Origin of the sequence: Oceanimonas smirnovii ATCC BAA-899 (assembly GCF_000381965.1) — a bacterium.
Classification (GTDB): Bacteria; Pseudomonadota; Gammaproteobacteria; order Enterobacterales; family Aeromonadaceae; genus Oceanimonas; species Oceanimonas smirnovii.
The window spans coordinates 1-115,343 of sequence record NZ_KB908460.1 but is presented as its reverse complement, the minus strand read 5'-3'; the positions used below and the strand labels follow the sequence as shown (position 1 = coordinate 115,343).

The following is a 115,343-nucleotide window of genomic DNA, read 5'->3' as shown; positions in this document are numbered from 1 at the left end:
GCAGCGCGGATCTGCTCGGCGGCAAAGGCACTGCCGCCGGGGCTGTCGATGCGAAGTACCAGTGCATTCAGCTCATTGTCACGGCGGGCGCGGTCAATCAGGCGGGACAGCTGTTCATCATTGATGGTATTAGGTGCCGGCTCTCCGCCCATAATTGCACCACTGGCGGTAATCAGACCAATGGCGGGAGCCGTGCTTTGCTCGTTAGCAGCGTAGGTCAGATAGCGGCTTACACCCACGCTTTGATAGGTGCCGGCGGCATGATCCCAGCCGGCTATCTTACTCACTTCCACCAGCATGTCATGACGAGTAGCCAGTTTATCTACCAGTCCCTGTTCCAGTGCATACTGGGCCGGATCACCACCTACTGCCCGAAAGCGGCTTAGCAGCAACTCCTTGCCCGGGCTGATATGATCAGCAGGAATATTACGCAGTGTGCTCACATTATCCTGATAATGCTGCCACAGCTGGCCCAGCCAGCGCAGTGCGTCTTCCCGGCTCTCAGCGGACATGTCATCGCGCATATAGGGCTCCACAAACGACTTGTAAGTGCCCACTCTGAACACATGGGGCGTAATATCAAAACGCTCAAAGGCCGATTTGTAATGCAGCCGGTATACGCCCAGACCCTGTATGGTGACGGCACCGGCCGGATTCAGCCAGATTTCATCGGCATGAGCCGCCAGATAATACTGGCCCTGAGTGTAATAATCGCCAATGGCGTAGACCGGCTTGCCTGACGTTTTAAAGCTTTCCAGAGCAGCGCCGATTTCATCCAGTTTGGTCAAACTTGACTCTGTCATGTTCTGTAGTCTGAGCACGACCGCCTTGATGCTGTCATCGTGGCGGGCTGCAGCAAGTGCCTGCTTGATTTGCTCCAGAGTCAGCGGCGGGGGAGCACTGTCGCCGGCCAGCCATTTGTTGAACAGGCGGCGCGGACTGCTTTGAATATCCTGCTCCAGCACAGGACCGTTTATTTCCAGTGTCAGCGCAGCACTGGAGGGCAGCACCGGTGCCTCTTTTTCGCCAAAAAATATTACGAAGAAACCCAACAGCCCCAATAAAAAAAACAGGTTGACGATCAGAGAACGAAAGATGCTCAGCACTCGGCCCAGAGTGCGAAATATCCATTTAATGGCAGACCACATAAACAGCGCCTTAAACAAGAGGGTCGAATTAGTCCATTATGGCGGCAGCATGGTCACAATGCCACGGTCAGCGGTAGTAAACGAAGACAACTTCACGAAAAAATGAGTTAAACACGTGTTTGAAATTTGTGCTGGCATCTTCTAATTTAATCAGGCCTTTCCTTTGATTGCCGAGAGAGTCTATGCCTGCCTATCCTCATTTGTTGTCTGCTCTGGATCTGGGTTTTACTACTCTGAAAAACCGCGTGATCATGGGATCCATGCATACCGGTCTGGAAGAAGAACGCGGCGGCGTTGACAAGCTGGCGGCCTTTTACCGTGCGCGGGCCGCGGGCGGTGTGGGACTGATTATTACCGGCGGCATCGCCCCCAGCGTTCGCGGCCGGCTGGCACCCAATGCGGCCCAGCTGAGTTTTTGCTGGCAGCTGGCCCGTCATCGCAAGCTCACCACAGCCGTGCATGAGGCGGGCAGCAAAATTGCTCTGCAGATATTGCATGCGGGCCGCTATGCCTTTCATCCTTTTGCCGAGGCACCCTCGGCAGGTAAATCCCCGATCAGCCGGTTCTCTGCCAGTGCCATGAGTGAGCGCCGCATTCGCCGTTGCATTGCCGGCTTTGCTGATACAGCAAGCCTGGCAAAGCAGGCAGGATACGACGGCGTGGAAATCATGGGCTCGGAAGGCTATCTCATTAATCAGTTTCTGTGTTCACGCACCAATAAAAGAACCGATGCCTGGGGCGGCAGTGCCGCCAACCGCCACAGACTGGCGCTGGACATAGTCCGTGCTGTCCGTGCCCGGGCGGGACAAAACTTTATTATTATCTTTCGGCTGTCCATGCTGGACCTGGTGGAGCAGGGCTCCAGCCTGGACGAAGTGATAGCCCTTGGACAAGCGCTGGAGCAGGCCGGCGTTACCCTTATCAATACCGGCATCGGCTGGCATGAGGCACGCATTCCCACCATTGCTACCTGTGTGCCCAGAGGGGCCTTCAGTTGGATTACCGAACGCATCAAACAGCAGCTGACCATACCTGTGGTGGCCACCAACCGCATTAATACGCCCGAGGTGGCGGAGCAGATTCTGGCCAGCGGCCAGGCCGATCTGATCTGTATGGCCCGGCCCTTTCTGGCCGATGCGCGTTTTGTGGCCAAAGCCGCCGCCGGCATGCCGGAGCGCATCAATACCTGCATTGCCTGTAATCAGGCCTGTCTGGATCGCGTATTTAATGGTAAGCGTGCCAGTTGTCTGGTCAATCCCTTTGCCTGTTATGAAACCGAGCTGACGGTCACTCCTGCCAAGCATGCCAAAAAGCTGGCGGTGGTGGGGGCCGGACCCGCCGGCCTGGCCTTTGCCTGCACCACTGCCGAGCGGGGCCATATCGTCACACTGTTCGAGCAAAGCGGCGTGATTGGCGGTCAGTTTAATTATGCCCGGCGCATTCCCGGCAAAAGCGAGTTTACCGAGACGCTGCGCTATTTTACCCATAGATTGCAGCAAACCGGTGTGACCCTTCGGCTGAATACTCGGGCTGAAGTGCCCATGCTGGCGGACTTTGACGAGGTGATTCTGGCCACCGGTGTCCGGCCCAGGTGGCCGAAACTTGAGGGCATTCAGCACCCGAGCGTGGTCAGCTACATCCAGATATTAAGCGGTGAGGTGATGCCCGGACGCAATGTGGCCATTATCGGTGCCGGCGGCATAGGCGTGGATCTGGCCCATTTTCTGGTGGCCGAGCCTGAGCCAAGCCTGAATGACTGGTTACAGGAGTGGGGCATTGATCGCCAATATCGTCAGCCCGGTGGCCTGATGCCGGCGCATACGCCCGAGCCCGGGCGGCAGGTGTGGCTGTTGCAGCGCAAGCCCCAGGAGCCGGGGCGAGGGCAGGGCAAAACCACCGGCTGGATCCACAAGGCCGGGTTGCGCCACCATGGTGTGCATCTTTGGGGCGGTGTCACTTACACCCGTATTGACGATAAAGGCCTGCATATAGAGCGCAATGGCACAGCAGAATGCCTGCCGGTGGATCAGGTGGTGATTTGTGCTGGCCAGGAGCCCGAGCAAAGCCTGAACGCCGCCCTTGAGCAGACCGGCAAGCCGGTACATGTCATTGGCGGAGCCCATGTGGCTGCCGAGCTGGATGCCGAGCGCGCCATTCGTCAGGGCACAGCGCTGGCACTGCGCATATAGCCTTTATGACCGGCCTTCGGGCTGTTATGGTAGCGCGGTCTGAATACAGGAGAACATCATGGACGCACAGGAACTGTTACTGAACCGCCATTCCAACCCTCGTCTGATTGCGCCGGCCCCCGCCGGTGAGCAGCTCAATACCCTGTTTCGTGCCGGCCTGCGGGCACCGGATCATGCCGGGCTGACCCCCTGGGAATTTATTGTGTTTGAAGGCGAGCAGCGCAACGCTCTGGGTGATGTGCTGGCCGCTGCTGCCAAAGCTCAGGGCGAAAGTGAAGATGCCATCGACAAGGCCCGCCATGCTCCCTTGCGTGCGCCCATGGTGATCACTGTGGTGGCCAAGGTGAAAGAGCACGGCAAGGTGCCGCGTCTTGAGCAGGAGCTATCTGCCGGCTGTGCCCTGATGGCCATGCAGATGGCGGCCCAGAGCATGGGCTTTAACGGCATCTGGCGCACCGGCTGGTTTGCCTTTGATCGCGGTGTTCACCGTGATCTGGGTCTTGAAGAGCAGGATCAGATAGTGGGCTTTCTCTATCTGGGCACGCCGGAAGTGGAAGTACGCCGGCTACCCGAGCGCGACCCGGCCCAGTTTGTGCGCTACTTCGGCCGTTAAAAACGCCAACTTGCCGCTCAGATGCCGGCCGCTGCCGGCATTTTTTATGGGGCTTTGCTGGCTTCCAGCGCCTGCAGTGCGTCGGGAGTATTGAGGTTATAAAAGGCTTCGGGCATGTCACTAAAGTCCACCGGTACCAGCCAGTGCTGCTCAAACCAGAGCTGTAGCTTACGATCGCCGCCATCCAGATAGTTGCACAGGGAAGGCAGCAGCGACTGATGAATGAGCGCAGTGGCCGCATGCAGCTGAGTGCCGTCATCCACCACGGCAATATCATCATGGCGGTGCACGGCGGCACACAGGCGGGCGGCCAGGCAATCCGGGATCAGCGGGCTGTCGCAGGGTACAAACAGTACCCACTCGCTGGGAGCGTGAGCCAGTCCGGCCTGAAAGCCAGCAAGCGGACCGGCATAAGACAGTTCACTGTCGGGAATAACGCTTGCCAGCTCGCGATATTGCGCCAGGTTGCGATTGGCGTTGATCATTACCTGTCCGGTTTGTGGCTTCAGCCGCGCCAGTAAATGGCAGACCAGCGGTTGCCCCCACAATGTCAGCAGCCCCTTATCGGCTCCCTGCATGCGCAGGCCCCGGCCACCGGCCAGAATAACAGCGGTAATGTCTTTGGGATCCAGCATCATTTAATCCAGTCAGGTGCTTTTCAATGAATGGTAACTGGTTGCCGTATAAAAACGGAGTGCTGTGGTCACATAAGCCAGTAATTTTAATGGCTTGAGCCCAGGCCTTATCACTTTTACCATGGGTCGTTAATCATCAATAAGGTATAACAATAATGAGTGCTCCTTCCGTGTCGGACGACCCTTTTTACGGGCGTCCTTTTGTTGCTGCCCTGGCGGTAATTGCTCTGCTGCTGGCTGCCGCCAATCTGCGTGGCGGCCTGGTGGTGGTGGGACCGCTGGTAGAGCAGATTCGTGAAGGGCTCAACATCAGCGCCAGCGCCTTCAGTTTGCTGACCACGCTGCCACTGATCTGCTTTGGTATTATTTCCCTGTGTGTGCCGGCCTTGTCACGGCGCTGGGCTCCCCAGACCCTGGCCATCGGCGGTTTGCTGATTATCAGCCTGGGCGTTTTGCTGAGACTGGTAAATAACTACCCAGTAGTGCTGCTGGGCACTCTGTTACTGGGAGCGGCGATTGCCCTGCTGAATGTGCTGATCCCCGGTCTGGTAAAAGCCTTTTTCCCCCGCAAGGTGGGGCTGATGACGGGGCTTTATTCGGTCACCCTGAGCGCCGGGGCCGGACTGGGAGTGTATCTGGCAGTGCCGCTGCTGGAGCGTTTTGGCCACTGGCACTATCCGGTGGCACTGTGGGCGCTGCTGCCGGTGCTGTGCATCTTGTTCTGGCTGCCCATGGTGAAGGTAAAAGGCGTTGGCAAGCCTGCCAATCCGCTAAAAGTCAGCCTGTGGCGCAGCAAAATTGCCTGGGCCATTACCTTTTATATGGGGCTGCAGTCGTTTTATTTTTATTCCATGGCCACCTGGCTGCCGAAAATTCTGCTGGAAAGCGGCCTGACCGCCCATGATGCGGGCACAGCCACCGCCCTGATTAATCTGGTGAGCATTCCATTCAATTTTCTGGTGCCGATAATGGCGGCGCGCATGGCTAATCAGCGTACTCTGGTGCTGGGTATTTTTCTGGCTTCCTTTACCGGCATTGCCGGCCTTTGGTGGCAGCCTGCTACCGCCCCTCTGCTGTGGGCCTCGCTGATCGGCATCGGCTGTGGCGGTGCCCTGAGTCTGGCGTTGTCGTTTTTTGTGCTGCGTGCCACCAATACCGCTCAGGCCACGGCGCTGTCGGCCATGGCTCAGAGCATTGGTTATTTGCTGGCGGCTACCGGCCCGGCAGCGCTGGGGCTTATGCGGGACTGGGAAGGCGGCTGGCAAACGGCACTGGTACTCATGATGGTGCTGCAGTGTGTACAGCTTGTCTGTGGCTTGCTGGCCTCACGACCCGTAAATGTGGTGCCCGATCAGGATAAATAATCTGCTTTGTTGCCCAGCGGCTAGACTTTGCCGCACACATTGTGAGTGGGCTATTAAGGAGATTGTGATGAAACCCGAATCGCTGTTCCTGTCTTTGTTGTGGCTGACGCCGGCCTTGCCGGCACTGGCGGACGCGCCGCCGCTGCAGCTGGCATCTGAGTATGCGCCGCACTATAACCCGGCGGATTTTCTGGTCAGCGAAAAACTGGATGGGGTGCGGGCATACTGGAATGGCCGTGAGTTAATGTCCCGGGCCGGCAACGTTTTTGCGGTGCCCGGGTGGTTTATTGAAGGTTTTCCCGATACGCCGCTGGACGGCGAGCTCTGGCTGGGGCGGGGCCGGTTTGCCGAGTTGTCGGCGGCGGTACGCCGGTTTGAACCGCAAGATGAGGAATGGCGTCGGATCCGTTTTATGGTATTTGACACCCCTGACAGCAAGAGACCGTTTGAGCAGCGCTCAGAACAACTTAAGCAGCAGATTGCTTCCCTGAATGTGCCCTGGCTGCAGTGGGTCACCCAACAGCGGGTGAGCGATGCCGCTGCGTTGGCCGCTTTGCTGGATGAGATTAACGCCCAGGGCGGAGAAGGCCTGATGCTGCATCATCGTCAGGCGCTTTATACCGCCGGCCGTAATCAGAACCTGCTGAAATTAAAGCAGTTTCAGGATGCCGAGGCCACAGTGCTGGCCTATCTGCCCGGACAGGGAAAATATACCGGCATGATGGGTGCTTTGTTGGTGGAAACCGACGATGGCCGTCGCTTCAAGCTGGGCACCGGGTTCAGTGATGAGCAAAGACGCAATCCGCCGGCCTTGGGCAGCACGGTGACTTATCGTTACCGGGGCGAAACCGCCACCGGCTTACCCCGCTTTGCCAGCTTCTGGCGAGTGCGTGAAGACGCACCCTGACTGGCATGGTGACGGGCCCGTGAACATCAAGAAGGAACGCCGTTTTGTGTTTGATCGCCTTTAACTGGCAACCGGCCGAGGGCCGTTTGTTACTGCTGGCCAACCGGGATGAGTTTTATGCCCGCCCCACCGAGCCGGCCCGCTGGTGGCCGGACCAGCCTTACCTTTGGGCCGGGCGGGATCTGCAGGCTGGTGGTACCTGGCTTGGCATCACCCGTGCCGGCCGCTTTGCCGCCCTTACCAATGTCCGTGAGGGCGCGCCTCGGGCCGGAAAACGCAGCCGGGGTGAGCTGGTGACCGGTTTTCTTACCGGTCAGCAGGGGCCGGCCGAGTATATGCAGCAAATGCTGCAACACGGGCATGATTATGCCGGCTTTAACCTGCTGGCAGGGGATGTATTGAAGGGCGAACTCTATTATGGCGGCAACCGGACCGGCGCACCGGCTTATGCTCTTGACCCGGGAATATACGGTTTGTCCAATGGCCTGCTCAATACTCCCTGGCCCAAGACGCTGCGGCTGAAGCGCGGGCTGGCAGCCCTTGAGCACAAGGACGAAAAAGCACCACTGGCGCTGCTGAGCGACGCTACTCAGGCACCCGATGGCCGCCTGCCCGACACCGGCATTCCCTTTGAGCTTGAGCGGCGGCTGTCGTCGATATTTATCACCGGTGACGACTACGGTACCCGGGCCCAGACGGTGCTGCAGGTTGAACGTAGCCGGGTAACCATCACCGAGCAGGGACGGGGGCCACAGGGCAGCATGCTGGAAACAAGCAGAGCCGGATGGCGGCTCGACGCGCTTACTTGAACGCCGCATTCATGGTTTATTTCCCGGCTTATTAATATGCCCAAGCAGGGCGGCCAGATCCTTGTCTATGTAGCTTTCCTTGACACAGGCGGCCAGGTGGTCGTTGATAAAACGCACAAAATTGGCGGCGGCGTAGGGCAGGCGGCGGTTGCCATGGCACACCAGATACCAGTGGCTGGAGAGCGGAAATTCCGGCAGGGCGGGGCGGCCGAGCCGGTGCTCACCTTCCAGCGTATGCTCCGACAGCACCGCCAGCCCCAGGCCCTGCTCCACACTCATGCGAATGACTTCGTTGCTTTCTACCTGCATCACCCGCTTCAGCTGCAAATTACGCTTGCGCAGCCATTCTTCAAACACCAGCCGGGTGGCACTGCCCGGCTCCCGTAATAAAAAACGTTCATGAAGCAGTTCGGCGAAGTTTGCCGGCGGTTGTTTGACCGCCCAGTGATCCGGCGGTGTGATCAGCACCAGCGGGTTGTGAATAAAGCGACTGCTGAGGGTGTGCTCACCACTGGGCGGGTGGCTGAACAGATAAAGATCGTCCTGCTGATAGCGGTGACGCTCCAGAATATAACCCCGGTTGCCCACGCTGATGGACACTTCCACTCCCGGAAACTGGCGGTTAAAGGGCCCCAGTAGCCGGGGCAGAATGTATTTGGCGGTGGTCACCACGCCAATGCTGAAGCTGCCACGGGTACCCTGGCGGGCGTCCTGCAGAAAACCGCCAAAATCTTCAAAGCGCGACAGTGACTCCAGTGCCGCATGATACAGCTCGGTGCCGATAAAAGTGGGTTTCATTCTGGTATCCAGCAGAGGCTCACCCACGGCTTCGGCCAGCCGTTTAAGCTGCTGGGACACGGTGGGCTGGGTCAGATGCAGCTCGGCGGCAGCCCGGGATACCGAACCCAGCCGCACCACTGTCACATACACCTGCAGCAGGCGAAAGGTCAGATGACGAACATTCATGGAGTATTATCTATATCAGTGTTATGTAACATTTATTGGCAACTATAACGAAGCCAGCGCAAAATGGCCCCACTTTTCAAAGCCGGCTTCGGCCGGAACACATATTCACAAGCCGTTTTCCATACCAGCAGGTCTTTGACCCTGTTGCAGGCTTGGTTGTGCCTAACAAACATAGAGAGGAATCATATGCCAGACATAGTGGTGGCGTTTTTTGCGCTGGGCGTAGTGGCGGGGCTGGCCCGCTCCGACTTACAGGTGCCCAAGGCGGCTTACGATACGCTGGGGATACTGCTGATGCTGACCATCGGCTTCAAGGGCGGCTTGTCACTGCATGGCAATCTGCACTGGCAGCTGGTGCCCGAGCTGCTGGCGGTGGCGTCACTGGGCGTATTAATTCCGCTGGTGTGTTACCCGCTGGCGCGCCGGTTGCTGCGTCTGGACAGGGCCAACAGCGCCAGCCTCGCCGCTCACTACGGCTCTGTCAGTGCCGGTACCTTTGCGGTGGCCCTGGCTTATGCTCAGACCCTGCAGCTGGAGATTGCGCCGGAAACCACGCTTTATCTGGTGTTGCTGGAGCTGCCCGCCATTATTGTGGCCATCTCATTGTACAAGCGCCTCTCGGGGCAGGAAGGCGGTGTAAGCAGCGGCAGCGTCTGGCATGAAGCGTTGACCAGCCGCGGGGTAGTGCTGCTCACCGGTGGTGTGCTGATTGGTTACTTTTATGGCCCCGAGCGGGCTGCACCGGTGAGTGAACTGTTTATTCATGCCTTCAAGGCGCTGCTTGCGTTGTTTTTGCTGGAAATGGGCCTGTGTGCCGCCAAAGCGCTCACTCCTGTGCCCTGGAAGCGTTGGCCTGTGATGCTGTTTGCGCTGCTGGCACCGCTGGCGCTGGCCAGTCTGGGCGCACTGGTAGCCTCAGCCCTTGATCTGCCCGCGGGCAGTGCCCTTATTCTGGTAGCGCTGGTGGCCAGTGCCTCTTATATCGCAGCACCAGCCGCCATCGGGGCTTCCATTGAAAAGGCCGATATTGGTCTGGCCATGCTGGCCTCACTGGCGGTGACCTTTCCCTTTAACGTACTTATCGGCGTCCCCCTCTACGCCCGCTGGCTGGCGGCCTGAGTTTTTGTTGGTTGAACCTGGGGTGACGAAGTGGCAGCGGGGATTGCCGTAGCCGACCATTAAATGCCATGGATGGCATTTTCGAGCGTTACAGGGATGTACTTGTAGCGTGTCGGCGGAGTGCAGCCGCGCTGGCGCTTCGCGCACAGGCCCAAATAAAAAAAGCGGACCCTTGAGGTCCGCTTTTTACGCTGTCCGCGCTGACTTACACCAGCTCGCGGTTTTCTTTTTTGGCCGCGACTATGTCTTTCCATACGCCGCGGCAGATCATGATCAATACCAAAAGGGTGAGGGCGGGCCAGATCAGAATGTAGGCTCCCATTATCAGTTCGCTCATCTTAAGACTCCTTGGCAAGTTTGGCGGTCTTCATGGCCGCTGTAGTGGCAGGTGCATCAAAACGATCGTCGTAGTTGCCCACCCGCTTTTTAATCAGCTCAAAATCAAACTTCTGATTATCCAGCAGGCTTACCACCACACACACCAGGGTGCTGACACCGTATGCCAGCAGGGAAGACAGCAGCACGGTATACTCCCGCAGGAAGCCGGTGGCGAAATACATCAGCGCCAGACCGGCGATAATACCGGCAACAAAGCCCGCGTGCCGGCCAAAGAAGCCAAATACCATCAGGCCAATCACCACACCGCCGCCAATGCTTGCCAGCAGTTCGAACAGCACCGCCACGGCACCGGTCATTTCCACCCACTCAAAGCGGGCCACGCAGAACATGATCAGGGCCACTATCACCGAGGAGGTAAAGGCGCGGTTGGTGACCCGGCTCCAGAAGCAGCTGGCAATTACCGGGAACACAATGGCCCCCCAGAGTGCACCTACAAATACCAGCATGACCAGAATATCGAGAGAGAAGCTGGCCAGAACAATGCCCAGCATGGTGGCGACAATCATGGTCAGACGACCAATAAACAGCATGCGTTTGGGGTCTGCCTTGCCTCTGGCAATGTTCTTGCCGTAGACATCGGCCATGATAATGGCGGACAGGGCAGACAGATCCGAGTCGGCGGTAGATGACAGCGAGCCAATTACCAGAATAAAGAACAGGGCAATAAACACCGGTGGCAGATAGCTGGATACCATCTGCGGGATCAGGTTGTTCATATCACCGTTCAGGGGTTCAACGCCGTTGGTCAGCGCCATCAGGCCAATCATGCCCAGGCCAATCACAATGGCACCATACCCAAGCGTGGCGGTGAGGAAGGTAGGCTTGATGTGCTTTTCATTTACCGCAAACAGCCGCTGGGAAATGGTCTGGTTACCAATGGCATAGGCCAGCACCGCCACAAAATAGGGAGCACCCTGATGCAGAATGGCTTCGGTGGAGAAGAGGTTGGCCTGCTCGGCAGTGAGGTTATCAAAGCCGTTCATCACTTCTGCCGGACCGCCCATGGCAAACAGCACCGCGGGAATAATCACCACGGCAATGGCCATGAGTGCAATCAGCTGGGCGAAGTCGGTGAGCACGGAAGCGCGAAAGCCGGACCAGAGGGTATAGCTGAGCACGCCCACACCGGCAATGATGACGCCGGTCTGAAACGACAGCGGCGACAGCACAGACACCAGGGCACCGGCGGCGGTAAAGTTCACCATCAGGCTGATGATGCTGCCCAGCAGGTTGGAAAAGGCCAGGATCAGCTGGCTGGACGAGCCGTGCCGGGCATGGATCACTTCACCCAGGGTATGGGCATTGGGGGCCAGGGCGCGAAAACGCCGGCCAAAGGGGTAAATAAACAAAATCATCAGGGCACCCCAAAAGCCATAATGCAGCGGGCCCGAGACCCCATAGGTATAACCCGAGGTGGCGGCGGCATAGAAGGAGGCGGCCCAGATCCAGGTGGCGGTCATGCTGGCCGCGCCCATGCCAAAGCCCACACTGTGGTTAGATACCATAAAGGCGTCGGTATCTTCCTGCTCCTTCTTGATGAAGGTGGTAATAAGGTAGGTTCCGCCGTAAAAAGCGGCCAGTAGCAGCAGTACTGTGGTGCTGGAAAATTGATAGAGTTCCAAGTTCATCTCCCTGTCTTGTAAAAACACAGACGAGCACGGGCAAGCACACCAGAGGCGGATTGCGGGTGCAGGTTTGGACGACCTGGCTGACGGCAACGGACGTAGAGAACCTGCTGAAGGTTCAGAAAACAAGATAACAGTTTGTTTTGCGGTGAAGCGTTGTGCTTCTTAAAGACGTTGGCGTTAGCCTGGTATTGTGCGGTCGACGGCACGAAAGCGTGCGTCAGGGTAAAGCTTCAATGGCGCCCATCATAAGGCGTTCACCTCCTTAAAATCATCTGTTCAGCCTTGAACGGCCCATACCTTAACGATTGGGTCAGGTATTGTCCACCCTTTCACTGGCCGCAAAACCGGGCTTTCGGTATAATCCGCGCTCCCCCGGATCCACCTAAAACATGCACAACGTTGTTGAACAGGAGTAGTCATGCAAGCAAAAGTTGCCGTCATCATGGGTTCAAAAAGTGATTGGCCCACCATGCAGGGTGCCGCAGAAATCATGGACCAGCTGCAGGTTCCCTATACCGTGGAAGTGGTGTCGGCGCACCGCACCCCAGACCGGCTGATGGAATTTGGTGAACAGGCCGTGGAGCGCGGTTATCAGGTGATTATTGCCGGTGCCGGCGGTGCCGCCCACCTGCCGGGCATGGTGGCCGCCAAAACCCGGCTGCCGGTGCTGGGTGTGCCGGTGCAAAGCAAGGCCCTGAGTGGTCTCGATAGCCTGCTGTCCATTGTGCAGATGCCCAAGGGCGTGGCCGTGGGCACCCTGGCCATCGGCACCTCCGGTGCTTTTAATGCCGGTCTGCTGGCCTGCCAGATGCTGGCCAATCACGATGCCGAGCTGGCCGAGCGGCTGGACACCTTCCGCCATGATCAAACCAGCACTGTGCTGGGCAACCCCGATCCGCGGGAGGAAGCATGAGCCGTATCTGGGTACTGGGTGCCGGCCAGCTGGGCCAGATGCTGAAGCACGCTGGCATGCCGCTTAATCTGGACGTGCGTCCGGTTGATATCGAGTCGGAAGACACCTTTCCGCTGCAGGCTCATGAAAAAGTCACCGCCGAGCGCGAGCAGTGGCCCGAGACCGCCGCTACTCGTCAGCTGGCGGCTCATCCGGCGTTCGTTAATCTGAATACCTTTCCCATTCTGGCCGATCGCTACACTCAAAAATCACTGATCGACAAACTGGGGCTGGCCACCGCGCCCTGGCAGCTGGTGGAAACCGACACCACCGCCGAAAGCCTGCATGAGGCGCTGGGCGAGCGGGTGCTGCTCAAGCGCCGCACCGGCGGCTACGATGGTCGCGGTCAGCACTGGCTGCGGGAGCCGGGCCGGGACGCCATTCCCGATGACTGGCACACCCAGGCCATTGCCGAGCAGGCCATCGACTTTGACGAGGAAGCCTCCATCGTCGGCATGCGCGGTGAAGACGGCCAGTGCTATTTCTATCCGTTGACCCTCAACCTGCATGTGGACGGCATTCTGCTGGGCTCGGTGTCGCCGCTGGCGCGCTTGGCGCACCTGCAGGACGAGGCCGAGCGCATGCTTGGCACCCTGATGAACGATCTCGACTATGTCGGCGTCATGGCCATGGAGTGCTTCCGGGTGGGCGATCACCTGCTCATCAACGAGCTGGCGCCCCGAGTGCACAACAGCGGTCACTGGACCCAGGCAGGCGCTAATATCAGCCAGTTTGAAGCGCATCTGCGCGCCGTGGCCGGGCTGCCGCTGATTGCCCCTAGCGTCAAAAACACCAGCGTCATGGTGAACCTGGTGGGGACCGAGCGCAACGACGACTGGCTCTCGGTGCCCGGTGCCGAGCTGTACTGGTATGGCAAGGACGTGCGCCCCGGCCGCAAGGTAGGCCATATCAACTTCTGCCTGAGCAACCCGTCCGATACTCAGGCCGCCCTTGATAAGCTTGAGCCCATGCTGCCCGCCAGTTACGGCATAGTGCTCGACTGGTTGCGCAGTCAGCTTAACTGAGCGGCTGTTGGTCCAGCATAAAAAGCCCCGCTGTGAAGCGGGGCTTTTTGCGTTTAGACCAGGGGCTGGCCCATGCGGTCCTGGGCGATAAGACGCACCACATAGGCCAGTTTGAACAGGGCAGCGGTGAGCACCAGGGTAATATGCATAAAGACGGTGGTGCCCACAGACAGGGACTGTTCACCCAGCCAGGCCATGCTCAGGGAGCCGCAGAACAGCACCAGAAACACCACCATGGAAAGATTGGCCAGAGACAGCAAGCGTTGATTGCTCATAAGTGGCACTCCAAATGTTTGTTTATGATCACAGTACGCCTGTCTGACCGGTGAGTCAATAAAGTTGATGTTTTTTTGATCTGTATCAAGGCTGTATGAGCGGGAAGCAAGTTGATATGCTGAACAATAATCTTAAAAAAGACGGAACCAACATGGGATCAAGGAGTTGGCGCAGCAGAGCGGCCAGACATAAAACGCGGATATGGGCGGCGCTGATACTGGTGGTGGTGCTGTTCTGGCTGTGGCGGGGGCACTTGTATCAGGCCGCTCGGCAGGCACCTGAGGCGGAGAAAAACAGCCAGAGCCCGGACAGGCAGGAAATCACAGTGCAGGTCACCCAGCTCAGCGCCAGTGACTATCAGCCGCAACACTTGGTGCAGGGGCAGTTTCAGGCGGAACGTCAGCTGGTGGTGCGGGCCCGTACCGACGGTGTGGTAGAGCAGCTGGCTGAGCTCGGGCAAACCCTGGCCGAGGGCGAGCGGCTGCTGACCCTGAGTCTGGATGACAGGCGGGCCGCCCTCAGCCGGGCCGAGGCCGAGCAAAAGCTCAACGCCGCCGAACTGAAGGCCGCCGAGCGGCTCAGCCAAAAAGGTCTGCTTGCCGACACCGAGTTACTGATGCGCCGTGCTGCTGCCGCCGCCGCCAATGCCGCTCTGGCCGAGGCCCGGCTGGCGCTGGATTACAGCCGGCCAACGGCCCCCTTTGCGGGCACCGTGAATGCCCGCCATGTAGAAACGGGGGATTATGTTCGGACCGGCGATTCCCTGCTGATGCTGGTCAACGATAACACACTGACCCTGAGCGGCTTTGTGCCTCAGCAAAAGGTGGCCGGCTTAACAACCGGTCTGCCGGTAACGGCCACTGCGCTGGATGGGCGAACCCTGTCGGGCACCCTTAGCTTTGTGGCTGCTGCCGCTGACTCCGATACCCGCAGCTTTGCGGTAGAAGCCCGGTTTGACAATCCGCAAGGGCTGCGTCTGGCCGGTGCCAGTGCCGAGCTGACAATTCACCTGCCCACACGGGTGGCGCACCGCTTGTCTCCTGCCTTGCTGGCCCTTGATGAGCAGGGGCGCACCGGTGTGCATCTGGTGGATGCGCAAAACCGGCTGCAGCTGGTGCCGGTTACGCTACTGGCCATTACTCCGAATGAAGCCTGGGTGACCGGTTTGCCCGAGCAGGCCCGGGTGGTGACCCGGGGGGCCGGCTTTATTACGCCGGGTGAGGTAGTGGCGGTGCAGGAGTTGCGTGAATGAGGGCGCTTATTCAGGCCGCTGTTTACCGCAGCCGGGCCACGCTGCTGTTTTTTATATTGCTGTTACTGGGTGGCGTGGGGGCCTATCAGGTCATTCCCAAAGAGGCCAACCCGGATGTGACCATTCCCATGATGTATGTGTCCATGGCGCTGGAAGGCATCAGCCCGGAAGACGGCGAGCGCCTGCTGGTGCGGCCCATGGAGCAGGAGCTGCGCACCCTGGAAGGGGTCAAGAAAATGACCTCTACCGCCAGCGAAGGCCATGCTTCCGTGATGCTGGAATTTGATGCCGGCTTTGATCCCAAACAGGCGCTGCAGGAAGTGCGTGAAAAAGTGGATCTGGCACAAAGCGAGCTGCCTCAGGAAGCGGAAGAACCTGTGGTGCACGAAATTAACGTGGCGCTGTTTCCGGTGCTGTCGGTGGCACTGTCGGGGCCGCTTTCAGAAGGTGAGCTGGTGATGATAGCCCGCCGGCTGAAGGATGAAATTGAAGGCATTGCCGAAGTGCTGGAAGTGGACATAGGCGGTGATCGGGAAGATCTGCTGGAAATTCTGGTGGATCCTCAGGTGCTCGACAGTTACGGCATTGACTATACCCAGCTGTTTAATCTGGTGTCGCGCAACAACCGGCTGGTGGCCGCCGGCAGCCTGGATACCGGTGCCGGCCGGCTGGCGATCAAGGTGCCCGGCGTGATTGAAAACCTCGACGACGTACTGGGGCTGCCGCTCAAGGTCAGTGGCGACAGCGTGGTCACCTTTGGCGATGTGGCCACCATTCGCCGCACCTTCAAGGATCCCGCCGGCTTTGCCCGCATCAACGGCCAGCCCGGCGTGGTGCTGGAAGTGAGCAAACGCGCCGGTGCCAATATCATCGAGACCATAGAGCAGGTCAAAGCATTGCTGGCGCAGGCTGAGCCGCTGCTGCCCGACGGGGTGGAGATCGACTACATCATGGATCAGTCCACCCAGATTGAAACCATGCTGGCGGACTTGCTCAACAATGTGCTCACCGCCGTGGTGCTGGTGCTTATTCTTATTCTAGCCACCATGGGCGCACGCTCGGCACTGATGGTGGGGCTGACCATTCCCGGGGCCTTTTTTGCCGGTATTCTGGTGATCTGGGGCATCGGCTTTACCATGAACATTATCGTGCTGTTTGCACTGATACTGGTGGCGGGCATGCTGGTGGACGGGGCCATTGTAGTGAGCGAGCTGGCCGACCGCCATCTGCATGAGGGCCAGCCGCCCAAGCAGGCCTGGATCAATGCCGCCCACCGCATGAGCTGGCCGGTGATTGCCTCTACCATCACCACACTGGCGGTGTTTATGCCGTTGCTGTTCTGGCCCGGTGTGGTGGGGCAGTTTATGCAATATCTGCCGGCTACCGTCATTATCTGCCTGCTGGCGTCTCTGGCCATGGCGCTGATATTTTTGCCTACCATGGGCGGGCTGGGCAAAAGCAGCAGTCAGCCCAAAGCGCCTGTGGTGGTGCCGGGCCTCGACCATTACCGCCGCCTGCTGGCGTGGCTGCTGCGCCGCCCCGGCCTGACCCTGCTGGGCACCCTTGGCCTGATTGCGCTGCTATATGCGGGTTATGCCCGTTTTAACCACGGAGTGGAGTTCTTCCCCGATATCGAGCCCGACAGTGCCCAGCTGCAGGTGCGCGCCCGGGGCGATTTGTCGGTGTATGAAAAAGACGCTCTGCTGCAGGAAGTGGAAAGCCGGCTGACCGGGCTGACCGAGGTCAAGGCGCTTTATGCCCGCAGCTTTGCCATGGCCGACAACCAGATGGGCAGTGATGTGATTGGTGTGCTGCAGTTTCAGTTTATTGACTGGTATTTGCGCCGGCCCGCCAGCGCCATTCGGGAAACCATGCTGGCGCGCACTGCCGACATTCCCGGCGTGGTACTGGAGTTTCGTGAACAGCAAATGGGCCCGGGTGGCGGCAAGCCGGTGGAAATCCGGCTGTCGGGCAGCGATGAAGCTGCCCTGGATTCGGCTACCGAGCAAGTGCGTGCCGCCATGAATGAGCTGGGCGGCTTTGCCGACATAGAAGATGATCGCAGCCTGCCGGGCATAGAGTGGCGCCTGCAGGTCAACCGGGAAGCGGCTGCCCGCATGGGGGCAGATGTGCTCAGTGTGGGCAATGCGGTGCAGCTGGTGACTAACGGTTTGCGTCTGGCCAGCTACCGGCCTGAAGATGCCAGCGATGAAGTGGATATTCGTGTGCGCTTGCCGGCGCACTGGCGCTCGGTGGATCAGCTCTCCCGGCTGACCCTGAACACGCCCAGAGGCCAGGTGCCCCTGAGCGAGTTTGTCACCCTGACTCCGGCCCCCAAGGTGGGCACACTGCACAGAGTTAACGGCCGGCGCACCGTGACCATCAAGGCCGATATGGCGGAGGGCTTTCGTCTGGATGAGCGCCTGAGTGCCCTGCAGCAGTCCGGGGTAGCGCTGCCGGAAGGGGTGACCCTGACTCTGGCGGGAGAAGATGCGGATCAGCGGGAAGCGGGTCAGTTTCTCAGCACCGCCTTTATAGTAGCGATTTTGCTGATGACGTTAATACTGGTGGTTCAGTTCAACAGCTTCTACCAGACCCTGCTGGTGCTGTCGGCCATTGTGTTTTCCACCGCCGGCGTACTGATGGGACTGCTGCTGAACGGTCAGTCCTTTGGGATTGTGATGGTGGGCATGGGCATCATCGCTCTGGCGGGCATCGTCGTGAACAACAACATTGTGCTGATCGACACCTTTAACCAGCTGAGAGCCGATGGCATGAGTCCGTTTGAGGCGGCGCTGGAAACCGGCTGCCTGCGCCTGCGGCCCGTGCTGCTCACTGCCATTACCACCATACTGGGGCTGATGCCCATGGTGCTGGGAGTGAATGTGGACTTGCTGGCCCCTTCACTGGGGCTGGGCGCGCCGTCCACTCAGTGGTGGACCCAGCTCTCCAGCGCCATTGCCGGCGGTCTGGCCTTTGCCACCCTGCTCACCCTGCTGCTCACGCCCTGCATGCTGATCTTAAGGGGCAGCCGGAAACCCTCTTCGAGGGAGCGGTAAGCCGGAAAGCAGCTGTAAGCTATAAGCTGTCAGCTATAAGTGGTGCAATCTGTAGGCCCGGATTTATCCGGGAAACCTACATTCCATGTGACACCGTTGCCCCAATAAATTGGGGCCTACAGGCTATCTTATTTTCTTCCAGCTTCCAGCTTCTAGCTTCCAGCTAGCCCAACAGGGCCAGCTGTTCGCGCCAGGGCTGAATATCGCCGATATGCTCGGCGACCCATTCCGGGTTGTAGTAGGTGTCCAGATAGCGCTCGCCGCCGTCGCACATTAACGTGACCAGGGAGCCGGTTTTGCCGGCTTTTTGCATTTCCTGTGCCAGTTGCAGCACGCCCCACAGATTGGTGCCGGTCGAGCCGCCGGCCTTGCGCCCCAGTATGTGCTCCAGCCAGTGAATGGTGGCGATGCTGGCGGCATCGGGCACTTTTATCATGCGGTCGATCACCTCGGGCAGAAACGAGGCTTCCACCCGGGGGCGGCCAATGCCTTCAATGCGGCCGCAGGCCCGGCTGGTAAGGGTATTGTCCTGCTGCTGAAAACTGTCAAAAAACACCGAGTTTTCCGGATCCACCACCACCAGCCGGGTATTCAGGCCGGCATAGCGAATATAGCGGCCCAGCGTGGCTGAGGTGCCGCCGGTGCCGGCACTCATCACAATGGCGTCCGGCTCCGGGTGGGGCTCTTCTGCCAGCTGGCGGAAAATGCTTTCGGCAATATTATTGTTGCCCCGCCAGTCGGTGGCCCGCTCCGCATAGGTAAACTGATCCATATAATGGCCGCCGGTTTCCCGTGCCAGCTGCTCGGCGGCGGCATACACCTCACTGGCATGCTGCACAAAGTGGCAGCGGCCGCCGAGGCGCTCTACCTGAATAATTTTGCTGCGGGTGGTAGACGCCGTCATCACGGCGGTAAAGGGCAGGCCCAGTAATTTGGCAAAATAGGCTTCCGACACCGCCGTGCTGCCCGATGAGGCTTCCACCACATGGGTGCCCTCGCGAATTTTGCCGCTGCAGATGGCGTGCAGAAACAGCGAGCGGGCCAGCCGGTGTTTAAGGCTGCCGGTGGGGTGAGTGCTTTCGTCCTTCAGATAGATATCGATGCCGGCCAGGGCAGGAATGTCCAGCCGGTACAGGTGAGTGTCCGAGGTGCGCAGCTGATCGCTGGACAAAACTTTAAGGGCGGTGCGGGTCCACTGGCTCATGGCATCAGGCTCGAAAATAAAATGATACTGAAAATTGTATTCTCATAAGGGGAAAAAGGTTTTCTCTTGTTTTCAGGATAAGCGATAATTTTTAGAAAATTTTTCTCCTTAATGGCATAAAAACGAATGGATAATTTCGATCGTCAAATACTGGCCTTGCTGCAGCAGGACGCCACCCTGGCGCTGAAAGATCTGGCCGAGGCGGTGAACCTGTCCACCACGCCCTGCTGGAAGCGGGTCAAGCGGCTGGAAGAAGCCGGTTACATTCGCGGCCGGGTAGCCCTGCTGGATGCCGAGCAGCTGGGGCTGGGCCTGTCGGTGTTTGTGCAGATAAAAACTCAGCATCACGACAGCCGCTGGCTGGCCCGTTTTGCCGAGACGGTCACCGCGTTTGACGAAGTGGTGGAGTTTTACCGCATGTCCGGCGAGTGGGACTATATGCTCAGAGTGGTGGTGGCCGACATTGCCGCCTTTGATCGTTTTTATAAAAAGCTGATTAACAGCACCGAGGGGTTGTCCGACATCACCTCCAGCTTTGCCATGGAGCAAATCAAGTACACAACGGCACTGCCGTTGTAGGCGAGGGATTAGGGGTAAAAAAGGGATTAGGGAATGGGGACTGGGGAATAGAAAACTTCAAGGCCGAGGTTTACTCCCGGCAAATGCGGACGCATGTTGCATGGTTTGCCGCGCGTAAAGCACGGCTACAGGGCCCCATCCGTTGATGTGTGCACATAGTTTGGTGTGTTTTGTAGGCCGGAATTTATTTCCGGCAAATATCGCCGCATGTTGCACTGTTGCCGTGAGTAAATCACGGTCTACTTGTTGCGCACATATTCTCCTGGTGTGCAGCCCAGCAGCTCGCCAAAGGCGGCAATAAAGGCAGACAGGCTGTCGTAGCCGCATTCCAGCGCCACATCGGTAATGCGCAGGTTTTGCTCCAGCAGGGGCAGGGCGGCAAGCAGGCGGGCCCGCTGTCGCCACTGCCGAAAGCTCATGCCGGTGTCACGTACGAAGTAACGGCCCAGGGTTTTGTCGCTGACCCCCAGCTGCTCACTGAAATAACGCATGGGCCGGCGGCAGTCCGGGTGTGCAGCCAGATACTGGCAAATAGCCGCCAGAGCGTGATGGCCGGGCCAGGGCAGCATCAGGGCACAGGCCGGTGCCAGCGCCAGTTGATCCAGCAGCACCGCCACCAGGCGGCCCTCGGCACCGCTTTCGTTATATTCCACATCAAAATGACTGAACGTCAGAATCAGCTCCCTGAGCAAGGGGCTTATCTCCACCACTTCACAGGGGCGGGCCGGCAGGGCGGCAGCGTCAATATACAGGCTGCGAATTTGGGTGCCGGCGTCACAGTGCACGGCATGGCTGAGATGGGGCGGAATCCACACCGCCCGGTTGGGCGGGGCCACAAAGCGGGCTTCGGGTGTGTTCACCGTCAGCACGCCTGCAGCGGCATAGGAAAGCTGTATCCAGGCATGGGCATGATGAGTGTTAATGGCCTGATTGGGCAAGGACTGCAGCTGGCCCAGCACCGGCCTTGGCAAACGCGTCAGTTGCCCAAGCTGTTCCAGTAATACTTGCTGATTGTCTTTTTGGCGACACTTCATCTCTTTTTGCCGATAAAATCCTGACACTTTCGCCATTATAATGGGTGAAAATCTTGTCTCCACCGGAATCTAGAAATGTTCAGAATGTTACGTCTGCTGTTTGATAACTTTACCCTTATTCTGCTGGGTGTGGTGGCCACCGCCACCCTGCTGCCGGCCCAGGGGCAGGGGGCCGTGTTTTTTGACTGGCTGACCACGGCCGCCATTGCTCTGCTGTTTTTTATGCACGGGGCCAAGTTGTCTCGTCAGGCCATCGTAGCCGGTGCCACCCACTGGCGGCTGCATCTGCTGGTGTTCGGCTGTACCTTTGTGATGTTTCCCTTTATCGGCGTATTGTTAAAGCCGGTGCTGCTGCCGCTGCTGGGAGAGCAGCTGTATATGGGGGTGCTGTTTTTGTGTGTGTTGCCGGGCACGGTACAGTCGGCCATTGCCTTTACCTCGCTGGCCGGCGGCAATGTGCCGGCGGCGGTATGCAGCGCCTCAGCATCGAGCATTCTGGGCATAGTACTCACTCCCTTGCTGGTAGCCGCCCTGCTCAATATGCAGGCAGATCAAGCAGTGTCACCGCTTGACTCCATTCTGTCCATCAGTGCTCAGCTGTTGCTGCCCTTTATGGCGGGTCATTTGTTGCGTCCGGTCATTGGCGGCTTTGTGGATCGTAACCGGGCCTGGCTGAGCAAAATAGATCAGGGCTCCATTTTACTGGTGGTGTACACGGCCCTGAGTGCTTCCGTGGTGGAAGGCCTCTGGCATACGGTGTCGATATCGAAGCTGGCTGTCCTGACACTGGTCTGCTGTGTGTTGCTGGCGCTGGTGCTGTGGCTGACTGCCGTGCTGGGCCGGCGTTTTGGCTTTAACCGGGAAGATCGCATCACTATCATCTTTGGCGGCTCCAAAAAAAGCATGGCCACGGGTGTGCCCATGGCCAAGGTGCTGTTCAGTGGAGCCATGCTGGGTCCGGCGCTGTTGCCGCTGATGATTTTTCATCAGATCCAGCTGATGGTCTGTGCCGTGCTGGCGCAAAAATACGCGCGGGAAAGCGAGCCGGTTGCTGGTCATGTGCACCCACAGCAATAACAGCGCTGGTTTCAGATTAACACCCCGTTATTCATAGCCACTGGCTGAGACCAATCAGACCAAGGGGCAGAGCAAAAAATACGCCACCGATATAAGCGGCCACATAGGCCTTGTTACGCTGGGCCTGTGTGGCCAGCAGCTCAGCCATTTGCATGGGCAGGCTGCGCAGTACCGGCAGCACATAAATCAGGGTAATGGCCAGCACATTAAACAGCAGGTGCACTAGTGCAATCTGCAGCGCCACCATGGCCGAGGGGCCGGTAATGGCGGTGGCAGCCAGCAGGGCGGTGATGGTGGTGCCGATGTTACTGCCCAGAATAAAGGGATAAACCTGCTTCAGGCTGAACATGCCGGTGCCGGCCAGCGGCACTATCAGCGAGGTGGTGGTGGAAGACGACTGCACCAGCACGGTGACCAGGGTGCCCGAGGCCATGCCCGACACAGGGCCGCGGCCCACGGCGGTGCGCAAAATGCCCATGGCGCGGCCTTCCATCAGAGTACGCAGTACCTTGCCTATCTGAGTCACCACCAGCAGTATCATGCCAATGCCCAGCAAAATAAGGGCAATGCCGGACCAGACGCCGGGCAGCCAGGCCACGCTTTCTTTCATGATACCGGTAGCGGGAGCCAGCATGGCTTTCATAAAGTTCATGCTGCCCATGCTCATGCTGGCATCACTTACCAGCAGGCCGGCGAGCCACTCGGAAGAACGCGCCAGCGGTTGAAACAGCAGCTCCAGCGGCAGCACTATGGCCACCGCCAGCAGGTTAAAGCTGTCGTGCACGGTCGCGGCAGAAAAGGCCCGGCGAAACTCCTCGCCATTACGCACATGACCCAGACTGACCAGGGTACTGGTGAGGGAAGTACCAATATTGGCCCCCATCACCATGGGAATGGCAATGGCTATCGGCAGGCCACCGGCCACCATGCCCACAATAATGGAGGTCACTGTGCTGGAGCTTTGGATCAGCGCCGTGGCCACCACGCCGATGATCAGGGCGATAACCGGATTGGAAGCAAACTCGAACAGGGCTTTGGCGTTATCGCCGGCAGCGGATTTAAAGCCGGTGCCAATGGCACCCACTGCCGCCAGCAGCAAATAAACCAATGCGGCCACCAGCAGCCAGGAAAGCCAGCGGTAAGATGACTGAGCAGGCTGTGCAGCAGCGGGCAGGGCAGTGGTCTCAGTGGTCATATCGGTACATCCTCATCGTTATGATGGGCGCACTATGCCGGCCAAATATGACGGTTTTATTACAATGTGACACTGGTATGAATGCACGGCCTGAAAGATAGGGTATGGTGCTCGGTCGCTATTTTATGCTGATTTTTAAGTGTTTGTTTTATTTGGTTTTTATTCGGTTTGTGTGCGAATGAATCCATTTGAGGACACATTGTCGCTATTATCTTCCGTCAGTCTGTTTCGCAGCCATTTGGCTATTTCTTGAAATATTTGTTTTGAACTTCAATAGTCTTAAGCACCTGATGCAAATGGTGTTGAACCTGCGTATCAGTATCAACCCCCATGGATAACCGTGTTTACTACTGGAGAAGAAATATGAACAAGCATCATTTTTCCCGCACTCTACTGGCTGTAGTAATGAGTTCCACCATGGTGGCAGGGAACGCCCTGGCCGAAGAATCGCTGGCGACCAAAATGGAAGAGACGGCAGAGCAGACTCAGCAAAAAGCCGAGCAGGCCGCTACCAAGGCCGGCTCTTACATGAATGACAGTGTGATCACCGGCAAGGTGAAGTCGGCATTGCTGAATGATGAAGGTGTATCCAGCGTGGATATTTCCGTGGAAACCGAAAAAGGCAAGGTAACTCTTAGTGGCTTTGTGCCGGCTCAGGAGCAGGCCGGGCGAGCAGTCGAAGTGGCTAAAAACATCAAGGGTGTTGAATCCGTTGAGGATCAATTGCATGTAAAAGAAGCAGCAGCCGAAGACAATGACTCTCTGGCTGGTCTGGCCGGCGATGCGTTAATTACCGGTAAGGTGAAAGCGGTGCTGCTGGCCGATGACATGGTGGCCGGTACCGATGTCAGCGTGGAAACCGATAACGGCGTGGTGCACCTCAGCGGTGAAGTGGAAAACCGGGAGCAGGCCGAACAGGCCGCCTTGCTGACCAGCAATGTAGAAGGGGTAACCACGGTGAAAAACGATATTCAGATCGCCAATTAAATCACCGGGCAGGTGGCCACCTGTTTAACGGGTGGCCGCAGCCTGACGTCAACGCTGGAGGAGACACTATGTTCAGCTGGGGAATTACCTTTCTGATTATTGCCATTATTGCCGCTCTGCTTGGGTTTACCGGCGTGGCAGGGGCTGCCGCAGGTGCCGCCAAGCTGGTCTTTGTGGTGGGCATTGTTTTGTTTATTATCAGTTTATTTACCGGTCGCAGGGGCCCTTGAGTCAGATCTGATATCCAGCATGAACCCTGCCATTAGTCCCACAGGTACCGAAAGCGCCGGCAGCTTGCCATCAGTCTGCCGGTTTTTTGTGTCTGTTGCACTGTCATGAAAACACCGAGCGGCTGTCACGCTGAATGTGATATAACATAACTATCTAGAAGTTAGCTGGAATCACTCTATTGGATAATATCGAACATCTGTTTTTGCTGGCCGGCGTATTGCTGTGTCTGAGTGTGCTCGCCACCCTGGTGTCCGCCCGCTCAGGTATTCCCATTCTGCTTATTTTTCTGCTGATCGGCATGCTTGCCGGTGAAAGCGGCCCCGGCGGCATCAGGTTCGAGAGTTATTCACTGTCCTATGCGGTAGGCAACCTGGCGCTGGCCATTATTTTGCTGGACGGGGGCATGCGCACCCGTATGGAGACCTTCAGGGTAGGGCTGAAGCCTGCCCTTAGTCTGGCGACATTAGGCGTGCTGATCACCAGCGGCATTACCGGTTTGATTGCGGTTTATATTCTTGATTTGAGTTGGCTGCATGGTTTGCTGCTCGGTGCCATAGTGGGATCAACCGATGCGGCTGCCGTATTTTCCCTGTTGGGCGGACGGGGTATGCAGCTGAACCAGCGGGTAGGGGCTTCTCTTGAGATAGAGTCGGGCACGAACGATCCCATGGCCATCTTCTTGACCCTGACGCTGATTGCCCTGATCACCGGGGAGATGGAGGGCACCGGCGAGGCTGTGCTGTTTTTGCTGAGTCAGTTTGGTATTGGCGCGCTGGCAGGACTGCTGGGAGGGCAGTTACTGGTATTGCTTATTCGCCGGATCAATCTGGCGTCGGGGCTTTATCCGCTGTTAGTGACCGGTTTTGGTCTCACTTTGTTCGCATTAACCGCCATGCTGCAGGGCAGCGGGTTTCTGGCGGTATATCTGGCCGGACTGGTACTGGGAAATTCCCGGCTGCGTAATCTCGAATCTATTTTGCCGGTGTTTGACGGTCTGGCCTGGCTCAGCCAGATTGGCCTGTTTCTGGTGCTGGGCCTGCTTATTTCGCCGGCCGATATGTGGGTCATGGCCCTGCCAGCCAGCCTGATTGCGCTGGCAATGATCTTTATTGCCAGACCAGTGGCAGTAATGGCGTCCTTGCTGCCGTTCTTTCGCTTCAATATGCGCGAACTCTGCTTTATTTCCTGGGTAGGATTGCGGGGAGCTGTCCCCATAGTACTGGCTATCTTTCCCCTGATGGCGGGCATAGAAGAAGGCAGCATGTTATTTAATGTGGCTTTTTTTGTGGTCCTGATTTCCTTATTGGTACAGGGTTCAACCCTGCCTCCCATGGCGCGTTGGCTGCAAGTGGAAGTACCTCCTGAGCCGGCCCCCAAACGTCGCTCCATGCTGGGCATATTCAAGGAAGACGACTTTGAAATGTTTCTCTATCAGGTAGAAAGCCAGTCGCTGGATGGCGTTGTCGTCCGTCAGCTGACCTTTCCGCCCCACTGCCGGGTAGCGGCTGTGTTCAGAGGTGAGCACCTGCTGCCCGCATCGGGTAGTACTCGCCTTGCCATTAATGACGTGCTTTGTGTGATTGGCCGCAGCACGCATCTGAAAACCCTGAATAACATGTTTGGGGGAGATATTGAGGTGGCCCGTGAAAAAGCCAGAGCCTTTTTTGGTGACTTTATTCTGGATGCGGACGCTCGAATGGGAGATGTGGCGCTGATCTATGGCGTGGATGTTGCTGACGATGAAAGCGACCTGCCTCTGGGTGGTTTTATGCTTAAGCACACCAGTGGTCATCCTGTTGTAGGGGATCACTTTGAGCGCTACGGCATGGTATGGACAGTGGCCGATGTTGACGGTGATCGCGTACTCAAGGCAGGTTTACGTGAATGTGAGCCGGGGTAAGCTTTATTGGCTGTCAGCTGTGTGCGATATAGTCACAGTGGCCGGCTCAGTACCACGAATTGCATTAAGGCTGCCAAGGTCTTCTACTCTGCTGTAGCCCAGTGCTTGCAGCGCTTCCATGGCCATGCGCGAGCGTACCCCGTCAGCTCCATAAAGATTAATGGAGGTATTGCGGTCAGGGTATTGCTCACTGACACCCCGGGCGATGCGGGTAAACGGTATCAGTACGGCTCCGGGCAAGTGATCCTGCTGATATTCCTGTGCGCTGCGTACATCTATCCAGACGGGACCATTGTTTCGAGCGGGTTCACCTCTCACCAGGGTGGATGCCATCAGCGGAGTGGTGATCATCATCAGTAAAACGGCAAGCCGGGTCATGTTGTGCGCCTTTGTTCATTCGTGTATTCGCTTTTAATTCTAAAGCAGTGATGACGTTATTCCGCTGAATAGCAGTGACGAACCGACAGAAGCCGGCACACAGAAACAAAAACGGAGCCATTCAGGCTCCGTTTGCAATTTTTTGCCGGCGATGATCAGGACATCAGATAAGCCAGGATCTCAACAACCTGCTCAGGGTGGCGGCAGGTGGCCTTGGCTGCTTCGTCCACTTCCTTCAGCGGGTGATCGTTTTCGGCATCATGCAGGGTGATGATGGGCACACCGGAGGCCACGGCAAAGCCGGCATCAAAGGCGGCGTTCCATTGTTTGTATTTGGGCCCGAAACGCACCACCACCAGATCCGCTTCCTTGATGTGAGTGGAGGTGCGAATGCTGTTGATACCGGAGGCCTTGCGGTCACGCCAGAAGTTATCCTCTTCACTGCCCAGAATGTTTACACCTACCATGTCACTGGCGTCGTGGTCGGTGACGGCAGAGTTAAAGCGCACCTTCAGCCCTTTGGCGGCACAACCGTTAATGATTTGTTCGCGCCAGTCAGTATGAATTTCGCCAGACAGATAAACGTTCCAGATCTTGTCGCTCATATCGCTTCCCTTATTGTTCACAAAAGTAACTGAAATAAAGTACAGTTGTTACAGGTTACCCCATTTCAGCATCAAGATCAGCCCTTCAGCGCGAAGGCTGCAGCTTTAACAGGCGACCATCGCCGGCATCAGTCAGCACATAGATGCCACCATCGGCAGCCTGCGCCAGTGCCCGAATGCGAGCGTTCAGATCAGTTAATAAATGATGTTCACCGATAACCTTGTCATTGTTCAGTTCAAGGCGTATCAGCTTGCGCCCGGCCAGCGCCCCCACAAACAGGTTGTTGCGCCACTGTGAAAAGGCATTTCCGCGATAAAACAGCATGCCCGAGGGAGCGATGGAAGGCACCCATACCCAAAGCGGATCTGTCATACCGGCCTTGCGCCTGCCTTCCCCTATAACACCACCTCCATACTCTTCACCGAAGGTGACCACAGGCCAGCCATAGTTATGCCCTTTTTGAATGCGGTTCACTTCATCTCCGCCCTGAGGTCCGTGCTCGTGAGTCCAGAGCTCTCCGGTTTCAGGATGAATGGCTGCACCCTGTACGTTACGATGGCCCAGGCTCCATATCTCCGGCAAAGCATCTTGCCGGTCAACAAAAGGATTATCGGCAGGTATCCGGCCGTCATCGTGCAGGCGAATAATTTTGCCAAGGTGATTGTCAAGCGACTGAGCCTGATCCCGGCTGTGATAGCGATCTCCTGTGGTAATAAACAGATAACCCTGTTTATCAAAAGCCAGCCGTGAGCCAAAGTGGGCACCGCCGTGGGTTTTGGGCACCTGCTCAAAAATAATCTGTATATCACTTAGCTGCTGTTGGCTCAGTCTGGCTCTGGCCACAGCGGTACCGGCCCCGCCGGGGCCCGGCTGACTGAAACTCAAATATACCAGCCGGTTACCGGAAAAGCCGGGGTGCAGTGCCACATCCAGCAAGCCGCCCTGACCTCCGGCGGCAATGGCCGGTAATCCATTAATAACCTGGCGCCTACCGTCAGGCTGAAGGTGCAGTAATCGGCCGGCACGCTCGGTAATCAGCAAACTGCCGTCAGGCAGCTCTGCCAGTCCCCAGGGATGTTTCAGTCCGTCTGCCAGAGTGAGTGTCTGCCAGGTAGCCGCCAGCGGCAGTGATAACAGCATCAGCACCAGCAGAATAAATGGTCGCATGGGCAATGACTCCTGTATGGTATTTGTGGTTTTGTATCATTATGGGTCATGCTGAAGAGGCTCAGGAATAATTCCACAAGGATGTAAAATGATAATGAGAACAATGATTAACACCATGCTGGCAGTATTATTGCTGATGGCCGGGCAGGTCAGCGCCGGCACATTGGCTGAAGTGGTACGGCATGGTGATATTCGCTGTGGTGTATTCCCCGATGACCCGGGCCGCAGTGCCATTGATGAAAACGGTGTCTGGCGCGGCTTTTATGTCGATTTTTGCCGGGCCACAGCGGCGGCCTTATTTGGCAACGCTGAACGGGTACAGTTTGTGGAAGTGGATGCCACCAGCCGTTTTACCACACTGCAGCAAAAACACAGTGATGTGGTGATGTACAGCTCTACCTGGACCCTGGGGCGGGAAGATGCCTATCAGGTGGCCTTTCCGGCCATTTATCTGTTTGACGGCCAGGGGCTGCTGGTCCGTAAAGACTCAGGCATTGGCGGACTGGCGGATCTTGATAACAAAACGGTATGTGTTACCGAAAACACCACAACTTACCGTAATTTGCTGATGCTGCTTGAACGGAATCAAATTCATGCTCGTGTTCTGCCGTCCAATGGCGACAGCTTTTTCAGAGGGCATTGTGATGCCTACTCGGCAGACCGCATCAATCTGGCCATTAACCGTGCCCACAGGGCAGATAATCCGGATAACTATCTGATTTTGCCTGAACTCCTGTCTCGTGAACCCATCAGTCCCATGGTACGCAATGATGATGCCCAGTGGCACAGGGTGATCCGTGCCGTTGTGCATGCGCTTATTCTGGCCGACGAAAAACACATCACGCAGGGGAATGTAGCGGAGGTAGCCAGGCAGAGCACCGACAGGGAAGTGCAGAATCTACTGGGTGTCAGTGGGCATCTGGGCAAGCAGCTGGGGTTGCCAGCCGGCTGGGCACTACAGATGATTAAAAGTGTAGGAAACTACAGCGAAATCTATCAGCGTCATTTTGGTCCGGGCACTCCGGTGAATATACCTGCCGGACTGAATCAGCCCTGGTCCCGGGGTGGCCTGTTGTTTGCACCGCTGTTTCGCTGAGAGCAGGCATGAGTACCACAGCCACTTCTGGCAGCCTGGGTCGTAAACTGACCCTTATCATCATTCTGGTGTTTGGCCTCTATCTGCTGCTGGCTTCGTTTTTTGCTTACCTTGTCTACAGCCAGTATGTGGGACTGACCGGAGCCACAGGCCGTCATTTTGAGCGGGCCATGATTGCCGGCGAGCTGACCCGCGATGCAGAGACCATTGCCGGAGAAGTCTATGAACTCCTGGCAGGTAATGATATTTCTGTCAGTACTGTCAATAGTCGGGTAGCCAACCTGGCAGGTATTTATCAGGCTACCCGAAAGCGGCTGGAGCAACTCGGTGAGCTCAGTGACAGCGACAGGATGGCGCTGGATAAATGGCAAACACCGTTTTTCAGCAGTCTGGACAAACTGAATGAACGGCTGCGTGCCGAGCAGGAGCTGCAGGCGATTCAGCAGCAGCAGATGGATGAACTGTTTTTAATGCTGCGCCAGCTCACAGAGCTGGAAACAGTGGCCCGGGATCTGCCTTTGCCGGAACAGCACTTTATTGGCCATGCCCTGGCGGCGCTTGGCTACACCGCTGCCGTCTTCAGCGCCGAGCGGCCCGGCCATCTGATTAACCTTGAGCGTTTCAGCGATGCCCGGCTGCAGGTGCTTGCCGGGCTTGAGCTGACCCATGCGCCGGCAGTTGCGCTGCGTGCCCGCCTGCAGCAGCTGCTGCCGATGATATTTGAACAACGAAGGCCGCTGCTGCGTCATGCCCGGGCTACCCTTGCCACGGCCCGTGAAACCCGGGTGCTGGCGCAAAAGCTGACCAGTGCCACTTTCAGCTATCATCAACGGCTCAAAGCGTCTGCAGAGAAGGCGCTGCAACAGCAGCAACGCCTGATGGGCCGCTCCATGTCGGTACTGCTGGCCGCCCTGGTACTACTGGTGATCACCACGTTGATGGCATTGCTCTATATTCGCCGCTCCATTATTCAGCGTATCAACAGGCTCAGCCGGGCCATGCAGGCACACGGCAGGGGAGAGCCCGAGCCGATTCCAGTTAACGGAGATGATGAAATCAGCCGAATGGGTAAAACCTTTGCATTTTTTGTGGATGCCAGACAACGGGCTGAGCAACAGCTGGCACTGGCCAACAAGGAGTTGCAGAGCATGAACGCTGCTCTGCAGCGGCTGAGTGAGATCGATGATCTGACCCAGATTGCCAACCGCCGGTGTTTTGACCGCCATCTTGAAGCGGAATGGCGGCGGGCTGTGCGCGAGCAGCGCTCTCTGGGGCTGATTATGGGGGATATTGATTACTTTAAACGCTTTAACGATGAATATGGTCATCAGCAGGGTGATGAGTGTCTTTTCCATGTAGCACAGGCGCTGGCTGGTGAACTGCACCGGCAAGGTGACATGGTGGCGCGCTATGGCGGAGAGGAGTTTATTGTAGTGCTGCCGGAACAGGACTTGTGGCAGACCCGTCATGTGGCCGAATGTTTGCTGAATGCGGTGCGTGAGCTGAACATTGCTCACAGCCGCTCCGAGCACCAGCGGGTAACCCTTAGTCTGGGTGTTGTCGCCATGGTGCCAGGCCAGTATGACCGTATAGAAGATATGGTGGCCAGGGCGGATAAGGCGCTGTATGCAGCCAAGGAAAAGGGGCGCAATGGTTTATGTGTTGCGCCTCCTGAGTGCCGGACCGGGCAGAGCCAGCCGGTTTAATCAGTCAAAATAAGAGCAGCAGTAATCTACCAGGCTGTGCACCTTGAGGTTAAAGCTGGCGTTGGCAGGCACGTCAAAGGACTGACCGCCTTCAACGCGCTGCCAGCTGTCGCTGCCGGGCAACTGCACATCCAGACTGCCCGCAGTAATTTCCATCAGTTCGGCGGCCTCTGTGCCAAAGGTATATTCACCGGGCAGCATAATACCCAGAGTTTTTTGGCTGCCGTCGGCAAACTTCACTACCCGGCTGGTGACCTTGCCGTCGTGATAGACATTGGCCTGCTTGATAACAGTAACATTGTCGAACTGAGTGTCGGTGTGAGACATGATACTTCCTGTAAGTGAATAGCAAAGAGGACTGGTTATAGCACAGGCCCGGGTTTTGGAAAATGATCCCTGAAAATTGAAAGAAACGGGCAGCCGTCAGGTCTGTTGCTTCGATTCAGACTTCTCATTTGGCTGACGCCAAGGTAACGTTAATCATTAATGTGATCAGGGACACGTTCATGCATACATTGTCGGATATTGTGACGAAAACCCCCTTGCTGATCGGTACGGATCCGGAGCAAAAGCGGGAAGAAATACGCCGTTATTTTCATCAGACCTTTTGCCTTTATGAGGCACTGTTTGATTGCATTACCACAGAAGATGCCTACTATTCGCGGCCTGAGCCGCTGCGTCATCCGCTGATTTTCTATTTTGGCCATACCGCTGTTTTTTTTATCAACAAGCTGGTACTGGGCAAATATCTGCCTGAACGCCTGGATGAGCGACTTGAGTCCATGTTTGCTATTGGCGTGGATGAAATGTCCTGGGATGATCTCAACGACGCCCATTACGACTGGCCCAGCCTGGATCATACCCGGGCTTATCGTCAACGGGTTCGGGAAACCGTGGATGCCTTTATCAGTGATATGCCGCTGACGTTGCCCATTACTCCTGACAGTCCGGCCTGGATTGTGCTGATGGGTACAGAGCACGAACGCATTCACCTGGAAACCTCATCGGTAATCATGCGTATGTTGCCGCTGTCTCAGCTGCAACCACATCCGCTGTGGGTGGCCTGCCGTGAATATGGCCCGGCTCCGCAAAACAGTCTGCTGCCAGTAGCAGGCGATACCATCACGCTGGGTAAGCCGGCCAGCGCCGCCACCTATGGCTGGGACAACGAATACGGCAGCAAAACGGTGGAAGTAGAGGCTTTTCGTGTCTCCCGGTATCTGGTGTCCAATGGTGAATACCTGGCGTTTGTGCAGGACGGCGGCTATCAGCGGCCCGAGCTCTGGACTGAAGAAGGCCGGCAATGGCTGAATTATACGCAAGCTGCCATGCCCCGCTTCTGGCTGCAGCGCCATGGCGAGTATTGGCAGCGTAATTTACTGGAAGAAATTCCGCTGCCACTGAACTGGCCGGCAGAGGTCAATTATCTGGAAGCCAAAGCGTTCTGTAACTGGAAAGCAGCGCAAACCGGTACTCACATTCGGCTGCCCACTGAAGCCGAATGGACAGTACTGAGAAACCGTATTGATACCGACCAGCCCCACTGGGAGCAGGCCCCGGGCAATATCAATCTGGAGCACTTTGCTTCTTCCTGTCCGGTAAACCGCTTTGAGCATGACGGTATTTATGACATTACCGGCAACGTCTGGCAGTGGACCGAAACCCCCATCGATGGTTTTCCCGGCTTTGAGGTGCATCCGCTCTATGATGATTTCTCTACGCCTACCTTTGATAACCGGCATAACCTGTTCAAGGGTGGCTCCTGGATTTCTACCGGCAATGAAGCCACCCGTTACTCCCGCTATGCATTTCGCCGGCACTTTTTTCAGCATGCCGGCTTTCGCTATCTTGAATCCGACAACCCGGAGGTTCCTGTGGAGCCAGTAAACACGTATGAAACCGATGAGCTGGTCGCTCAGTATCTGGAATTCCACTACGGTGACAGCTACTTTGGTGTGCCCAACTATCCGCTGGCGTGCGTCAATGCGCTGCTGGAAAGGCTGCCTGAGCTGAACCGGGGCAAAGCCCTGGATCTGGGCTGCTCGGTAGGGCGGGCCACCTTTGAACTGGCCCGGCACTTTAAGCAAGTGGATGGTATCGACTTTTCTGCCCGCTTTATTCAGCATGGTTTTCAGCTTAAGGAAAGTGGCCAGACCCGTTTTGCTGTTCCGACCGAAGGCGAGCTGGTGGAGTTCAAGGAAGCCAGCCTGGCCGACATGGGGTACGCCGGGGTGGCGGAACGTATCGAGTTTGTGCAGGGCGATGCCCATAATCTCAAACCGCGCTTCAGCGGTTACGATCTTATCTTCTGCGGTAACCTGATTGACCGCCTCTATGATCCGGCCGGCTTCCTGGCGGCCATTCATCAGCGTCTGAATCAGGGCGGTTATCTGGTGCTTACCTCACCCTACACCTGGCTGGAGGAATACACTCCTAAAGAAAAATGGCTGGGCGGTATCAAGGTTAACGGTGAAAACTACAGTACTCTGGATGGTCTGAAAGCCACCCTGAATGACCGTTTTGAACTGGTGGGCCAGCAGGACATTCCCTTTGTTATTCGGGAAACCCGGCGCAAGCATCAGCATACGGTAGCCGAGATGACTCTCTGGCGGCTTAAGTAACTCACAGAGCCCGGCAGGTGCCGGGCTTTTTTTTACCCGGCTGAATATACCGCCTTGTCGTTTTCAGAATGAGTGTGTTACCTAATAAAAAAGCCGGTCTTGTGACCGGCTTTTTTCACTGCGGATTGTCATCCTTACCCGAAGGCTTACCCTTTCAATTGTTGGCGTTAGCCTGACGCAATTGAGCGTTATCGCTTTCGGTTTGCTCTTTGGCAGAGCCCTGGTTCATCTGGCGCTCAATTTCTTCACGCTCGCGGGCTTCGTCCTGCAGAGATTTCTTGGGCAGCAGCATGTTCAGAGTAAAGGCAACGGTGGCTGCAACAATAACAGGGGAGCCAATCAGCATGCGGGCAGTGTCACCCAGCTGGGCAATGGCTTCCGGCACAGCGTTAATCCCCATGGCCAGCGCCACCGACAGGGCCACAATGGTAATGTTGCGGGAAGACAGTTCGTCTTTCACCAGCAGCTGAATACCGGTCATGGTGATCATGCCAAATACGATAATGGTGGCACCACCCAGCACAGGATAGGGGATAGTGGTCATCACAGCACCGAACTTGGGCAGCAGACCGGCAATCACCAAAAACACAGCGGCAATGCCCAGCACATAGCGGCTGATCACCTTGGTCATGGCCACAATGCCTACGTTCTGGCTGAACGAAGCGGTAGGCAGGGCACCAAAGATGGAGCCAACCAGAGTGCAAAGGCCGTTACCCAGCAGGCCGCCGGACAGCTCTTTGTCTTTCAGCTCACGGTTCATGCCGCCCACGGTAGTGGCAGACAGGTCACCAATAGTCTGTACCGAGTTCACGATACAAATCACTACCATGGAAATCACCGCAGAGGCGTGAAACTCAATGCCCATGGAGAAAGGCGTGGGCACAATCACCCAGGGCGCTTCGTGCAGGCTGGTAAAGTCGACCATGCCAAACGCAAAGGACATCACATAACCCACGACAATACCCACAATAATGGCGGCCAGACGCAGATAGCCTTTACCGAACTGGGAACACAGCAGCACCACAGCCAGGGTAGTCAGACCAACCAGCCAGTTCATGCCGCTGCCAAAGCCGTCTGCGCTGGTGTTACCGCTGCCGGCCATGTATTTAATGGCAATATCATACAGGGACAGGCCAATGACCAGCACAACGGTACCGGCCACAACAGGCGGGAACAGGTGGCGAATCTGCTTGATAAACAGGCCCACAACAATCATGGCAATACCGCCGGCAATCTGGGCACCCAGAATACCGGGAATGCCATAAACAGAACCAACAGCAATCAGGCTGGGCACATAGGCAAAACCTACGCCGAAGATGGTAGGCACACCGGCACCAAACCGTCCGACAGGATATAACTGAAGCAGGGTGGAAATGCCCGAAAATAACAGAGCGAGCTGCACCAGCATCATGGTTTCTTGGCCATTGGCCCCGGCGACACCAGCAACGATAAGCGGCGGCGTCACTGCGCCCATGATCATTGCCAGAATGTGCTGGAAGGAGAGCGGCAGTGCTTTACCGAAAGACGGCTTGCCGTAGTAATCGAATACCGATTTGCTTTGGCTGTGTTTCATTGCAATAAGTCCCTGAGGGTTGCTCAAGTTAAGTTGTTGTTAACTGCCGGCCTTGTTATCTGTCTGGTATGGCGGGCAGAACCACATCGCAGTGTTTTGGGCACTCTGTGAGGCTCAAAAATAACCAGTTTCAGGGTGGATTGACCCTGTGGTTAATCACAGGGATCAATGTATACATTTTTGTAAACACTAAATCAATTTTTTGTGCATATTTGATGCTTGATATGTGTGTTTGGTCGCGGTTTATTGTACTGCAAAAGGTGGTTGAGGCCTTAGTAAATTCTGCGTTTTATGCCTGTTTTCTCCAGAATCTTCACTGAAATCTCTTCTACCGAGTGAAAGGTAGTGTCGATAAAAGGAATGGCTTCCATACGAAACAGACGTTCGACCTGATCCAGTTCGTAACGACATTGTTCAATGTCGGCATAACGGCTGTCGGCGCGCCGGCGCTGACGGATCTCCTGCAGACGACCGGCATCGATGGTAAGACCAAACAATTTATGGCGGTTGGCCTTGAGTGCCGCAGGCAGATTCATCCGGCTCATATCCTGATCAATAAAGGGGTAATTAGCCACACGAATGCCGAACTGCAGGGCCAGGTAGAGACTGGTAGGGGTTTTGCCGCAGCGGGAAACGCCTACCAGTATAATATCGGCTTCGTCATACTCTTTGGTGGTCACGCCGTCGTCGTTGTCCAGCGCATAGTTCACCGCATCAATGCGCAGATCATAAGTGTGTTTGTTACTGATGCTGTGAGCCTTGTGTGCCCGGGGCTCGGCTTTTACACCCAGTTGCTGTTCAATGGGAGCGACAAAGGTATTGAGAAAGTCGTAACACATGGCCTCGCTGTCAGTAATGATGTTACGCAGCACATCATCAATAATGGTATGAAACACCAAAGGGCGCTTGCCGCTTTGGTGAAAACTCGCGTTGATGCGATGACGTATCGCCCGTGCCTTGTCTTCATCCTCCACAAAAGGAATGGTGATTTGCTCAAAAGGCAGGGGAAACTGGCTCAGTACCGCATGACCGAATACTTCGGCTGTGATCGCCGTCCCATCAGAAACATAAAAAACCGTGTGCACAGGGCCTCCAGATCTCACTTTCGCGTATTGACGCGGGTAAGACGTTTACCCGCTTTTCGAGGCCATTGTAGAATCAAAACCGTGTACAGGCCCATATCATTACAACAATACCAAGGGTCTGACCCTACACAGAAATCTGATGAGATACGGATATCCCAACCCTTTTTGTGGAGACGTGGCAGTGCAGGAATATGTGATCTGGTATGAACAACTCGGTATGAATGATGTAGACCGGGTTGGCGGCAAGAATGCCTCATTGGGCGAGATGATAAGCCAGCTGGCCGGTGCCGGTGTATCCGTGCCCGGTGGCTTTGCGACCACCGCCTATGCCTTTAACGAATTTCTTGAACAGAGCGGCCTGAACGACAGGATTCATGACCTGCTCGACAAACTGGATGTAGATAACATCGCCGCCCTGGGTGACGCCGGCAAGTCTATTCGCCAGTGGGTCATCGACACGCCGTTCCAGCCCGAGCTGGAAAACGCCATTCGTGATGCCTACACCGAGCTGTGTGGCAAGGCCGGTGAGCAGGCGTCGTTTGCGGTGCGCTCGTCCGCCACCGCTGAAGACATGCCCGATGCCTCCTTTGCCGGACAGCAGGAAACCTTCCTTAACGTGCGTGGCCTGGATTCGGTAATGGAAGCCATCAAGCACGTCTTTGCGTCACTGTTTAACGACAGGGCCATTTCCTACCGGGTGCATCAGGGCTATGACCATAAGGGCGTGGCGTTGTCGGCGGGCATTCAGCGCATGGTGCGCTCCGACATTGCTGCCTCCGGCGTCATGTTTACTCTGGATACCGAGTCCGGTTTTGATCAGGTCGTGTTTGTCACTTCTGCCTGGGGCCTGGGTGAAATGGTGGTGCAGGGTGCGGTGAACCCGGACGAGTTCTATGTGCACAAGCCCACGCTCAAGGCCGGCCGGCCGGCGGTGGTGCGCAAGACGCTTGGCTCCAAGCTGCAGAAGATGATCTATGCCGGCGGTGCCGAGCTTGGCAAGCAGGTAGACATCAAGGAAACCAGCCGGGAAGAGCGCCGTCAGTTCTCTCTTACCAATGAAGAGGTGATGGAGCTGGCCAGGCAGGCCGTTATCATTGAAAAGCATTACCAGCGCCCCATGGACATTGAATGGGCCAAAGACGGTGCAGACGGCAAACTCTATATCGTACAGGCCCGTCCGGAAACCGTGCGCAGCCGTCAGGACGCAAATGTGCTGGAACGTTTTGCGCTTGACCAGAAAGGCGAGGTGATTGCCGAAGGCCGCGCCATCGGTCATAAAATTGGTGCCGGTACTGCCAAGGTGATTGAGTCCATTGAGCAGATGGACGATATCAAGGCCGGTGATGTGCTGGTGACCGACATGACTGACCCCGACTGGGAGCCGATCATGAAACGGGCCGCTGCCATCGTCACCAACCGGGGCGGCCGCACTTGCCACGCCGCCATCATTGCCCGTGAGCTCGGCATTCCCGCCGTGGTGGGCTGTGGCAACGCCACCGAGCTGGTAAAGGACGGCCAGCAGGTCACTGTATCCTGTGCCGAAGGTGACACTGGCTTTATTTATAACGGCAAGCTGGAGTTCAGCGTCAATACCTCTGAAGTGGGCTCCATGCCTGCCTCGCCGGTGAAGGTGATGATGAACGTGGGCAACCCCGACCGGGCCTTTGACTTTGCTCAGCTGCCCAATGCCGGTGTGGGTCTGGCGCGGCTGGAATTTATCATCAACCGCATGATTGGCGTGCATCCCAAGGCGCTGCTGAACTACGACCGCGAAAGCGCCGAGCTCAAGCTGAAAATTGATGAAATCATCGCCGGCTACGACAGCCCGCGGGAATTCTTTGTGGCCAAGCTGACCGAAGGCATCGCCACCCTGGCATCCGCCTTCTGGCCGGAGCGGGTAATTGTGCGCATGTCCGACTTCAAGTCGAACGAATACGCCAACCTGCTGGGCGGTGACGCCTACGAGCCCGATGAAGAAAACCCCATGCTGGGCTTCCGTGGCGCGTCCCGCTACATCTCCGACGACTTCCGTGACTGCTTTGCCATGGAATGTGAAGCGATGAAGCGGGTACGTGAAGACATGGGCCTGACCAACGTCGAGATCATGATTCCCTTCGTGCGCACCCTGAATGAAGCGGCGTCGGTTATCGATATTCTCGGCGAGAACGGCCTCAAGCGCGGTGAAAACGGGCTCAAGGTCATTATGATGTGCGAGCTGCCGTCCAACGCATTGCTGGCAGACAAGTTCCTCAATTACTTTGACGGCTTCTCCATCGGCTCCAACGACATGACCCAGCTCACATTGGGCTTGGATCGGGACTCCGGACTGGTAGCGGGCTCCTTTGACGAGCGTGACGAGGCGGTCAAGGCGCTGCTGGCCATGGCCATTCAGGCTGCCCGCAAGGCCGGCAAGTATGTGGGCATCTGCGGTCAGGGGCCGTCGGATCACGCCGACTTCGCCGCCTGGCTGGTGGAGCAGGGCATCGACTCCGTGTCCCTTAACCCGGATACCGTGATCGACACCTGGCTGTATCTGGCGGAGCACGTTAAGCACTGATCTCTGTCTGGTGAATATCAAGGGCGCTTCGGCGCCCTTTTTTAGTGTGTAGTGCACCAGGGAATAGGGATTAGGGACTTGGGATTAGAGGGGGAGCGCATCATTGCCAGTCCCCAGACTTGCGCTCACCGCCCACGGCGTTAAAATGCCCATCGCTTTTTACCCGGTCGCAGCCTACCCGGACAAAACAAGGACACAATCTATGAAAGCACTGCTGATCTGCTCCGGCGGATTTGACTCCGTCACGCTTGCCTGGCGTCTGGCGGCGGACAATGCCCTCGGCGCTCTGCTGACCTTTGACTACGGTCAGCGCCACAAAAAAGAAATCGACGCCGCGCGGCTGTGTGCCGAGCGCCTCAATGTACCTCATCTGGTAATGGACATCGGCCATATCGGCCGCCAGCTTTCCGGCTCGGCACTGACCGACGACATAGACGTGCCCCACGGCCACTACAGCGAAGAAAACATGAAGGTGACAGTGGTGCCCAACCGCAATGCCATCATGCTGACCATCGCCTTTGGCGTGGCCGCCGCCCGTGGCCTCGATACGGTGGCACTGGCGGTGCATGGCGGTGATCATTTTATCTATCCCGACTGCCGGCCCGACTTTATTCGTCTGTTTGCCGAGATGCAGGCACAAGCCCTCGACGGCGTGGCCGAGGTGGCGCTGCTGGCGCCTTACGTCAACACCGACAAGACCGACATTGCCCGGGATGCGGCCCGCTTCAGAGTGCCGGTGGCCGATACCTGGTCCTGCTATGAAGGTGGTGAACAGCACTGCGGCCGCTGTGGTACCTGTGTGGAGCGTATTGAGGCCATGGCTCTGGCTGGTCTGAAAGATCCCACCTCTTATCAGGACACGGAGTTCTGGCAGCAGGCAGTGGCGAGGGCGAAATAATGTATACCATCAAAAAAGAGTTTCATTTTTCCGCCTCGCACCAGTTGAAACAAATGCCCGACTGGCATCCCTGCGCCCGGCTGCATGGTCATAACTATGTGGTGGTGATCGAACTGCAAAGTGAGCATCTCGATCAGTACGGCTTTGTACGCGACTACCTTGAACTCAAGGCGTTCAAGGATTACATCGACGACCAGTTTGACCATCGTCACCTCAACGAGGTGCTGGGGGACGAGTGCACCACCGCCGAGCGGCTGGCCCGCCACCTCTATGACTGGGCGCGGGCACGCTGGCCCGAGGTGAGTGCCGTGGCGGTATCGGAAACCCCCAAAACCTGGGCGGAGTTCCGGCCATGATCGCCATCAGCGAAATCTTTGGCCCCACCATTCAGGGGGAAGGAGCGCTCACCGGTGTGCCCACCGTGTTTGTGCGCACCGGCGGTTGTGACTTTCGTTGCAGCTGGTGCGATACCCTCTATGCGGTCGAGCCCCGTTTCAAGGCCGACTGGACCCCCATGAGCGCCAGGGCGGTGCTGGCCGAGGTGGAGCGCCTGAGCGGCGGCCGGCCACTGCTGGTAACGCTCTCCGGCGGTAATCCGGCGCTGCAACCCCTGGGCGAGCTGCTGGATCTTGGCCATGCACGGGGCTACACCTTTGCCATTGAAACTCAGGGCAGCAAGGTGCAGGACTGGTTTGCCCAGCTCGATCACCTGACCTTAAGCCCCAAGCCGCCGTCGGCGGGCATGGCCTTCAGCCAAAGCCGGTTTGATGCCTGTCTGGCCGCCGCCGGGGTGAATACGCAAGTCACCCTCAAACTGGTGATTGCCGACGAAGCCGATTATCAGTGGGCCCGTGAATTTGCCGCCCGCTATCCGCAACTGCCGCTCACCCTGCAGCCCTGCAACCCGGTGCCCGCCACCCCCGACGAGCCGGAGCGGGAAACCGATCTTGAGGCGCTGAATGCTCGCCTGCGCTGGCTGGTGGACAGAGTCACCGCCGACGGCTGGTTCAACGCCCGGGTGCTGCCCCAGCTGCATGTGATTATCTGGAACAACGAGCGGGGCGTGTAAGCCGAGAAATCCATTGCCTGTTTGAATCCCCTTGCATATTATGGACGTCTAAACGTCCGTTATGTGATTCCGTTTCAAAGGAGTGCTTATGTCCCGTCTTTCCCTTGCTCTGCCCTTGCTGGCGCTGTGCTCCTTTCCGCTGCTGGCGGTGGATGAGGCCAAACAGGAAATTGTGATTGGTACCACAGTCGGCGACTTTGCCGACATGGTCACCGAGTCGATCAAGCCCCAGCTTGAAGCGCAGGGCTACACAGTGACACTGGTGGAGTTCACCGATTATGTGATGCCCAATCTGGCCCTGGCGGAAGGTTCACTGGATGTAAACTGTTTTCAGCACAAGCCTTATCTGGATACTTTCAGCCAAAGCCGCGGCCTGGCGCTGAGCCCCATCACCCAGGTACCCACCGGCCCCATGGGGCTCTATGCCGGCAAGGCGGATTCGCTTGAACAGGTAAAGCCGGGCAGCACGGTTGCCATTCCCAATGATCCCACCAATCAGGCCCGGGCCCTGCTGATGCTGGAAGACATGGGCTGGATTACCCTTAAAAAGGACATAGATCCACTCAAGGCCAGCGAGTTTGATGTGGCGGAGAATCCCAAAGGCATTCGACTGGTGATGCTGGAAGCCGCCCAGCTGCCGCGCTCACGGCAGGACGTGGATTTTGCGGTGATTAACGGCAATTATGCCGCATCCAGTGGTATTCCCTTCAGCGACGGGTTGTTTCTGGAGCGCAGTTACGACTTTATCAACTGGGTGGTGGTGCGTGCCGAAGACAAAGAGCAACCCTTTGTGCAGGATGTGATCGCCGCCTATAACAGTGAGGCGTTTAAAGAGTACGCCAGCAAGCAGTTTGAAGGTTACAAGTACCCTGAGTCCTGGCATGAGTGATCCCCGGGAATACCATATCAATCTGGATGGCCGCCGGCTGGCGGTGGTGGAGTGGGGGGATCCGCAAGGGACACCTCTGGTAGCGCTGCACGGCTGGCTCGATAACGCCGCCAGCTTTACCCTGCTGGCGCAGCGGTTGCCCGACGTCCGTTTGATTGCCCCGGATCTGGCCGGGCACGGCCGCTCCGATCACCGCGCTCCCGGCCAGCCCTATTACATCTGGGATAATGTGGCCGATGTGCTGGCCTTGCTGGATGCACTTGAACTTCAGCAAGTGGCGCTGCTCTGCCACTCCATGGGGGCCAGTATCGCTACCCTGCTGGCGGGTGCCTTTCCCGAGCGGGTCAGCCAGCTGATGCTGCTCGACGGCCTGGCCCCGCGCACCTACGCCGCCGATACTCTGCCGGAGCAAATGGCGGCGGCACTGAACAAGGGCAAGCGCATTCGCCGCCGTGGCTGGCGGCCTTACCCAAGCTTCGACGATGCCTTACAGGCGCGTATGGATGGCCGGTATGCAGTAAGCCGGGACGCAGCGGCCTGGCTGCTGGCCCGCAGTCTTGAAGAAACTGAAAATGGCTGGTGCTGGCGGCACGATATTGCCCTGAGTCAACCTTCTGTGGTGCGCCTGTGCGACGAGCAGGTGGCGGCATTTTTGCAGCGGCTGTCCATGCCGGTGCTGCTGATGATGGCCGAACGGGGTGATGAAATTGACGGCGTGCAGCCACTGCTTGAGCGGGTGTCCGAGTTGACTTATCGAGTGCTCGACGGCGGCCATCATATGCATCTGGAAGACGCACCGGCGGCGCGCATTGCCGGGCTTATCAGGGAAAGGTTGTAACAGATTAAGTTGGGACTCGTCCCAACCTACCGACCCGACAACTCCGACGTTGCTCGAAGCAGCAGTGGGGATTGCCGTAGCCGACCGTCAAATGCCATGGATGGCATTTGCCGAGCGTTACATGGAGGTACTTGAAGCGTGTCGGCGGAGTGTAACCGCGCTGCTGATTCGTGAACTCCTTTATTACAGACAATGGAGGTGTAGCCTTACAACGGCAGGGTATCCTGCGGCGGAGTGGTCTGTTGTTCGAGCTCCAGCTCCAGCTGTTTCTTGCGGGCGGCGGTCAGCACCCGGCGCTTGCGATCCTGGCATAACCGAATCACCTCCCGGCGCTGGGCGGAGGTGAATGTCAGCCAGTTAAAGCGCTCGTCCCGGCTGCGAAAACAGCCCTTGCAGTAGCCCCGGTTGTTAACCTGACAGACGCCGGTGCAGGGGCTGGGGACATCAAAAAACTCCAGTTGCTCCATAAAGCCGCCTCCTTTCCATTGCTTTCAATGGAGCATATTCTGCTTACATTTACAACAGATCCCGCAGCCGGTACCAGGTCATGGCCAGCACCAGTGCCGGCGTGCGCAGCAGCCGGCCGCCGGGAAAGTCGTGATGGGGAATGCGGGAAAACAAATCAAAGCGCTCGGCGCTGCCGGCAATGGCGTCGGCCATCAGGCTGCCGGCCATGCCGGTCAGGGCAATGCCGTGGCCGGAGAATCCCTGGGCAAAATACACATTGCCGTTGAGCCGGCCGAAGTGGGGGGCCCGGTTCATGGTGATGCCCACATAGCCGGCCCAGGTGTACGCTTGTTTAACGCCTTTCAGCTGCGGAAACACATGGCGCAGCCGCTTGCCCATGGAGTCTGCCAGGTTGACCGGATCCAGCCCGGAGTAACTGACCCGGCCACCGAACAGCAGGCGGTGATCAGCACTCAGACGAAAATAGTCGAGCACAAAGTTGATATCGGCCACTGCCATGTTGTTGGCAATTAATTGCCTGGCCCGCTCCTCTCCCAGCGGCTCGGTAGCGGTAATATAGGTGCCCACCGGCATGATCTTGCGCTCAATATCCGGCGCTATGCCCTCCAGATAGGCGTTACCGCACAGCAACAGATGGCGGCAGCGCACCACGCCATGAGGGGTGTGTACCACAGGGTGCTCGCCCTGCTCAATGCGGGTGGCGGGGGTGTATTCAAAAAACTGCGCGCCGGCCTCGGCAGCGGCTTGTGCCAGCCCAAGGGTGTAATTAAGCGGATGCACATGACCGCTGGCGCTGTCATACAGGCCACCAAGATAAGCTTCAGTGCTCATTTGCCCGCGCACCTGCTCTTTGCTCCACATCTCCAGCGAGTCGTAGCCATAATCCTGGCGCAGGCTGTTGGCCCAGCTTTCTAGCTCTTTCATATGCCGGGGTTTTACCGCCGCATGCAGGTGGCCGTTGGCCAGGTCACAGTGAATATTGTGTTTATCAATGCGTTGGCGCATTTGGGTGAGGGCCTCAATGGAGATGTCCCATAATTGCCGGCCGACGGTGTCTCCCACCAGCTTTTTAAGGGTGTGCTGCTCACAGGCATAGCCAAAAATCATCTGGCCGCCGCTGCGTCCGGAGGCACCCCAGCCCACTTTATGGCTGTCCAGCACGGCGACCTTATAACCTCGTTCTGCCAGATTAAGTGCGGCACTGCAGCCGGTAATTCCGGCCCCCACAATGCATACATCCACCTCCAGGTTATCATGCAGGGCAGGGTGATCGAGTACCGGGTGGGCAGATGCGGCGTAATAGGAATCGGCGTGAGACTGCATAAAGGCTCCTGAATCTTACACTAGGTGTTGATACCACTGATATTCCAGCGGCGTGACATGCTGATCGAATTCGGCCAGTTCAAAACGCTTGTTGATAAGATAAGCGCGATGAAACTCCTTACCCAGATATTGCGACAGCCGGTGCGACTGGGCAAAACGGTCCAGCGCGCTTTGCCAGCGGTAGGGCAGCAGCGCCAGATCCAGCTTGTTGGCATCACCCTGAATGGGGGCGGGCGGATGCAGCTGTTCGGTAATGCCGTGATCCACAGCAGCAAGAATGGCCGCCACCACCAGATAGGGGTTGGCATCGGCACCGGCAACGCGGTGCTCCAGCCGGGTATTGGCGGGATCGCCGGACGGAATGCGCACCGCCACAGTGCGGTTGTCAAAGCCCCAGCTGGCGTGCAGAGGCACAAACATATGGGGCTGCAGCCGGCGAAAGGAGTTGGCATTGGGGGCAAACAACGCCATCGACTCCGGCAGCATGCTGAGAGTGCCGGCAATGGCCTGACGCAACAGCTCGTGATCCTCGGCAAAGACATTATTGCCGTCATCATCCAGCAGGCTCACATGAATATGCATACCCGAGCCGGCCTGGCCGTTGTAAGGTTTTGCCATAAAGGTGGCATACATGCCCTGCTTGATGGCAATGGCCTTGATTGCCCGCTTGAGCAAAATGGCCTGATCGCAGGCGGCCACGGCATCGTGCTGGTGAGTCAGGTTAATTTCAAACTGGCCCGGTGCATATTCGGCCACGGCATTGTCGGCAGGAATGCCCTGCAGTTTGCACACCTCGGCTACCTGAATAAGGAAGTCTTCCCAGCTGTCGAGATCGTCCAGGGAATAGACCTGGGTGTCGTGCATGCGCTCGTCTGTGCCCGGCAAAATGGGCGGCTGGGGCAGGCCGTCGGCCCCTTCTTTTTGATCCACCAGATAAAACTCCAGCTCCACTGCCACACAGGGGTGCAGGCCTTTTTCTTTCAGCCGGCTAAGCACCCCCTGCAGCACATGGCGGGGATCGGCAAAAAACGGGCTGCCGTCAACATCTTCCATGGTCATTAAAATCTGCCCGGACGGAATTTTGTGCCAGGGCACGGGGGCCAGGGTGTGAGGCAGCAGCCGGCATACCCGATCACTGTCCCCTTGCGCCAGGCCCATACCGGTTTCTTCCACTGTCTGGCCGGTAATGTCGAGGGCAAACACCGAAGCGGGCAGGCTGATGCCCTGCTCCAGCGCCTTTTCAAAGGCGCTGGTCTGAATGCGTTTGCCGCGAATAACGCCATTGATATCACACAGCATCAGATCCACAGACTGATAATCAGCCCAGGATGAGGTGAGCTGGCCGGTGCGGGACCGGTAACGGGATTTGGTCATGAGTTTATCCTTAAACAGTCAAACCATGTTTACTATCCATAAAACATTGTTAAATTGTAAAGGTTAAAAATTTACATTAGAGTAACATTAGTTTTTTATTAACGATACGCTATGTCTATGTCTAGCATACTTTTACACCGATATGGACTATGCTGACCAGTGTGTTTTTCATCCAGAGCCTGAATTATGAGTGTTCAAGATCCTGAAAATCGCGATATGGAATGGCTGCGCCAGTGGATGCAGCAGCATGCCATTACCGAAGTGGAATGCCTGCTGCCCGACTTTACCGGTAATGCCCGGGGCAAAATACTGCCCGCCAGCAAGTTTCTGAAAGAAGGCGGTATGCGCCTGCCCGACAATATTTTTCTGCAAACCGTGAATGGCGACTGGCCCGATGATGAAAACATCGACTGGACCGAGCGCGACATGGAGCTGCATGCCGACATCAATACGCCCCGTCTGGTGCCCTGGGCCAGCGAACCCACCGCACAGGTGATCCACGACTGTTTCGATGCCGACGGTAATCCGGTGGAAATTGCGCCGCGCAGTGTGCTGCGCCGGGTACTCAAGCTTTACGAGCAGGAAGGCTGGCGGCCGGTAGTGGCTCCTGAGCTTGAATTTTTTCTGGTGAAGAAAAACGAAGACTGGGACTACCCGCTGGAGCCCCCCATTGGCCGCAATGGCCGGCCCGAGACCGCGCGTCAGTCGTTCAGCATTGATGCGGTTAACGAGTTTGATCCCATCTTTGAGGAAATGTACGACTTCTGCGAGGCGCAGGAGCTGGAAGTGGATACCCTGATCCACGAATCCGGGGCGGCGCAGATGGAGGTGAACTTTATTCATGGCGATGCCATGGATCTGGCCGATCAGGTGTTTCTGTTCAAGCGCACCATGCGCGAGGCGGCCATGCGCCACAATGTGTACGCCACCTTTATGGCCAAGCCGATGAAAAACGAACCCGGCAGCGCCATGCACATTCATCAGAGCCTGGTAGATGCAGAAGGTAACAATCTGTTTGCCAACCCGGACGGCAGTCACAGTGAGCTGTTTCTCCATTATATAGGTGGCATGCAGCGCTTTATTCCCGGAGCGGTGGCGCTGTTTGCGCCCAATGTTAACTCCTACCGCCGGCTGGCTTTTGGTGACTCAGCTCCGCGCAATATGGCCTGGGGAGAAGACAACCGCACTGTGGGGCTGCGGGTGCCGCGTTCGGGCCTGGCTGACCGGCGTATTGAAAACCGCTTTGCCGGTGCCGATGCCAACCCTTATCTGGCGCTCGCAGCCAGCCTGGCCTGCGGTTACCTCGGCATGAAACAGTGCATTGCTCCTACGGAAGAAGTGGTGGGCAGCGCCTACGACATGCCCTTTGGCCTGGCTCGCAACCTCGAAGAAGCCCTGCTGGAGCTGGAGCAGTGCGAGCAGCTGCGGGACATATTGGGGGATCGCTTTGTACGGGCCTTTATCGCGGTCAAGCGCAAGGAATATGAAGCTTTCTTTACGGTGATCAGCGCCTGGGAACGGGAGTTTCTGCTGCTGAACGTATAACTGCTGACAGGAGTCAATCATGCCGGAGTTGAATCAAGTATCGTGGCAACAGCTGGATGCGTCTCATCATCTGCATCCTTTCACTGATAGCCGGGCGCTGCAGCAAAAGGGGGCCCGGGTGATTGAGCGGGGTGAGGGGGTGTATTTGTGGGACAGTCAGGGCCAGCGCATTCTTGACGGCATGGCCGGGCTTTGGTGTGTGAATCTGGGCTATGGCCGTCAGGAGCTGATAGAGGCGGCACATCAGCAGTTACAGCAGCTGCCTTATTACAATCTGTTTTTTCAGACCACCCATCCGCCGGCGGCCAGGCTTGCCGCCACCCTGGCGGGTATTTTGCCCGGAAATATGCAGCATGTGTTTTTTACCGGCTCCGGCTCCGAGTGTAACGACACTGTCGTGCGCATGGTGCGACATTTCTGGGCACAGCAGGGCCAGCCGAAGCGGCAGGTGATTATCAGCCGCAAAAATGCCTATCACGGCTCCACGCTTGCCGGGGCCTCTCTTGGCGGTATGAAGCCCATGCATGCACAGGGCGGTCTGCCGCTGCCGGACATGGTGCATATTGATCAGCCCTATTATTTTGCCGAAGGGCAGGGAATGACGCCCCATGAATTTGGTTTGGAGCGGGCCGGGCAGCTGGAGCAGAAAATTCTGGAGCTTGGGCCCGAGCGGATAGCCGCTTTTATCGGCGAGCCCATTCAGGGGGCCGGCGGCGTCATTATTCCTCCCGCCAGCTACTGGCCGGAAATACAGCGCATCTGTAAAAAGTACGACATTCTGCTGGTGGTGGACGAAGTGATCTGCGGCTTTGGCCGCACCGGCCACTGGTTTGCCAGCGAATACTACGGCCTGGAGCCCGACTTGCTGTGCATGGCCAAGGGCATTACCTCCGGCTACATTCCCCTGGGTGCGGTGGCGGTGGGTGAGCGGGTGGCACACACCCTGATTGCCGGTGGGGAATTCTTTCACGGCTACACTTACTCAGGCCACCCGGTGGCCTGTGCCGTGGCCCAGGCCAATATCGAAGTGATGCAGCAAGAGCACATTATTGAGCGGGTGCATGATGATATTGGTCCTTACCTGCAACAGCGCTGGGCCAGTCTGGCCAGCCATCCTCTGGTAGGGGAGACCCGTGGTCTGGGGCTGGTAGCCGCGCTGGAACTGGTGGCCGACAAAGCCACGCAAGCCCGCTACTCAGAGAGCGCCGGTGCCGGCATGATTTGCCGGGAGCACAGCCTGGAGATGGGGCTGGTGATGCGCGCCGTGGGCGACACCATGATTATTTCACCGCCGCTGGTGATCACTCATCAGCAGGTAGACGAGCTGATAGATAAGGCACGCCAAGCGCTGGATTTGACCCTTTCTACGCTGAACAACCGACAAGGAAAGCACCATGACTAAATCTCCCGTTTTTAAAACCGGACTGCTGGCCGCCGGTGTGGCACTGGCGCTGAATGTACAGGCGCAGGAGCCGGCTCAGGTCAACTTTTATAACTGGTCTGATTATATCGCCGAAGACACCCTGGCCAACTTCACCAAAGAAACCGGCATTGAGGTCACCTACGATGTATTTGACTCCAACGAAGTGCTGGAAGCCAAGCTGCTGGCGGGCAATACCGGTTTTGATGTGGTCGTGCCCACCGGTGACTTTATGGGCCGGCAAATTCAGGCCGGGGCTTTTTTACCGCTGAACAAGCAAAAACTGCCCAATTACGACAACCTGGATCCGCGCATCATGGCGTTGCTGCAGGAGAAAGATCCCGGCAACCAGTTTGGCATTCCCTATTTATGGGGCACCACCGGCATAGGTTATAACGTCGACAAGGTGAAAGAGGCGTTAGGCGAGGATGCGCCGGTCGACTCCTGGGATCTGGTACTGAACCCGGACAACCTGGAAAAGCTGGCTGGTTGTGGCGTGGCTTTTCTGGATGCGCCCACCGAAATTTTCGCCGCGGCGCTCAACTATAAAGGGCTGGATCCGAACAGCACCAATGCCGCCGATTACAATGGTCCGGCTACCGAGCTGATGATGCAGCTGCGCCCCCACATTACCTATTTCCATTCATCCAAATACATTAACGATCTGGCCAACGGTGACATCTGCGTGGCCGTGGGCTGGTCCGGCGACATACTGCAGGCCAGAGACAGAGCCGATGAAGCAGACAGAGGCGTCAAGGTGGCCTATCGCATTCCAAAGGAAGGAGCGCTGATGTGGGTGGATATGCTGACCATTCCCAAGGATGCCAAACACCCCGACAATGCTCATGCACTGATTAACTACCTGCTCAAGCCCGAGGTGATAGGGGAAGTCTCCAACTATGTGGCTTACGCCAACCCAAATAAAAACGCCAATGAGTTTGTGGATGCCGACATTCTTAACGATCCGGGCATTTATCCCAGCCAGGAAGTGGCCGACAAGCTTTACACCGCCAAACTGTTGCCGCAAAAAGTAAACCGGGTGATCACCCGCGCCTGGACCCGGGTAAAAACCGGCAGATAAGTTTTTAAATCGCGAGCAATGAGGGCAAACGAAGCAGCAACAGCGGGGATTGCCGGATTCGACCGTCAAATGCCATGGATGGCATTTGCCGAGCGTCCATGGGGCGAGCTTGATCGCCGGGACGAAGTTAAAAATTTTGATCGAACATTTAGTATGTTCGCAGCAAATTTTTAACGAGTGGCGTTTATGGAAGCGTGTCGAAGGAGGCAACCCTGCTGGTGCTGCTCTGCGGGGCTTCAGGGTGCACGCTGAACAAGCAATACGGAGACAAGCATGCCAGAGCAGGAACAAGCCATTAGTGCGGTCACGGCACCGTTTTTAAATATTCGCGGCGTCAGCAAGTTATATGACGGGCAGCCGGCGGTGGACGACGTCAGCCTGGAAGTGCAGCGGGGGGAAATTTTTGCCCTGCTGGGAGCCTCGGGTTGTGGCAAGTCCACTTTGCTGCGCATGCTGGCCGGGTTTGAACCGCCGAGCAAGGGAGAAATTTTTCTCGACGGCGTCGATATTGCCGATGTGCCTCCCTACGACAGACCCATCAATATGATGTTTCAGTCTTACGCGCTTTTTCCCCATATGACGGTGGAAGCCAATATCGCCTTTGGGCTGAAACAGGACAAGCTGCCCAAGGACGAGATTGCTGAGCGAGTGGCAGAAATGCTCAAACTGGTGCATATGGAAGACTATGCCCGCCGCAAGCCCCATCAGCTGTCCGGCGGTCAGCGTCAGCGGGTGGCGCTGGCGCGCAGTCTGGCCAAGCGCCCCAAGCTGCTGCTGCTTGACGAGCCCATGGGCGCGCTCGACAAAAAGCTCAGGGAAGAAATGCAGCTGGAGCTTGTGAACATTATCGAGAAAGTGGGCGTGACCTGTGTGATGGTGACCCACGATCAGGAAGAGGCCATGACCATGGCCGGGCGCATTGCCATTATGAACAAGGGCCGGCTGGTGCAGGTAGGCGAGCCGCTGGATGTATATGAATACCCCAACTGCCGCTTCAGTGCCGAGTTTATCGGCTCGGTAAACGTGTTTGACGGTGTGCTGGAAAGCAACGAAGCCGACAGTGCCCTGATTCGCTGCCCCGATGTAAAGCGCCCGTTGCAAATCAACCATGGTGTGTCTATTGGTGAGGGCCTGCCCATCATGATAGCGGTGCGGCCGGAAAAAATGCACCTGAGCTTTACCGAGCCGGAGCAGGAATATAACCGTCTGCGGGGTGTGGTGGATGAAATTGCCTATCTGGGTGATGTCTCCATTTATCATGTGCGGCTGCCATCCGGTAAGCGCATTCTGGCTACCCTGCCCAATATTGACCGGCACCGGCAGAATAATCCTACCTGGGGTGACAATGTGTTTCTGCGCTGGAATGCGGACAGCTGTGCCGTGCTCATGACCTGAGGAGGCCGATACATGAAAACGTTGAAAATCGCCACTGGTCAGCGGCTGGTGATAGCGCTGCCTTACACCTGGCTGCTGCTGTTTTTTCTGGTGCCTTTTCTGATTGTATTTAAAATCAGTCTGTCGCAAGCGGCGCTGTCCATTCCGCCCTACAGCGAGGTACTGAGCTTTGCCGATGAGCAGCTGCAGATTATTCTTAATTTTGGCAATTATCTGTTTCTGCTGAGCGACAGCTTATATATACAGTCTTACCTGCAATCTCTGAAAGTCGCGGCTGTTTCCACATTATTATGTCTGCTGATTGGCTTTCCCATGGCCTGGGCCATTGTTCACTCCAAACCCTCTACCCGCAATGTGCTGCTGATGCTGGTGATATTGCCGTCCTGGACGTCGTTTCTGATCCGCGTTTATGCCTGGATGGGCATACTGGGTAATACCGGCTTTCTTAATAATGCGCTGCTGTGGCTGGGAGCCATTGACGAGCCGCTGCAAATTCTCAACACCAACACCGCCGTTTATATCGGCATTGTGTATGCCTATCTGCCTTTTATGATATTGCCGCTTTATACCGCCTTGATGCGGCTGGACTACTCCCTGGTGGAAGCCGCCGCTGATCTTGGCGCCCGGCCCATGACTACCCTGTTTACGGTGATAGTACCGCTGGTGAAAGGCGGCATTATTGCCGGTGCCATGCTGGTGTTTATTCCGGCGGTGGGGGAGTTTGTGATTCCTGAACTGCTTGGCGGCCCCGATACCCTGCTGATTGGCCGGGTGCTGTGGCAGGAATTCTTTAATAACCGGGACTGGCCGGTAGCCGCGGCGGTGGCCAGTGTGATGCTGTTGCTGCTGATGGTGCCCATAATGTGGTTCCACCGCATTCAACGCCGCGAAATGGAGGGCTGAGCCATGAATATGATTCCTGTCAGCCGCTCTCGTTTGCGGCCCCTGATCCTCTGGCTGGGCTTTGGGTTTTTGTATGCGCCCATGCTGTTGCTGATCATCTACTCCTTTAACAGCTCCCGGCTGGTCACCGTATGGGCGGGCTGGTCCGCCAGATGGTACGGCGAGCTGCTGGCCGACGACATGATGATGCAGGCGGTGGGGCTGAGTCTGACCATTGCCTTTTTTGCCGCCAGTGCGGCCGTGGTACTGGGCACGGTGGCGGGGTTTGTGCTCACCCGCATCGGCCGCTTTCGTGGTGAGGGCGGATTTGCTTTTATGATCACGGCCCCACTGGTCATGCCTGAGGTGATCACCGGTCTGTCCTTGCTGCTGTTGTTTGTGGCCATGGGGGATCTGGTGGGCTGGCCGGCCCAGCGCGGTATGAGCACCATCTGGATTGCCCATGTGACCTTCTGTACCGCCTATGTGGCGGTGGTGGTCAGCTCCCGTCTGCGTGAGCTGGACCGCTCGCTGGAAGAGGCCGCCATGGATCTGGGCGCGCGGCCGCTCAAGGTATTTTTTGTGATCACCCTGCCCATTATTGCACCGGCCATTGTTGCCGGCTGGCTGCTGGCATTTACCCTGTCGCTGGACGATCTGGTGATCGCCAGCTTTGTGTCCGGACCCAATGCCACTACCTTGCCCATGGTAGTGTTTTCCAGTGTACGGCTGGGAGTCAGCCCCAAGATCAACGCCCTGGCCACTATTATCATCGTGATAGTGTCGCTGGTGACCTTTATCGGCTGGTGGCTGATGGCCCGGGCCGAAAAGCGCCGGGCACAGGAAGCGGCCGCTGCCCGGACCGGCTGAGGAGGTTGCCATGGATTTACCCGAGCGACTGAAATGGTTGCGCATCCGGCATGGCCTGACCCAGCGGGAGCTGGCCAAGCGGGCCGGTGTGAGTAACAGCCTGATCTCGCAAATAGAGCAGGCGGCGGTAAATCCGTCGGTGGCGACGTTAAAAAAAGTGCTGGATGGCTTTCCCATCTCCATGGGGGCGTTTTTCAGTCTGGAGCATAACGCCGGCAGGCCCGTTTTTTTTCGCGCCGATGAACTGGTGAAGCTGGGCAGTAATGGCGTCACCATGTGGCTGCTGGGGCCACCGGGCAGTGATCGCAAGCTGGCGCTGCTGCGGGAGCATTATCCGCCCGGTGCCGATACCGGCCCGGAAATGCTCAGTAATGAAGCGGAAGAAGCCGGCCTGGTGCTCAGTGGTGAGATTGAAATTACCGTGGGGGAGGAATGCCGCCTGCTTAAGGCCGGTGACGGCTATTACTTTGATACTCATCAGCCACACCGCTTTCGCAACCCGGGTACTCAGGCCTGCGAGCTGATCTCCGCTGCCACACCGCCCACCTTTTAGTTACATGGTCTGGGGCTGGCTGGCAGAAACAATATGCAGCTCCTTGTCGCCAATATTCACGAAACGGTGAGGCTCTGTGCTGTCGAAGTAGTAGCCGTCGCCCGGGCCCAGTTCAAAACGGCGTTCGCCTACTACCAGTAACAGTCTGCCCTCAATCACCACACCGCACTCCTGGCCCGGGTGGCTGATCATGTCCGGGCCGGTATCGGCACCAATGGGCATGGTTTCTCGCAGCAGAGTAATATGCCGGCCCGGAAAACGGCTGCCAATCAGCCGGTAGCTGATATTACCGGTACCGCGCTCGGGCTGATCTTCAGCCCGGTACACCACAGGTTTAATGGCATCAGCGGCTTCTTCCTCGGCAAAAAAGTCCGCCAGTGTCATGGGAAAGCCGTCCAGCAGCTTTTTCAAAGAGCCAATGGACGGGCTGACCTGGTTTTTTTCGACCTGGGAAATAAAGCCGTTGGTCACGCCGGAGCGTTTGGCCAGCTCCCGCTGCGACAGTTTAGCCTGCAGGCGAATGGTTTTAAGACGAAGGCCAATATCCATAACGGCGGTGTACTCCCTAAGTTGCAATTGAATCTTTATTATTGCGCAAGCAGAATGTCGCTCCGGCTTCTATAACAAAAGAAGCAACAACAATGAATGCAAGCGGCCGTGTAGTGACCGCATTCTACTCTAAAACAGGTACGCACACAGGGGTTGAACATGGATATCGCAGTACCCAAAGAAATCAAGAATCATGAATACCGGGTGGGGATGACGCCGGGTGGTGTGCGCGAGCTGACCAGAGCCGGGCATACAGTGCGGGTGCAAACCGGTGCCGGTGAGGGCGTGGGGTTCAGTGATGAGCAATATGCCGCCGCCGGGGCCGAGCTGGTGCAGGACGCCGGTGCTTTGTTTGCCGGTGCCGAGCTGATTATTAAGGTAAAAGAGCCACAGCCGGAAGAGTATCAGCGGCTGAGACCCGGTCAGGTACTGTTTACCTATTTGCATCTGGCACCGGATGAAGCTCAGACCAAGGGCCTGCTGGCTTCGGGCTGCACCGCCATTGCCTATGAAACCGTCACCGACGATCACGGCGGTTTGCCGTTGCTGGCCCCCATGAGTGAAGTGGCCGGCCGCATGGCGGTGCAGGCCGGTGCTCACTGCCTTGAGAAAGCGCAAGGCGGACGAGGTGTGTTACTGGGAGGCGTGCCCGGCGTGGTGCCGGCCCGGGTGCTGGTACTGGGCGGCGGGGTAGTGGGCGTGAACGCGGCTCGGGTGGCCATGGGGCTGGGGGCCGACGTCACTATTTTTGACAGATCCTTGCCCCGGCTCACTCAGCTCGACGCGCTCTATGGCCCGACCATTAAAACCCAGTATTCCACTGCCGATGCCATTGAGGCCGAGCTGTCACGGGCGGATCTGGTGATTGGTGCCGTGCTGATCCCCGGTGCTTCTGCGCCCAAGCTGGTGACCCGGGATATGCTGAAAAAACTGCCCAAGGGGGCCGTGCTGGTGGATGTGGCCATTGATCAGGGCGGCTGTTTTGAAACCAGCAAGCCCACCACTCATCAGCAGCCTACCTTTGAGCTGGATGGCGTGGTGCACTATTGCGTGGCCAACATGCCCGGCGGTGTGGCCCGCACCTCTACCCTGGCGCTTACCAACGCCACGCTGCCTTTTGTGCAGGCTTTGGCCAACAAGGGCTGGCGCAAGGCCATGCAGGCAGATCCGCATCTGGCCCGCGGGCTGAATATTCACAACGGCAAGCTGGTGTATCAGGCGGTGGCTGAGGCACATAATCTGACTCATCAGCCACTGGAGCAGGTGCTGGCTGAACAGGACTAAGCGGATAAACAGACATGAATGAGCTGGCCGCCGAGTTGTGGCGTGATCATCAGGCACTGGTGCGCCTTGGTATTGCCCTGTTACTGGGTGCCCTGATTGGTATTCAGCGGGGCTGGCAGTGGCGCAAGGCCGAAGCCGGCCAGCGTATTGCCGGCATTCGTACTCACTCGCTGACCGGTCTGCTGGGCGGACTGATGGCGTTGCTCGGACAAAGCACCAGCCATTGGCTGCTGGTGGCAGGACTGGCGAGTGTGGTGGCCATCAGTCTGGTGGCCTACCGGGCTCAGGTGCGCACCATGAATGACTTCAGCATTACCGGCAGCATTGGCCTGTTGCTGACGTTTTGCTTTGGTGCTCTGGCGGTGGTGAACAGTCCGGCCATTGCCGCCACGGCGGCGGTGATCACGGCCTTTATTCTGGATAACAAACAGGAAATTCATGGCCTGCTGCGCAAGCTGCAGGAGCATGAGCTGGACGCCGGCCTTAAACTGCTGCTGATTACGGTGGTGATGCTGCCGCTGCTGCCCAATCAGGCCATGGGGCCGAGTGGCGTGATTAATCCCTTTGAGATCTGGTGGATGGTGGTCTTGATCGCCTCCATTTCCTTTCTGGGTTATTTTGCCATTCGCGTGGGCGGCACTGAAAAAGGGATTTTGTTCACCAGTCTGTTTGCCGGACTCAGCTCCTCTACCGCCCTTACTCTGCACTATTCAAGGCTGTCAAAGGAGTCACCTGTGCTGTCGCCCTTGCTGGCGGCCGGTGTGCTGCTGGCCTGTGGCACCATGTTTCCCCGTATTCTGGTGTATTGTGCATTGATTAATCCGGCCTTGCTGCCCATTTTGTGGTGGCCGGTGCTGGTGATGACCTTGCTGCTTTATGGCCCGGCGGCGGTGATCTGGCACCGGCACAGCGCCGGCGGCAGTGTGGAGCAACCCAGTCTGAATATGAATCCGCTGGACTTGAAGGCCGCATTGTTGTTTGGCGGTCTTATTCTGTTGATTATGGTGCTGGGAGAATGGCTGAAACAGGCGCTGGGCAATGCCGGTGTGCTGTTGCTGGCATTGGCATCGGGAGTGACTGATGTGGATGCCATTACCCTGTCGTTAACCCGCATGTCCCAGAGCAGTCTGGATGCGGGAACCGCTGTGCTGGGAATCGTGCTGGCGGCCTCGGTCAACAATCTGGTCAAGGCGGGCATGGCAGTCAGCCTGGGTGACAGCGCGCTTGGCCGGCGGGTAGCCTGGCCCATGGGCATCTCCCTGATCGCCGGCCTGCTCACCGCCTGGAGCCTGAACTAAAGCTTTCAGCCGCCGTAAGCTGTCAGCTATAAGTTGTACAGAAGAGGCTGTGGAAATTGCGGTAGTGATGAAGTGATGGTGGTGTCTGAAAAGAAAAAAGCAGCGTTGCCTGATACACGCTGCTTATTAATATTTTATAGCTTATAGCTTATAGCTTATAGCTTATAGCTTATAGCACCGGCCAAAGGCCGGTTTAAGCCGGCAGCAGTTCTTTGTGCAGATCGGCAATGACCTGAGTAGCCTTGTCTTCTTCCACCAGAAAGCAGAAATTATGGGGGCTGGCACCGTAGCAGATCATGCGAATATTCACATCGCCAATGGCCTGGAATACGCGGCTGGCGGTGCCGCCCGACTCGCTCATGCGGTTACCAATCAGTGCCACCAGCGCCAGACCGTCTTCCACTTTCAGATGGCAATGCCGGCCCAGTTCGGTTTTCACTTCCTCGGTCAGCAGCTCGGCACCAGCGTCCAGTGTCAGGGATACGCTGATCTCAGAGGTGGTGATCAAATCCACCGAGATTTTGTGCTTGGCCAGAATCCCGAATACTTCTGCCAGAAAACCGTGAGCCTGAAACATGCTCTGGCTGGTGAGGGTCAGCAGCACCTGATTGCGGCGCAGGGCCAAGGCCCGGAACAGCGGCTGGCTGGGGGTGCTGTTGCGAATCCAGGTGCCGCCTTCTTCCGGTGCCCGGCTGGAGCCGACAAACACCGGGATCTGACAGCGTACCGCCGGCTGCAGGGTGGCCGGGTGCAGCACCTTGGCACCAAAGGTGGCCATTTCCGAGGCTTCACTGAAGCTGATTTCAGGAATGGCGCGGGCCTCGCTTACCAGGCGCGGATCCGTGGTGTAAATGCCGGGCACATCGGTCCATATTTGCACCGCTGAGGCGTTCAGGGCTTCGGTCAGCAGAGCGGCGGAAAAATCACTGCCACCCCGGCCAAGGGTGGTGGTGCGGCCATCGGGGGCAGCACCAATAAAGCCCTGAGTGACCACCAGTTGTTTGTCGCACAGGGGCTTGAGTTCTTTTTCCACTTCCGCCTTCAGGGTGGCCAGATCCGGGGTGGCGCGGCTGAAGCGGTCGTCGGTGCGCATTACCTTGCGCACATCAAACCAGACTGCATCGGTGCCGCGGCTGCGCAGTAATTCCACAAACAGCTTGGTGGACATCATTTCGCCCTGGGCCACAATCTCATCGCTCAGTGCTTTGGTAGGGCTGATGGCGGCACTGTCAGCCAGCTCACGAATATGGTTGAGAATGTCTTCAATATGCCGGGTGAGCATTTCCGGACGCTGCAGGCTGTCGAGAATGCCTTGCTCAATGGCGGTTAATTGCTGCAGCATCTGTTCCCGCTCGGCCGGACCGTGATTGCCCGATGCCAGTGCTACCAGCAGATTGGTCACGCCGGAGCTGGCACTCAGCACCGCCAGACGAGTGTCGGGGTTTTGTTCAAGAATGGCGGCGCAGCGGCTCATGGCATCGGCGTCGGCAACGCTGGTTCCACCGAATTTGGCTACAACGGTTTGGTTCAAGGCAAGCTCCTTGCTTTGCTTATCAGTTCAAATTACGGGGGAACGGCTGAGAAGACATTGAAAAGGTCATCAGGAAGCACTCCACCCAACAGGTGACAGCCCGAAGGATTCAGCCTTCGCAGCCGACCAAAAGCGCAACGCCCACGCTCTCAATCTCGGCGTTATTCCCCTGACCGGCGATCATCGGAGTGGCGACTCCTGCTGCCGGCTGCCTGAATAACGCGCCTCTTCTTGCTGTATCAGCACATTGTGCTGATGCGGCCCTATAACTACTGATTTATGGCATCACTGTCAATGACGGTGAGGTTAAATCGTTCAGTTAAGCGCTTTAATCATGATTTTGGAGCGGCGCTGAAAGTTATACAGCTTCTGTTTACCCATGGGTAGCGCATTCACATCATCCGGCTTGAAGCCCCGCTCCTGAAACCAGTGAATGGAGCGGGTGGTCAGAATAAACAGCCGGCTCATTCCCCGTTTACGGGCCTGCTCTTCAATTTTTTGCAACAGCATATCGCCCCGGCTGCCTTTGCGGTAATCCGGATGAATGGCCACACAGGCCATTTCTGCCATGCCATCTTCCGGAAACGGATAAAGGGCAGCGCAACCGATAATGGCACCGTCTTTTTCGATAATGGTGAACTGGTCAATTTCCATTTCCAGTTGCTCCCGGGAGCGGCGCACCAGTACCCCTTCTTCTTCCATGGGCCGGATCAGATCAAGAATGCCGCCAATATCATCAATGCGGGCCTGGCGGGCCTGCTCGGCACTGAGGCTGACAATTTGGGTGCCCAGGCCATCACGGGTGAACAGCTCCTGAATAAGCGCGCCGTCTTCCCGGTAGCTCACCAGGTGGCTGCGGGGCACGCCACCGCGGCAGCTGGAAATGGCAGCCCGCAGATAACGGGCTGTGCCCGACAGGCTCTCGCCGTCTTCCAGCAGTTGTTGCAAGTGTGCTTCTGCCTGCTCGGGGAAGAGTTCGGCAATGGCTTCACCGTTTTCATTGAGCACACCGCGCTGAGAGCAAAAGCCGATTAACTTATCGGCCTTGAGCTCAATGGCCAGCCGGCGAGCCAGCTCTTCCGATGACAAATTAAAACTTTCACCGGTCACCGAAAAACCGATAGGGGAGATAAGCACGGTAGCGCCATTGGCCAGCTGATGATGAATGGTATCGGTGTGAATACGGCGCACACGGCCAGAATGAATGTAATCCACACCGTCATCCACCCCCAGAGGCTGGGCAATCACAAAGTTGCCGGTGACCACGTTGATGCGGGCGTTTTGCATGGGGGTGTTTATCAGTCCCATGGACAGACGGGCGGTAATGTCCATCTGCAGGCCGCCGCACACGTCCTTGATCACGCGAAAGCTGGGTTCGTCGGTCACCCTTGTGTGCTTGTGAAATACGCCACTCAGACCCGCTTCGGTCAGGCCACGGTCGATCTGGGGGCGGGCGCCAAACACAATTACCAGCCTCACACCCAGGCTGGTCAGCAGAGCAATATCACTGATGATATTGGGAAAGTTGTCCTGATCGATGGCTTCACCACCGAGCATGATCACAAAGGTAGAGCCACGGTGAAGATTCACATAGGGGCTGGATTGGCGAAACGCCTTGACCAGGGCGGCATCATTTTCGCGCACGGGCTTGTCCTTGCTTGCCTGAAAAACACCGGATTATCATCGTGAAAATTCATGCAAAAAACAAGACTAATTATCCATTTTGTAATGCGTGTGACGGCGTTAGGCTTTACCTGCATGTATCGGGCGGATGGTGGCTTGTTTTAAATGCAAAACTGAGAGCCGTGTCGGGAAACCGGTCTGCGCCGAGGGCTGCCTTTATGTTAGCCTTTTTAAGGGCTTTGCTCGGTCACGAAAAAAGCCTGTAACTATAGTCAAAACAATATAAAAGCGAGAATAACAATGACAAGGAAACTGTGCCTGTTACTGGGCGGCCTGGCGGCATTGGTAAGCGCGCCGGCCTTTGCTGCTGCCACCGGGCAGCTGGATCTGACCAGCACCGGGGTAGGGGTGTTTGCGGTAGGGATCTTTGTGGTGGCTTATTTGCTGGTGATGGGAGAGGAATACCTGCACCTGCGCAAATCCAAACCCGTGCTGGTGGCGGCCGGTGTGATCTGGACCATGATAGGCTGGACCTACATGAACAACGGCATTCCCGGAGTCACGGAAGCCGCTTTTCGTCAGAATTTGCTTGAATATGCAGAATTGCTGCTCTTCCTGCTGGTGGCCATGACCTATATCAATGCCATGGAAGAGCGCAGGCTGTTTGATGCCTTGCGGGCCTGGATGATCCGCAAGGGATTCAGTTACAAATCACTGTTCTGGCTGACCGGTTTTCTCGCCTTTTTCATCTCGCCCATTGCCGATAACCTGACCACGGCCCTGCTGATGTGTGCTGTGGTGACCAAGGTGGGTGAAGGTGACAGACGCTTTATCAATTTGTGCTGTGTCAATATTGTTATTGCCGCCAACGCCGGTGGTGCCTTCAGCCCCTTTGGTGATATCACAACGCTGATGGTCTGGCAGGCCGGTATTGTGAAATTTAACGAATTTTTTATTCTGTTCATTCCTTCCCTGGTGAACTATCTGGTGCCAGCGCTGGTGATGAACTTCTTTATCGAGAATCGCAAACCGGCCGCACAATACGAAGAAATTGAACTCAAGCGCGGTGCCATTCGCATTGTGATGCTGTTCCTGCTGACCATTGCTTCTGCCGTGGCCTGTCACAGCCTGCTGCACCTGCCGCCGGTGCTGGGCATGATGACTGGCCTGGGTTATCTGCAGTTCTTCGGTTACTTTCTGCGTCGTACCCTGCCGGGCTCACTGGCACGCAAACGCGCCATGGCCCGCAAGCGGGGTGATGATGAAGCCCTGAAACGCCTGGGAAGCGTGGTGCCGTTTGATGTGTTCAACCGGGTGGCCCGGGCCGAGTGGGACACGCTGCTGTTCTTTTATGGTGTGGTCATGTGTGTGGGCGGACTGGGTTACATGGGCTACCTGGCACTGGTCTCCGATCTGCTCTATACCAGCTGGGATGCGGTATACGCCAACATTACCCTGGGTGTGCTGTCAGCCATCGTAGATAACATTCCGGTGATGTTTGCCGTGCTGACCATGCAACCGGAAATGTCTCATGGCAACTGGTTGCTGATCACCCTGAGCGCCGGTGTGGGCGGCAGTTTGCTGTCTATCGGCTCGGCGGCCGGTGTGGCGCTGATGGGCCAGGCAAGGGGCATGTATACCTTTGCCGGCCATCTTAAATGGACCCCTGTGATTGCGCTGGGCTATGTGGCCAGCATCATGGTGCATTTGTGGCTGAACGCCGACAGTTTCAGTATTTACGGCTGACAGCTGACACGCCCCGCTGAGCGGGGCGTTTTCGTTATAATGGCCACCACAACGTAGTAATCCCCAGCACCAGAAAAATAAGTGCGCTGATACCATGTACCCAGTGCATGGGTATACGCCCGCTGCCTTTGTGGCCGGCCAGCACCACCGGCAGGTTGGCCGCCATCATGCCCAGCGTTGTGCCTGCCACCACCCACCAGAAATCATCGACGAAACGCGCCGCCAGCAGCGTGGTGGCAATTTGGGTCTTGTCGCCGATTTCCGCGATAAAGAACAGAATAAAGGTGGCCATAAAAGGGCCAAGGCGATAAAAGCGGCTGTCGGTATCATCGGCCTTATCCGGAATCATCATCCATGCTGCCATTACAAAAAAGGACGCGGCCAGCAGCCAGCGCAGCCAGTCAGGGTCAAGCCAGCTTTGCAGCCAGACGCCCACAGTACCGGCAAGAGCATGGTTAATCACGGTGGCCAGCAAAATACCGGCGGCAATCAGCAAAGGTTTTTGATAACGGCAAGCCAGTACCAGCGCCAGCAGTTGGGTTTTGTCGCCAATTTCGGCAATGGCTACGGCAAGGGTTGAGGTGGTGAGGGCTTCCAATGTGCTTCCAAAGGGGACAGGCTTGTAATGAGGCCGAATAACAGACGACTGGCCGCCCGTCCCCGGTATTGGCACTCGTCTGTCAAAGGTCTCGTCAAACCGGTCAGGGTCACGGCCGCCATGGTGATTTTGCACCAACTATGTTGACGACCGTCTTCAGGCTGATTGCCCGATAGTGACTACTCCCCCTTGAGCAGGGAGTCCGCATTATAGTAATTTGGGCTGCAAGTTCAAGTCTCAGCCGCCCACCTGCTTGACCGTAAAGCCGGCTTTTTCCAGCCACTGCTTGATCTGCTCCAGCCGATCACCCTGAATTTCAATCACCCCTTTTTTAACAGCACCGCCAGTACCCAGCTGTTTTTTCAGCTTTTTGGCCACGTCACCTACTTGATCCGGTGCCAGACCATACACACAAATCACGCCCGCGCCCTTGCGGCCCTTGGTTTCCCGGCGCAGTCGTATTGTGCCATCTTCAGGAAACGGGCCGGCCTGTTGCTGTTTTTCTGACGCCGGCTGCCAGTCCGGATCGGTACTGAATACGATATTACTCATGATTTTTTCTCCAGAATACGTTGCAGCAGCTCACCTTCCAGCAGCGCGCGTTTAACCAGCGCCAGACCGCCGATGGTCTGATCATGCTGAAAGCGGGCTTTCATGACCGGCTGGCCCTGATGAAAGCCGGGCAGAGACTGATGACTGATGGCCTGATTAATAATAGGAAAAACGATATCTTCCGCCTCACACAAGGCCCCGCTCAGCAATACCCGCTGCGGATTAAACAGGTTCACCACGATGGCCAGAGCCTGCCCCAGTCGCTCTGCGGCACGGCGTAAAATGGTCAGTGCCAGATGATCACCTTCATCAGCGGCCCGGCACAGAGCGTGAATGGACAGGGTCTGATTTGCCAGCGAGCTGCGATAGCCCTGGCTCAGCATACGCTCAGCCTGGCGCAGCAGGGCCGCGTCGGCCACCATGGTTTCCAGGCAGCCCACATTGCCACAGTCACAACGCTCACCCAGAGGGTCCATATGAATATGACCCATCTCGGCGACATCCCGGCCCTGGCTTTTGAAAATACGGCCTTCGGTAATAATCCCGGCACCCACGCCGTGGTGTACCCGCACCAGCACCGAGTCGAGACAATCGGCAGAAGCGCCGAAATAATGCTCGGCAAGTGCCTGAGCCCGCGTATCGTTACCAATAAATACCGGCAGTTTAAGCTGATGGCCCAGCTGCGCTGCCAGTGGCACTCCCGCCAGCGGATAGCTGGGGTGATAAACTACCTGTCCATGCTGCGCATCAGTCAGGCCGGGCATAATCACTGCCACCGCAATAATCTGCTTGCCGCTGCCAAACGCCTGCATAAAATCGTCTATATGGCGATGTAATGCCGCCAGCAGATTGGCCGCTTCGCGGCTGGGAAAGGGCAAAAGCCGGCGGCCGAATTCGTCTCCGGCCAGATTATATAAGGTCAGTCTCAGCTCTTCCCGGCCCAGTTTTACCGAAATCAGGTAAAAGGGCTGGGTAACGGTAGCCAGTGATATTGCCCGCCGGCCACCGGTAGAAGCCTGATGCGCCAGCTCCTGAATTAATCCGTGCTCCAGTAACGCGCGGGTGATTTTGGTGACACTGGCGGGTGCCAGATGGCTGAGCTCGGCTATGCGCACGCGGGAGATGGGGCCGGCATGGTCAATGAGCCTGTATACGGCAGCACTGTTCACCTGTTTAACCAGATCCACATTGGCTATTTTTCCGTGAGTCATACTGAAAACCGTCCGTTTACCATGGTGGCGATCACCTGCAGGTTTTGATCAAGCGCCACCAGGTTAGCCAGCCGGCCTGCCTGAAGCAGGCCAATATGCTGCTCAAGTCCGAGTGCACACGCCGGATTGCAGCTGGCCATGGCCAGCGCCTGCTCCAGCGAAAGACCGGCATGTTTTACCAGGTTGCGGACACCTTCTGCCATGGTCAGTGCCGAGCCGCCAAGGGTGCCATTTTCATCCACACACTGACCGTTGCGCACATAAACGGTGGCACCACAAAAGTTAAATTGATCAAACCCTTCAGGAGCACCGGCGGCAGCGGTGGCATCGGTAACCAGACATAAACGCGTGCCCAGCAGGCGGTGAGCAAGGCGAATATTGGCGTAATGTACATGATGACCGTCGGCAATAATGCCGGCACCGACAGTCAGTGAGTCATACACGGCCCCGACGGCCCCGGGCAGACGACCATTGGCGGTGGGGGTCATGGCATTATAAAGATGAGTCGCAAAGCCGATGCCGGCAGCAAAGCCTGCCATGGCTTCTTCATAGCTGGCTGCGGTGTGTCCCATGGACACCCGAATACCTGCCTTGCTGATCCGGGTGATGGCCGAATCACGGTTGACCTCGGGTGCCAGGGTCAGCATGGCTATGTCGGCGGCATGTTGGCACAGGAACTCAAGCATGCCGTTATCCAGAGGGCGTATCTGCGCTGCCGGATGTATGCCTCTGCGGGCCAGATTGGTATAAGGCCCTTCCAGATGCAGGCCTGGCACACGATAAGGGTGCCGGGCACGGTATTCACTGACCACCTTTACCGCCTGGCGCATATCCTGATCGGTACTGGTGATCAGGGTCGGTAAAAAACTGGTAGTGCCGGATTTAAGGTTGGTTGCGTGCATGTGGGCCAGGGCAGCGGCACTGATATCATGGTTGAACATAACGCCGCCACAGCCGTTCAGCTGCAGATCAATAAAGCCGGCACACAACAGAGCACCGGGCAGGGTGTGCTGTCTGATACTGCTATCCAGCTCCGCCACGGGCACCAGCCCGTGAACCCGTTCATCCGCAATCACCACAGCGGTGTTCCGGTGCAGCACCTTGCCATCAAAGACAGAATCAGGGGTGAGAGCAAACATCAATCAGACTTCCGGCTGGTTTTCACGTTGTTGAAAATAGCGCAGTGTACCCACTTTCAGCTCCAGCGTGGCTTCAGCATCACAGAATATCAGACTGTTCGGATGCAGTTGCAGCGCCGATACTGTCCACAGATGGTTTACCGGACCTTCCACCGCTGCCTGCAGCGCTCTTGCCTTGTGAGCTCCGGTAACCAGCAGCACGATTTCTTCTGCTTCCAGCAAATTGGCCACGCCCACTGTCAGAGCGTGACGCGGAACCTGTGCCGGATCATGATCAAAGAAACGGGCATTTGCCCGGCGGGTAGAATCGGTCAGGGCCATTACCCGGGTGCGTGACGCCAGTGAAGAGGCCGCTTCATTAAACGCAATATGGCCGTCACTGCCCACACCTCCCAAAAACAGATGTACCGGCCCGAATTGCGTCATCTTTTGCTCATAACGACGACATTCGGCCTGCAGATCTTCCGCCATGCCATTCAAAAGGTTGATATTTTCCGGCGCAATATCAAGGTGCTGAAACAAGTTGTCATGCATAAAGAAATGATAACTTTGCGGATGCGTTTGGGGCAGACCGGCATATTCATCCATATTAAAGGTCACCACATGGCGAAAGCTGACTTCACCGGCCCGGTGCAGACGTACCAGCTCCCGGTAGGTGTCCAGCGGCGTGCTGCCGGTGGGCAGCCCCAGCACAAAGGGCCTGTCTGCTGTTGGTGCAAAGCCATTGATACGATCGGCAATATAGCGGGCCGCGCGGCGGCCCAGTTGTTCAGGAGTGGCCAGAGGGATCAGGCGCATGTTCAAACCTTTAGTGATGATGTTGTTTCTATCATAAAAAAACTGTCGTTTTCTTACCATGGGCCATTGGTCTGTCACAGCCTGATTCAGGAGCGCACCATGAAATGTCTGGGATATCTGCAAACCCTTGGCAAGGCACTGATGCTGCCCATTGCCACGTTGCCGGTGGCGGCGCTGCTGCTGCGGCTGGGGCAACCGGATCTGCTGAGTATACCTTTTATGGCAGCAGCAGGCGGTGCCATTTTTGACCAGTTGCCGCTGCTGTTCGGGTTGGGCATAGCAGTGGGGCTGGCGCGGGATGATGCCGGTGCGGCGGCGTTGGCGGGTGCTGTGGGTTATTTTGTGCTGACCGGTGCCGCCGTCACCATTAATGAAGATCTTAACCTGTCATTTTTTGGTGGCATTATCGCCGGTATTATTGCCGGCCACAGCTATAACCGCTTTCAGGGAGTCAGGCTGCCGGAGTATCTTGGTTTTTTTGGCGGCAAACGGCTGGTTCCCATCATGACAGGATTATTCTGTTTGCTGGCCGCTGTTGTGGCGGGCTATGTCTGGCCTTATGTACAACAAGGGATAGATGCGTTTGGTCAGGCTGTCGCCAGTTCCGGCCCGGCGGGGCAGTTTGCTTATGGTGCACTGAACCGGGCGCTGATCCCGGTAGGGTTGCATCATGTGCTTAATTCGCTGTTCTGGTTTGGACTTGATGAGTGCGTCAAGGTCAGCTACGAAGCGGCCGGCAGCCTGCATAATATCTGTCTGGCACCCGCACTGGCAGAAAACCTGAGTGTGGGCGGTGCCGTGCCCGGCATTAATGGCGGTGAAATTACTCAGATCGCCACTGAGATGACCCGGGGTGATCTGAATCGTTTTTTTGCCGGTGATCCCACCGCCGGTGTGTTTATGGCCGGTTTTTTCCCGGTCATGATGTTCGGGCTGCCGGCGGCGGCGCTGGCCATGATATTGGCCGCCCCCGAAGGTAACCGCGCCAGGGCCGCAGGCCTGCTGCTGTCGGTGGCGCTCACCTCTTTTCTCACCGGTATTACCGAGCCGCTGGAATTTACCTTTATGTTTCTGGCTCCGCTGCTCTATGGCCTGCACGCGCTGCTGACCGGTTTGTCTTTGGTGGCAGCCAACTGGCTGGGCACATTGCACGGCTTTGGTTTTTCTGCCGGCCTGTTTGATCTGATACTGAACTGGGGACTGGCGACCCACCCCTGGCGGCTGTTGGCTCTGGGACTGGCCACCGGCGTGGTTTACTTTTGTTTATTTTATATGCTGATCCGTACGCTCAACCTGGCCACTCCCGGCCGTGAGCCGGAAGCTGTGGTCTCATTCACTGAGCCTGATGCACATCAGGCAGATGATACCGACGCCTTTATTGCCGCGCTGGGCGGAGCCGAAAACCTTGAGCATATCGACGCCTGTATTACCCGGTTGCGGCTTACAGTGGCAGACAGCGGCCTGGTTAACGAGCAGGCATTGCGTGCGCTTGGTGCCAGGGGAGTGGTGCACCTGGGTGATCATGGGCTTCAGGTGGTCCTGGGTGCCAGAGCAGAGACGCTGGCAGCAGCACTGCGAAAGCGAAAAAAATGATCTTTTCAGGGGGTTTGCGCGCTCGTGTATACGAGACGCGTTAAAAGTCATGCAAACTGGCGGATTATCTTGCTTTGATGAGAATAATGTTTGTAAAAATACAAGATGTTACCCCGGGGGCTGTGAACTTTGGCGATAAAAAAGGTTCTGGCCCGTTCGACACTCCTTTTATCCCGGGTTATGCACAGCAACGGAAAGCCTTGTCTGCCAAGGGGTAGACAGGGTTATCCACGTTTTCTGTGGATAAGGTTGTGGATTTCATGATTGAAACCAGTGAGAAGCCAGACAGGACGCGGCTTTCAATTGAACCGGTAAAAAAACAGACAGAAAATAAGTGCTGTAAAATCAATGGATTAAAAAATGCAACAGAAAAAACCCGCTCGGTTTGTAAACACCGGCGAGCCATGAAGCAAAAAAACCAAGATGTGATTTTTGCTCGAGCAGAATTGTTGATAAGTAGAATAAGTCAAGTGCCGGGAAGGCAAAAGATGGCTCCCCCTGCTGGACTTGAACCAGCGACATACGGATTAACAGTCCGCCGTTCTACCGACTGAACTAAGGGGGAATCTCGTGAAGAGGCCGCGAATAATACGCCCCTGATTGTTCCGGGTCAAGTCCCAAGAGACTTTTTAGTATTAGCGCCGTTTTTTGCCTGAAACCCGTTTCTGAGGGTACACTTTACCGGCATTCGAGGAGGCAGGGTCCATGAGTAAAACGTTTCAACTGGTCAGTGATTATCAGCCCGGGGGCGATCAGCCCACTGCCATTGCCAGGCTGCTGGATGGAATAGAATCGGGGCTGGCGCATCAGACCTTGCTGGGGGTAACCGGCTCGGGCAAGACTTTCACCATGGCCAATGTGATTGCCACGCTCAACCGGCCTACCATGGTGCTGGCACCCAATAAAACGCTGGCAGCTCAGTTATATGGTGAGATGAAGGAGTTCTTTCCACATAACTCGGTGGAGTATTTCGTCTCTTATTATGATTACTACCAGCCTGAAGCCTACGTGCCCACCACAGATACCTTTATCGAGAAAGATGCATCCATCAATGATCATATCGAGCAGATGCGTCTGTCGGCGACCAAAGCGCTGATGGAGCGGCGTGATGTCATTATTGTGGCCTCGGTGTCTGCCATTTATGGTCTGGGGGATCCCCAGTCTTACCTGAGCATGATGCTGCACCTGCGTACCGGCGATGTGTTGGATCAGCGAGACATGCTGCGCCGGCTGGCCGAGCTGCAATACAGCCGCAACGATGCCGCGTTTCAGCGCGGCACATTCAGAGTGCGGGGGGAAGTCATTGATATTTTTCCGGCAGAGTCGGACGATCAGGCAGTAAGAGTAGAGTTGTTTGATGATGAAATTGAGCGCATCAGTCTGTTTGATCCCCTGACCGGTACTGTATTGCAAACGGTGGCCCGGTTTACCATCTATCCTAAAACCCACTATGTCACACCACGGGAAACCCTGCTGGAAGCCATAGAGCATATAAAAGCGGAGCTTAATGAGCGCAAGGCTCAGCTGATTTCTGCCAACAAGCTGCTGGAAGAGCAGCGTATCAGCCAGCGTACCCAGTTTGATATAGAAATGATTCAGGAGCTGGGTTATTGCTCCGGCATTGAAAACTACTCCCGCTACCTGTCAGGCAGGGCGGAAGGCGAGCCGCCGCCCACCTTGTTTGACTATCTGCCTGATGACGGCCTGCTGATTATTGATGAGTCTCACGTGACCGTGCCGCAGATTGGTGGCATGTATAAAGGGGATCGTTCCCGCAAGGAAACCCTGGTGGAATATGGTTTCCGGCTGCCGTCGGCGCTGGACAACCGGCCGTTGCGCTTTGAAGAATTTGAAGCCCTGATGCCGCAGACCGTTTTTGTCTCGGCCACTCCCGGCCCTTATGAGCTCGACAAGTCCGGTAATGATATTGCTGAGCAGGTGGTGCGTCCTACCGGTCTGCTGGATCCTGAACTTGAAGTCCGGCCGGTGGCTACTCAGGTGGATGATTTGCTGTCGGAAGCCCGGCTGCGCATAGAAAAAGGGGAACGGGTGCTGGTGACCACCCTTACCAAGCGCATGGCGGAAGATCTCACCGAATACCTGAACGAACACGGCGTAAAAGTTCGCTATCTGCATTCTGATATTGATACGGTAGAGCGCATGGAGATCATTCGCGATCTGCGCCTGGGCGAGTTTGATGTGCTGGTGGGCATTAACCTGCTGCGGGAAGGTCTGGATATGCCGGAAGTGTCACTGGTGGCCATTCTCGATGCCGACAAGGAAGGCTTCTTGCGCTCCGAGCGCTCGCTGATCCAGACCATAGGCCGGGCTGCCCGTAACCTCAACGGCAAGGCCATTCTCTATGCCGACCGGGTAACCCGCTCCATGGCCGCAGCCATCGGGGAAACAGAGCGTCGCCGGGCCAAACAGCAGGCCTTTAACGCAGAGCATGGCATAGTGCCCAAGGGCCTGAACAAGCGCATTACCGATGTGATGGATCTGGATGGCACCAAACGAGTGGGCTCGAAACGAGCAAAAGAGAAAACGACGTTGCCCGAACACCTGCCCAGTGCCAAAGAGCTCAGCCATCAAATCAATGAGCTGGAGCAGCAAATGCTGGCGCACGCCCAGAATCTGGAGTTTGAACAGGCTGCCGAAGTGCGGGATCGCATTCATGTACTCAGGGAGCAGCTGATAAGAAGCTGAGCCAGAGACGAAAAAGCCGCCTTGAATAAGGCGGCTTTTTTATCGTGGAGTGCCATGGTTATGCCAGCATGGAGCGCATCATCCAGGCGGCTTTTTCATGAACTGTCTGGCGGTCGGTCAGCATGCCTGCAGTCGGCTCGTCTCCGGCTTCCTGAGCGGTTTTGGTCGCTTCAATCAGGGTAGAGATAAGCAGCTCATTATCGGCAACCAGCTCTTTGAGCATGTCGCTGGCGGTGGGAATGTTCTGATTTTCCTTTATCTTTGCCAGCTCAACAAATTTGGTATAGGTGCCCGGTGCATATTCGCCCAGTGCACGAATGCGCTCGGCAATATCATCCAGGGCGGCCCACATGTCCTGATATTGCTCTTCAAACAGCAAGTGCAGCTGACGAAAGTTGGGACCCTCAACGTTCCAGTGATAGTTGTGAGTCTTGAGATAAAGGACATAAGTGTCTGCAAGAACGTGAGACAGGGCAGTGGCACAGGCTTTTCTGGAATGGTCAGTCATGAACTATCCTCCTATGGTTGAGCATTCAGGCTAGTAAAGTTAGCTCCGGATATCAACAGGCTGCAAAGCAATAAGTTTCATATGAACTCTATTGTTGGAATGTGCTCCCGGCCTGATAGGCGGCGGTATCCCACAGAGGCACGGTTGACATGGAGTGCTTGTAACTGCCGCTGGTTTCCTTGGTGCTGTAGGCGATATAAAGCAGGCTCTGACTGGTGTCATCGTAGATACGGCGAATTTTCAGACTCTTCAGAAAAATACTCTTTGATTTCTTGAAGACGATTTCACCGCTTTTTGAACGGTCGATGCCAGCTATCATGGCCGGCGTGATTTCTCCCGTCTGCCGGCAACTGATAGACATGTCTGACGGATCTGCCAGATCCAGATCCGCCACTATATTGGACATATGACAGGTGACGCCGGGCACTTCCGGATCGGTCAGCACCTCGATTTTGATGTCTTTGGTGGTAAACAAGCCCAATGACACATCACCCACTTCGTTGTTATCACAGCCGGCCAGGCCCGCAGCCAGCGCCAGTACAGCCAGATATCTGTATTTCATCAATGCCCTTCCTCGGTTAACAATATCCCCAATCCCCAATCCCCAATCCCTTACGTTCACAGCCAGCCTTTGCGCTTGAAGAAGTAATAGGTGCCGCAGGCCGACAGCAGCATCAGCACCAGCGACATCGGGTAACCGTATTTCAGCGCCAGCTCGGGCATAAACGCAAAGTTCATGCCGTAGATGCTGGCAATCAGGGTGGGCGGCAGAAACACCACGGCGGCCACCGAGAAAATCTTGATCACCTTGCTCTGCTCCAGGCTGGTAAAACCCATGGCCGCTTCCAGCTGAAAGTTGATTTTGTCGAACAGGAACTGGGTGTGCGGCAGCAGAGATTCAATATCATACAGCAGCTCATCTATCCATTTGCGCTGCTCGTCACCGGCCTGCTTGCGCAGGGTGCGACGAATAAAACGCAGCGCGCGCCGGGTGTCGTACAAGGCCAGACGAATATGGCCATTACCGTCTTCCTGCAGCATCAGGTTCGACATGGTCTGGCGTAAGTCTTCCACATGAAGCACTTCCTTGGCGGTGTCTTCCAGGGTTTTATAGCCGTCTTCAATCAGGTCAGAGATGTACTCGATTTTCAGCTGAAAAATTTCCAGCAATAAATCGAGGGCATCTTCCACTTCCAGCCGGTCCTGGCGCATATAATGGCGCAGCAGCCGCATCAGGCCCAGATCGTCCTCGCGAAAGCTGATCAGCATGTTCTGACGCAGCGTAAACAGCACGTTAATGCCGTCAATTTCCTTGCCCATGCGCTGAGGAAACAAAGAGTGAATGTGCAGGCCATCCTTGTCCCGGTAAAAACGGGCCGAGGCCTCTATGTCGTCCAGCTCGTCCAGCTCGGGCACTTCCTCCACAAACAGTTGCTGCATCCAGCTTTGCTCTTGCTCGTCGGGCTTGTGAATATCCAGCCAGAGGGTATTGGGCGGCGGCCTGTCTGTCAGGCTCAGAGGCTGAATTTCCAGGGACTTACCATTCAGGATATAGGCTGTGATCATGCAACACTCCAACCAGTCATGCTTGTCTGCACTATATAGAGCCGGGCTGTACTTGTCAGGTTACGAATGCCGGTGGCACCGTCAATTGCGGTCTTTTCCATCAAAGACTCAAATGACTTGAGACGCTGGCGGGTTTATAATCATGATATTCGTCTTGCGCCATTCCGGAGTCTGCGTGGTGAAAGTGATTTTTGTTGCATTGCTGACAATGCTTGCCTTGCCGGTCTCTGCTGCCATGGAGCTGAAGGCCAGGCAAACCGTGGATGTGTATGGCTCGGCGGCGCTGCAGCCCAGCCTGGCAGACGTAGATTACCGTATGTCCTGGCAGCTGAGTGGTGAACAGCTTGAACAAGGCTGTGTGCCGTCTCAGGTGCTGGTGTCATTGACTGCAACCGTGACCGAGCCACTGGAATGGCCGCAAACACCGGAGTGGCAGAACTACCGGCTGGCACTGACCGCCTATGAGCGTCTGGTGCGCGAGCGTGCCCTGCTGGCTGCGGAATGGCTGGAGCGCTCCCTGTTCGATATTGCTCCTCAGGTTAGCTGTACGCAACTGCACCGGGTCGCCGACAACGTGGGTTACCACCAGCTTGGCATCGCACAGGGGCTGCTCCAGGAATTTCAGCGTCAGCACGACTTTGGCCGTCAGCTCGGCCTTATCCGCCCGGCGCAATAAGCCACCCCCCCCCCCGCCCCCCGAAGGGGGAGCTGGAAGCTTGAAGCCGGAAGCTGTTTTGAGTGGACTGCTACTTTGGTGTTGTATCTGCACAAACAGCGTTTGATGCAATCATGGTTCTTGTTCGGCAGACAACGCTGGGTCAGCTTCCAGCTTCTAGCTGACCGCTTCCAGCTTTAAGTTGTGGGTTTTCCTTTCAGCAATTTACGCAGCCAGTGGCGGTTGGGATTAAGGGCATCCAGCACCGGTTGCCCGAGCGGCAGGGGCTCATTCAGGATTTGTGATGCCAGCAGCTCTGCCAGCAAAGGGGCTGAACACATGCCCCGCGAGCCCAGTCCCGACAACACATAAAGCCCTTCATGATCCGCCGCCAGCGGGAACGCCTGACCGGCGCGTCTTGGCATGTCGGCATAATCCGTCAGCTGAGCATCTTTATCGGGTGCACTGCCGGCTAAAGGCAGGTGATCCCGGCAGGCGGCACGAATACCCACCCGGCCTTCATCCGGGGAGGCCGCAAGTTCGCCCAGGACGGGCAGAGTGGCTGTCAGTTTGGCCAGGTTATCGGCTTCGTCTTCCGCGCGGTAATCCAGTCCTGCATCACGTCTGTTATAGCTGGCACCCACACAATGCAGGCCCTGCCAGGCGGGAGTGAGATAACCTTCGTAACACACCACGGTTTTCAGTTTTTCCAGCACGGGGGTTGTAGGCTGGTGATTGACCTGCCCCCGTACCGGATAGAGAGCAAGGCCTTCGGTTTGCTTAAGCTCGGTCAGGGCATGAGCATTGGCCAGCACCACATTATCGGCACTGAAGGTGTGACCGTGTTCAGTCTGTACTTGCCAGCCGTCATGATTGCGTTCAAGACCGGTTACTCTGGTATTAAAATGGCAGGCAATATCACCGGCATCCGCCAGCAGGGCGGCAGTGAGCTCGTGAGGGCACACCCAGCCTCCCAGCGGATAGGCCACGCCGCTCAGGTTGGCCTTTATGCCGGCAGTATTGTTCATTTCTTCGGCTGACAGTGGCTGCACCAGCTCAGGCGGAAAGCCTCCGGCCATCAGTTTGTCGATTTTACTGCTGCTTTTGTCATCGTGGGCCAGTTGCACCACGCCGCACCAGTCATGGGTAAAGGGCCGGCGCTGTGCCAGCCGGTCAAGCGTACGCCGGCCATATAAAAAGGCGGGCAGATAAAACTGGCTCAGGGTGTCATGATCACCGTTCAGCAGCGGATAAATGGCTCCCTGACGATTACCGGAAGCTCCTTGTGCCGGCGCGCCGGCCTGCTCCAGCAGCGTCACCTTTTGCCCCCGGCGGGCAAGCTGGCGGGCCAGGGCCGCACCGGCCACACCGGCACCGATTATCAGGGTATGCTCACCCTGCCCGGGCCTGCGCCAGTACCAGGGGGCAGGGCAGGGCAGGCGGGTGTCAGTTCGTCGAAAGCCTGCCAGCATTTCCCGCTTGCGGCCAAAGCCCTTGACCCGCTTCACGTCAAAGCCGGCTTCAATCAGCCCGCGGCGTACGAAACCGGCAGCGGTAAAGGTGGCCAGTGTTGCGCCGTTACGGGCCAGCCGGGCCAGCTGGGTAAACAGCTCAGAGGTCCACATCTCCGGATTTTTGCCAGGTGCAAAGCCGTCCAGATACCAGGCATCGACCCGGCCGGCGAGGCCGGCATCCATTTGTGGCAGCATCTCGGCCACATCTCCCAGCCATAAATCCAGGCAGACATCGTCTGCAAGCTGCAATCTGTGACAGCCGTCAACCAGTACCGGATATTCAGCTAACATATGTTCGCTTAAAATGGTAAGCTCTGGCCATTGGCGCAGGGCGAGTTGCAGATCGTCGCGGGAGAGCGGAAATTTCTCCACGCTGATGAAGTGCAACCGGCGTGTTTTACCCTGAGGATGTTGCCGTTTGTAGTCGGTGAACGCCTTCCAGGTTGCCAGAAAATTCAGGCCGGTTCCGAAGCCGGTTTCAGCCACCACGAACAGCTCGCGGTCGTGGTGGACGAAGCGTTGTGGCAGGCCGTTGTTACCAAGAAACACATAACGGGTTTCTTCCAGGCCGTTATCGTTGGAAAAATAGACATCGTCAAAGGCGGTGGCGACCGGGGTTCCCTGGTCATTCCAGTCGAGACGGGCGGTGGTAATAAAACGGTGAGACACTGAGCGCTCCGGGGCCGCAAAAAACGGTCATTTTATGTGAAAGCTGACCAGTTTGACCATGATTTATGGTTAGAATTGGCACCAAATCGAAACAGTAGGAACGATAGATGAGAAGAGCAGTCATTACCGGTATCGGTGTGGTCTCCAGCATTGGCAACAACAAGGAAGAGGTACTTGAGTCTCTCAAGGGCGGCCGCTCCGGCATTACTTTTTCCCAGCAATTTGCCGATCATAAGCTGCGCAGTCAGGTCTGGGGCAACATCAAACTGAACCCGGCCGAACACATCGATCGTAAAGTGATGCGCTTTATGGGCGACGCTGCCGCGTTTGCCTATCTGTCCATGGAACAGGCCATTGCCGATGCCGGTCTGGATGAAAGCCAGGTGTCCAATGAGCGCACCGGTCTGGTGACCGGCTCCGGCGGTGCCTCTTCCAAAAATCAGATTGAAGCCTGCGATATTCTGCGGGAAAAAGGCGTGCGTCGTGTCGGCCCTTACATGGTGCCGCGCACCATGTCGTCCACCACCTCCGCCTGTCTGGCGACGCCCTTCAAGATCAAGGGCATTAACTACACCATCAGCTCTGCCTGTGCCACCTCTGCGCACTGCATTGGTCACGCGCTGGAGCAAATTCAGCTGGGCAAGCAGGACATCGTCTTTGCCGGCGGCGGTGAAGAAGTGGACTGGACCCTGGCCCTGCAGTTTGACGCCATGGGTGCCCTGTCCAGCAAATATAACGACACCCCCGAGCTGGCGTCCCGTACTTACGACGCCGGCCGCGATGGCTTTGTTATCTCCGGTGGCGGCGGCATTGTGGTCGTTGAAGAGCTGGAGCACGCGCTGGCCCGTGGTGCTCACATTTATGCCGAAATCACCGGTTACGGTGCCACTTCCGACGGCTACGACATGGTAGCACCGTCTGGTGAAGGCGCGGTACGCTGCATGAAGCAGGCCATGGCCACGGCCCCGGCTCCGGTGCAATACATCAACACCCACGGCACCTCCACCCCGGTGGGCGATGTAAAAGAGCTGGAAGCCATCAACAGCCTGTTTGGCGACCATGCGCCCTACATCTCTGCCACCAAGGCCATGACCGGTCACGCCCTGGGTGCCGCCGGTGTGCATGAGGCCGTTTACTCTCTGCTGATGCTGGAGCACGGCTTTATTGCGCCGAGCATCAACATTACCGAGCTGGATGAAAAGGCGCAGAACCTGCCCATCGTGACCGAGTACAAGGAAGCCGAGCTGGACACTGTCATGTCCAACAGCTTTGGTTTCGGCGGCACCAACGCCAGCCTGGTGTTCAGCAAATACAAGGCCTGAACTGCCCGGTGATCAAAAAAAGCGCCTTCGGGCGCTTTTTTTATGCCTGCTGCTTGAGAGGGCGAAGCATCAGTACGGTTGCACTCCGCCGACACGCTTCGGTCAATGGCATTCAGCATTAAAGCCCGCTGCGAACATACTTAATGTTCGGTCGAGCTTCACTGCTTCATCACGGCGAGCAAGCTCGCCCCATGGACGCTCGGCAAATTCCATCCCTGGAATTTGACGGTCGGCTACTGCAGTCCCCACTGCTGCTTCGAGCGACATCGGCGTTGCCCGCGTTAACGGCAGGTTGGTACGGGTCCCAACATGCCGGCGATCAGATGCACTTTTTTGTTTTACTTACAGCTTAAAGCTGACAGCTTACGGCTCAGCTAGCTGCTTTCAGGCGATGCCAGTCGCCGGTCCAGCACCACAAAGCTCCAGGCTCCGGCTGCGCCAAACAGCAGCCCCAGCACGCTGCTGGCCAGAATATCCGCCGGCCAGTGCAGGCCCAGCAGCAGACGGGAATAACACACTGCCACCGCCCAGCCTGCCAGAGTCAGCATCATCCATACCGGTTTACGCCGGTAGCCCAGCATCAGGCAAAAAAAGCCGGCAATGGTCATGGCAGCAATCGAATGCCCGGACGGAAACGAATAGTTCACTTCTTCCTGCCAATGGTGCTTGAGCCAGTCCGGAATCTGGTTATCGCTGACCCGGCTGAGGCTTTGCTGTAACTCATGCTCACGCTCGGCTTCCGGACTGGCATAAAAACGGCGGCTGTCTGCCAGCTTGTCCTGCTGTACCAGCCACAGCACATAGGGCCTGGGCTCCTTGAAATACAGCTTGGCCACCGTTTTGGTCACAAAGGCACTGCCCAGCGCCGCAAACAGGCAGAAGAAAAACACCAGCAGCTGACGTGGCTGGCTGCGCCAGCGGTGCAGGATCAGCGCGCTCAGGGCAAGCAGGGTAAAACCTATGCCCAGCTTGCCCACCGTCAGCGTCATGGCGTAAGCAAGCAGAGCAGGGGGCTCATCAAGATCCAGCAGCGGAAACCAGTGCAAATCCCACTGCCAGGCCAGGCTGGCCAGTGCCACGGGCACAATCAGCAACACAATAACAAACAACAGCAAACGCAAGTTCATGAAGCGAATCTCATAACAACAAGGCAGCGAAGCAGCAAGGTAGCAGTGAAGCGGTTGCAATGACAGAGTACAATAACGCTGTATTTAACAAGGAGATAGTCATGAAAGTGCTGGCCGATGAAAATATGCCCTTTGTTCGGGAGCTGTTTGGTGATTGGGCTGAGGTCATTACGCGTCCCGGTCGTACCATGGTACCGGCTGACTTGCATGATACCGATGCGCTGCTGGTGCGCTCAGTGACGCAGGTAAATGCGCATTTGCTGGAGCAAGCCAATAAACTGACGTTCGTCGGCACCGCCACCATTGGCTGTGACCATATCGACACGCAACTGCTGGCGCAGCGCGGCATTGCCTTTGCCAGTGCCCCAGGCTGCAACAAGGTGGCGGTAGGTGACTATGTGATGGCAGCCCTGCTGCGAGTAGCGGCTCATAAAAACTGGCAGCTGGCGGATAAAACCCTGGCAGTGATCGGGGCCGGCAACACCGGCTCGGAGGTGGCTCGCCGGGCTGAAGGGCTGGGCATGAAAGTACTGCGCTGTGATCCGCCCAAGGCCGCAGCCGGTGCGGCAGGACTTGTCAATTATGACCAGGCGCTGAGCGCTGATATCATCAGCTATCATGTGCCCATTACTCATCAGGGCCCTTATGCAACTCATCATCTGCTGAATGCCGCTCATATTGCTGCCCTTGATGAAAATCAGGTACTGATCAATGCCTGCCGTGGTGATGTCTGGAATAATCAGGCACTGCTTACGCGCCAGCAGGGTGCCAGGCCGCTGACCCTGGTCATGGATGTATGGGAGCATGAGCCGGCCGTGCTGGCAGCGCTGGTCCCTTATGTGCTGATCGCCACGCCGCATATTGCCGGCTATAGTCTGGAAGGTAAGGCAAGGGGCACTTTTGCGCTCTATCGTGCTCTGTGTCAGCATATTGGCCGTGCCGAGCAACACAGTATCGCCAGTCTGCTGCCCGCACCGGATATCAGCGCTGTGAGTCTGACGCGCGCACCCAGTCAGCATCAGCTTGAGCAGCTGGTCCGGCTGGTGTACGACATAGCACATGACGATAGCGGCTTTCGCCGTGGTCTGGCCACGGGCGCACCGGATTTTTTTGATGCATTACGCAAACATTATGCAGAGCGCCGGGAGCTGGGCTCACTGATATTGCAGGGCGTCGGTCTTGATGAGCGCCTCGGATTCAAGGTGCCGGCACAGGCGGCCGATAAGCATAACTAGAATAAGCCGACAGATAAGTTCCTATTGGCACTGTTTTTTTCTACACTTGTGCCATGGTCAGCCGGACCTTCAGGGTTGCCGGCCAGAGTCAGAACAAGGGATACCAATAAGATAATGAGAAGATGCCGACCACCGCTTTATTCCGTGCTGGCCCTGTGGCTGTCCTTTACTCTTTCGGCCACGGCACAGGAATTTTATATTGAGTTACGCGGGCCAGAAACACGCGAGGCACCTTCCGTTCAGGTTTCTTCGCCGTTGCCTGTTCAGGCCCGTCGTTATGGCCCCGTGCGCACCACAGACACACTCTGGTCCATTGCCGCCCAGCATACTCAAGCCCCTGCCACGGTACAGCAGACCATGGTGGCGCTGTATTACCTGAATCCCGGTGCCTTTGTCCGGGGCAATATCAATTATCTGCAGCGGGGCGCAACCCTGACGCTGCCCACACTCAGCCAGGCACAGCAGCGTACCCCCCGTGAAGCAGAAGCCGAGTTTCGCCGTTTAAGTCGTCAGGGTAACCGCACCGTTACCCGGGCACCGGCACCTGCCGCACAGGCCAAACCAGTACAAGCCAGGCCAGCACCCAGACCGGAGCCGGCAGCAGAGCCCGTACCAGCCCCTGCGGTGGCCACACCGCCTGCCGCAGCCAAGCCCGAACCCACACCGGCCTCCAATGGCCTGAGTGAACCCAGAGCGGTGCAGCCTGCCGCAGTCGCGACACCGCCCCGGTCAGCGTCCGCTGTTTCCGGGCAGCCTGCTGCCGTGTCTGAAGCACCTGCAGACAGCAGTGCCGGGCAAGCCGAACAAACGGCCCTGGCCAGATTGCAGGCCCAGTTGCTGGATGAGCTGCGTGAACAAGTCGCCATGTCCAACGAACAGCTGGCCGAGCTGTCCGATAATAATCAGGCCTTGCGCAACCGCCTGGGGCAGCTGACTGCAGAAGTCAATGAGCTGAAACTGACCAGAGCAGACACGGCGGCTCAGCCGGCTGCTGACGCAGACAAGGGTTGGTTAAGCCAGCTGCTGAAGCAGCCGCTGAACCTGGCTATTTTACTGACCTTGCCGGCGCTTTTGCTGCTGGCACTCTTTACATTGTGGTGGCGTCGCCGTACCAGGCAAGAGCTCGCAGAGCAGGATCACACATCGGAACAGATGCTGGATGAAGACACCAATGACTTTGATGACATCTTTGCCGTCGATCTTCCTGCAGATGAGCCCCATCCTGCTGCCTCGGAGCAGCCTGAAGTAAAAGCCGAACCTGAAATTGATGAAGATGCCTTTGCTCGTTTTCTGGAAGAACAGCAGCAGCTGGAAGCACAAGAGGCAGCTGACGAGACGACCGCCGAGCAGCAGGAAGAAGCCCTGTTCGATGATATGGCACAGGCCGGACAGCCAGAGCCGCTGCTGGATGATGAAACCATTGAGCCGGAGCCACGAGAGCTACGTTTTGACGATGATGCCGCTGCTGCAGAAGACATACTGTTTGAGGATGAAACAACGGCTGATCAGGAAGAGGTGTTCTTTGATGATGAGGCGGTCACGCCTGAGCCGGAGCAGACAGCACCGCCAGCACTCGACGAACCATTGGATGAAGCCCTGTTTGACCTTGGTGACGACGAGCCACAGCCGGCTTCGGCCAGCGAAGCACCTGAATCACTGGCTGAGCAGGGCGCGGTAAACAAGGCTGCCGACGAGTTTGACGACATTCTGGCCGGCACCCTGGCCGAGCAGGAAGCCGATGCGCTGTCTGCCATGCAGTCAGACAGCCGTTCCTTTGCCGACGAGCGAGAGCCCATGGTGCGTCAGGAGCTGGACGACTATGCCGACCTGCTGGGTAACAGTCAGGACGTTGATATCGATGCTGATGAAGGCGGCATGGGCGCCAAGCTGGATTTGGCCCGAGCCTATATTGAAATTGACGACATCGACAGTGCCCGTGAACTGCTGAACGAAGCGCTGGAAAAAGGCAGTGAGCAACATCAGAATGATGCCCGCAAACTGTTGCAACGGCTCGACAGACGCTAAGCCAGGGCGGTTTTCTTGTTCACTACCGGCCGCTTGCGGCCGGTTCTTCATTTTGCTGTGGCAACGGTTATAATTAGCCTCTTTTTTTCTTGGAACTGAATATGCGCATCGCCCTTGGCATAGAGTATGACGGCAGCCGCTATTACGGCTGGCAACGGCAGCGGGAAGTTCCCAGTGTCCAGGAAGAGGTAGAAAAAGCCCTTTCAAAGATTGCCGATCACCCCATAGAGGTACAATGTGCCGGCCGTACTGACGCCGGTGTGCACGGTACGGCACAGGTGGTGCACTTCGACACGCACGCCATTCGCCCCGACGGGGCCTGGACCTTAGGCATGAATGCCAACCTGCCGCCGGACATTGCCGTGCGCTGGGTCAAAGCGGTGCCTGATGAGTTTCATGCCCGTTTCAGCGCCAGCGCCCGTCGCTACCGGTATATTATTTTCAATCATAATATGCGCCCGGCCATTCACGGTGCCGGGGTCAGCCATTATGCCGGTCATATCGACGCCGCTAAAATGCACGAGGCGGGTCAGTGCCTGCTGGGTGAGCGGGATTTCAGTGCCTTTCGCGCCGTACAGTGTCAGTCCAAAAGCCCCTGGCGCAATATTATGCACCTTAACGTACAGCGTTTTGGCCACTATATTGTGCTCGATATCAAGGCCAATGCCTTTTTGCATCATATGGTGCGCAATATCACCGGCACCCTGCTCAAGGTGGGCATGGGCGAAGCCGATGCGGCCTGGGTAAAGCAGGTACTGGAAGGGCGGGACCGCAACCTGGCCGGGGTGACGGCCAAGGCCGGCGGCCTCTATCTGGTGGAAGTGGATTACCCCGCAGAGTACGCGCTGCCGAAGACCATTCCGGGGCCCTTGTGGCTGCCCGACCAACTTTAATTTTTATCAACCCGCAGCCGAATATATGATTTAATGACCGCTGCGTGACAACCACGAACAATGATTAAGGATTTCCATGAGCTGGCTTGAGAAAATTCTCCCCAAGAACAAGAACATCGGCGTACGTCGCCATAATATTCCGGAAGGAGTCTGGACCAAGTGCACCAACTGCGAGCAGGTGCTTTACCGTGCCGAGCTGGAGCGTAATCTGGAAGTCTGCCCCAAGTGTGATCACCACATGCGCATCAGTGCCCGTGATCGTCTCGACAAGTTCCTGGATCAGGACGGCCGCGAAGAGCTGGGCAGCGAGCTGGAGCCGCAGGACATTCTCAAGTTCAAGGATTCCAAGCGTTACAAGGATCGCATTTCTGCCGCCCAGAAGAGCAGCAATGAAAAAGACGCCATGGTGGTCATGAAAGGCACACTGCGTGGCCTGCCGGTGGTGGCCTGCTCCTTTGAGTTTGCCTTTATGGGCGGCTCCATGGCCTCTGTGGTAGGTGCCCGCTTTGTTAAGGCGGTTGAAGCCTGCCTGGAAGAAAACCGCGCTCTGGTGTGCTTCTCTGCTTCCGGCGGTGCCCGCATGCAGGAAGCCCTGATGTCGCTGATGCAGATGGCCAAAACCAGTGCGGCGCTGAACCGTCTGTCTGAAGCCGGTCTGCCTTATATCTCGGTGCTGACCGACCCTACTATGGGTGGCGTGTCTGCCAGTCTGGCCATGCTGGGTGATGTGAACGTGGGCGAGCCCAAAGCGCTGATCGGCTTTGCCGGTCCTCGCGTGATTGAGCAGACGGTGCGTGAAAAACTGCCTGAAGGTTTTCAGCGCAGTGAATTCCTGCTGGAGCACGGTGCCATCGACATGATCATCGATCGCCGGGAAATGCGTGATCGCCTCGCCGGTCTGCTGGGCAAGCTGATGAACCAGGAGCCGCTGGAAATCTGATGCCGATGCCTCGCACCCTGGCAGACTGGCTGACCCTGCTGGAAGGCCTGAACATGGCCCGCATTGAGCTGGGCCTGGAGCGTATGCAGCGCGTGGCCGGCCGGCTGGGACTGCTGAGCCTGCCCTCTTATGTGATTACGGTAGGCGGCACCAACGGTAAGGGCTCCACCTGTGCCTTGCTTGAAAGCATGCTGATGGCCGGGGGGATGACGGTAGGAGTGTACTCTTCGCCTCACCTGCTGGATTACCGGGAGCGGGTGCGTATCAACGGTGACTTTGCTGATGAACAGGCGTTCTGTGATGCCTTTGCTGCAGTAGAAGAAGCCCGGGGCGATACCGCGCTCACCTATTTCGAATTTGGCACCCTGGCGGCACTCTGGCTGTTTCGCGCCAAGTGCCCTGATGTGGTGTTGCTGGAAGTGGGACTGGGCGGCCGGCTTGATGCCACCAATGTGGTGGACTCGGATCAGGCAGTCATCACCACCATAGCGCTGGATCATACTGACTGGCTGGGATCGGACCGCGACGTCATTGGTTATGAAAAAGCCGGCATACTGCGTGCCGGCAAACCGGCGGTGTGTGGTGATCCCAACCCGCCAGCCAGTATTGCCGAGCAGGCCAGGCAAAAGGGCACCCCCATGGCCTTCAGTGGCCGTGACTTTCACTGGCAGCAGCAGGGCGACAGCTGGTCGTTCACCATGGCCGGCAAACAGTTTGACGGCCTGCCGGTGCCGGGCCTGCCGCTGATGAACGCCGCCACGGCGCTGGCTGTTCTGGCTGCCTCTCCCTTCAGGTTATCTGTTGATGCCATTGCTACCGGTTTGCGTCAGGCCCGCCTGGCAGGCCGGCTGACCGAGCTGTCGCCCGGCTTGTGGCTGGATGTGGCCCACAACCCTGAGTCGGCAACCTATCTGGCGTCCCGTCTTGCTGAAGGGCAGGGCAGCATTCATGCGGTGGTGGGCATGCTCAAAGACAAGGATATAAGCGCCACCCTGGCGGCACTGACACCCTTGGTCAGCCACTGGTATCCGGCAACGCTGGCAGGCCCGCGTGGTGCTGATGGCAGTGAGCTGTCGGCATTGCTGAATCACGCCGCTTACTTTGAGTCGGTAACCGCAGCGCTGACGGCGGCACTGGCAGCCCGAGCCGAGGGCGAACGTGTGGTGGTATTTGGTTCATTCTTTACCGTGGCCGAGGCCCTGGCCTGGCACCGGACTCAGCAGAAGGAGCTTTAACGTGGCAACCCAGTTTCAGCATCGTCTGGTAGGGACCATTATTCTGGTGGCACTGGGTGTCATTTTTCTACCCGACCTGCTGGATGGCAAGCAGCCACCCATGCCGGAAGAAGTGGTATCCATTCCGCTCCGTCCTGAGCTGGAGCCGGTGCAGCCGGTAATAACACCACCCGAACCGGCCAGGGCAGAGACCTGGACCATGGAAACGGTACAGGAAGCACCGGCCACGCCGCCCAGACCGGCACCTCAGCCACAGCCAGAAGTGGCTCAGGCACCGGCTTCAAAACCCGCACCCAAAGCAGAGCCGGCACCGACTCCCAAACCCGAGCCCAGACCGGCCCCAGTGGTTAAACCCGAACCTCAGCCTGTGACACCGGCTGGCGGCGGTTATGTTGCTCAACTGGGCGCGTTTCGTAATGCCGACAACGTCAATGCCCTGGTGGCCAAGCTCAGGGCGGCGGGCTATCGTGTGAATACGACCCCGTCTGTGCCGCGTCAGGGAGAGCTTAACCGGGTCTGGATCGGTCCCGATGCCAAAGCGCGCCTTGAACAGCAGCTTCCTGCTCTGGAACGGCTTACCGGCCTCAAGGGCAAGGTACTGGCCAAATAAAACACTCCGGCGAAAGCCGGAGCATTTTATTTTAGATACACTTCACTGGTTTGGGCAGGCCTGCCAGCTTGGTGGCCTGCTTGGCCGGCCCTTTAGGAAACAGCCGGTAAAGATAACGGCTGTTTCCCTTGTCTTCACCCAGCTCCTTGGCCATGGCCTTTACCAGTGCCCGAATGGCCGGCGAGGTGTTGTACTTCAGATAAAACGCCCGCACAAAATGAATGACTTCCAGATGCTCATCAGTCAGGGTGATGCCTTCCTGCTCGGCCAGCAGCGCCACCATGGCCGGCTGCCAGTCTTCATGATGTTTCAGATAACCCTGTGCGTCGGTCTCGACGGACCTGCCTTCAAATTCAAACATGATGTCTCCTCGTATCGGACACCATTTTACTCAAAGGACACATTTCACTCCATGACAATGCCGATCTTACTCAAAGCAGCAGTGGGGATTACCGAAGCCGACCGTCAAATGCCATGGATGGCATTTGCCGAGCGTCCCATGGATGGGCTTGAAGCGTGTCGGCGGAGTGTAACCGCACTGATGCTTCTTCTGGCTTCCAGCTTTCACACATCCTTTGCCAGCTGATACAAATCGTTGACCAGCAGCACCATATTATTGTGCAGCTGGCGCGCCAGTATGTCCTGCTCCTGCTCATTGTCGCCGGCCATGACCGGCAACGGCAGCTGCGGAGGCAAAGGGGTGTGGCTGTCGAGGGCACTGGCTGCGGCACACAGACGCTGGTTCAGCTCACCGGTCAGTGCCACAGGCAAACTCAGGCCCTGATCCCGGTGTGCGCCCAGGGTAGACAAATAAGACAGGAGTGCATGGTTGCGGTAGGCAATTTCAAAACACAGGTTGAGCCAGTGCTTTGAGACCGGCTCCACCCGAATGTTCTGCCAGGCCTGAGCCAGCTTGTTATCAGCCAGGTGCGCCTGCTTGCGGGCCAGCCGGTAGGCCAGATTATCCCGGCTGTCGTGCTGATGAGTGATGGCGGCCAGATAAGCTGCATTGGCCCGCATGGCCTCTGCCAGCAGCTGAGGCAGATGCCGGCGCTGCCAGTCGGGCCAGATATACCAGACGGCCACAAACGCCAGGGCACAGCCTGTCAGCGTATCAAACAGCCGGGGCAGCAGCACAGGTGTGCGTGCTGCCTCCTGCAGACTTGCCCCTTGCAGGTTAAAGGCCAGCAACACAAACAGCGTAATAAAAAACACCGCCCAGCTGTAATTGATGCGTACCTGGGTAAAAAAGATAAAAGCACACAGCAGCAGCATAAACAGCTGGCTTTCCACGGCCGGAAACAGCCAGAGCAGGGGCACGCTGGCCACGATACCCGCCAGGGTGCCCAGGGTCCGCTCGCTCAGACGCTGGCGGGTGGCACTGAAACTGGGCTGGCACACAAACAGGCTGGTCAGCAATATCCAGTAACCCCGCTCCAGCTCAAGAGTGGCAATCAGGCCGTAACCCAGCGCAAAGCACAGGCTCAGGCGAACACCATGACGGAACAAAATGGCATTGGGGTTCAGCAAGGCCTTCAGTCGCTCTCCCAGCGGCTGAGAAGGCGGTCTTGCCAGCTCGGCCCGCTGACTGTCTGCCGGCATTGCGCCTGCGGTCAGTTCTTTTGCCCGTAATAATGTGTCATACACATGCTGCATGTTCCGGGTTAAAAACCGCAGCGGGCTCATCAGCTCGGAAGAATAGTGCCGTCGCAAGTGGCTGTAATCGAGCTGATCCTTTAATGCCGACAGCTCCCAGCCAATGCGTTTGTCGGGAACATAAGGCTTGTGGGTGAGAATGGCCAGCCCCAGCCGGTAACAGGCCTCACCAAGCTCCGCCAGCAGCACCTGATAGCCGGTCAGCACTTCGGCCTGATCCAGCGCCTGGTTCAGCTGGCTATAGGAATAATGACTGGAAGCAGCCCGTTCGTGCATGCTCTGCACCAGTAAATACAGCTCCAGCAGCCGGGCCAGCTCGTCATCAGGCTGCCTGCCCTTTAACCGCCGGTTCAGCATCTGTTTGGTCAGCTCCAGACTGTTGACCAGCTGAATATTGACCTGCGCCAGCTGGTGGCGAAAGCCCTGATGCAGTTCGTTGGGGCTGTCAAAAAAACGCGATTTGGCCAGCAGATAGCGGGACAGGGCAAAATAACACTGAGCCAGCTGTTCATGCACGGGTTTATAGGGCATGAGCAGCAATATCAGCCATGAACACAGTCCGTACCAGGCGGCACCAGCGGTCAGCCATACTGGCTGATACCAGAAGTAGGGGCTGTCGATATGCCCTTGCATGGCATAGATGGATACCAGCAGAACCCCAAAACCCAGCTTGCCCGCGGCCTGGCCCCAGGCACCGGCCAGAATGAGACAGAAGGTCGCCAGTACCAGTACGGGACCAAACAGCCAGGGTGAGTCAATAAGGGCGGTGACGCCGGTGACGGCCACAAAAAAGCACAACAGGCCTGCCAGCAGTTGCACCAGCCTTGGCCCGGGTCTGTGATCAATCTCGCTCAGGGCGCCGGCCATGGCTCCCAGGCTGAGGGTCACGGCCACCGGCACCTGATCCAGCCACCAGCCTCCCAGCAGCAAACTGGCCATGGCCAGCATCACTTTAAGAGCAAAAAAGAAATGGCTGTCAGTAAAAATGCGTCTCAGCCACAGGCTGAAAGAAGGCATGGCGTTTCTCGTAAAAAAGGCGGCTTGCGCCGCCTTGTGAACCGTTTTTGTATGATGAGCTTAGTCGCGGCTCATGCCCAGCAGCTGCAGCAGGCTCAGGAAAATATTAAAGATAGACACATACAGCGTCACTGTGGCAGAAATATAGTTCTGCTCGCCGCCGTGAATAATGGCGCTGGTCTGCATCAGGATGGCACCGGATGAGAACAGAATGAACAGCGCGCTCAGGGCCAGGCTCAGGGCCGGCAGCGCCAGGAAAATATTGGCCACAAAGCCCACCAGAATCACCACAAAACCGGCCATCATCATGCCGCCCAGGAACGACATGTCTTTCTTGGTGGTCAGTACATAGGCAGACAAGGACAGGAAGGTGAGCGCAGTACCACCCAGTGCCAGCATCACGGTTTCAGCCCCCGAGCTGGTGCTCAGGTAGTGATTAAGAATGGGGCCTATGGTGTAACCGGTAAAAGCAGTAAAGGCAAAAATAAATAACAGACCCAGGCTGCTGTTGCGGTTACGCTCGGTCAGAAACATCAGGCCGTAAAAACCCACCAGAGTGATGATAAGACCTGGATGGGGCAGGTTCATCATGGCGCTGATGCCCGCCGACAAAGACGCCACCACCAGGGTCATGCCCAGCAGCATATAGGTATTACGCAATACCTTGTTGGTTTCCAGCGCACCACCCTGTGTGCGAGAAAGTGTGTTGTTGTAACGCATGATCCAGACTCCTTAGGTATCTGACTCAAAAAGACATCAATAAATTTACTCTATTCTGGACATATTATGACCCGAATGTCGAGCCTTCCGTTTCACTGCTCCATGAATGTTTGCCGGTTTATTGGACACTTGAGCAGAATAACACAGATAACAGTTTACAAGGATTTTAAGCCCCAGTAGTATTAGCGCCCGTCAGGAGGGGTGGCAGAGTGGTTGAATGCACCGGTCTTGAAAACCGGCGTAGGTTAATAGCCTACCGTGGGTTCAAATCCCACCTCCTCCGCCATATCGGAAAGCCCGCTGCAAATGCAGCGGGCTTTTTGCTTTCAGCCCTGCGGATATCACCATGAACATATTGCTCGACCATGCCGACTTTTGTGTCATCAACAAACCCGCCGGCATTGGCATGCATCAGCAAAATGATGAGCCCGGCCTGGTGCGCCTGCTCAGCGAGCAACAGGGTGAAGCCCTTTATCCGGTACACCGCCTCGACAAAATGACCACGGGCGTGCTGCTGCTGGCCCGCAACCCCGAGGCCAACCGGCTGCTCAGTGCCCAGTTTGCCGAACGCAACACCCAAAAACGCTACCTCGCCTTCAGTGATCGCAAGCCTGCCAAAAAGCAGGGACTGATCAAGGGCGGCATGGAAAAATCCCGTAACGGCAGCTGGAAGCTGACCCGCAACGCCAATCATCTCGCCATAACCCGTTTTCACAGCACCTCGCTGGCTCCCGGCCTCAGAGGTTTTGTGCTCAGCCCCGAAACCGGCCGCACTCATCAGCTCAGGGTGGCCCTGAAAAGCATTGGCTGCCCCATTATCGGCGACGCCCGCTATGGCGGCACTGCCGCCGACAGAGGCTACCTGCACGCCTGGCAGCTCACCTTTCACTGGCAGGGCCAGCCCGTTACCGTGACCGCGCCCGCCACCGAAGGCGAGCTGTTTCACCAGTGGTACAGCCCCCTTGCCCAGTGGGCAACCGCGCTGTAGATTCGCTTCCCGCTTTGGTTGCTGTAAGTAAACGTCTTTGGTTACGGTCTCAATGGTATCTGTTTAAAGCGGGAGACTTTCTATGCGTTACTGGATTATGGGCGGCGGCGGTATTGGTCGTGCGCTGGCGGCAACGTGTGCGGAGCGGGGCGACGAGGTCAGTCTGTTCAGCCGTACCGACCCCGGGCTGCCCGGCGTTAGCTGGCATTGCCTCGATAACACCGACGAAGCCGCCATGACGGCCCTGTGCAACACCTTGCCGCTGCCCGAGCGTGTTATCAACACGGTGGGCACACTGCACAGTGAGCATCATCAGCCGGAAAAACGCATTGAGCAGCTGCAACAGGACGCGCTGCTGGAGCACATGCGTATCAATACCTGGCCCACACTGGCGCTGGCCAGATTATTATCCGCCCGCATGGAGCGGCGTCAGCCGCTGTTGCTTACCGCACTGTCGGCGCGGGTAGGCAGCATCAGTGATAACCGCGGCGGCGGCTGGTACAGCTACCGCATCAGCAAGGCAGCGCTGAACATGGCCATCAAAAATCTTGGCATAGAATGGAGCCGGCGCTTTCCGGCTGCCTGTGTAGCAGGGCTGCACCCGGGCACCGTCTCCACCGGGCTGTCAGCCCCGTTTCGTGCCGGCCTGGCTCATGGCCAGATGCAATCACCGGAGCAGGCAGCACAGCATCTGCTCACTGTCATCGACAGTCTCACACCCGGGCAGTCGGGGCGCGTGTTTGCCTGGGACGGCCGGGAAATTATTCCCTGAGCAATGGTTTTTAACCGGTATTCATCACGTTAAGGTGTTTTTCGCCTTGCTCCATTCACAAAAAACACCCAGCCTGTTTAAGTAACGGTTTCATCTCGATTGGCTAACAGGTGATGTCATGCTCACTCTGACTACGCAAGACATAAAAATGGGCCAGACACTGGCCACCAAAGAGGCGGCCATTATGGCGCTGGCCCAGTGGCTGGAGCAGGAAGGTCATGTCGATGCCGGTTATGCAGCCGGCATGCTGGCCAGAGAAGCCCAGACCGCCACCTATCTGGGGCAGGGCATTGCCATTCCCCATGGCACTCAGGACAGCCGCCACCTGGTGAAAAAAACCGGCATCAAGGCGCTGCATCTGCCTGAAGGCATCGACTGGGGTGACGGTGAGAAAGCTTATCTGGTACTGGGTATCGCCGCCGGATCCGATGAGCACCTTGAGCTGCTGCGCCAGCTGACCCGAGCGCTTCAGCGGGACGACCTGGCCGGGCAGGTGCGTTCGGCCACACACAGTGAAGACATTCTGGCGCTGCTGCAGCCTTCTGCAGCCGATAACACTCCCATGCTCAGCTGGCAGTCCGATATGCTGCAGTTGCAGCAGCCCGCCGACACCATGGATGAGTTGCTGGCGCAGGCCGCCAGCGCGCTTGAACTGCAACATGAACGAAATGCTTTGCAGCAGAGCCTGCTGCATCTGGGGCAGGGCTGGTGGCTCTGTCAGGTACCCGCTGCCGGCCCGGCAAAGGCTGCCATTCTGACCACACCGGCGCTTATCCATCAGGGGCACAAGGTCTGTGGCCTGCTGGCGCTGAAAACCCATGGCGGCAGCCATAAACAGCTGCTGGCACAGCTGGCCGACTGGCTGGTGGCGGGGCAGGCGGCCAGTCTGGCCAGCCTGAGCAGTGCCCATGAGCTGGCGCAGGCACTGAATAACGGCCCTGTTGCGGAAGGTGAGCATCGGCTGGTGGTCACCATTCATAACGAGCAGGGATTGCATGCCCGTCCCGGTGCCTTGCTGGTGCAGGCTGCCAAGCAGTTCGAGGCAACCATTCAGGTACGCAACCTCGACGGCGACAATCAGCCGGTCAATGCCAAAAGTCTGATGAAGCTTATCAGCCTTGGCGTACGGCCCGGCCACCGGCTTCAGTTTGTTGCCAGCGGCCCCGATGCCGAGGCGGCACTCAGCGAACTTGAAACTGCCGTTAACAGCGGACTGGGAGAAGGAGTAACGTCGCCGCATTCGGCTCAGCAAGTGCCATGCACCGGGGCTTCGGCCGATCCCGGCGCTCCCTGGCAAGGGGTGGCGGCCTCACCGGGCATTGCTATCGGGCCGCTTTATGTAGAAATGCCGGTCAATTTTGACTACGCCGATGTGGCCTGTGATGCCGCCGCCGAGCAACAGCGGCTGACGCAGGCGCTGCAGCAGGCAGATCAAAGCCTGGCACTGGCAGCGCAGCAAAGCGGTGCACAGGCCCGGGACATCTTATCCATGCACCGGGAATTACTCGGCGATCCCGGCCTGCAAGAAGGCACCCGGCAGCGTATTGAAACGGGGGCTTCGGCCCCGGCGGCCTGGTGGGCAGAAATTGACTCGGCAGCAGCCGTACAGGCGGCCAGCAGTAACCCCATGCTGGCCGAGCGGGCCGCCGATATCAGAGACATTGGCCGGCGGGTCATGGCCATTTTGTGTAACACTGCCTTACCGGAACCACCCTCGACTCCCTATATCTGGGTAGCAGAAGATATAGGCCCGTCTGATGTGGTGAACATGAATATAGAGCGGGTGCTCGGTCTGGTCACAGCCGGTGGTGGTGCTTCATCGCACAGTGCCATTCTGGCCAGATCCCTTGGCATACCGGCATTGGTGGCCATGGGCAAAGGTGTAATGACATTAGACTCGGGCACACCGGCCATTCTCAATGGTGACAGCGGCACCTTGCTGGTGGATCCCGATAAACATCTGCTGGCCGAGGCAGAGCAGGCACAACAGCGCGAGCGTGAACTGGCGGAGCAAGCCTGGCAACAGCGGGAGCAGCCCGCCGTTACCACAGACGGCCATCGCATAGAAATTGCAGCCAACCTGGGAAATACGGCCGATACGGCAGCGGCGGTGGCCGCCGGCGCCGAAGGCGTGGGGCTGCTGCGCACCGAGTTTGTCTTTATGGAGCAAGGCCGTGAGCCAAGTCTGCAGCAGCAGGTGGCGCAATATCAGCAGGCCTTCAGTGCGCTGGCAGGCCGGCCGCTGGTAGCGCGCACCCTTGATGTGGGCGGTGACAAGCCGCTGCCATACTGGCCCTTACCCAAAGAAGATAACCCCTTTCTGGGCGTGCGCGGCATTCGCCTGTGCATGCAAAGACCTGAGCTGCTTGAAACCCAGCTGCGGGCGCTGCTTACCGCCGCCGGCAGCGAGCCGCTGCGCATTATGTTTCCCATGGTGGCGGATATCGCCGAGTGGCGCTTTGGCAAAGCGCTGTTTGATAACCTCCAGGCCGAGATCGGAGCACCGAATGTGCAGCTGGGCATGATGGTGGAAGTGCCGTCGGCGGCGCTGAATGCCGCCCGGTTTGCCAAAGAGGCCGATTTTTTCAGCATAGGCACCAATGATCTCACTCAGTACACACTGGCGGCCGACAGAGGTAATGGTGCCCTGGCGTCCTTGTCCGATGGCCTGCACCCGGCGGTGCTCAGGCTGATGGCCATGACGGTGGAGGCGGCCCATGCCGAAGGCAAATGGGTGGGCATGTGTGGTGAGCTGGGGGCCGATCCTCAGGCGCTGCCGATATTACTCGGGCTGGGTCTTGATGAAATCTCGGTCAGTCCCAAACGGTTGCCGCGGGTCAAGGCCCGGGTGCGTGAGTTCAGCCTGAGCCAGTGCAAACAACTGGCCGCCCGCGCCCTTACGGCAGACAGTGCCGGAGCCGTGCGGGCATTGACAGGAGCAACACCATGAGTGTACTGACCCTTACCCTGAATCCGGCGCTGGATTTAACCGTGTCATTGGCCCGGCTGACGGCCGGTCAGGTCAATGTGGCCCAGTCCGGGCATCTGGGGCCGGCAGGCAAGGGCATTAATGTGGCCCGGGTGCTCAGTGAGCTGGGGCACCGCCCCGTGGTCAGCGGTTTTCTTGGCAGGGACAATGAGTCAGCTTTTTGCACCCTGTTTGAACAGCACGGCATGCAGGATGAATTTATACGCGTGGCCGGCAATACCCGGATTAATGTCAAAGTCAGCGAACAGGACGGCCGTATCACTGATATTAATCTGCCCGGGCTCAGCCCTCACCCGGCAGACGTTGCCCGGCTGCAGAGCACACTGACAGCCCTGTCCGGACGCTGTCAGTATCTGATAGTAGCCGGCAGCCTGCCTGCCGGCGTCAGCCCCGGCTGGCTTGAACAGCTGCTCACCCAATGGCGACAGCAGGGCAAAGATGTGTGGCTGGATACCAGCGGTGAGGCACTGAAAACTGGCGTGCAGGCATTGCCCGGCCTGATTAAACCCAATCTTGATGAGCTGGCCCAGCTGGCAGGCCGTCGCATTCAGAATGAACAGGCCCTGATCAGCTGTGCCCGTCAGCTTCAGCAAAGCGGTATCAAGGACGTCGTGGTGTCGGCCGGCGCTGACGGCGTTTACTGGTTTGGCAGTGAAGGAGACTGGCGGGGCCGGGTGCCGGCAGTCAACATCGTCAGCACTGTGGGGGCCGGTGACTCACTGGTGGCCGGCCTGTGTGCCGGCAGACTGGAAGGCCTGAAGGCCCCCGACAATCTGCGCCGGGCCATGGCGCTGTCACTGATGGCCGTTACTCAGATAGGGGTAGGTATTTACTGCAACGATACCTTTGCCGGTTTTCAGCAAGCGATTCAGATAACCCCTTTTGATCATGGGAGCCGTACATGAACATTCTGATCATCACCGCCTGTCCCAGTGGCATGGCAAGCAGTTACATGGCGGCCCGTTTGCTGGAGCAGGCTGCGCATGAACTGGGCTGGCAGGCATGGGTGGAATGTCACAGCCCGCTGGTGCCCGGAAAGGCCTTTACCCGTGAGCAGATTGATGCTGCTGAACTGGTGGTGGTGGCTGCCAGTACCAAGCCGGACTTGTCCCGTTTTGCCGGCAAGGCCGGTTTTATCGACACGCTGCAGCCGGCACTGAACGATCCCAAAGGCTGGTTGCAGCAGGCCGCTGCGCAGGCTGCCCCGCTGTCAGCGCCGGTCACCTCATCTTCAGCCCGGCCCGCCCGGCTGGTGGCCATTACTGCCTGTCCTACCGGTGTGGCCCATACCTTTATGTCGGCAGAGGCCCTGACCAATACCGCCGAGCAGCTCGGGCACCACATTAAGGTAGAAACACAAGGCTCGGTTGGCGCGCAAAATGCGCTTAGTGCCGATGATATTGCCCAGGCCGACTGTGTCATCGTGGCCGCCGACATAGATGTTAATCTCAGCCGCTTTAACGGCAAGCGGCTGTACCGCACCAGTACGGGCGCTGCGCTGAAAAAGCCGGAACAAACCATAGCGGCGGCATTAAGTGAGGCCAGCATCTGGCAGGGCAGCCAGTCGCAAGGTGCTGCTCCTCAGGATGAAAAAGCTCCCGGGCCGTATCAGCACCTGCTCACCGGTGTGTCTTTTATGCTGCCCATGGTGGTGGCCGGCGGCCTGATTATTGCGCTGTCTTTTATTTTTGGCATAGAAGCGTTTAAAGAAGAAGGCACCCTGGCAGCCGCACTGATGCAAATTGGCGGTGACGCCGCCTTTGCCCTCATGATACCGGTGCTGGCGGGTTACATTGCCTATTCCATTGCCGACCGGCCCGGTATCGCTCCCGGCATGATTGGCGGCATGCTGGCCAGCTCTCTCGGGGCCGGCTTTATCGGCGGTATTATTGCCGGCTTTCTGGCGGGTTACAGTGCCCGCACGCTGGCCCGGCATATTCCCATGCCCCACAGTCTGGAGTCATTAAAGCCCATACTGGTGATTCCGCTGTTTGCCAGTCTGTTTACCGGTCTGGTCATGATTTATGTGGTGGGTGGCCCTGTGGCCGGCATCATGGCGGTCATGACCGAATTTCTGAATAACATGGGCTCGGCCAATGCGGTGCTGCTGGGCATTATTATTGGTGCCATGATGTGCTTTGACATGGGCGGCCCGGTCAATAAGGCAGCCTATGCCTTTTCCGTGGGGCTTTTGGCTTCCCAAACCTATGGTCCCATGGCAGCGGCCATGGCCGCGGGCATGGTGCCGGCACTGGGCATGGGCATTGCCACCTTTCTGGCGCGCAGCAAATTCAATCCTGCCGAGCGGGAAGCGGGCAAGGCGTCCTTTGTGCTGGGGCTGTGTTTTATTTCCGAAGGAGCTATTCCTTTTGCCGCCCGGGATCCGTTACGGGTGATCCCCAGCTGCATGGCGGGCGGTGCCCTGACCGGCGCTCTGTCCATGCTGTTCGGTGCCAAACTGCTGGCGCCTCACGGGGGTGTCTTTGTGTTTTTCATTCCCAATGCCATTAGTCAGCTGGGCTGGTATGTGGTGGCTATTACCGCCGGTGCCGTGCTCAGCGGAGTCATTTATTCCGTGCTTAAACGAAGTGATGCTCACATGCTGGCCCCGGCAGACATCCGCTGACGCAGGCCTGTTGTTTGTGTGAGTTAAATCAACTTTTAAAGGTGTTTTGTTCAATTTTTGTCAACTTATTGGTCTCTTGTGTTGGTTTTGTGTGGTTTTTTGAAGCATTTTGCGGAATTGGTTGCTACTCTTGCCGCCCTTGATTAAACCGCAAGAACTGTGAATAAGGAGTATTCAGCCATGAATGCGAGTGAGAAAAAGTGGTCACTCACCACGCGTGTGCTGGTGGGCATGGGCACAGGGGTGCTGGCAGGATTTATTATCCGCAGCCTGTTTGCCGATGTGGCACTGGTGCAGAACTACCTGGTGGATGGCCTGTTTCTGGTAGGCGGAAAAATCTTTATTGCCAGCCTTAATATGCTGGTGGTACCGCTGATCTTTGTGTCTCTGGTGTGTGGCACCAGCTCACTGAAAGACATCTCTACCCTGGGCCGGCTCGGGGGCAAAACCCTGGCGTTTTATATGTTCACGACCGCCGTGGCCATTACTCTGGCACTGGTCATGGGTGAGGTATTCCGGCCCGGTGACGGAGCCGACCTGGTATCGGCCAGCACCTTTGCTGCCCGCGAAGCGCCATCCCTGGCAGACGTCATCATCAATATGTTCCCCACCAACCCCATTAATGCCATGGCCGAAGGCAATACCCTGCAGATCATCGTGTTTGCGGTCCTGTTTGGTATTGCCATCAGCCTGGCAGGTAAACCCGGAGAGCGTATTGCTGAGCTGTTTACTGATCTCAACGAAGTGATCATGAAGCTGGTCGCGCTGCTGATGAACCTGGCACCCTACGGCGTTTTCTGTCTGATGGCTCAGTTGTTTACTTCTCTGGGTCTGGACGCCATTGTTAATCTGCTGGAGTATTTCCTGGTGCTGGCAGGGGCCTTGCTGCTGCACGCACTGGTCACTTACTCGGTGCTGTTCAAGGTGTTTACCGGCCTGAGCCCGCTGACCTTTCTGAAGAAAATGGAAGACGCTGTCATGTTTGCGTTTTCCACCGCCTCGTCCAACGCCACCATTCCGGTCACCCTGGAAACGGCTACCCGCCGTATGGGCGTGGAAAACCGGGTTGCGTCCTTTACCGTGCCGCTGGGTGCCACCATTAATATGGACGGCACCGCCATTATGCAGGGGGTGGCCACTGCCTTTATTGCCCAGGCGTTTAATATCGATTTGTCATTTAATGATTATCTGATGGTGATCATGACCGCGACGCTGGCTTCCATCGGCACCGCCGGTGTGCCCGGTGTGGGCATGGTGATGCTGGCCATGGTGCTGAATCAGGTAGGGCTGCCGGTAGAAGGGATTGCGCTGATTATTGGTGTGGACCGTTTGCTCGACATGATCCGTACTGCAGTGAATATTACCGGTGATGCGGTTGTGACCTGCATTGTGGGCAAGAGTGAAGGGGCCATGGATCTGGAACGCTTTCACGACCCGCATGCCGGTGAAAAAGAAGAAGAAGTGCATTTATCGTAGAGCACTTTGGTCATTCCGGCCTGTGAGCCGGAATCCATTTGCAGACAACATGCTGGTTTGAAAAATGGACTCCGGCCTTTGCGCCGGAATCCTAATCAGTCCTGCTCTTTCAGCATATGGCCCAGCTTGCCGGCCTTGGTATCGAGGTAATGCTCATTGAACGGGTTGCGGCCTTCTTCCAGCGGCAGACGTTCGCTCACCTTGATGCCAAAGTTTTCCATCGCCTTGACCTTGCGCGGATTATTGGTCATCAGTTTCAGCCCGGTGACACCCAGGCTGCGCAGCATATCGGCACAAATGGTGTAGTCACGCATATCGGCGGCAAAGCCCAGCTCCACGTTGGCTTCAACGGTGTCCTTGCCCTGATCCTGCAGATGATAAGCATGAATCTTATTCAGCAGGCCAATGCCACGGCCTTCCTGGCGCACATACAGCAGCACGCCCCGGCCTTCCTTGGCAATGCGTTCCAGCGCCGCCTGTAACTGAAAGCCACAATCACAACGCAGACTGAACAGGGCGTCTCCGGTCAGACATTCGGAATGAATGCGCGCCAGCACCGGTGCTCCATCTTCCACATTTCCCATTACCAGAGCGGCATGATCCTTGCCGGTTCCCTTTTCTTCAAACCCGACCAGGGTAAAGGTGCCCCAGGGTGTTGGCAATTTGGAGTTTGCCATACGGGTAACACTGCTCATGGCCTTCCTCTTTTGGTTATTTATCAATAAAAAATGGTGGTTATTGTAAAGCGGAAGGGGCAGCAGGTATAGGTTCAATACGGCGGTAATGTCTTTGGCTTCTTAACTTGGTTATAATGCCGCCCGCGCGACAGCCGCCCTTGCGGTCTGTCCGGACTCATGATTTACCGGAGGATGTATGTCTGAACAAGCTCCCGTCATTACCGTAGATGGCCCGGGCGGCGCCGGCAAAGGCACCCTGTGCCAGCTGCTGGCCGAACAACTGGAGTGGCACCTGCTCGATTCCGGCGCTATCTACCGGGTGCTGGCGCTGGCCGCACTGCACCACAATGTGGAACTGAATGACGAAGCGGGGCTGATGCCTCTGGCAGCACATCTTGATGTGCAGTTTCCTGCCGAAAGCGGCGAAATCCGCGTTATCCTGGAAGGCGAAGACGTCTCCCGTGCCATTCGTACTCAGGAAGTGGCCGACGCAGCCAGCAAGGTGGCGGCGTTTCCCCGTGTGCGCGAGGCACTGCTGCGCCGCCAGCGCGCCTTTCGTGCCAGGCCCGGTCTGATTGCCGACGGCCGCGACATGGGCACAGTGGTGTTCCCCGATGCCGAGGTCAAAATCTTTCTTGATGCCAGTGCCGAAGAGCGGGCCAGTCGGCGCTATAAGCAGTTGCAAGACAAGGGTTTTGATGTTAGCTTTGACCGCCTTTTAAGCGAAATACAGGAGCGTGACGACCGGGACAGAAACCGGGCCGTGGCGCCTCTCAAGGCGGCTGACGATGCGTTAATTATCGACTCCACCAGCCTTTCCATCACAGATGTGCTGGACAGGGTGCTGAGTCATACTAAGGTTAAACTTGGCCGTTAAGCCATTTGGCAATGCCGCCCTCAGGGAAGAAGGGCGGAATGTGTTAGTCACCCCACGTGCGCCGGAATGCCCCGTGGATGTTCAACTCAAACAGTGTGTATTCATTAATCATATGACTGAATCTTTTGCTCAACTCTTTGAAGAGTCTCTGAAAGAACTCGAAACCCGTCCGGGCTCCATCGTTAAAGGTACTGTTGTTGCCATTGAAAACGGCATCGTACTGGTTGACGCCGGTCTGAAATCCGAGTCTGCCATTCCTGCCGAGCAGTTCAAAAATGCTCAGGGCGAGCTGGAAATCAGCGTTGGCGACGAAGTAGACGTAGCGCTGGACGCCGTGGAAGACGGCTTCGGTGAGACTCAGCTGTCCCGTGAAAAAGCCAAGCGTCACGAAGCCTGGCTGCAGCTGGAAAAAGCCTACGAAGACGAAGAAACCGTAACCGGTGTGATCAACGGCAAGGTTAAAGGCGGTTTCACCGTAGAAGTGAACAGCATCCGCGCCTTCCTGCCCGGCTCTCTGGTAGACGTGCGTCCGGTTCGCGACACCACTCACCTGGAAGGCAAAGAGCTTGAGTTCAAGGTCATCAAGCTGGACCAGAAGCGCAACAACGTGGTTGTTTCCCGTCGTGCCGTGATCGAAACCGAAAACAGCGCCGAGCGCGAACAGCTGCTCGAAAACCTGCAGGAAGGCCAGGAAGTTAAAGGTATCGTTAAGAACCTGACCGACTACGGTGCTTTCGTGGACCTGGGCGGCGTAGACGGCCTGCTGCACATCACCGACATGGCCTGGAAGCGCGTTAAGCATCCTTCCGAGATCGTCAACGTTGGCGACGAAATCAACGTTAAAGTCCTGAAGTTCGACCGCGAGCGCACCCGTGTGTCTCTGGGTCTGAAGCAGCTGGGCGAAGATCCGTGGGTAGATATCGCCAACCGTTATCCGGAAGGCACCCGTCTGGCCGGCCGCGTGACCAACCTGACCGACTATGGCTGCTTCGTTGAAATCGAAGAAGGCGTAGAAGGCCTGGTACACGTATCCGAAATGGACTGGACCAACAAGAACATCCACCCGTCCAAAGTGGTTTCTGTGGGCGACAACGTAGATGTAATGGTTCTGGACATCGACGAAGAGCGTCGTCGTATCTCTCTGGGTCTGAAACAGTGCAAGTCCAACCCGTGGCAGCTGTTTGCTGAAACCCACAACAAGGGCGACCGCGTTTCCGGCAAGATCAAGTCCATCACCGACTTCGGTATCTTCATTGGTCTGGACGGTGGCATCGACGGTCTGGTTCACCTGTCCGACATCTCCTGGAACGCCAACGGTGACGAAGCCGTTCGTGAGTTCAAGAAAGGCGAAGAAATTGAAGCCGTTGTTCTGCAGGTCGACCCTGAGCGTGAGCGCATCAGCCTTGGCGTGAAGCAAATCGACGAAGATCCTTTCAATAAGTACCTGTCTGACAACAAGAAAGGTGCTATCGTTAAGGGTACCATCACTGCCGTTGACGCCAAGGGTGCCGTGGTTGAGCTGGAAGAAGGCGTGGAAGGTTACATCCGCGTTGCCGACATCTCTCGCGACCGCATCGAAGACGCCTCCACCGTACTGAACGCCGGTGAAGAAGTTGAAGCTCGTTACATGGGCATCGATCGCAAAAACCGCACCATCAGCCTGTCTATCCGTGCGAAAGACGAAGCTGAAGAGAAAGCTGCTATCGATACTCTGAACCAGCAAGACGAAGTGGTTGGTCTGAGTGCAATGGCCGAAGCATTCAAGGCGGCCAAAGGCGAATAAGCCAAGCCGTTATTGAACAAAGGGGCCTTTATGGCCCCTTTTTGTTATATATTTCGGAGACTGAATCATGACAAAATCCGATCTCATTGAACGCCTTTCTGAGCAATATCCCCATTTGTCTGCCAAAGAAGTTGAAAGTGCCATCAAGGAAATTCTTGAGCAAATGGCGTCAACGCTGCAAACAGGTGACCGTATCGAAATTCGCGGCTTTGGCAGCTTTTCCTTGCATTATCGTGCTCCCCGCCAGGGGCGTAATCCTAAAACCGGTGAAAAAGTTGAGCTTAACGGCAAATACGTTCCTCACTTCAAACCGGGTAAGGAATTACGCGAGCGGGTAAACCCGGCCTGAGGTCACTTTTCCTGTCGGCTGCGGTAGCGTCGCCGGTGGTTTTTCGGGATAATGCCAAACACTCAAAAAATCAGGATGTTGAGAGGGTAAAGTGAAAATAATCTTTGGCCTGATAATGCTGGCGATCCTTTTTGCCGTGGGGCTGACACTGGGCTCCCAGAACGACCAGCTGGTACATGTTAATTATCTGCTGGCTCAGGGTGATTACCGGCTGTCTTCATTGTTGGCAGTGGTGTTTGTGGCTGGTTTTTTGCTGGGCTGGCTGGTATTTGGTCTGGTGATGCTGCGTCTTAAAATGACCAACAAAGGGCTGAATAAAAAAGTAGAACGTCAGCACCGCGAACTGGAAGAGCTCAGAGCACTCCCGGTTAAGGAATAATACACTTCATGCTGGAATTGTTGTTTCTGCTGCTTCCGGTAGCGGCGGCTTATGGCTGGTATATGGGTCGCCGAAGTGTTCGCCAGGATACACAGAAACAATCCAGTCAGTTCTCCCGGCAATATGTTGCCGGGCTGAACTTTTTACTTTCCGATGAGCCCGACAAGGCGGTTGATCTCTTTATCCAGCTGTTGCAGGTTGACAGCGAAACCATAGAAACCCATCTGGCACTGGGCAACCTGTTTCGCTCCCGTGGTGAAGTAGACAGGGCCATTCGTATTCATCAGAACCTGATTGCCCGCACCAGCCTCTCTCTGGAACAACGCCATCTTGCCATGCTGGAGCTGGCCCGGGATTTCTTTGCCGCCGGCCTGCTGGATCGCGCCGAGCAAATATTAACAGAGTTAAAAGAAGATCCCGATTACGAGCAGGATGCCCTCGAGCTGCTGCTCACCCTTTATCAGCAGTTGCGTGACTGGGAGCAGGCCATTACGGTGGCAGGGCGGCTGAGAAAGCAGCAGGGCAACAAGGCCCTGATACCCATGGCGCATTTTTACTGTGAACTGGCAGAGCAAAAACAAAAGCGGCAAGACAGCAAAGGGGCCATCAGCGATTTCAAAAAAGCGCTGAAAGCCGATTCGGGCTGTGTTCGTGCCAGTATGGGGCTGGGTAAATTATATATGGCCGCAGGTAACCTGAGTCAGGCGGCCAGTGTTCTGCAAGAGGTGGCGCAGCAGGATAAAAGCTTTATCAGTGAAATTCTTTCAGATCTTCAGCACTGTTATCATCAGTTGCAACAGGATGACACCCTGACCGCCTTGCTTGAGCAATGGACAGCACAAGACGCTGGTGCCAGTGAAGTACTGATGCTGGCAGACCGCATAGCCGTTCGCGACGGCCAGGCCAGTGCCGAGCAACTGGTGTTATCCCATTTACAGCGCCATCCCACCATGAAAGGTTTTTACCGGCTGATGTCTTATCATGCCGATAATGCCGGTCAGGGCCAGGCCAGGGCCAGCCTGGAAATGCTTAAAGCCCTGGTGGCCGAACAGATAAAAGCCAAGCCCAGTCACCGTTGCGGCCATTGTGGCTTTTCCGTGCACAGCCTGTTCTGGCAATGTCCGTCCTGCAAGCAATGGGGCACCATCAAGCCGGTGCGCGGCCTGGACGGCGAATGATTTAAAGCAGGGAATAGGGACTGGGGAATAGGGAGCAGGGACTGGTAGTTGGCGATAAGCGCAGCGAATTCACAACATTGCGGCACGAATAAACAGATTCCGGCTCGGGGGCCGGAATGACCAAATGTAAAAACCGAAGGTAATTAACTCATGCAAACATCACACAACCGCGATCCCAAAGTGCTGATCGCCCTCGACTTTGCCGACGAGCAGCAGGCGAAAGCGCTGGTGGCGCAACTGGATCCGGCTCAGTGCCGGCTGAAAGTGGGTAAGGAAATGTTCACCCTGTTCGGCCCTGAATTTGTTCGTCACCTCACCGGGCAGGGCTTTGATGTCTTTCTTGACCTCAAGTTTCACGATATTCCCAACACAGTGGCCAAGGCCGTGGCCGCAGCCGCTGAGCTGGGCGTATGGATGGTGAATGTGCACGCCAGTGGCGGCAGCCGCATGATGGAAGCGGCCAAAGCGGCCCTGGCCCCTTACGGTGACAAGGCCCCCTTGCTGATTGCGGTGACAGTGCTGACCAGCATGACCGCCGACGAGCTTAATCAGACCGGCGTGCTGCGCTCTCCGGCAGAGCAGGTACTGGCCCTGGCCCGGCTCACACAAGCAGCCGGCCTAGACGGCGTGGTGTGCTCCGCACAGGAAGCCAGCCTGCTCAAGAGTGAGCTTGGCCCCGATTTTAAACTGATCACCCCGGGCATTCGTCCGGCGGGCAGTGATGCCGGTGATCAGCGCCGCATCATGACGCCTGAGCTGGCCCTGAAGGCGGGCAGTGACTATCTGGTTATCGGCCGGCCCATCACTCAGGCTGCGGATCCTGCCGCCGCCCTGAGCGCCATTAACGCCAGTCTGCATGGCTGAGCCTGTCTCACCCGGCCTGAGTCAGGCCGGGCTGCTGCGTATTATTCAAACCCCCATGCCCTATGGCAAATATCGCGGACAGCCGCTGCTGCGGCTGCCACTGGCCTATTTATGCTGGATGGAACGCCAGGGCTGGCCTGAAGGGCCGCTGGGGGCTGAGCTGGCACTGGTGTATGAGCTTAAACACAACGGGCTCGATCAGCCGCTTTACCGCTTATTACCCAAATAAAAAGAGGGCCTGCCGGCCCTCTTTTCAATAACAAGTATGCATTACTTTTTAATCAGATAATCTTGCAGAGATTTACCCTGGGTCTCAATACCTTCTTTGATAACTGAGGGCATACGACCCTGGCCGGTCCAGGTTTTACGCTCGCCGTTATCATGATATTCATATTTGGGCGGACGCTTGGCACGAGGTGCGCCAACTTTCTTGGCAGCAGGCTCAACGGCCTCAAGCAGCTCGCTTAAATCAATGCCATCGGCGGCCAGCATATCGGCATATTCTTTCAGTTTGCGCTCTTTTTCTGCGGCTTTGGCACGGTCTTCGGCTTCAGATTCACGGCGCTCTTCAACCACAGTGGTCAGTTTGTTAAGACCTTCTTCCAGTTGTTCCAGAGTAAGCTCGCGAGAGGTAGCGCGCAGGCTGCGAATATTAAGCAGCGTTTTCAAAAAATCGGACATTGTGTTCACCTGTAGCTTGTTTGTTTTTTTAATAAATTAAATTTACAGCCAGAATTGCATGGTTGCAAGTTAATTGGCATTAAAAAGACTGAACAATATAATCATAAAACAACAAGAATTGCAAAATGCAAAAGAATTCTTTTAGCGCGACTCATATTAAATCCTTACATTTCATAAGCAGAAAGGTAAGGCCTAAAGAAGTTAAACCTACTCTATCAACAACAGACACACTTTGCAGGCAAGGTTTATCAAATGTAGATAATAACGACATTAAGCCAACATAAATGCAACAAAACAGATGAATGTGTTGATCTTTACGCCCGAGCCAGTAAAATTCGCCAACTTACCTGCGTAGAGGCGCAGTGCTTATCAGTAAGCCGGAACAGGGTGATACCAATGACGCCGGCCAAAAGGAAGTGCTGCCGAAGCTGTGGTTTTTATCACCGAATCACGGTTGGGATCAGTACCTAAAGGGCTGATACTGTCACAATTATTGATTGTGATGCGCTACTGCTGGGAAAGAAAGGATAAGACTGTGTCGGTTTCCTGCTCCTGGTGGTTTTTTCATTACTTAACATTCAGGTGTCGCTGTGGAAGCTCATCCGTTTATTCAGACTGTCTGGTCCGTATTACCCCCGCTTATTGCCATTTTACTGGCCATTGCCACCCGCAAGGTGTTGCTTTCGCTGGGCCTTGGCATTGTATTGGCCAGCCTGCTGCTGGAGCAATTTAATCCCCTCAATTCCTTGTCTCATCTTGGTATCAAGGTGCAGTCTTTGTTCTGGGATGAAGGCGCCCTGAATGAATGGAATGTGAATATTCTGCTTTTTCTGTTATTGCTGGGCTGCATTATCAGTATGCTGAGCCGTGCCGGTGCAACCCACGCCTTTGCAGAATGGGCGCAGGCCCGTATTAAAAGCCGCCGTCAGGCCAAAGCCATGACAGGTCTGCTGGTGTTTGTGTTTTTCATTGATGATTACTTTCACAGTTTATCGGTAGGCACCATTTGCCGCCCGGTCACCGATCGCTTTGGTATATCCCGTGCCAAGCTGGCCTATTTGCTGGATTCTACCGCCGCGCCCGTGTGTGTATTGATGCCGGTGTCTTCCTGGGGAGCCTATATCATAGCGCTGGTTGGCGGTATTCTGGCCGGCTATGGCGTAACCGGACAAAGTCCGCTGGCAGCATTTATCACCATGGGTGCCATGAACTTTTACGCCATTTTTACCCTGCTGATGGTCATTCTGGTGATTCGTGGCGGCTGGGATCTGGGCCTGATGCAGCGCCATGAAGCACAGGCGTTGCGTGGTGAGCTGTTTGACAGCAGCAAAGGCACGCCGCCGGGCGTACACGATCATGAGGTGGCCGGTGGCCGGGTCACTGATCTGTTGTTTGCCATTGGCGGTCTCACACTGGTGACCGTGGCCGGCCTGCTCTGGACCGGTGCCACGGCGCTGAGTGAGGCAGGAGAGGCGTTCAGCCTGCTGGGCGCACTGGAAAATACCAATGTGGGCCGCGCTCTGGTGGCTGGTGGTGTGGCCGGGCTGCTGATTTGTGCCATCAGCCTGGTGCGTGAGCGCACCACCGGCAAAGACTGGCTGCATACCCTGCTGGTGGGCGTGAAAGGCATGCTGCCGGCCATTTATATTCTGTTGTTTGCCTGGACCATTGCCGGCCTTATCAGTGAGCTGGAAACCGGCAAATATCTGGCGTCTCTGGTGCAACAGAATCTGCCGATTTATCTGTTGCCGGCCATTTTGTTTATTCTGGCGGGTATTATGGCCTTTGCCACCGGCACCAGCTGGGGCACCTTTGGTGTTATGTTGCCCATTGCGGCCGACATGACCATGGCCATCGATACCGGCATGCTGCTGCCGGGCATGGCCGCGGTCATGGCCGGTGCGGTATTTGGTGACCACTGCTCGCCTATCTCTGACACCACCATACTGTCGTCTACCGGCGCGTCCTGTCATCATATCGATCATGTGATGACACAGCTGCCTTATGCGCTGTCGATGGCGGTGGTCAGCATTGCCGGCTTTCTGGCGCTGGGAGTAACGGCCAGCATGCTGGCTGGTCTGATGGCCTCTGCCATTATGTTTATGGTTGTGCTGGGGTTCTGGGCCTTGCGCCGGCGCTAGCGCTCAGCGGGAGGCCTCCAGCTGGTTACTCCAGCTGATGGCCTCTTCATAATAGCGGGCATTGACATCCGGCTGCAGACCAATAAAGTCGAGCCGTTTTTGCAGATTAGTCCAGTTGGCTCTTTCATGATCCTGAATAAGACCCAGTAAAAAGCCCAGCTCCCCCTTGCCATGTTCCAGCGCCTGTTTTGCCTCATCAGAAATAGGCAGCTGAGGCAATATATCGGCTACCGGACGCTCAAGCAGCACATCCAGCAGTGAAAACAAACCGCAGATAAAGGCATCATGGGCGAGTGCAGGGTTCATCAGGCCAGCCAGCAACTCACACCAGCGGGCCCGAATAATGGACAAACGATATAATTCACGGTTTTTATTTTTGCTGATATAGGCTGTCATCACCATGGCGGTAAACCGTTTCAGCTGCTCCTGACCCAGATACACCAGCGCATAACGTAAATTTTCTATGCTCTGGCGTTTATAGCCCATATGCAGGCTGTTGACATAGCGCAATACATTATAAGTCAGTGGCAGATCCCGGCTGAACAGCGCTGTCAGTTTGTCATAATCAATCTGTGGCTCACTGACGGCTTTCAGCAGTTCAAAGGCAGTGATTTCATCCGTGGTCAGCAGCCGGCGTTTAATCACCTGTGGCTGCTGAAAATAATATCCCTGAAAATACTCAAAGCCGACAGCACGGGCAGACTCAAATTCGTCTAATGTTTCTACTTTTTCTGCAATAAAGCGCAGCTCAGGATAATCGCTGGCCTGTTCAATAATGCGCCGGCAGTCAGCCAATGGTAACTGACGCAAATCTAGCTTGATAAAGTTCACATAAGGAAAAAACGAACTCCAGCCATGTCCGGGCACATGATCATCCAGCGCCACCTTAATGCCGGCCCGGCGAAGTTGTTTTACTTGTTCCAGCAGTTCGGGAGTGGGGCGGGCATCTTCCAGAATTTCAATCACCATATTCTGATGTTTCTGCCCTATCGTCAGCCCTTCTGCCAGCAGAGAGTCAGGAAAATTAACAAAGCACATGGCAGAGCCCACCAGGTCGTCAATTTTCTCACTTAAAAACTGCTCGGCAATCAGCCGCCGGGTAGCCTGCTCAGAGCTGATATCAGGAAACCGGTTTTCCAGACCAAGACGAAACAACAGCTCATAGCCCAGCGGATTGCCATTCACATCCAGAATGGCCTGGCGTGCGACGAAACTGTATGCGTTCATGAAACAACCAATATGAAAAATAATCCGGTAATATACCGTAATCGACCACAGTGAAACAAACCTTCAGCACAAAAACAAAAGCGCCCGAAGGCGCTTTGATTATAAATGCGGGCGTAATGAAGATTAAAACTGGTAGTTCATTTGCAGGCCCATCAGGTAGGCATCACCGCCGGAGGTAAAAGCAAAGCCGTCTTCCACCACATCCACCTTGCCGCCATCCAGAAAGGCAAAGGCGGCATCCACACTCAGGTTCTGGCTCACGGCATAAGTGGCCCCCAGGGTGTACCAGGTGCGGTCAACATCGGGAATGGAAATGCTGCGGGTGGCTTCCGGCACCGGTGACTGATCGTACGCCAGGCCGCCGCGCAGGGTCCACTGATCATTCAGCTGATGGGTAAGCCCCGCACTGACCCGCCAGCTGTTATCAAATTTCTCGTCTTTCTGGAACAAAGTGCCATTATTACTGCCCAGCGCCCGCAGCTCCTCAAAGCTGCTCCACTGAGTCCACATAATGCCGTAATGCACCGCCCAGGCCGGATCCACCTGATGAAAGCCCGACAGCTCGGCAATGGCGGGCAGGGTTAAATCCAGCTTGCCGGGCACCGTCTGGCCATTAGTACCCACCGGGAGGCCGGGTACAACAGAGGGTTTGGCACTGGCATAATCACCTTCCAGGGTTAAATCCACTTCAGAGCGGTAGGTCAGGGCCCAGCGGTTATACTCATCCGCTTCCAGCAGCATGCCGATATTCCAGCCATAGCCCCAGTCGTCACCGGCTAAACGCACAAACTCTGAGGTAGGCTGCAAGCCTAGGCCCGGGTTTGCCACTGCCGCCACTCCTGAATGCCGGATCAGCTCCGCATCCGCATACACCGCATTAAAACCGCCTCCCAGCGACAGATGAGGGTTCACTCGGTAGGCAATGCTGGGGTTAACATTTATGGTGGTCAGCGAGGTTTTACCCGCCACCGGCCCGGCGTAGTGATCATCCTGATAGGTGGTAGACAGACCATAGTTGGTAAAAATGCCCAGGCCCGCAGCCCATTGCTCATTAATGGGCTGCACATAATAGAAAAACGGCACCACCGCATCATCGGCAATATCATTTGACTGAGTCGGCAGGCCGGCAATGCCGGCGGCAGCGGCCTGACCTGCGGTAGGCTTGCCTTCCACATCCACTTCCGGATTCACATAAACCGCACCTGCCGACAGCGACGAGCGGTCAAACAGCGTCATGGCTGCCGGATTACGCCCCAGCACAGACGCGTTTTCGGCGGCGGCACCTTCACCGGCATAAGCCCGGCCCAATCCTGTGGTGCTTTGCTCCGCCAGCTGAAACGCCGCAGCCTGAGCCTGTCCGGTGGCCATGGTCACGGCGGCTGCCAGCACCGACAAAGTTAATGTCTTTTTGCGCATAGAGTCATCTCACTTTCCTGGGTGAACAAAGAGGCGGCGACAACAGAACGCGGCCGGTAATAAAACACCTGTTTAAAGCAGATTAGAAAGAAGTCACAAAAAAGTAAAACAAGCGTTTAAAAAAAAGAGGCCGAACGGCCTCTTTTGTGAGAAAAATCAAACTGTAAACTGGCTTACAGCTCCGACTCCATACGCCGGAAACCCAGCACAACGGCTTTGGACGGCTCCTTGTCGTAGCGGCTTACCAGCCAGCACGCCAGCCAGCAAACAACAAAGCCGGGCACAATTTCATAGAGATCAAACAGACCGCCTTCCAGCTGTTTCCAGCCGATAACGGTCAGGGCACCCAGCACAATGCCGGCCAGGGCACCGTTACGGGTAAGGCGAGACCAGAACACCGACAAAATCATCACAGGGCCGAAGGCGGCACCAAAGCCGGCCCAGGCGTAACTGACCAGCTCCAGCACCGAGGCTTCCCGGTCGGTGGCAATCACCAGCGCCAGCACCGCTACCGCCAGCACCGCAAACCGGCCAACCCACACCAGTTCATTATCACTGGCCTTGGGGCGCAGCCAGCGCTTGTAAAAGTCTTCCGTCAGCGCAGAAGAGCACACCAGCAGCTGAGAGTCGATGGTGCTCATAATGGCCGACATAATGGCGGCAATCAAAAAGCCGGCCACCCAGGGGTTAAACACCGCATTGGCCAGCGCCAGAAACACGGTTTCTGAGTTTTCCAGCGGGGCATCGGCAAAATACACAGCGCCAGACAACCCCACACCCAGGGCACCAATCAAAGACAGAATCATCCAGCTCATGGCAATGCGCCGCGACAGCGGCACCGAGGCGGGCGAGTCAATGGCCATAAAGCGGGCCAGAATGTGCGGCTGGCCAAAATAACCCAGGCCCCATGCCAGCAAACTCAGACCGCTCAGCAATGAAAAGTCGTGAAACAGGTTCAGTTTGTTGTTGTCCAGGGCATCAAGTGACGTCATGGTTTGCTCCATGCCGCCCAGTTCGTTCATCACCGCCCAGGGCATGACGATCAGCGCCAGCAGCATCAGAATGCCCTGAAAAAAGTCCGTCCAGGACACCGCCAGAAAACCACCCATAAAGGTATAGGCCACAATCACGGCACCGCCGATAAGAAGGGCGCTGAGATAGGGCAGGCCAAATACTTTCTCAAACAGAATGGCACCGCCCACCAGCCCGGAGGAGGTGTAAAACACAAAAAACACCAGAATGGTCAGCGCCGAAATCACGCGAATAAGACCACTTTTGTCATCCAGGCGGTTTTCCAGAAAGTCGGGCAGGGTAAGGGAGTCGTTGGCCTGCTCGGTATACACCCGCAGCCGCTTGGCCACAAACAGCCAGTTAAGCCAGGCACCCAGCACCAGGCCAATGCCAATCCAGGCCTGATTAATACCATAAAGATAAACCGCACCGGGCAGGCCCAGCAGCAACCAGCCGCTCATGTCGGAGGCACCCACACTCAGTGCCGCCACACCGGGCCCGAGGCGGCGGCCGCCCAGAATATAATCACTGAGCGAGCTGGTTGCTTTATAAGCTACCACCCCAATCAGCATGGTCAGCACCAGATAGCCGACAAAGGTAATTAAAATAGGGAGTTCAATGGTCATAGCGCGTTCCCGTTGTTGCAAACAGCATTAATGGCTTCCGTGTTATCACGGGCTGAATGTTACACCAAAAGAGCATACAACTCTTATAATAGATGGTGCCGAACGGGAACGCGGACGAAAATTAGATCGCTTTCTCCAAAGATGCCTTTACCCGCTCGGCAACGCGGCTGACGTCTTCGTTGCGATCGCTTACCACCACCAGGCGGTTATAGCTCATGGGCAGCACCTCGCCGTGCAGGTTGTCTTTGCTGAACCGTTCCTGCAGCTGCAAAGCCCGCTCCATGGGCACCAGAAACACATGCACCCTGTCGTGCTCGCCCTGCACCACCAGATGTGCCGCCGGACCACCGGCAAACATGCAGTGGTTGGCATAATACACCTTGCCCAGGCCGCTCAAATCCTGCAGCCGGGTGCCGTAAGGGCGCAGCTTGGCGTTCACGGTTTCAAGGGTCACTTCTTCATCAATGTAATGGGTAAAAGGCATTTCCCGCAGCACATGAGTAACCGCCACCTCGCCAACTGCCGGCGGCTCGGCCACGGCCTGGGGGGAAAAGGTCACAAAGCGGGTGGCAAAGCCCAGGGCAAAGGCCACCGACGCCGCCACCGCCAGATACCGCCAGCGTGACTGCTCACGATCGGGCTGTCGCAGCAAATGAGACAGCATCAGTTTATCGGGCAGGGCATGGGGCACCGGCTCTTCCAGGGCAAAGCTCAGCTTGCGGTTAAACGCCTTCATGTCTTCCAGAAACTGACGGTTACTCTTGCTGCTGGCAGATGCGGCTAAAAATTCGGGACTTTTATCATCAGGATCCGCATAAGCCCGGCGACGGAATTCCAGATCATCCATTACTGCGACCTCTTGGTGTAGTGTCTTGCTCCATGGCCTCTTTCAGCTGATTTCTGGCCCGAAAGAGGCGGGTCATTACGGTGTTCTTGTTCAAATCCAGTATTCCGGCAATTTCTTCTCCACTAAAACCACCAATTACCTGCAGTAACAGTGGCTCGCGATATTCAGGGGCAAGGTCGGCAATATGCCGTCGCAGCCACTCATTTTCCATTTTCTGCTCCATGCCCGGGGTTTTGCGATCGGGCACGGCCGTGGTTTCAATGTCGACCAGATCGAACTGCTTGCGTTCAAACCGGCGGGCATTTTCCCGGCGCAAAATGGTGATGAGCCAGGCTTTGGCGGCTTTCTCTTCCTTGAGGCTGTCGAGGGCCTTCCAGGCACGCAAAAACGTCTCCTGTACCAGGTCTTCGGCTATCTGTCGGTCGTGGCACAGCCAGAACGCATAGCGGAACAAATCGCCATGCAGGGCATACACCAACGCCTCGTAACGCTTTTGTTTCATCATCATGCTCTTAGAGACCGAGTGCTGCCCCTGTTGCTTTCGCTTAAATACGGAAATCATCATTTTTTCACCAAGTGGGCACATGTTAATCAGTCTAACCACAGTTGCCCCACACTGCGACTCTTGTTATTTACCTGTTTGAAACCCTTTTTGCCATTGCTACTATTCAGGCAGGTCAGACCTCTTGCCATAACAAGGAGCGTTCATGTCGTCTACCATTCCACTTGTTACTCACAAGGGTGATCGCATTGCCTTTGTGTCGGGGTTGCGCACCCCCTTTGCCCGTCAGGCCAGCGTATTTAAAGACATGGCCGCCCTCGATCTGGGCCGCATGCTGGTGGCCGAGCTGCTGGCCCGGGCACCGGTAAACGCCAGTGACATAGAGCAGCTGGTGTTTGGTCAGGTCATTCAGATGCCCAGCGCCCCCAACATTGCCCGTGAAATAGTGCTGGGCACCGAATTGCCGGTAAGCACAGACGCCTACAGCGTGACCCGCGCCTGTGCCACCAGTTTTCAGGCAGTGTCGAGCCTGGCCGAGGCCATGCAGGCGGGCAGGGTGGAAGTGGGCATTGCCGGCGGGGCCGATTCGTCTTCGGTGCTGCCCATTGGCGTGTCGCGCCGGCTGGCGGCGGCGCTGCTGGAGCTGAGCAAAGCCAAAACCCTGAGCAAAAAACTGGCCATTTTGCGCCGGCTTAAGTTAACAGACCTGGCCCTGGTGCCGCCGGCCATTGCCGAATATTCCACCGGCCTCACCATGGGCCAGACCGCCGAGCAAATGGCCAAAAGCCACGGCATTTCCCGCCGGGCGCAAGACGAATTTGCCCATCGTTCCCATACGCTGGCCGCTCATGCCTGGCAGCAGGGCTGGCTTAGCGATGAAGTGATGACGGCTTATGTGCCGCCCTTTAAAGCGCCCTTTGCGCAAGACAACACCCTGCGTGCCGATTCACAATTAAGCAATTATGAGCGGCTTAAGCCCGCCTTTGACAAGCGCCATGGCACCGTCACCGCCGGCAACAGCACGGCGCTGACCGACGGTGCCGCCGCCGTGCTGATGATGACCGAAAGCCGTGCCAGGGCGCTGGGGCTGAAACCCTTGGGCTATTTGCGCAGCCATGCCTATGCCGCCATTGATGTGCGCCACAATATGCTGCTGGGGCCCAGCTACGCCACGCCCAAAGCGCTGGCGCAGGCGGGCTGCAGCCTGGCCGACATGAGCCTGATAGACATGCACGAGGCCTTTGCCGCCCAGACCCTGGCCAATATTCAGTGCTTTGAAAGCCGCACCTTTGCCGAAAACGAGCTGGGGCAGGGCAATGCCATCGGCACCATCGACATGGACAAATTCAACGTGCTGGGCGGCTCGCTGGCCTATGGCCATCCGTTTGCCGCCACCGGCGCACGCATGATCACTCAAACCCTGAACGAGCTGAACCGCCGCGGCGGCGGTCTGGCCCTTGCCACTGCCTGTGCCGCCGGCGGCCTGGGCGTGGCCATGGTACTGGAGGCAGCCAATGACTGAATCTACCTTTACCCTGCGCACCGAAGACGGCATTGGCATCATCACCATGGATGTGCCCGGTGAGCGCATGAACACACTGCGCGAGAGTTTTGCCGGCGAGCTGCGTGCCCTGCTGGCCGAGATTCACAACAACCCGGCCATTAAAGGGCTGGTGCTGCGCTCGGGCAAACCCGACTCTTTTGTGGCCGGTGCCGATGTGCGCATGCTGGAAGGCTGCATCAGCGCCGGGGCCGCGGCGGCGCTGTCCCGCGCCGGCCAGGAGATCTTTACCGAGCTGGAGCGGCTTGAGCTACCGCTGATTGCCGCCATTCACGGCCCCTGCTTAGGGGGAGGGCTGGAGCTGGCGCTGGCCTGCCATGGCCGGGTGTGCAGCGATGCTGACATTACTCGTCTGGGCCTGCCGGAAGTGCAGCTGGGGCTGATCCCCGGCTCCGGCGGCACCCAGCGGCTGCCCCGGGAAGTGGGCTTGATGAAAGCCCTCGATATGATGCTCACCGGCAAGCAGCTGCGCCCCAAACAGGCACTCAGGGCCGGTCTGGTGCACGACTGCGTGCCCGAAAGCATTCTGCTGGATACCGCCATGGCCATGGCGAAACAGGGCAAGCCCGCCAGTGCCCGCAAAACGGATCTCAAAACCAAAGCGCTGGAAGGCAACCCGCTGGGCCGCAAACTGGTGTTTGATCAGGCCCTGAGCAAGCTGCGCGGCAAAACCCAGGGTAACTATCCGGCACCGGAAACCCTGCTGAACGTGGTGCGCACCGGCCTTGAGCAGGGCAGTGAAGCCGGTTATCAGGCCGAAGCCAGCGCCTTTGGCGAGCTGGTGATGACGCCCGAGTCGGCCTCCTTGCGCCGGCTGTTTTTTGCCACCACCGAAATGAAAAAAGAAACCACCTATCAGGGGGCCGAGCCCGGGCCACTGCATCGCATTGGCGTGCTGGGCGGTGGATTAATGGGCGGCGGCATTGCCTTTGTGACCGCCACCAGAGCGGGTATGCCGGTGCGCATTAAAGACATAAAAGCCGAAGGCATTAATCAGGCCATGGCCACCGCGCACCGGCTGCTCAACGCCAAAGTAAAGAAAAAGCACCTGCGCCGCCCCGAGATGAATCGCCAGCTGGCGCTGCTCTCCGGCACCCTGGATTTCAGCGGTGTTGAGCGCGCCGACCTGGTGGTGGAGGCGGTATTTGAAGATCTGGCCATAAAACGAGACATGGTGCGGCAGGTGCAGCAGCACGGCGCGGCCCACACCATATTTGCCAGCAACACCTCGTCCATTCCCATTCATCAGATTGCCGAAGGGGCCGCCGATCCCAGCCGTGTGGTGGGGCTGCATTATTTCAGCCCGGTAGAAAAAATGCCCCTGGCCGAAATTATTCCCCATGCCGGCACCAGCCCGAAAACCGTGGCCACGGCGCTGAAACTGGCCCGGGCTCAGGGCAAAACCCCCATAGTGGTAAAAGACAGCGCCGGCTTTTATGTTAACCGCATTCTCGCTCCCTACATTAATGAAGCCGCCCGCCTGCTGCTGGAAGGCGAGCCGATAGAAGCCATAGATCGCGCTTTGGTGAAATACGGCTTTCCGGTAGGGCCCATTACCCTGCTGGATGAAGTGGGTCTGGACGTGGCAGTAAAAATTGCGCCCGTGCTTGAGGCGGAGCTGGGCAGTCGCTTCAAGGCCCCGGCGGCCCTGAACAAACTGCTGGAAGCCAAGCGTTATGGCAAAAAGAACGGCCGCGGTTTTTACGCCTTTAATAAAAAAGGCAAACCCGCCGATCCGGACATGTATCGCCTGCTGGGCATTACCCCCAAAGCGCAATTACCCGCCCAGGACATGGCCGAACGCTGCACCCTGCTGATGCTCAACGAAGCCGCCCTGGCCTTGGCTGATGGCGTAATTGCCAGCCCCCGCGACGGCGACATCGGTGCCGTGTTCGGCATTGGCTATCCGCCCTTCACCGGCGGCCCCTTCCATCATATGCATCAGCAGGGCATCGCCAACATGGTAGCCAAAATGGAAGAATACGCGCGCAAATACGGCGAACGCTTCGGGCCCTGTGAACCGCTGCGAGACATGGCGAAAGCAGGGAAAAGTTATTACTGAGGGAAGCAACTCATTACTCCTCCCCCTTTAAGGGGGAGGCTGGGAGGGG

At 56.8% G+C, this 115,343-nt stretch carries 102 protein-coding genes, 2 tRNA genes and 3 riboswitches (1 of these 107 running past the window's edge); of the genes, 61 read left to right on the top strand and 43 right to left on the bottom strand.

Annotation, left to right across the window (positions count from 1 at the left end; genetic code table 11):
- A protein-coding gene (sppA, locus tag G364_RS0109505) for a signal peptide peptidase SppA (protein WP_019934916.1) crosses the window boundary here: on the bottom strand, positions 1–1,148 show its 5' portion. It extends 688 nt beyond the left edge of the window; only the first 1,148 of its 1,836 coding nucleotides appear in the window; it begins with the start codon at positions 1,146–1,148; its stop codon lies beyond the left edge, outside the window.
- A gap of 182 nt (positions 1,149–1,330) precedes the next feature.
- Between sppA and G364_RS0109500 the strand changes: the two genes are divergently transcribed.
- Positions 1,331–3,337, top strand: a complete 2,007-nt coding sequence (locus G364_RS0109500) for an NADPH-dependent 2,4-dienoyl-CoA reductase (protein WP_019934915.1) — start codon at positions 1,331–1,333, stop codon at positions 3,335–3,337.
- Between the two features lie 58 nt (positions 3,338–3,395).
- On the top strand, positions 3,396–3,950 hold the full coding sequence (locus tag G364_RS0109495) for an NAD(P)H nitroreductase (RefSeq protein WP_019934914.1): 555 nt from the start codon (positions 3,396–3,398) through the stop codon (positions 3,948–3,950).
- A 44-nt stretch (positions 3,951–3,994) separates the two neighbouring features.
- Here G364_RS0109495 and mobA read toward each other — a convergent pair whose 3' ends face one another.
- Entirely contained in the window at positions 3,995–4,585 is a 591-nt protein-coding gene (gene mobA, locus G364_RS0109490; protein ID WP_019934913.1) for a molybdenum cofactor guanylyltransferase MobA, read from the bottom strand.
- Between the two features lie 155 nt (positions 4,586–4,740).
- Between mobA and G364_RS0109485 the strand changes: the two genes are divergently transcribed.
- The 3 genes from G364_RS0109485 to G364_RS0109475 all read left to right on the top strand — a co-directional run bounded on the left by G364_RS0109485 (position 4,741) and on the right by G364_RS0109475 (position 7,665).
- Positions 4,741–5,949 carry a CynX/NimT family MFS transporter gene (locus G364_RS0109485; protein WP_019934912.1) on the top strand — a complete coding sequence of 403 codons (1,209 nt, stop codon included), beginning with the start codon at positions 4,741–4,743 and terminating at the stop codon, positions 5,947–5,949.
- A gap of 67 nt (positions 5,950–6,016) precedes the next feature.
- A complete protein-coding gene (locus G364_RS0109480) occupies positions 6,017–6,856 on the top strand; it encodes a DNA ligase (RefSeq protein WP_019934911.1) in 840 nt (279 codons plus the stop codon).
- Between the two features lie 44 nt (positions 6,857–6,900).
- Positions 6,901–7,665, top strand: coding sequence for an NRDE family protein (locus G364_RS0109475; RefSeq protein WP_019934910.1), 765 nt, complete (start codon positions 6,901–6,903; stop codon positions 7,663–7,665).
- A gap of 9 nt (positions 7,666–7,674) precedes the next feature.
- On the opposite strand, the gene G364_RS0109470 is transcribed toward G364_RS0109475, so the two are convergent.
- Positions 7,675–8,631, bottom strand: coding sequence for a LysR family transcriptional regulator (locus G364_RS0109470; protein WP_019934909.1), 957 nt, complete (start codon positions 8,629–8,631; stop codon positions 7,675–7,677).
- Positions 8,632–8,817: 186 nt separating this feature from the next.
- Between G364_RS0109470 and G364_RS0109465 the strand changes: the two genes are divergently transcribed.
- Positions 8,818–9,750, top strand: a complete 933-nt coding sequence (locus G364_RS0109465; RefSeq protein ID WP_019934908.1) for a sodium-dependent bicarbonate transport family permease — start codon at positions 8,818–8,820, stop codon at positions 9,748–9,750.
- A gap of 205 nt (positions 9,751–9,955) precedes the next feature.
- Here G364_RS0109465 and G364_RS17350 read toward each other — a convergent pair whose 3' ends face one another.
- Both G364_RS17350 and G364_RS0109455 read right to left on the bottom strand, forming a co-directional pair.
- Positions 9,956–10,087, bottom strand: a complete 132-nt coding sequence (locus tag G364_RS17350; protein ID WP_019934907.1) for a putative transporter small subunit — start codon at positions 10,085–10,087, stop codon at positions 9,956–9,958.
- A gap of 1 nt (position 10,088) precedes the next feature.
- Complete coding sequence (locus G364_RS0109455; RefSeq protein WP_019934906.1) at positions 10,089–11,777, bottom strand: sodium:solute symporter family protein; 1,689 nt, start codon at positions 11,775–11,777, stop codon at positions 10,089–10,091.
- A gap of 418 nt (positions 11,778–12,195) precedes the next feature.
- Between G364_RS0109455 and purE the strand changes: the two genes are divergently transcribed.
- Together purE and purK are read left to right on the top strand one after the other, a co-directional pair.
- Positions 12,196–12,690 carry a 5-(carboxyamino)imidazole ribonucleotide mutase gene (gene purE / locus G364_RS0109450; RefSeq protein WP_019934905.1) on the top strand — a complete coding sequence of 165 codons (495 nt, stop codon included), beginning with the start codon at positions 12,196–12,198 and terminating at the stop codon, positions 12,688–12,690.
- Positions 12,687–13,754 (top strand): 5-(carboxyamino)imidazole ribonucleotide synthase, encoded by a 1,068-nt coding sequence (purK, locus tag G364_RS0109445; RefSeq protein WP_019934904.1) that lies wholly within the window; start codon positions 12,687–12,689, stop codon positions 13,752–13,754. Before purE ends, purK begins: the two co-directional genes overlap by 4 nt.
- Positions 13,755–13,807: 53 nt before the next feature.
- Here purK and G364_RS0109440 read toward each other — a convergent pair whose 3' ends face one another.
- Positions 13,808–14,029 carry a hypothetical protein gene (locus tag G364_RS0109440; RefSeq protein WP_019934903.1) on the bottom strand — a complete coding sequence of 74 codons (222 nt, stop codon included), beginning with the start codon at positions 14,027–14,029 and terminating at the stop codon, positions 13,808–13,810.
- Between the two features lie 152 nt (positions 14,030–14,181).
- Between G364_RS0109440 and G364_RS0109435 the strand changes: the two genes are divergently transcribed.
- Complete coding sequence (locus tag G364_RS0109435; protein WP_040614588.1) at positions 14,182–15,282, top strand: efflux RND transporter periplasmic adaptor subunit; 1,101 nt, start codon at positions 14,182–14,184, stop codon at positions 15,280–15,282.
- On the top strand, positions 15,279–18,341 hold the full coding sequence (locus G364_RS0109430) for an efflux RND transporter permease subunit (RefSeq protein WP_019934901.1): 3,063 nt from the start codon (positions 15,279–15,281) through the stop codon (positions 18,339–18,341). Before G364_RS0109435 ends, G364_RS0109430 begins: the two co-directional genes overlap by 4 nt.
- 163 nt (positions 18,342–18,504) lie before the next feature.
- Here G364_RS0109430 and G364_RS0109425 read toward each other — a convergent pair whose 3' ends face one another.
- Positions 18,505–19,545: a PLP-dependent cysteine synthase family protein gene (locus G364_RS0109425; protein WP_019934900.1), complete on the bottom strand. Its 1,041-nt coding sequence runs from the start codon at positions 19,543–19,545 to the stop codon at positions 18,505–18,507.
- 126 nt (positions 19,546–19,671) lie between these two features.
- Between G364_RS0109425 and G364_RS0109420 the strand changes: the two genes are divergently transcribed.
- On the top strand, positions 19,672–20,124 hold the full coding sequence (locus tag G364_RS0109420; protein ID WP_019934899.1) for an Lrp/AsnC family transcriptional regulator: 453 nt from the start codon (positions 19,672–19,674) through the stop codon (positions 20,122–20,124).
- 239 nt (positions 20,125–20,363) lie between these two features.
- Here the strand turns inward: G364_RS0109420 and G364_RS0109415 are convergent, their stop codons facing one another.
- Positions 20,364–21,158: an AraC family transcriptional regulator gene (locus tag G364_RS0109415; RefSeq protein WP_019934898.1), complete on the bottom strand. Its 795-nt coding sequence runs from the start codon at positions 21,156–21,158 to the stop codon at positions 20,364–20,366.
- Between the two features lie 93 nt (positions 21,159–21,251).
- On the opposite strand from G364_RS0109415, the gene G364_RS0109410 reads away from it, so the two are divergent.
- Positions 21,252–22,235 (top strand): bile acid:sodium symporter family protein, encoded by a 984-nt coding sequence (locus G364_RS0109410; RefSeq protein WP_211212439.1) that lies wholly within the window; start codon positions 21,252–21,254, stop codon positions 22,233–22,235.
- 31 nt (positions 22,236–22,266) lie between these two features.
- Here the strand turns inward: G364_RS0109410 and G364_RS0109405 are convergent, their stop codons facing one another.
- Positions 22,267–23,430, bottom strand: coding sequence for a Na/Pi symporter (locus G364_RS0109405; protein WP_019934896.1), 1,164 nt, complete (start codon positions 23,428–23,430; stop codon positions 22,267–22,269).
- Positions 23,431–23,793: 363 nt separating this feature from the next.
- On the opposite strand from G364_RS0109405, the gene osmY reads away from it, so the two are divergent.
- From osmY to G364_RS0109390, 3 genes are all read left to right on the top strand, one after another.
- Positions 23,794–24,417: a molecular chaperone OsmY gene (gene osmY, locus G364_RS0109400; protein ID WP_019934895.1), complete on the top strand. Its 624-nt coding sequence runs from the start codon at positions 23,794–23,796 to the stop codon at positions 24,415–24,417.
- 68 nt (positions 24,418–24,485) lie between these two features.
- A complete protein-coding gene (locus G364_RS17045; protein WP_019934894.1) occupies positions 24,486–24,647 on the top strand; it encodes a DUF1328 family protein in 162 nt (53 codons plus the stop codon).
- Positions 24,648–24,826: 179 nt separating this feature from the next.
- Positions 24,827–26,548, top strand: a complete 1,722-nt coding sequence (locus G364_RS0109390) for a potassium/proton antiporter (RefSeq protein ID WP_019934893.1) — start codon at positions 24,827–24,829, stop codon at positions 26,546–26,548.
- Between the two features lie 3 nt (positions 26,549–26,551).
- Here the strand turns inward: G364_RS0109390 and G364_RS0109385 are convergent, their stop codons facing one another.
- The 3 genes from G364_RS0109385 to G364_RS0109375 all read right to left on the bottom strand — a co-directional run bounded on the left by G364_RS0109385 (position 26,552) and on the right by G364_RS0109375 (position 28,699).
- A complete protein-coding gene (locus tag G364_RS0109385; protein WP_019934892.1) occupies positions 26,552–26,926 on the bottom strand; it encodes a rhodanese-like domain-containing protein in 375 nt (124 codons plus the stop codon).
- A gap of 155 nt (positions 26,927–27,081) precedes the next feature.
- A complete protein-coding gene (locus G364_RS0109380) occupies positions 27,082–27,531 on the bottom strand; it encodes a YtoQ family protein (RefSeq protein ID WP_019934891.1) in 450 nt (149 codons plus the stop codon).
- Positions 27,532–27,616: 85 nt separating this feature from the next.
- Positions 27,617–28,699: a PQQ-dependent sugar dehydrogenase gene (locus G364_RS0109375; protein ID WP_019934890.1), complete on the bottom strand. Its 1,083-nt coding sequence runs from the start codon at positions 28,697–28,699 to the stop codon at positions 27,617–27,619.
- 88 nt (positions 28,700–28,787) lie between these two features.
- Between G364_RS0109375 and G364_RS0109370 the strand changes: the two genes are divergently transcribed.
- Complete coding sequence (locus tag G364_RS0109370) at positions 28,788–29,795, top strand: amino acid ABC transporter substrate-binding protein (protein WP_156816480.1); 1,008 nt, start codon at positions 28,788–28,790, stop codon at positions 29,793–29,795.
- Positions 29,796–29,803: 8 nt separating this feature from the next.
- The gene (locus G364_RS0109365; RefSeq protein ID WP_019934888.1) at positions 29,804–31,501 is read left to right on the top strand and encodes a GGDEF domain-containing protein; all 1,698 of its coding nucleotides are present in this window, start codon (positions 29,804–29,806) and stop codon (positions 31,499–31,501) included.
- Here the strand turns inward: G364_RS0109365 and ppnP are convergent, their stop codons facing one another.
- Entirely contained in the window at positions 31,502–31,828 is a 327-nt protein-coding gene (gene ppnP, locus G364_RS0109360) for a pyrimidine/purine nucleoside phosphorylase (protein ID WP_019934887.1), read from the bottom strand. It abuts the gene before it with no gap.
- A gap of 179 nt (positions 31,829–32,007) precedes the next feature.
- Here ppnP and ovoA point away from each other — a divergent pair, with 179 nt between their 5' ends.
- Complete coding sequence (gene ovoA / locus G364_RS0109355; protein ID WP_019934886.1) at positions 32,008–34,122, top strand: 5-histidylcysteine sulfoxide synthase; 2,115 nt, start codon at positions 32,008–32,010, stop codon at positions 34,120–34,122.
- A 154-nt stretch (positions 34,123–34,276) separates the two neighbouring features.
- Here the strand turns inward: ovoA and G364_RS0109350 are convergent, their stop codons facing one another.
- Together G364_RS0109350 and ppsR are read right to left on the bottom strand one after the other, a co-directional pair.
- Positions 34,277–35,695 carry a uracil-xanthine permease family protein gene (locus tag G364_RS0109350; RefSeq protein WP_019934885.1) on the bottom strand — a complete coding sequence of 473 codons (1,419 nt, stop codon included), beginning with the start codon at positions 35,693–35,695 and terminating at the stop codon, positions 34,277–34,279.
- A gap of 272 nt (positions 35,696–35,967) precedes the next feature.
- A complete protein-coding gene (ppsR, locus tag G364_RS0109345) occupies positions 35,968–36,780 on the bottom strand; it encodes a posphoenolpyruvate synthetase regulatory kinase/phosphorylase PpsR (protein WP_019934884.1) in 813 nt (270 codons plus the stop codon).
- Positions 36,781–36,961: 181 nt separating this feature from the next.
- On the opposite strand from ppsR, the gene ppsA reads away from it, so the two are divergent.
- The 6 genes from ppsA (at position 36,962) to G364_RS0109315 (ending at position 43,031) form a co-directional block, all read left to right on the top strand.
- Positions 36,962–39,337: a phosphoenolpyruvate synthase gene (ppsA, locus tag G364_RS0109340; protein ID WP_026344814.1), complete on the top strand. Its 2,376-nt coding sequence runs from the start codon at positions 36,962–36,964 to the stop codon at positions 39,335–39,337.
- Positions 39,338–39,539: 202 nt separating this feature from the next.
- The gene (queC, locus tag G364_RS0109335; RefSeq protein WP_019934882.1) at positions 39,540–40,235 is read left to right on the top strand and encodes a 7-cyano-7-deazaguanine synthase QueC; all 696 of its coding nucleotides are present in this window, start codon (positions 39,540–39,542) and stop codon (positions 40,233–40,235) included.
- Complete coding sequence (gene queD / locus G364_RS0109330; protein WP_019934881.1) at positions 40,235–40,591, top strand: 6-carboxytetrahydropterin synthase QueD; 357 nt, start codon at positions 40,235–40,237, stop codon at positions 40,589–40,591. The genes queC and queD overlap by 1 nt, the downstream gene beginning before the upstream one ends.
- Positions 40,588–41,304: a 7-carboxy-7-deazaguanine synthase QueE gene (queE, locus tag G364_RS0109325; protein WP_019934880.1), complete on the top strand. Its 717-nt coding sequence runs from the start codon at positions 40,588–40,590 to the stop codon at positions 41,302–41,304. The genes queD and queE overlap by 4 nt, the downstream gene beginning before the upstream one ends.
- Before the next feature lie 88 nt (positions 41,305–41,392).
- On the top strand, positions 41,393–42,193 hold the full coding sequence (locus G364_RS0109320; protein ID WP_019934879.1) for a MetQ/NlpA family ABC transporter substrate-binding protein: 801 nt from the start codon (positions 41,393–41,395) through the stop codon (positions 42,191–42,193).
- On the top strand, positions 42,186–43,031 hold the full coding sequence (locus G364_RS0109315; protein WP_019934878.1) for an alpha/beta fold hydrolase: 846 nt from the start codon (positions 42,186–42,188) through the stop codon (positions 43,029–43,031). Before G364_RS0109320 ends, G364_RS0109315 begins: the two co-directional genes overlap by 8 nt.
- Positions 43,032–43,237: 206 nt before the next feature.
- Here G364_RS0109315 and G364_RS0109310 read toward each other — a convergent pair whose 3' ends face one another.
- From G364_RS0109310 to G364_RS0109300, 3 genes are read right to left on the bottom strand one after another with little or no spacing between them, the layout of a single operon-like run.
- Positions 43,238–43,498 carry a DUF1289 domain-containing protein gene (locus tag G364_RS0109310; protein WP_019934877.1) on the bottom strand — a complete coding sequence of 87 codons (261 nt, stop codon included), beginning with the start codon at positions 43,496–43,498 and terminating at the stop codon, positions 43,238–43,240.
- A 49-nt stretch (positions 43,499–43,547) separates the two neighbouring features.
- Positions 43,548–44,822 (bottom strand): NAD(P)/FAD-dependent oxidoreductase, encoded by a 1,275-nt coding sequence (locus G364_RS0109305; protein ID WP_019934876.1) that lies wholly within the window; start codon positions 44,820–44,822, stop codon positions 43,548–43,550.
- A 15-nt stretch (positions 44,823–44,837) separates the two neighbouring features.
- On the bottom strand, positions 44,838–46,196 hold the full coding sequence (locus tag G364_RS0109300; protein WP_019934875.1) for a glutamine synthetase family protein: 1,359 nt from the start codon (positions 46,194–46,196) through the stop codon (positions 44,838–44,840).
- Between the two features lie 186 nt (positions 46,197–46,382).
- Between G364_RS0109300 and G364_RS0109295 the strand changes: the two genes are divergently transcribed.
- The 7 genes from G364_RS0109295 to G364_RS0109265 all read left to right on the top strand — a co-directional run bounded on the left by G364_RS0109295 (position 46,383) and on the right by G364_RS0109265 (position 53,942).
- The gene (locus G364_RS0109295) at positions 46,383–47,741 is read left to right on the top strand and encodes a glutamine synthetase family protein (RefSeq protein ID WP_019934874.1); all 1,359 of its coding nucleotides are present in this window, start codon (positions 46,383–46,385) and stop codon (positions 47,739–47,741) included.
- A 19-nt stretch (positions 47,742–47,760) separates the two neighbouring features.
- On the top strand, positions 47,761–49,143 hold the full coding sequence (locus tag G364_RS0109290; RefSeq protein WP_019934873.1) for an aspartate aminotransferase family protein: 1,383 nt from the start codon (positions 47,761–47,763) through the stop codon (positions 49,141–49,143).
- Positions 49,136–50,242, top strand: a complete 1,107-nt coding sequence (locus G364_RS0109285) for an extracellular solute-binding protein (RefSeq protein WP_019934872.1) — start codon at positions 49,136–49,138, stop codon at positions 50,240–50,242. Before G364_RS0109290 ends, G364_RS0109285 begins: the two co-directional genes overlap by 8 nt.
- Positions 50,243–50,515: 273 nt before the next feature.
- Positions 50,516–51,637: a putrescine ABC transporter ATP-binding subunit PotG gene (potG, locus tag G364_RS0109280; protein WP_019934871.1), complete on the top strand. Its 1,122-nt coding sequence runs from the start codon at positions 50,516–50,518 to the stop codon at positions 51,635–51,637.
- 12 nt (positions 51,638–51,649) lie between these two features.
- Entirely contained in the window at positions 51,650–52,540 is an 891-nt protein-coding gene (potH, locus tag G364_RS17215) for a putrescine ABC transporter permease PotH (RefSeq protein ID WP_019934870.1), read from the top strand.
- A 3-nt stretch (positions 52,541–52,543) separates the two neighbouring features.
- Positions 52,544–53,389: a putrescine ABC transporter permease PotI gene (potI, locus tag G364_RS17210; protein WP_019934869.1), complete on the top strand. Its 846-nt coding sequence runs from the start codon at positions 52,544–52,546 to the stop codon at positions 53,387–53,389.
- A 10-nt stretch (positions 53,390–53,399) separates the two neighbouring features.
- Positions 53,400–53,942, top strand: coding sequence for a cupin domain-containing protein (locus G364_RS0109265; protein ID WP_019934868.1), 543 nt, complete (start codon positions 53,400–53,402; stop codon positions 53,940–53,942).
- Here G364_RS0109265 and G364_RS0109260 read toward each other — a convergent pair whose 3' ends face one another.
- Positions 53,943–54,491 carry a cupin domain-containing protein gene (locus G364_RS0109260; protein WP_019934867.1) on the bottom strand — a complete coding sequence of 183 codons (549 nt, stop codon included), beginning with the start codon at positions 54,489–54,491 and terminating at the stop codon, positions 53,943–53,945.
- 159 nt (positions 54,492–54,650) lie between these two features.
- Between G364_RS0109260 and ald the strand changes: the two genes are divergently transcribed.
- Positions 54,651–55,775 carry an alanine dehydrogenase gene (gene ald / locus G364_RS0109255; protein WP_019934866.1) on the top strand — a complete coding sequence of 375 codons (1,125 nt, stop codon included), beginning with the start codon at positions 54,651–54,653 and terminating at the stop codon, positions 55,773–55,775.
- Positions 55,776–55,789: 14 nt separating this feature from the next.
- Positions 55,790–57,073 carry an MgtC/SapB family protein gene (locus G364_RS0109250; RefSeq protein ID WP_019934865.1) on the top strand — a complete coding sequence of 428 codons (1,284 nt, stop codon included), beginning with the start codon at positions 55,790–55,792 and terminating at the stop codon, positions 57,071–57,073.
- A gap of 193 nt (positions 57,074–57,266) precedes the next feature.
- On the opposite strand, the gene lysC is transcribed toward G364_RS0109250, so the two are convergent.
- On the bottom strand, positions 57,267–58,604 hold the full coding sequence (gene lysC, locus G364_RS0109245) for a lysine-sensitive aspartokinase 3 (RefSeq protein WP_019934864.1): 1,338 nt from the start codon (positions 58,602–58,604) through the stop codon (positions 57,267–57,269).
- A gap of 66 nt (positions 58,605–58,670) precedes the next feature.
- A riboswitch (Lysine riboswitch) is annotated at positions 58,671–58,842 on the bottom strand.
- A gap of 77 nt (positions 58,843–58,919) precedes the next feature.
- Entirely contained in the window at positions 58,920–60,248 is a 1,329-nt protein-coding gene (gene argA, locus G364_RS0109240) for an amino-acid N-acetyltransferase (protein WP_019934863.1), read from the bottom strand.
- A 279-nt stretch (positions 60,249–60,527) separates the two neighbouring features.
- Between argA and nhaD the strand changes: the two genes are divergently transcribed.
- On the top strand, positions 60,528–61,973 hold the full coding sequence (gene nhaD / locus G364_RS0109235) for a sodium:proton antiporter NhaD (protein WP_019934862.1): 1,446 nt from the start codon (positions 60,528–60,530) through the stop codon (positions 61,971–61,973).
- 34 nt (positions 61,974–62,007) lie between these two features.
- Here the strand turns inward: nhaD and G364_RS0109230 are convergent, their stop codons facing one another.
- The 5 genes from G364_RS0109230 to nagB form a co-directional block, all read right to left on the bottom strand.
- Positions 62,008–62,571, bottom strand: a complete 564-nt coding sequence (locus G364_RS0109230; RefSeq protein WP_019934861.1) for a TMEM165/GDT1 family protein — start codon at positions 62,569–62,571, stop codon at positions 62,008–62,010.
- A gap of 24 nt (positions 62,572–62,595) precedes the next feature.
- Positions 62,596–62,771, bottom strand: a riboswitch (yybP-ykoY riboswitch).
- Between the two features lie 37 nt (positions 62,772–62,808).
- Positions 62,809–63,123, bottom strand: a complete 315-nt coding sequence (locus G364_RS0109225; protein WP_019934860.1) for a translation initiation factor — start codon at positions 63,121–63,123, stop codon at positions 62,809–62,811.
- Positions 63,120–64,334 carry an ROK family transcriptional regulator gene (locus tag G364_RS0109220; RefSeq protein ID WP_019934859.1) on the bottom strand — a complete coding sequence of 405 codons (1,215 nt, stop codon included), beginning with the start codon at positions 64,332–64,334 and terminating at the stop codon, positions 63,120–63,122. The genes G364_RS0109225 and G364_RS0109220 overlap by 4 nt, the downstream gene beginning before the upstream one ends.
- The gene (nagA, locus tag G364_RS0109215; protein WP_019934858.1) at positions 64,331–65,473 is read right to left on the bottom strand and encodes an N-acetylglucosamine-6-phosphate deacetylase; all 1,143 of its coding nucleotides are present in this window, start codon (positions 65,471–65,473) and stop codon (positions 64,331–64,333) included. The genes G364_RS0109220 and nagA overlap by 4 nt, the downstream gene beginning before the upstream one ends.
- Before the next feature lie 3 nt (positions 65,474–65,476).
- Positions 65,477–66,271, bottom strand: a complete 795-nt coding sequence (gene nagB / locus G364_RS0109210) for a glucosamine-6-phosphate deaminase (protein WP_019934857.1) — start codon at positions 66,269–66,271, stop codon at positions 65,477–65,479.
- A gap of 99 nt (positions 66,272–66,370) precedes the next feature.
- Between nagB and nagE the strand changes: the two genes are divergently transcribed.
- On the top strand, positions 66,371–67,864 hold the full coding sequence (gene nagE, locus G364_RS0109205; RefSeq protein WP_019934856.1) for an N-acetylglucosamine-specific PTS transporter subunit IIBC: 1,494 nt from the start codon (positions 66,371–66,373) through the stop codon (positions 67,862–67,864).
- Between the two features lie 489 nt (positions 67,865–68,353).
- On the opposite strand, the gene G364_RS0109200 is transcribed toward nagE, so the two are convergent.
- Positions 68,354–68,429, bottom strand: a tRNA-Asn gene (locus G364_RS0109200).
- A 140-nt stretch (positions 68,430–68,569) separates the two neighbouring features.
- On the opposite strand from G364_RS0109200, the gene uvrB reads away from it, so the two are divergent.
- On the top strand, positions 68,570–70,570 hold the full coding sequence (gene uvrB / locus G364_RS0109195) for an excinuclease ABC subunit UvrB (protein ID WP_019934855.1): 2,001 nt from the start codon (positions 68,570–68,572) through the stop codon (positions 70,568–70,570).
- Between the two features lie 58 nt (positions 70,571–70,628).
- On the opposite strand, the gene G364_RS0109190 is transcribed toward uvrB, so the two are convergent.
- The 3 genes from G364_RS0109190 to corA all read right to left on the bottom strand — a co-directional run bounded on the left by G364_RS0109190 (position 70,629) and on the right by corA (position 72,644).
- The gene (locus G364_RS0109190; RefSeq protein WP_019934854.1) at positions 70,629–71,078 is read right to left on the bottom strand and encodes a Dps family protein; all 450 of its coding nucleotides are present in this window, start codon (positions 71,076–71,078) and stop codon (positions 70,629–70,631) included.
- Positions 71,079–71,166: 88 nt separating this feature from the next.
- Complete coding sequence (locus tag G364_RS0109185; protein ID WP_019934853.1) at positions 71,167–71,640, bottom strand: CreA family protein; 474 nt, start codon at positions 71,638–71,640, stop codon at positions 71,167–71,169.
- Between the two features lie 56 nt (positions 71,641–71,696).
- Positions 71,697–72,644 carry a magnesium/cobalt transporter CorA gene (gene corA, locus G364_RS0109180; RefSeq protein ID WP_019934852.1) on the bottom strand — a complete coding sequence of 316 codons (948 nt, stop codon included), beginning with the start codon at positions 72,642–72,644 and terminating at the stop codon, positions 71,697–71,699.
- Positions 72,645–72,786: 142 nt separating this feature from the next.
- On the opposite strand from corA, the gene G364_RS0109175 reads away from it, so the two are divergent.
- Positions 72,787–73,320: a DUF922 domain-containing protein gene (locus G364_RS0109175; RefSeq protein WP_245541406.1), complete on the top strand. Its 534-nt coding sequence runs from the start codon at positions 72,787–72,789 to the stop codon at positions 73,318–73,320.
- A gap of 176 nt (positions 73,321–73,496) precedes the next feature.
- Here G364_RS0109175 and mnmC read toward each other — a convergent pair whose 3' ends face one another.
- Positions 73,497–75,482: a bifunctional tRNA (5-methylaminomethyl-2-thiouridine)(34)-methyltransferase MnmC2/FAD-dependent 5-carboxymethylaminomethyl-2-thiouridine(34) oxidoreductase MnmC1 gene (gene mnmC, locus G364_RS0109170; protein ID WP_019934850.1), complete on the bottom strand. Its 1,986-nt coding sequence runs from the start codon at positions 75,480–75,482 to the stop codon at positions 73,497–73,499.
- A gap of 107 nt (positions 75,483–75,589) precedes the next feature.
- Here mnmC and fabB point away from each other — a divergent pair, with 107 nt between their 5' ends.
- Positions 75,590–76,804 (top strand): beta-ketoacyl-ACP synthase I, encoded by a 1,215-nt coding sequence (gene fabB / locus G364_RS0109165; RefSeq protein WP_019934849.1) that lies wholly within the window; start codon positions 75,590–75,592, stop codon positions 76,802–76,804.
- Positions 76,805–76,906: 102 nt separating this feature from the next.
- Here fabB and G364_RS17205 read toward each other — a convergent pair whose 3' ends face one another.
- Positions 76,907–77,071 (bottom strand): hypothetical protein, encoded by a 165-nt coding sequence (locus tag G364_RS17205; protein ID WP_156816479.1) that lies wholly within the window; start codon positions 77,069–77,071, stop codon positions 76,907–76,909.
- Positions 77,072–77,178: 107 nt separating this feature from the next.
- A complete protein-coding gene (locus G364_RS0109160; protein WP_019934848.1) occupies positions 77,179–77,931 on the bottom strand; it encodes a phosphatase PAP2 family protein in 753 nt (250 codons plus the stop codon).
- A 101-nt stretch (positions 77,932–78,032) separates the two neighbouring features.
- Between G364_RS0109160 and G364_RS0109155 the strand changes: the two genes are divergently transcribed.
- The 6 genes from G364_RS0109155 to dedD all read left to right on the top strand — a co-directional run bounded on the left by G364_RS0109155 (position 78,033) and on the right by dedD (position 84,869).
- Positions 78,033–79,166, top strand: coding sequence for a 4-phosphoerythronate dehydrogenase (locus tag G364_RS0109155; RefSeq protein WP_019934847.1), 1,134 nt, complete (start codon positions 78,033–78,035; stop codon positions 79,164–79,166).
- A 114-nt stretch (positions 79,167–79,280) separates the two neighbouring features.
- Positions 79,281–81,191, top strand: coding sequence for a FimV/HubP family polar landmark protein (locus G364_RS0109150; protein WP_245541405.1), 1,911 nt, complete (start codon positions 79,281–79,283; stop codon positions 81,189–81,191).
- Positions 81,192–81,292: 101 nt separating this feature from the next.
- The gene (truA, locus tag G364_RS0109145; RefSeq protein ID WP_019934845.1) at positions 81,293–82,084 is read left to right on the top strand and encodes a tRNA pseudouridine(38-40) synthase TruA; all 792 of its coding nucleotides are present in this window, start codon (positions 81,293–81,295) and stop codon (positions 82,082–82,084) included.
- A 76-nt stretch (positions 82,085–82,160) separates the two neighbouring features.
- Complete coding sequence (gene accD / locus G364_RS0109140) at positions 82,161–83,024, top strand: acetyl-CoA carboxylase, carboxyltransferase subunit beta (RefSeq protein ID WP_019934844.1); 864 nt, start codon at positions 82,161–82,163, stop codon at positions 83,022–83,024.
- Positions 83,024–84,259, top strand: a complete 1,236-nt coding sequence (folC, locus tag G364_RS0109135; RefSeq protein ID WP_019934843.1) for a bifunctional tetrahydrofolate synthase/dihydrofolate synthase — start codon at positions 83,024–83,026, stop codon at positions 84,257–84,259. Before accD ends, folC begins: the two co-directional genes overlap by 1 nt.
- Position 84,260: 1 nt before the next feature.
- Positions 84,261–84,869, top strand: a complete 609-nt coding sequence (gene dedD, locus G364_RS0109130; protein ID WP_019934842.1) for a cell division protein DedD — start codon at positions 84,261–84,263, stop codon at positions 84,867–84,869.
- A gap of 31 nt (positions 84,870–84,900) precedes the next feature.
- Here the strand turns inward: dedD and G364_RS0109125 are convergent, their stop codons facing one another.
- The 3 genes from G364_RS0109125 to G364_RS0109115 form a co-directional block, all read right to left on the bottom strand.
- Positions 84,901–85,230: a TusE/DsrC/DsvC family sulfur relay protein gene (locus tag G364_RS0109125; protein ID WP_019934841.1), complete on the bottom strand. Its 330-nt coding sequence runs from the start codon at positions 85,228–85,230 to the stop codon at positions 84,901–84,903.
- A 203-nt stretch (positions 85,231–85,433) separates the two neighbouring features.
- Positions 85,434–87,542 (bottom strand): YccS family putative transporter, encoded by a 2,109-nt coding sequence (yccS, locus tag G364_RS0109120; protein ID WP_019934840.1) that lies wholly within the window; start codon positions 87,540–87,542, stop codon positions 85,434–85,436.
- 60 nt (positions 87,543–87,602) lie between these two features.
- On the bottom strand, positions 87,603–88,262 hold the full coding sequence (locus G364_RS0109115) for a Bax inhibitor-1/YccA family protein (protein WP_019934839.1): 660 nt from the start codon (positions 88,260–88,262) through the stop codon (positions 87,603–87,605).
- 195 nt (positions 88,263–88,457) lie between these two features.
- Here G364_RS0109115 and G364_RS0109110 point away from each other — a divergent pair.
- The 7 genes from G364_RS0109110 to G364_RS0109080 all read left to right on the top strand — a co-directional run bounded on the left by G364_RS0109110 (position 88,458) and on the right by G364_RS0109080 (position 97,113).
- Positions 88,458–88,548: transfer RNA gene (locus G364_RS0109110), tRNA-Ser, on the top strand.
- A gap of 60 nt (positions 88,549–88,608) precedes the next feature.
- Positions 88,609–89,250, top strand: a complete 642-nt coding sequence (locus G364_RS0109105; RefSeq protein WP_026344809.1) for a TIGR01621 family pseudouridine synthase — start codon at positions 88,609–88,611, stop codon at positions 89,248–89,250.
- A gap of 82 nt (positions 89,251–89,332) precedes the next feature.
- Positions 89,333–90,022, top strand: coding sequence for an SDR family NAD(P)-dependent oxidoreductase (locus G364_RS0109100; protein WP_019934838.1), 690 nt, complete (start codon positions 89,333–89,335; stop codon positions 90,020–90,022).
- Between the two features lie 118 nt (positions 90,023–90,140).
- Positions 90,141–92,972, top strand: coding sequence for a phosphoenolpyruvate--protein phosphotransferase (gene ptsP, locus G364_RS0109095; protein ID WP_019934837.1), 2,832 nt, complete (start codon positions 90,141–90,143; stop codon positions 92,970–92,972).
- Positions 92,969–93,916 carry a 1-phosphofructokinase gene (gene pfkB / locus G364_RS0109090; RefSeq protein ID WP_019934836.1) on the top strand — a complete coding sequence of 316 codons (948 nt, stop codon included), beginning with the start codon at positions 92,969–92,971 and terminating at the stop codon, positions 93,914–93,916. The genes ptsP and pfkB overlap by 4 nt, the downstream gene beginning before the upstream one ends.
- Positions 93,913–95,637 carry a PTS fructose-like transporter subunit IIB gene (locus G364_RS0109085; protein ID WP_019934835.1) on the top strand — a complete coding sequence of 575 codons (1,725 nt, stop codon included), beginning with the start codon at positions 93,913–93,915 and terminating at the stop codon, positions 95,635–95,637. Before pfkB ends, G364_RS0109085 begins: the two co-directional genes overlap by 4 nt.
- A gap of 180 nt (positions 95,638–95,817) precedes the next feature.
- Entirely contained in the window at positions 95,818–97,113 is a 1,296-nt protein-coding gene (locus G364_RS0109080; RefSeq protein WP_019934834.1) for a dicarboxylate/amino acid:cation symporter, read from the top strand.
- 95 nt (positions 97,114–97,208) lie between these two features.
- Here the strand turns inward: G364_RS0109080 and ribA are convergent, their stop codons facing one another.
- Positions 97,209–97,808 (bottom strand): GTP cyclohydrolase II, encoded by a 600-nt coding sequence (gene ribA, locus G364_RS0109075; RefSeq protein WP_019934833.1) that lies wholly within the window; start codon positions 97,806–97,808, stop codon positions 97,209–97,211.
- Positions 97,809–97,986: 178 nt separating this feature from the next.
- Between ribA and cmk the strand changes: the two genes are divergently transcribed.
- The 7 genes from cmk to G364_RS0109040 all read left to right on the top strand — a co-directional run bounded on the left by cmk (position 97,987) and on the right by G364_RS0109040 (position 103,449).
- On the top strand, positions 97,987–98,667 hold the full coding sequence (gene cmk / locus G364_RS0109070) for a (d)CMP kinase (RefSeq protein WP_019934832.1): 681 nt from the start codon (positions 97,987–97,989) through the stop codon (positions 98,665–98,667).
- Positions 98,668–98,779: 112 nt separating this feature from the next.
- Positions 98,780–100,450, top strand: coding sequence for a 30S ribosomal protein S1 (gene rpsA / locus G364_RS0109065; RefSeq protein ID WP_026344808.1), 1,671 nt, complete (start codon positions 98,780–98,782; stop codon positions 100,448–100,450).
- 67 nt (positions 100,451–100,517) lie between these two features.
- Positions 100,518–100,799 (top strand): integration host factor subunit beta, encoded by a 282-nt coding sequence (gene ihfB / locus G364_RS0109060; RefSeq protein ID WP_019934830.1) that lies wholly within the window; start codon positions 100,518–100,520, stop codon positions 100,797–100,799.
- Positions 100,800–100,890: 91 nt separating this feature from the next.
- Positions 100,891–101,178, top strand: coding sequence for a LapA family protein (locus G364_RS0109055; RefSeq protein WP_019934829.1), 288 nt, complete (start codon positions 100,891–100,893; stop codon positions 101,176–101,178).
- Positions 101,179–101,186: 8 nt separating this feature from the next.
- Positions 101,187–102,356: a lipopolysaccharide assembly protein LapB gene (gene lapB, locus G364_RS0109050; RefSeq protein WP_019934828.1), complete on the top strand. Its 1,170-nt coding sequence runs from the start codon at positions 101,187–101,189 to the stop codon at positions 102,354–102,356.
- Between the two features lie 150 nt (positions 102,357–102,506).
- Entirely contained in the window at positions 102,507–103,220 is a 714-nt protein-coding gene (gene pyrF, locus G364_RS0109045; RefSeq protein ID WP_019934827.1) for an orotidine-5'-phosphate decarboxylase, read from the top strand.
- Positions 103,213–103,449, top strand: coding sequence for a DUF3820 family protein (locus G364_RS0109040; protein WP_019934826.1), 237 nt, complete (start codon positions 103,213–103,215; stop codon positions 103,447–103,449). Before pyrF ends, G364_RS0109040 begins: the two co-directional genes overlap by 8 nt.
- A gap of 41 nt (positions 103,450–103,490) precedes the next feature.
- Here the strand turns inward: G364_RS0109040 and G364_RS0109035 are convergent, their stop codons facing one another.
- Positions 103,491–103,901 (bottom strand): H-NS family histone-like protein, encoded by a 411-nt coding sequence (locus tag G364_RS0109035; RefSeq protein WP_019934825.1) that lies wholly within the window; start codon positions 103,899–103,901, stop codon positions 103,491–103,493.
- Between the two features lie 344 nt (positions 103,902–104,245).
- A riboswitch (Lysine riboswitch) is annotated at positions 104,246–104,419 on the top strand.
- 72 nt (positions 104,420–104,491) lie between these two features.
- Here G364_RS0109035 and G364_RS0109030 point away from each other — a divergent pair.
- The gene (locus G364_RS0109030) at positions 104,492–106,042 is read left to right on the top strand and encodes a Na+/H+ antiporter NhaC family protein (RefSeq protein ID WP_019934824.1); all 1,551 of its coding nucleotides are present in this window, start codon (positions 104,492–104,494) and stop codon (positions 106,040–106,042) included.
- Positions 106,043–106,045: 3 nt separating this feature from the next.
- Here the strand turns inward: G364_RS0109030 and G364_RS0109025 are convergent, their stop codons facing one another.
- From G364_RS0109025 to G364_RS0109005, 5 genes are all read right to left on the bottom strand, one after another.
- Positions 106,046–107,269: an EAL and HDOD domain-containing protein gene (locus G364_RS0109025; protein ID WP_019934823.1), complete on the bottom strand. Its 1,224-nt coding sequence runs from the start codon at positions 107,267–107,269 to the stop codon at positions 106,046–106,048.
- Between the two features lie 123 nt (positions 107,270–107,392).
- Positions 107,393–108,685 (bottom strand): outer membrane protein transport protein, encoded by a 1,293-nt coding sequence (locus tag G364_RS0109020; protein WP_019934822.1) that lies wholly within the window; start codon positions 108,683–108,685, stop codon positions 107,393–107,395.
- A 173-nt stretch (positions 108,686–108,858) separates the two neighbouring features.
- The gene (putP, locus tag G364_RS0109015; protein WP_019934821.1) at positions 108,859–110,322 is read right to left on the bottom strand and encodes a sodium/proline symporter PutP; all 1,464 of its coding nucleotides are present in this window, start codon (positions 110,320–110,322) and stop codon (positions 108,859–108,861) included.
- A gap of 121 nt (positions 110,323–110,443) precedes the next feature.
- Entirely contained in the window at positions 110,444–111,169 is a 726-nt protein-coding gene (locus G364_RS0109010) for a DUF3379 domain-containing protein (RefSeq protein WP_019934820.1), read from the bottom strand.
- A complete protein-coding gene (locus G364_RS0109005; RefSeq protein ID WP_019934819.1) occupies positions 111,162–111,677 on the bottom strand; it encodes a sigma-70 family RNA polymerase sigma factor in 516 nt (171 codons plus the stop codon). Before G364_RS0109005 ends, G364_RS0109010 begins: the two co-directional genes overlap by 8 nt.
- A gap of 199 nt (positions 111,678–111,876) precedes the next feature.
- On the opposite strand from G364_RS0109005, the gene fadI reads away from it, so the two are divergent.
- Positions 111,877–113,193, top strand: coding sequence for an acetyl-CoA C-acyltransferase FadI (gene fadI, locus G364_RS0109000; RefSeq protein WP_019934818.1), 1,317 nt, complete (start codon positions 111,877–111,879; stop codon positions 113,191–113,193).
- Positions 113,186–115,294 (top strand): fatty acid oxidation complex subunit alpha FadJ, encoded by a 2,109-nt coding sequence (gene fadJ, locus G364_RS0108995; RefSeq protein WP_019934817.1) that lies wholly within the window; start codon positions 113,186–113,188, stop codon positions 115,292–115,294. The genes fadI and fadJ overlap by 8 nt, the downstream gene beginning before the upstream one ends.
- Positions 115,295–115,343: the final 49 nt, after the last annotated feature.

Coding starts and splice junctions, on each gene's coding strand:
- nagE (WP_019934856.1), top strand. CDS start 66,371: ATGAAATGTCTGGGATATCTGCAAACCCTTGGCAAGGCACTGATGCTG.
- G364_RS0109190 (WP_019934854.1), bottom strand. CDS start 71,078: ATGACTGACCATTCCAGAAAAGCCTGTGCCACTGCCCTGTCTCACGTT.
- G364_RS0109380 (WP_019934891.1), bottom strand. CDS start 27,531: ATGAGCGACAAGATCTGGAACGTTTATCTGTCTGGCGAAATTCATACT.
- G364_RS0109155 (WP_019934847.1), top strand. CDS start 78,033: ATGAAAGTGCTGGCCGATGAAAATATGCCCTTTGTTCGGGAGCTGTTT.
- nhaD (WP_019934862.1), top strand. CDS start 60,528: ATGACAAGGAAACTGTGCCTGTTACTGGGCGGCCTGGCGGCATTGGTA.
- G364_RS0109290 (WP_019934873.1), top strand. CDS start 47,761: ATGCCGGAGTTGAATCAAGTATCGTGGCAACAGCTGGATGCGTCTCAT.
- G364_RS0109315 (WP_019934878.1), top strand. CDS start 42,186: ATGAGTGATCCCCGGGAATACCATATCAATCTGGATGGCCGCCGGCTG.
- G364_RS0109455 (WP_019934906.1), bottom strand. CDS start 11,777: ATGAACTTGGAACTCTATCAATTTTCCAGCACCACAGTACTGCTGCTA.
- G364_RS0109485 (WP_019934912.1), top strand. CDS start 4,741: ATGAGTGCTCCTTCCGTGTCGGACGACCCTTTTTACGGGCGTCCTTTT.
- G364_RS0109020 (WP_019934822.1), bottom strand. CDS start 108,685: ATGCGCAAAAAGACATTAACTTTGTCGGTGCTGGCAGCCGCCGTGACC.
- G364_RS0109500 (WP_019934915.1), top strand. CDS start 1,331: ATGCCTGCCTATCCTCATTTGTTGTCTGCTCTGGATCTGGGTTTTACT.
- ribA (WP_019934833.1), bottom strand. CDS start 97,808: ATGAGCAGTGTTACCCGTATGGCAAACTCCAAATTGCCAACACCCTGG.
- G364_RS0109425 (WP_019934900.1), bottom strand. CDS start 19,545: ATGAGCCAGTGGACCCGCACCGCCCTTAAAGTTTTGTCCAGCGATCAG.
- ovoA (WP_019934886.1), top strand. CDS start 32,008: ATGCATACATTGTCGGATATTGTGACGAAAACCCCCTTGCTGATCGGT.
- G364_RS0109305 (WP_019934876.1), bottom strand. CDS start 44,822: ATGCAGTCTCACGCCGATTCCTATTACGCCGCATCTGCCCACCCGGTA.
- G364_RS0109430 (WP_019934901.1), top strand. CDS start 15,279: ATGAGGGCGCTTATTCAGGCCGCTGTTTACCGCAGCCGGGCCACGCTG.
- potI (WP_019934869.1), top strand. CDS start 52,544: ATGAATATGATTCCTGTCAGCCGCTCTCGTTTGCGGCCCCTGATCCTC.
- G364_RS0109025 (WP_019934823.1), bottom strand. CDS start 107,269: ATGAACGCATACAGTTTCGTCGCACGCCAGGCCATTCTGGATGTGAAT.
- accD (WP_019934844.1), top strand. CDS start 82,161: ATGAGCTGGCTTGAGAAAATTCTCCCCAAGAACAAGAACATCGGCGTA.
- G364_RS0109185 (WP_019934853.1), bottom strand. CDS start 71,640: ATGAAATACAGATATCTGGCTGTACTGGCGCTGGCTGCGGGCCTGGCC.
- G364_RS17350 (WP_019934907.1), bottom strand. CDS start 10,087: ATGAGCGAACTGATAATGGGAGCCTACATTCTGATCTGGCCCGCCCTC.
- G364_RS0109365 (WP_019934888.1), top strand. CDS start 29,804: ATGAGTACCACAGCCACTTCTGGCAGCCTGGGTCGTAAACTGACCCTT.
- G364_RS0109160 (WP_019934848.1), bottom strand. CDS start 77,931: ATGAACTTGCGTTTGCTGTTGTTTGTTATTGTGTTGCTGATTGTGCCC.
- nagB (WP_019934857.1), bottom strand. CDS start 66,271: ATGCGCCTGATCCCTCTGGCCACTCCTGAACAACTGGGCCGCCGCGCG.
- G364_RS0109415 (WP_019934898.1), bottom strand. CDS start 21,158: ATGAAGTGTCGCCAAAAAGACAATCAGCAAGTATTACTGGAACAGCTT.
- G364_RS0109265 (WP_019934868.1), top strand. CDS start 53,400: ATGGATTTACCCGAGCGACTGAAATGGTTGCGCATCCGGCATGGCCTG.
- G364_RS0109035 (WP_019934825.1), bottom strand. CDS start 103,901: ATGTCCGATTTTTTGAAAACGCTGCTTAATATTCGCAGCCTGCGCGCT.
- G364_RS17205 (WP_156816479.1), bottom strand. CDS start 77,071: ATGTCGCTCGAAGCAGCAGTGGGGACTGCAGTAGCCGACCGTCAAATT.
- lapB (WP_019934828.1), top strand. CDS start 101,187: ATGCTGGAATTGTTGTTTCTGCTGCTTCCGGTAGCGGCGGCTTATGGC.
- G364_RS0109465 (WP_019934908.1), top strand. CDS start 8,818: ATGCCAGACATAGTGGTGGCGTTTTTTGCGCTGGGCGTAGTGGCGGGG.
- fadI (WP_019934818.1), top strand. CDS start 111,877: ATGTCGTCTACCATTCCACTTGTTACTCACAAGGGTGATCGCATTGCC.
- G364_RS0109435 (WP_040614588.1), top strand. CDS start 14,182: ATGGGATCAAGGAGTTGGCGCAGCAGAGCGGCCAGACATAAAACGCGG.
- G364_RS0109285 (WP_019934872.1), top strand. CDS start 49,136: ATGACTAAATCTCCCGTTTTTAAAACCGGACTGCTGGCCGCCGGTGTG.
- G364_RS0109295 (WP_019934874.1), top strand. CDS start 46,383: ATGAGTGTTCAAGATCCTGAAAATCGCGATATGGAATGGCTGCGCCAG.
- ald (WP_019934866.1), top strand. CDS start 54,651: ATGGATATCGCAGTACCCAAAGAAATCAAGAATCATGAATACCGGGTG.
- ppnP (WP_019934887.1), bottom strand. CDS start 31,828: ATGTCTCACACCGACACTCAGTTCGACAATGTTACTGTTATCAAGCAG.
- G364_RS0109370 (WP_156816480.1), top strand. CDS start 28,788: ATGATAATGAGAACAATGATTAACACCATGCTGGCAGTATTATTGCTG.
- G364_RS0109100 (WP_019934838.1), top strand. CDS start 89,333: ATGCGTTACTGGATTATGGGCGGCGGCGGTATTGGTCGTGCGCTGGCG.
- G364_RS0109300 (WP_019934875.1), bottom strand. CDS start 46,196: ATGACCAAATCCCGTTACCGGTCCCGCACCGGCCAGCTCACCTCATCC.
- G364_RS0109105 (WP_026344809.1), top strand. CDS start 88,609: ATGAACATATTGCTCGACCATGCCGACTTTTGTGTCATCAACAAACCC.
- G364_RS0109310 (WP_019934877.1), bottom strand. CDS start 43,498: ATGGAGCAACTGGAGTTTTTTGATGTCCCCAGCCCCTGCACCGGCGTC.
- G364_RS0109040 (WP_019934826.1), top strand. CDS start 103,213: ATGGCTGAGCCTGTCTCACCCGGCCTGAGTCAGGCCGGGCTGCTGCGT.
- G364_RS0109115 (WP_019934839.1), bottom strand. CDS start 88,262: ATGCGTTACAACAACACACTTTCTCGCACACAGGGTGGTGCGCTGGAA.
- G364_RS17045 (WP_019934894.1), top strand. CDS start 24,486: ATGTTCAGCTGGGGAATTACCTTTCTGATTATTGCCATTATTGCCGCT.
- putP (WP_019934821.1), bottom strand. CDS start 110,322: ATGACCATTGAACTCCCTATTTTAATTACCTTTGTCGGCTATCTGGTG.
- ihfB (WP_019934830.1), top strand. CDS start 100,518: ATGACAAAATCCGATCTCATTGAACGCCTTTCTGAGCAATATCCCCAT.
- G364_RS0109405 (WP_019934896.1), bottom strand. CDS start 23,430: ATGACCACTGAGACCACTGCCCTGCCCGCTGCTGCACAGCCTGCTCAG.
- G364_RS0109495 (WP_019934914.1), top strand. CDS start 3,396: ATGGACGCACAGGAACTGTTACTGAACCGCCATTCCAACCCTCGTCTG.
- mobA (WP_019934913.1), bottom strand. CDS start 4,585: ATGCTGGATCCCAAAGACATTACCGCTGTTATTCTGGCCGGTGGCCGG.
- fabB (WP_019934849.1), top strand. CDS start 75,590: ATGAGAAGAGCAGTCATTACCGGTATCGGTGTGGTCTCCAGCATTGGC.
- pyrF (WP_019934827.1), top strand. CDS start 102,507: ATGCAAACATCACACAACCGCGATCCCAAAGTGCTGATCGCCCTCGAC.
- truA (WP_019934845.1), top strand. CDS start 81,293: ATGCGCATCGCCCTTGGCATAGAGTATGACGGCAGCCGCTATTACGGC.
- pfkB (WP_019934836.1), top strand. CDS start 92,969: ATGAGTGTACTGACCCTTACCCTGAATCCGGCGCTGGATTTAACCGTG.
- G364_RS0109440 (WP_019934903.1), bottom strand. CDS start 14,029: ATGAGCAATCAACGCTTGCTGTCTCTGGCCAATCTTTCCATGGTGGTG.
- G364_RS0109385 (WP_019934892.1), bottom strand. CDS start 26,926: ATGACCCGGCTTGCCGTTTTACTGATGATGATCACCACTCCGCTGATG.
- queD (WP_019934881.1), top strand. CDS start 40,235: ATGTATACCATCAAAAAAGAGTTTCATTTTTCCGCCTCGCACCAGTTG.
- G364_RS0109375 (WP_019934890.1), bottom strand. CDS start 28,699: ATGCGACCATTTATTCTGCTGGTGCTGATGCTGTTATCACTGCCGCTG.
- folC (WP_019934843.1), top strand. CDS start 83,024: ATGCCGATGCCTCGCACCCTGGCAGACTGGCTGACCCTGCTGGAAGGC.
- osmY (WP_019934895.1), top strand. CDS start 23,794: ATGAACAAGCATCATTTTTCCCGCACTCTACTGGCTGTAGTAATGAGT.
- nagA (WP_019934858.1), bottom strand. CDS start 65,473: ATGTTTGCTCTCACCCCTGATTCTGTCTTTGATGGCAAGGTGCTGCAC.
- G364_RS0109320 (WP_019934879.1), top strand. CDS start 41,393: ATGTCCCGTCTTTCCCTTGCTCTGCCCTTGCTGGCGCTGTGCTCCTTT.
- G364_RS0109225 (WP_019934860.1), bottom strand. CDS start 63,123: ATGAGTAATATCGTATTCAGTACCGATCCGGACTGGCAGCCGGCGTCA.
- uvrB (WP_019934855.1), top strand. CDS start 68,570: ATGAGTAAAACGTTTCAACTGGTCAGTGATTATCAGCCCGGGGGCGAT.
- G364_RS0109470 (WP_019934909.1), bottom strand. CDS start 8,631: ATGAATGTTCGTCATCTGACCTTTCGCCTGCTGCAGGTGTATGTGACA.
- ptsP (WP_019934837.1), top strand. CDS start 90,141: ATGCTCACTCTGACTACGCAAGACATAAAAATGGGCCAGACACTGGCC.
- G364_RS0109080 (WP_019934834.1), top strand. CDS start 95,818: ATGAATGCGAGTGAGAAAAAGTGGTCACTCACCACGCGTGTGCTGGTG.
- purE (WP_019934905.1), top strand. CDS start 12,196: ATGCAAGCAAAAGTTGCCGTCATCATGGGTTCAAAAAGTGATTGGCCC.
- cmk (WP_019934832.1), top strand. CDS start 97,987: ATGTCTGAACAAGCTCCCGTCATTACCGTAGATGGCCCGGGCGGCGCC.
- G364_RS0109150 (WP_245541405.1), top strand. CDS start 79,281: ATGAGAAGATGCCGACCACCGCTTTATTCCGTGCTGGCCCTGTGGCTG.
- G364_RS0109010 (WP_019934820.1), bottom strand. CDS start 111,169: ATGGATGATCTGGAATTCCGTCGCCGGGCTTATGCGGATCCTGATGAT.
- G364_RS0109175 (WP_245541406.1), top strand. CDS start 72,787: ATGATATTCGTCTTGCGCCATTCCGGAGTCTGCGTGGTGAAAGTGATT.
- potG (WP_019934871.1), top strand. CDS start 50,516: ATGCCAGAGCAGGAACAAGCCATTAGTGCGGTCACGGCACCGTTTTTA.
- purK (WP_019934904.1), top strand. CDS start 12,687: ATGAGCCGTATCTGGGTACTGGGTGCCGGCCAGCTGGGCCAGATGCTG.
- queE (WP_019934880.1), top strand. CDS start 40,588: ATGATCGCCATCAGCGAAATCTTTGGCCCCACCATTCAGGGGGAAGGA.
- corA (WP_019934852.1), bottom strand. CDS start 72,644: ATGATCACAGCCTATATCCTGAATGGTAAGTCCCTGGAAATTCAGCCT.
- rpsA (WP_026344808.1), top strand. CDS start 98,780: ATGACTGAATCTTTTGCTCAACTCTTTGAAGAGTCTCTGAAAGAACTC.
- potH (WP_019934870.1), top strand. CDS start 51,650: ATGAAAACGTTGAAAATCGCCACTGGTCAGCGGCTGGTGATAGCGCTG.
- G364_RS0109350 (WP_019934885.1), bottom strand. CDS start 35,695: ATGAAACACAGCCAAAGCAAATCGGTATTCGATTACTACGGCAAGCCG.
- G364_RS0109420 (WP_019934899.1), top strand. CDS start 19,672: ATGGATAATTTCGATCGTCAAATACTGGCCTTGCTGCAGCAGGACGCC.
- G364_RS0109125 (WP_019934841.1), bottom strand. CDS start 85,230: ATGTTTGAATTTGAAGGCAGGTCCGTCGAGACCGACGCACAGGGTTAT.
- fadJ (WP_019934817.1), top strand. CDS start 113,186: ATGACTGAATCTACCTTTACCCTGCGCACCGAAGACGGCATTGGCATC.
- G364_RS0109220 (WP_019934859.1), bottom strand. CDS start 64,334: ATGACTCACGGAAAAATAGCCAATGTGGATCTGGTTAAACAGGTGAAC.
- queC (WP_019934882.1), top strand. CDS start 39,540: ATGAAAGCACTGCTGATCTGCTCCGGCGGATTTGACTCCGTCACGCTT.
- G364_RS0109005 (WP_019934819.1), bottom strand. CDS start 111,677: ATGATGATGAAACAAAAGCGTTACGAGGCGTTGGTGTATGCCCTGCAT.
- G364_RS0109480 (WP_019934911.1), top strand. CDS start 6,017: ATGAAACCCGAATCGCTGTTCCTGTCTTTGTTGTGGCTGACGCCGGCC.
- G364_RS0109250 (WP_019934865.1), top strand. CDS start 55,790: ATGAATGAGCTGGCCGCCGAGTTGTGGCGTGATCATCAGGCACTGGTG.
- G364_RS0109260 (WP_019934867.1), bottom strand. CDS start 54,491: ATGGATATTGGCCTTCGTCTTAAAACCATTCGCCTGCAGGCTAAACTG.
- yccS (WP_019934840.1), bottom strand. CDS start 87,542: ATGCCTTCTTTCAGCCTGTGGCTGAGACGCATTTTTACTGACAGCCAT.
- G364_RS0109085 (WP_019934835.1), top strand. CDS start 93,913: ATGAACATTCTGATCATCACCGCCTGTCCCAGTGGCATGGCAAGCAGT.